A 115,343-nucleotide genomic window follows, 5' to 3' on the forward strand; every position below is an offset into this window, starting at 1 on the left:
CCGTGGGATCCGGCATTGGCCCAACGCGCATCAAGACCTCGCTGGGCATTATCAAGGCCTACACCACCCGCGTGGGTGCCGGCCCGTTCCCCACCGAGCTCTTTGATAAGTGGGGCGAGTACCTGCAGACCACCGGTGGCGAGATTGGTGTGAACACCGGCCGCAAGCGTCGCTGTGGTTGGTATGACTCCGTTGTCGCGCGCTATGCCACCCGCGTTAACGGCTTTACCGATTACTTCTTGACCAAGCTGGACGTTCTTACCGGCATCGGCGAGATCCCGATCTGCGTGGCTTATGACGTCGACGGCAAGCGCTACGACGAGCTGCCGCTTACCCAGTCCGAATTCCACCATGCCGAGCCCATCTTCGAGACCATGCCGGCCTGGGATGAGGACATCACCGGTTGCTCCACCTTTGAGGAGCTGCCGCAGAAGGCCCAGGATTACGTCCTTCGCTTGGAAGAGCTGTCTGGCTGCCGTATCTCCTATATCGGCGTTGGCCCCGGCCGCGACCAGACCATCATTCGCCATGATGTGATGGAGGATCAGTAAAGCCAGAGCTTTCTTTTCGGTCTTAGAGCCCCGCTACGTAGCTATTGTGCTGCGGTGTGGGGCTTTTAGCTTTATGCCGTCACTTTTCTGCCAATTCCCTGTGACGCGAAGGAAAGATGACGGTTTTCTTATGGGAGACCATTGGCTCCGAAGATGTGTCTACATAAGCCCGTGCTGAGAATTGTGTAGGAATGGAATAAATATAAAAAGTTGCATTGACCTGCATTTTTAATTGCGAGCATCCTTTTGGTCTGACACTCCCCGAGGGTGAAATAATTCACATTCTCCGAAATGATGACGGCGTAAACATGCTTTATGCAGCTTGTCGACGTCAAAATCTCACCCATGTTAGCAGGGCACATTTTTATGCAACGTTCAGCGAACAGTACGGTTACCATAATTTCTTCAAACCGCTACTATCACAGGTGGGCTAATCAGTAGAGTCTTTCTAACCTCTTACATCGCTGGGTGAGGCTTTCGGTTGCTTACCGCTTCTCGGAGGAAGGAAGCGGGACATCCTCTTGTAACGCCGCCTCCCTACCTCGGGCGGCTCTATGTCTTTGTGTTTTAAGGAAAGGACTTCTTGGTATGAACGAGAAGCACATTATGCGCACGGCCGTACGCCGCCGTGGCACGACTGTTGCCGCGGCCGCTCTCTCTGTGGCTCTTGTGGCCCCGTTCGTTCACCCTGTCGTTGCGCCGCAAAATGCGGCAGTAGCTGCTGCAGCTGATATCACCGACGCCAATGGCAACTATGTTCCGGCGGATTCCGGGCGAATCAATGACAACGGTGAGGAGGACGGCCTTCTCTATGCCGGCCTTGTGCCGGAGTTTGTGGATGCGCAGCAAAACAACCCGCAGTACGTATTCAAGGTTCCGCATCTGAGGGACGCGGTTTGGAATGCCGGTAAGGCTCCGGAGGGGGATACGGATGCGAACGGCCAGTACATCCGATTCCGTGATGAGGCCCTCTACTCCCAGATCGCCCGCATTGAGCTGGTGGGTGTGAATGGTGACCATCAGGGTTCATTTACCAAGCGTGATCCGAAGGGCTCTGAGTGGGGACTGAAGTTCAAAGACACTAAAAACTTCCCCGGTGCCGGGTGGGTTCCGTATGCGTCCTATATTCAGATCTTCTTGAAGGATGGCAAGAAGATTGAGGATCTTGGCCTTCCGGCAGAGGGTTCGCAGGTTGACTACTACTGGGTTCGCAAGGATGGTCGAATCTTCAATAACTCTGTTCAGCATGTCAACATCGTTGGCAAGAATCAGCTTGCACAAGTAGACGGAGTTCCTTCAAACACCTTCGAGGGCACCGGCAAGGATGTGTACCACAACGGTATCTCCAAGCAGCTGAAGTATGACCAAGAGAAGGGCTCCATCAAGTCCACTACCACCGCCACGATGGCAGGTAGGAACTTTGGTGGCAACAGCTACTGGAACTGGATTCTTAACGAGTACATCAGCCCTGATGTAGCGAAGCACATCACCGACGTCACGGTCTACAAGTCTGATATGGAAGGCAATCCAGTTAAGGGTGCGAAGAAGTGGAAGATGGACTTCGACAAGGAGACAGGGTTCGCGACTACCGCAACTCGCCCCGAACTGTCCTATAAACCCCACGAGCCCGGCATTGACGGGAAAACCAAGGACCAAGTGTGGGTCAATATGGACAGCATCGTGGGAATCGCAGCTAACGCCACCGGCAGCTTTACCATCGAGTACCAGCTTGAGGAGGGGGCTGAAAACCTCGCCAATTCCCCGTACGGCAAGCGCATCGACACCACGTCCTGGATTTCGGTGGACTTTACGGACAAGTGGCCTAAGCTTGCGCCGAACGACGACAAGCAAGACGGCGGTGCTGAGCCTACCCGGCTGAAGAACACGCTCAAGTCCGACTACCTCAACATTGCGGATTCCGATGGGGATGGGCTCACTAACGACTACGAACGTGAACTTGGTACCGACTCGTCGAAAGCCGATACCGATGGCGACGGCGTACGCGATGATGTGGAGATCCTGACCGACAAGACGGATCCGCTTGATCCCAAGTCCTTCAAGCCCGCTGCCCCAAAGCCGGCAGCAAGTACGGTGAGCCCCGATGCAGAGTCTTTCTCCGGCACTATCAAGCGCGAACAGGACAAAGACTCGCAGGGCAAGGACATCCCGCTTCTTGATGTCACGAATGCGGAAGCAGCGCCGGTCAAGATTGTCGCTGTGCCGACTAACAAGCTGAAGGAAGACGAAGACGGCAACCTTAACTATGAGGCTGCTGACGCTATCGACGTTGCATCGCTTGACGACGTCGCAGCAATCGAAAAGGGCGACTTCCAGTCCGGTAAGCTTGAGCTGGAAAACGGCACGAAGTACACCCTGGTTGCTGAATCTCCTAATGGTGAGCGCACCAAGGGCGGCGAATTCGAGGTCACCGATCAGGCTCCAGAACCCACCGCTGCTCCGACCATTGACACGGTAAAGGCCGATGACAAGAAGGTTACGGTTAAGGCCCCGGAGGGTAGCGAAGTTAAGGTAGCCCTGCCCTCCGGCACGGAAGTTACCGCTACCGAGGACCCAGACAACCCAGGCACCTTCACCGCTGATATTCCAGCCGATGAAGAGCTTGCCGAGGGCGACGAAATTTCCGCCGTTGCTACCGAAGATGGCAAGAATCCGTCCGAGCCAGCCACCACTACCGTAGCCAAGGCTGACGCGACCCCGACCGATCCGGAGACCCCGGATGCTGAGGAGAATTACGGCGTCGATTACCCCGCGCTGGAGAACCTTGTCGTCGATGGTGACAACGCCACCGCCAAGGTTGCCCCGACGCTCACCCTGAACGGCGAGGCTGTGGACACGCTGCCTGCCGACGCCGAGTTTAAGGCCGATACCTCCAATGCCCCTAAGGGCACCGAGGTCACCTTCGATGACAAGGGTGTTGCTTCCATTTCTGTGCCAAAGCAAGAGCCTGGTGCTCCAGCTAAGGCCTTCGAGCTGCCGGTCACCGCGACCATTAATGGCAAGGAATACACCGACACCATCGTGGTTCAGGTACCAGCTGGCGACGAGAAGCCAGCTCCGAAGGACCTGGTAGTCGACAAGATTAAGGGCCAGGAATCTTGGAGTGATGAGGACATCACCCCGATCAAGGTTCAGGCTAAGACTGCCGACGGCGCCGATCTGAGCAACCCCACTTATGAGCTGCAGAATGCTCCCGAAGGTATCAGCATCGACCCGAGTACCGGCGAAATCACCGGTACGCCGAAGTACGACAAGGGTGCCGCTGACCTCGTAACTGAGGACGGCAATGCTGTATACAACGTCACCGTTAAGGTGACCGACGGTGACAGCACTGGTACCCAGACCTTCCCGCTCGTCGTTAAGAATGCAACCGCTGACTCCGACAATGACGGTTTGACTGACAAGGAAGAGGCTGAAAAGGGTACCGACCCGAAGAAGGCCGACACCGATGGCGATGGCGTTAACGATGGCGACGAGGTCAAGAACGGAACTGACCCGCTGAAGGCTGACACTCCTGATAAGCCTGCCAAGGACTCTGATGGCGACGGTGTAACCGACGAGCAGGAAGCAGCTGACGGCACTGACCCGAATAAGGCTGACTCCGACGGCGATGGCCTCAACGACGGTGAGGAAAAGGAGCTCGGTACCGATCCGACAAAGGCCGATTCCGACGGTGATGGTGTCGAGGACGGCCAGGAGGTTACCGATGGCACCGACCCGCTGAAGGCTGATACTGATGGTGACGGCCTGAACGACGGTGAAGAAAAGGAACTTGGTTCTGATCCGACCAAGGCCGATTCTGATGGTGATGGCCTGAGCGACTCTGAGGAAAAGGAGAAGGGCACCGATCCGACTAAGGCTGACACTGATGGTGATGGTCTGAGTGATAAGGAAGAGCTCGACGGTTCTAAGAACACTAAGTACGACAACAAGCCGACGGATCCGACTAAGGCGGATTCCGATGGTGATGGTCTGACTGACCGTACCGAGATTGAGATTGGTACCGACCCGAACGTGGCGGATACCGACGGTGACGGCGTCAATGACGGTGACGAGGTCAAGGCTGGCACGAACCCGACGGTGAAGGATGAGACTCCTGAAGAGCCTGCCAAGGATTCCGATGGCGATGGTGTTACCGATGAGCAGGAGGAAGCTGATGGTACTGATCCGAATAAGGCTGATTCTGATGGCGATGGCTTGAGCGACGGTGAGGAGAAGGAGCTCGGTACTGATCCGACGAAGGCTGATTCCGATGACGATGGCGTTAACGATGGTGACGAGGTCAAGAATGGTACTGATCCGAAGAACGCTGATTCCGATGGTGACGGCCTGAACGACGGTGAAGAGAAGGAGAAGGGTACTGATCCGCTCAAGGCTGACACTGATGGTGATGGTCTGAGTGATAAGGAAGAGCTCGACGGTTCTAAGAACACTAAGTACGACAACAAGCCGACGGATCCGACTAAGGCGGATTCCGATGGTGATGGCCTGACCGACCGCACCGAGATTGAGATTGGTACCGACCCGAACGTGGCGGATACCGACGGTGACGGCACCAACGACGGTGACGAAGTCAACGCCGGCACCAACGCGACCGCTAAGGACGAAGATGGTGCCGAGCAGCCAAAGGTCTCCGTCGAGGGAGTTGACAAGCCAAGCACCGTTAACCCGACGGACGACGAGCAGTCGACCGGCGTAAAGGTGGAGAACCCGACTGGTAAAACCACGGTGACTGCCAAGGACGAAGATGGCAAGGGCGTTCCGGCCAAGATTGATCCAGAAACCGGCGAGATCCTTGTTACTCCGGGCGAAGGTGTCGATGGTCCGATTACCGTGACCGTTGAGGATCCCTCTTTGGATGAACCGGTAAAGGCTGAGGTTCCAGTTGACGGCCACGAGAAGGGCAAGGACGACAACAACTCCGAGAGCACCGGCGGCACCCCAACCGACCCGACCGATCCAACTGACCCATCTTCTTCTGAGAAGGATTCCGATGGTGATGGTGTCTCTGATGAGCAGGAGGCTGAGGACAGTACTGACCCGAATAAGGCTGACTCCGATGGCGATGGCCTGACTGACGGCCAGGAGAAGGAGCACGGTACCGACCCGAAGGAAGCGGATACCGATGGCGACGGTGTCAAAGATGGTGACGAGGTCAAGGACGGTACTGATCCGAAGAACACCGATTCTGATGGTGATGGCCTGACTGACGGAGAAGAGAAGGAGAAGGGTACTGATCCGCTCAAGGCTGATACCGATGGTGATGGCCTTTCCGATAAGCAGGAGCTGGATGGTTCCGAGAACGGTGAGTACAACAATGAGCCGACGGATCCGACTGAGGCTGACTCTGATGAGGATGGTCTGACTGACCGTACCGAGGTTGAGATCGGTACCGACCCGAATGAGGCGGATACCGATGGCGACGGCGTCAATGATGGCGACGAAGTCAAGGCCGGCACCAACCCAACCGTTGCTGACGAGACCCCTGATGACACAGCCAAGGATTCTGATGGTGATGGTGTCTCCGATGAGCAGGAGGAAGCTGACGGTACTGACCCGAACAAGGCTGACTCCGATGGTGATGGCCTCAACGACAGTGAAGAGAAGGAACGCGGTACCGACCCGAACAAGGCTGACTCCGATGACGATGGCGTTAACGATGGTGACGAGGTCGAGAATGGCACCGATCCGCTGAAGGCTGACACCGATGGTGATGGCCTAACCGACGGTGAGGAGAAGGAAAAGGGTACTGATCCTCTCAAGGCGGATACCGATGGTGACGGTCTGACCGATAAGCAGGAGCTGGATGGTTCCGAGAACGGTGAGTACAACAATGAGCCAACGGATCCGACGAAGGCTGACTCTGATGAGGATGGTCTGACTGACCGTACCGAGGTTGAGATTGGTACCAACCCGAATGAGGCCGACACTGATGGTGATGGTGTCAACGATGGTGATGAGGTTAAGGCAGGCACCAACCCGACGGACAAGGACGACTTCCCGGGCACGGACAATGGCGAAGAGACCACCAAGCCTTCCATCGACCCGGTCAACGAGGGTGATAAGGACATCTCTGGTGAGGCTAAGCCTGGCTCGGATGTGACTGTCGTTGTTGAGGACCAGGACGGTAATAAGAAGTCCGAGTCCAAGGACACTGCCGGTGATGATGGTAAGTGGACTGTTTCTCCGGAGGAGCCGGTCAAGGAGGGTGACAAGGTTGTTGTCACTGACCAGGATGGCAACAAGGAGACCACCACTGTTGGTTCCAAGACTGATGATGGTGCTACCGCTACCAAGCCTTCTATCGACCCGGTTAACGAGGGTGATAAGGATATTTCCGGTGAGGCTAAGCCTGGCTCGGATGTGACTGTCGTTGTTGAGGACGAGGACGGTAATAAGAAGTCTGAGTCCAAGGATTCTGCCGGTGATGATGGTAAGTGGACTGTTGCTCCGGAGGAGCCGGTTAAGGAGGGTGACAAGGTTGTTGTCACTGACCAGGATGGCAATGAGGAGACCACGACTGTCGGTTCCAAGACTGACGATGGCTCCGAGGCGACTAAGCCTTCTATCGACCCGGTTAACGAGGGTGATAAGGATATTTCCGGTGAGGCTAAGCCTGGCTCGGATGTGACTGTCGTTGTTGAGGACGAGGACGGTAATAAGAAGTCTGAGTCCAAGGATTCTGCCGGTGATGATGGTAAGTGGACTGTTGCTCCGGAGGAGCCGGTCAAGGAGGGTGACAAGGTTGTTGTCACTGACCAGGACGGCAATAAGGAGACCACCACTGTTGGTTCTAAGGCTGATGATGGTGCTACCGCTACCAAGCCTTCTGTCGACCCGGTTAACGAGGGTGATAAGGACATTTCCGGTGAGGTTAAGCCTGGTTCGGATGTGACTGTCACTGTTGAGGATAAGGACGGTAATAAGAAGTCTGAGTCCAAGGATTCTGCTGGTGATGATGGTAAGTGGACTGTTTCTCCGGAGGAGCCGGTCAAGGAGGGTGACAAGGTTGTTGTCACTGACCAGGATGGCAACAAGGAGACCACCACTGTTGGTTCCAAGACTGATGATGGTGCTACCGCTACCAAGCCTTCTGTCGACCCGGTCAACGAGGGTGATAAGGACATCTCTGGTGAGGCTCAGCCTGGCACGGATGTAACTGTCACTGTTGAGGATAAGGACGGTAATAAGAAGTCCGAGTCTAAGGACACTGCTGGTGATGATGGTAAGTGGACTGTTGCTCCGGAGGAGCCGGTCAAGGAGGGTGACAAGGTTGTTGTCACTGACCAGGATGGCAATAAGGAGACCACTACTGTTGGTTCTAAGACTGAGGATGGTGACAACGCCACCAAGCCTTCCATCGACAAGGTCACCGAAGGCGACAAGAAGATCTCCGGTACCGCCAAGCCGGGCACCGAAGTCTCCGTCACTGTGACGGATAAGGACGGCAAGGAGACCACCAAGACCGTCACCGCCGATAAGGATGGTAAGTGGTCCGTAACCCCGGGCGTCGACCTGAAGGAAGGCGACAAGGTTACCGTCAAGGACCAGGATGGCAACGAGGAAACCGTGACCGTCGCTGGCCAGGACGCTCCGACCGTACCGGGCGGTTCCGCTCTGCCGGGCCTGTCTTCTGGTTCTTCCAATGTTGATTGGAAGCGCTGTGCGCCGGCTGCTGCGGGTGTGGGCATCCCGCTGCTGTTCCTGCTGCCGATTGGTCTGGCTTCCCAGATGAATATCCCGGGCTTCTCCCCGCTGGTGAAGCAGGTTTCTGCACAGATTGATGGCATCAACCGTCAGCTGGGTGCGCAGAATACTGCGCTGCAGAAGCAGCTGGGTATTTACAATGGCCCGCTGGCTCGCCAGGCTAACCAGATTAACTTGATGCTTCAGAAGTCTGAGGCTGGTCGCGTTGGCGGCGGCATTGCACTGGCTGCTGCTGGCGTGCTGGCTCTGGGGCTGGTGGCTAATGCCTGCTCCCCGAACGGTGGTTCTTCCAGCTCCTCCAAGTAGGCAACCAAGGTCCCTATTCCCTAACTAGCTCCCCGTCCCCCTAGGGGAGCTAGCCCTCACCAAGTAAAAAGCGCCCGTGTCCCGTCATTGAGACGGAGCACGGGCGCTGTGGTGTTTCAGCGTCCCTTAATCGCCCACAAGACCATGGCATGGTGAATTAAGGCTTTCCCTGTTGAACGTAACTCGATACTAAGCTAAAGTTAAGTTTGCTTTAAGTGCAGAGAGTTTTCAGCTTTCGCGGGCCCTATTCCCGCGTATTACCACACAGGGAGTTATTTCAATGATCATCAAGCTTTTGAGTGGCCTGCTAGCCACGATTATGGGCTTTTTCGGCCTGGGCGCCCCGGCGCAGGAGGCTGCGCCGGCACCTGAGCAGGAGCAGGTTGCTGTTGCTGAGCAGGGCAACACCGACGACGTGCAGGCTCTTATCGACGCCGCGCATGCCGAAGCCGGCTACGACTTCATCAGTGTCCGCTATGAAGGCGACACCGCCAATATTGTCCTGAATCCGGACACCTATAATCCGGACAAGGACGACGCTACTTTCGAGGCAGTCTCCCAGCTCCTGCAGGAAAAGGGCTACCAGGTCACTGCCGTTCTTTAAGGCTTAGTTCTTTCCAGGATCCGCACTGCGGCCTCGGTAAAGCATCTGCTTGCCGACGCCCGTGCGGATTTTTCTTTGCCCAATTCTCCCTCACCCTTGTGTGAGACCCTTAAGTGTGATTGTGGCGACCCTAGGAAGAGTTTTTGCTCACACATCTCTTCTTGAAGGTGAATGGCAATAAGGTTAAGGCTTACTACACGTCTGGTATATCGAACGTGTGCACGCCCCATTCGAATGATCTCCAGTCACACCTGTAACACCAACTTTCTATGGATAATTCCGGAGTGCTGCGAAGAAATTCCGTGCAAATCCCTCTCTCAAATTCGCACCAAATTAGATAAAACGCAGCGTACAGAAGTGTTTACACGGGTCTCGTTAAATCCAATCTTAGTATTGGTTAAGCTATCGGTTTGGGTCTTTAGGCTTAGAATATGCCTAGCGGGCGTCGAACATATGTATTTAACACTAGGTTGCCCGTGAAAATAAGTACATCTACCTGTGGTTAAGGAATTAGAAATCCTGCATAACGTGCAGTTTTCTAAAGCTTTCTGGCTGGCGCCTTAAATTTTCCCGTGATATTATCCTGAGAGCACGATAAGAGTTAATCCAGATTCGGGTTCAAAACCCTGATTAACCGCAGTGTGTTCAAGTCTCAATTTCAGGTTCTGCTCAGCGAAAACGCTCGCTGAACAGGAAAACGAATGTAAGTATTTGTACCGCTCGAAGAGGAAAGAATGAGTAGATTAAGAAATATATCCCGAGAGGGGTGGATGGTCTTTACCGCAGTGCTCGCTGCAATTGCGGTAATTGCGGCCATGGTCACCGTTCCTGGAGCAAAGGCTGAAGCTATCCAGATTCAACCAGATAATGATAGCTTCGGCAGCGATACAGAGAAGCTGGCTGGCGTAACAAAAGGTTGGGGCACTATGGTGTGGGCCGGTGCGCCAATTAAGGATCCGAACAAAGAGTGGACCACGGACTTCGGTAAAGCAGGAAATCGTGGTAGTAATGCTGGTTGGGCTTGGTGTGTAGACATTTCTAAGGCTGAGCCAATGCGCAATACTGCTAAGTACGACATCGCTACTGCAGGTAAGGCGCCCATTCCTGAGAACCTGCGAGATGCAGCTATCAATGTGGCAACGTTGTCTAAACAGGCTTTGAAGAAGGGAGAAGAGGGGCGACAAACGGTCGCGACCTATTCCTACTACTTAAGTGCCCTGATTGGTGACAACAGCAGTAGCAAAATTGCTCGCCATGGCATTGTGGATCCTGAGTCCATGAAAAATGACGAGTATGTTGGTCCAGTTTTTAAGGACTTTAAGGGAAGCTTGAAGGAGTTTGAGTCTCTAACAGGGTTTACTATTAATCCGAATGAGCCTTGGGAACTGCAGAAACTGGATTCCGTCTCTGTCCCAAAGGCACCAGAAGGTGCGTTCATTACGCTTGTTGGCCCGAACGGTCGTCTCACGGGTCCGACAAAACCAGGAGAAAAAATTGGTAAGAATGCGAATGATCAACGCGTGATGCCTCCAGATCAGCCTGGTCTTCCGGATAATCCGGATAATGGCGGCGGTTCCGAGGAGCCGACGACCTCCGATGAGAATACGGCTGAAGAGACTACCTCTGAGAATCCCGAAGATGAGACTTCTTCTAGCGAGACGACCACCGATTCTGAGCCAACTGACTCTGAGGAAACCACTACGGAAGACACTGAAGAGCCGAATCCGGGTAAGACTACTGATGTAGTACCTAATCCTGACCCGACTCCGACTACGGAAGAGCAGGAAAAGGAGCCCGAGCCAAAGATTGGCACTGAGGCTTCCTTTGACGGTGACAAGCAGCAGGTTATTGCTGGCGCTACTGTCAAGGATAAGGTTTCCTACGAGGGTCTTGTTCCGGGTAAGAAGTACACCCTGAAGGCTGAGCTCATTAACAAGAAGGACGGCAAGTCTGTTCTGGGCACCGGTGAGAAGACCTTCAAGCCAGAGACCTCCAACGGCAAGGTTGAGGTTGAGATCACTGTTAATGATGACGTGAAGGAGCCTGTTGAGGCTGCGGTTGCGTTTGAGGAACTGTCCTCTACCGACGTCAACGACAAGGGTGAGGACACCCCGGATACCACTCCGGAGAACCCGAACGACATCGCTGAGCACAAGGACATCAACGACAAGAACCAGACCGTTACTTCGAAGCCGCATATTTCTACTAATGCAGACTTCGCTAATGGTTCTAAGGAAGTTGTTGCTGGTGCCACCGTCATCGACGAGGTTGACTACTCCAACCTGGTCGTTGGCAAGGAATACACCCTGAAGGCTGAGCTCATTAACAAGAAGGACGGCAAGTCTGTTCTGGGCACCGGTGAGAAGACCTTCAAGCCAGAGACCTCCAACGGCAAGGTTGAGGTTGAGATCACTGTTAATGATGACGTGAAGGAGCCTGTTGAGGCTGCGGTTGCGTTTGAGGAACTGTCCTCTACCGACGTCAACGACAAGGGTGAGGACACCCCGGATACCACTCCGGAGAACCCGAACGACATCGCTGAGCACAAGGACATCAACGACAAGAACCAGACCGTTACTTCGAAGCCGCATATTTCTACTAATGCAGACTTCGCTAATGGTTCTAAGGAAGTTGTTGCTGGTGCCACCGTCATCGACGAGGTTGACTACTCCAACCTGGTCGTTGGCAAGGAATACACCCTGAAGGCTGAGCTCATTAACAAGAAGGACGGCAAGTCTGTTCTGGGCACCGGTGAGAAGACCTTCAAGCCAGAGACCTCCAACGGCAAGGTTGAGGTTGAGATCACTGTTAATGATGACGTGAAGGAGCCTGTTGAGGCTGCGGTTGCGTTTGAGGAACTGTCCTCTACCGACGTCAACGACAAGGGTGAGGACACCCCGGATACCACTCCGGAGAACCCGAACGACATCGCTGAGCACAAGGACATCAACGACAAGAACCAGACCGTTACTTCGAAGCCGCATATTTCTACTAATGCAGACTTCGCTAATGGTTCTAAGGAAGTTGTTGCTGGTGCCACCGTCATCGACGAGGTTGACTACTCCAACCTGGTCGTTGGCAAGGAATACACCCTGAAGGCTGAGCTCATTAACAAGAAGGACGGCAAGTCTGTTCTGGGCACCGGTGAGAAGACCTTCAAGCCAGAGACCTCCAACGGCAAGGTTGAGGTTGAGATCACTGTTAATGATGACGTGAAGGAGCCTGTTGAGGCTGCGGTTGCGTTTGAGGAACTGTCCTCTACCGACGTCAACGACAAGGGTGAGGACACCCCGGATACCACTCCGGAGAACCCGAACGACATCGCTGAGCACAAGGACATCAACGACAAGAACCAGACCGTTACTTCGAAGCCGCATATTTCTACTAATGCAGACTTCGCTAATGGTTCTAAGGAAGTTGTTGCTGGTGCCACCGTCATCGACGAGGTTGACTACTCCAACCTGGTCGTTGGCAAGGAATACACCCTGAAGGCTGAGCTCATTAACAAGAAGGACGGCAAGTCTGTTCTGGGCACCGGTGAGAAGACCTTCAAGCCAGAGACCTCCAACGGCAAGGTTGAGGTTGAGATCACTGTTAATGATGACGTGAAGGAGCCTGTTGAGGCTGCGGTTGCGTTTGAGGAACTGTCCTCTACCGACGTCAACGACAAGGGTGAGGACACCCCGGATACCACTCCGGAGAACCCGAACGACATCGCTGAGCACAAGGACATCAACGACAAGAACCAGACCGTTACTTCGAAGCCGCATATTTCTACTAATGCAGACTTCGCTAATGGTTCTAAGGAAGTTGTTGCTGGTGCCACCGTCATCGACGAGGTTGACTACTCCAACCTGGTCGTTGGCAAGGAATACACCCTGAAGGCTGAGCTCATTAACAAGAAGGACGGCAAGTCTGTTCTGGGCACCGGTGAGAAGACCTTCAAGCCAGAGACCTCCAACGGCAAGGTTGAGGTTGAGATCACTGTTAATGATGACGTGAAGGAGCCTGTTGAGGCTGCGGTTGCGTTTGAGGAACTGTCCTCTACCGACGTCAACGACAAGGGTGAGGACACCCCGGATACCACTCCGGAGAACCCGAACGACATCGCTGAGCACAAGGACATCAACGACAAGAACCAGACCGTTACTTCGAAGCCGCATATTTCTACTAATGCAGACTTCGCTAATGGTTCTAAGGAAGTTGTTGCTGGTGCCACCGTCATCGACGAGGTTGACTACTCCAACCTGGTCGTTGGCAAGGAATACACCCTGAAGGCTGAGCTCATTAACAAGAAGGACGGCAAGTCTGTTCTGGGCACCGGTGAGAAGACCTTCAAGCCAGAGACCTCCAACGGCAAGGTTGAGGTTGAGATCACTGTTAATGATGACGTGAAGGAGCCTGTTGAGGCTGCGGTTGCGTTTGAGGAACTGTCCTCTACCGACGTCAACGACAAGGGTGAGGACACCCCGGATACCACTCCGGAGAACCCGAACGACATCGCTGAGCACAAGGACATCAACGACAAGAACCAGACCGTTACTTCGAAGCCGCATATTTCTACTAATGCAGACTTCGCTAATGGTTCTAAGGAAGTTGTTGCTGGTGCCACCGTCATCGACGAGGTTGACTACTCCAACCTGGTCGTTGGCAAGGAATACACCCTGAAGGCTGAGCTCATTAACAAGAAGGACGGCAAGTCTGTTCTGGGCACCGGTGAGAAGACCTTCAAGCCAGAGACCTCCAACGGCAAGGTTGAGGTTGAGATCACTGTTAATGATGACGTGAAGGAGCCTGTTGAGGCTGCGGTTGCGTTTGAGGAACTGTCCTCTACCGACGTCAACGACAAGGGTGAGGACACCCCGGATACCACTCCGGAGAACCCGAACGACATCGCTGAGCACAAGGACATCAACGACAAGAACCAGACCGTTACTTCGAAGCCGCATATTTCTACTAATGCAGACTTCGCTAATGGTTCTAAGGAAGTTGTTGCTGGTGCCACCGTCATCGACGAGGTTGACTACTCCAACCTGGTCGTTGGCAAGGAATACACCCTGAAGGCTGAGCTCATTAACAAGAAGGACGGCAAGTCTGTTCTGGGCACCGGTGAGAAGACCTTCAAGCCAGAGACCTCCAACGGCAAGGTTGAGGTTGAGATCACTGTTAATGATGACGTGAAGGAGCCTGTTGAGGCTGCGGTTGCGTTTGAGGAACTGTCCTCTACCGACGTCAACGACAAGGGTGAGGACACCCCGGATACCACTCCGGAGAACCCGAACGACATCGCTGAGCACAAGGACATCAACGACAAGAACCAGACCGTTACTTCGAAGCCGCATATTTCTACTAATGCAGACTTCGCTAATGGTTCTAAGGAAGTTGTTGCTGGTGCCACCGTCATCGACGAGGTTGACTACTCCAACCTGGTCGTTGGCAAGGAATACACCCTGAAGGCTGAGCTCATTAACAAGAAGGACGGCAAGTCTGTTCTGGGCACCGGTGAGAAGACCTTCAAGCCAGAGACCTCCAACGGCAAGGTTGAGGTTGAGATCACTGTTAATGATGACGTGAAGGAGCCTGTTGAGGCTGCGGTTGCGTTTGAGGAACTGTCCTCTACCGACGTCAACGACAAGGGTGAGGACACCCCGGATACCACTCCGGAGAACCCGAACGACATCGCTGAGCACAAGGACATCAACGACAAGAACCAGACCGTAACCTCCCACAAGAACGCGATTGTTTCTACGAACGCGGACTTCGAGAATGGTTCGAAGGAAGTTGTTGCTGGTGCCAAGATTGTGGACCAGGTTTCCTACGAGGGCTTGGTTCCGGGTAAGGAATACTCCCTGGATGCTCAGCTGATTTCCAAGGACGACGGTAAGACTGTTCTGGGTGAGACTAAGGGTCATACCTTCACCCCGGATGAGGCTAATGGCTTTGAGGCTGTCACCATCACCGTTAATGATGATGTGACTGAGCCTGTTGAGGCTGCGGTTGCCTTCGAGACGCTGACTTCTAAGGTTGTCAATGACAAGGGTGAGGACACCCCTGACAATGACAAGCCGAACGAGATTGGTGAGCACAAGGACATCAACGACGAGGATCAGACTGTCCCGAAGGGTGATAAGCCTTCCGAGACCACCACTCCGTCTACGACTACGACTGACGTCGTGCCGGGTAAGCCCGATGACGGTGGCGAGGATGAAACCTCTACGCCTTCTTCCTCTGAGGATTCCTCTACCTCGACGACTAGCGAGACCTGCGAGTCTGAGGAGCCGGGTGACTCTGAGAGTGAGCAGCCTTCCGAGTCTGAGGAACCGTCTGAGTCTGAGTCCAGCGAGCCTTCTGAGTCCGAGTCTGTAGAGACCACGTCTTCTGAGGCTTCCGAGACCTCTGAGTCTGATGAGCCTTCGGATTGCGGTTCGACCACTCCGAACAAGCCGGGCGAGCCTACTGAGCCGACCGATCCTAACGAGCCGGGTACCCCGAACACCCCTGGTGGCGACGACGAGAAGGACACCCCGAAGGTTTCCACCAATGCGGACTTCGAGGGCGGCCTGCGTGAGGTTGTCGCTGGTGCCAAGATTGTGGACCAGGTTTCCTACAAGGGTCTGGTTCCGGGTAAGGAATACACTCTGGATGCCCAGCTGATTTCCAAGGAGGACGGCAAGACCGTTCTTGGCGAGACCAAGGGGCACAAGTTCACCCCGGATGAGGCTAACGGTACTGAGGCTGTCACCATCGTTGTTGATGACAGCGTGACCGAGCCGGTTGAGGCTGCGGTTGCCTTCGAGACGCTGACCTCCACTCAGGTGGATAAGCACGGTGAGGACAACCCGACCGATGAGGACAACCCGAATCCGGTTGGTGAGCACAAGGACATCAATGACGATGACCAGACTGTGACTACCGAGACCCCGAAGATCACCACTAACGCTGACTTCGAGAAGGGGTCCCACGAGGTTGTTGCTGGTGCCAAGATTGTCGATGAGGTCACCTATGAGGGTCTGGTTCCGGGTAAGGAATACACCCTGAAGGCTGAGCTCATTAACAAGAAGGACGGCAAGTCTGTTCTGGGCAAGGGTGAAGCTACCTTCACTCCGAAGAAGTCCAAGGGCAAGGAGCCTGTCACCATCACCGTTAACGATGATGTGAAGGAGCCTGTCCAGGCTGCGGTTGCCTTCGAGGAGCTCACCTCCACCGAGGTCAACGACAAGGGTGAGGAGACTCCGGGTACTACTTCGGAGAAGCCGAACCACATCGCTGAGCACAAGGACATCAACGATGACGACCAGACCGTGATCTCCCACGAGGTCCACGATCAGGACAAGCCAGGCGGCTCCTCGGATGGTTCCTCCAACGGTTCTTCCAACGGTTCCTCGGATGGTTCCTCCAACGGTTCCTCCAAGGACAATAAGTGGTGGCTCATCCTGATTCCGGGCATCGGCTTGGGCAAGATCATCAAGGATCATTTCGACCACAAGGATCATGGCAACCACAACGGTGGCCACGGTGACAACACCGGTAACCACGATGGTGGCAACGGCAAGCACACCGACGGCCACAATGGTGGCAATGGTCACGAGGTCAAGGGTCAGGATGCTCCTAAGGGCGGCAACTCTGACAATGGACACGGCCGTGGCGTCGAGGTCCAGGGTCAGGAACCTGAAGAGACTGGCAACGCACTGCCATCCAACGCCGAGCGCGTTGAGATTAAGTCCGTACCGTCCGGCGCAACCGAGCTTGAGCCGGGTATGCAGGATTACATCAAGTAGTCCATAAGCATCGGTGAGGCGGCCCGCGGGTCGCCCCACCGGGGTTGAGACTTAAACACCAAAAAATCCCCTCCAGGGTGTGACTGCACACGCTGGAGGGGATTTGCATATAACCTGCACAAGGTAGACAAAACGAGGAAGTAGAGGAAGCTAGCTATGGGAAAGCATGCGCAACCACAGCAGCCGGAAGACAATGGAATGTCGCAGTATCCGGCAAGTGGGGAAGAAGGGGGCGTCGGCAAGCAGGGCATGGGCCGTGGCAAGCTGATCGCTATTATCGCGGCCATCGTTGTGGTGGCATTGGTCTTGTTGCAGGTAGTGCTGTACCTGGCGCGCGATGATGAGGATGAGGCCGGCTCGGCGCCGGAGACGGTGGCCAGCGAGAGCACGCCGGAGGAATCCGGGCCGAAGTCCGATGCCTTCGTGGATGATTCGGGCCAGCAGGAACACGAGTATGAGGCCGCGCCTGGTGAGTTCAAGGGCTTTGAGGGCATGTCCGTGGGCATCGATGGCGAGTACGCGGCCGTGGACCCCGTGCAGGTCACGGACCAGGGCGTGCTGTTGCCGCCACACGACGTCACCCGCGTGGGCTGGTACTCCGCCTCCGCAGTGCCGGGTGAGCCGGGCAACGTGGGCTCGAGTGTGATTACCGGCCACATTAACTACCAGGGCCAGGGCACGGGCTATGCGGAGAAGTTCACGAAGCTGAAGAAGGACCAGGAATTTACCGTGGTCATCGACGGCCAGGAGCGCACCTTCCGCGTAACTGAGGCGCCGTACCGCCTGCCTAAGGGCTCCGGATTCCCGGACGTGGTTAACGATAAGGAAGGCGAGAACCGCCTGGTTCTCATTACCTGCGGCGGCCAGTTCGTTGGTGGCGCGCTGGGTTATGAGGACAACATCATTACCGTGGCGGAGCCGGTAGGCGAGCCAGAGCAGCCCGCCGAGCAGCCGGCAGGGGAGGCTCCGGCCGAAGCCCCAGCCGAGGCACCGGCTGAGGCACCTGCAGCCTAGGCTGAAGCTTCTATGGCGCCCTGTGGAATTGCCCACAGGGCGCTTTTGCTTATCCGGATCACCTGGCATGTAGGTGGTGGGGTTGGGGCCTAAATATGAAATAATTTGAGGCAGTAAACGCCGCTGCCTGCGGCTTAGAAGGAGCATTTTCATGGATAATCCAGGCGAGATCGCCGGTCATATTGGCACGCCGCTGACCAGCAATGCCACCAAGGTATTGCTGCTGGGCTCGGGCGAGCTGGGCAAGCAGCTGGCCATGTCCTTCCAAAACCTGGGCTTGGAGGTCCACGCGGTGGACTCGTATGCGGGCGCGCCGGCGCACCAGGTGGCGCAGTATAGCTACGTCGCCGATATCAAGGACACCGGGCGCATCCTGCAGCTGGCACAGGAGATTCAGCCGCACTTTGTGGTTCCAGAGGTAGAAACCGTTGCGGTAGAAGCGCTGGAGGAGATGGAAGCGCATAGCGACGCCATCGTGGTACCCTCCGCCCGCGCCTGCGCCATGACGCAGGACCGCCAGTGCGTGCGCGAGGTGGCGGAAAATATCGGGTTGCCGGTTTCCGCGTATCGCTTTGCTAGCTCCGTGGAGGAGCTCGAGGAAGCGGTGGGGGAGCTGGGCTTTCCCTGCATCATTAAGCCGGATGTCTCCACCTCCGGCAAGGGGCACATGATTGCTCGCGATGAAGAGGATGTGCGCACCGCGTGGGAGACCGTGCGGCGCGTGTCCTCGGATTCGCAGCGCGTGGTGGCCGAGCGCTTCGTGGACTTTGACCTCGAGGTCACCCTGCTGGCTATCCGCTCCATCGATCCGGCCACGGGCAAGTTGGCCACGTGGTTTAGCGAGCCTATCGGTCACCGCCATGAGCGCGGTGACCTCGTGGAGGAGTGGCAGCCTACCGGCATGAGCGAGATCGCGCTGGAAAACGCACGCTCGGTGGCCGCGCGCATCTCTAATGAGTTGGGCGGGCGCGGCGTGTACTGCGTGGAGCTCTTCGTTGCGGGCGATGATGTGTACTTTTCCTCCGTGTCCCCGCGGCCCTCGGATACGGCGATGCTGACCTGCTATACCCAGCGTTTTTCCGCCTTTGACCTGCATGCGCGCGCGATTTTGGGCTACCCCATCGACGCCACCCTGGTCACCCCTGGCGCTAGCGTGGTCATCCACGCGGATGAGGAGCTAAATGAGGTTGCCTATACCGGCATCGCCGCGGCCCTCAATTACGCCGAGACGGACGTGAAGCTCTTTGGCAAGCCCGGGGCCTACAAGGGCCGTCGCATGGGCTTGGTGTCTGCCACCGCGGAAAGCGCGGAGGAGGCGCGCGACCGCGCAGCACTAGCGGCGCACAAGATCGAGGTGACCTCCACGCCGGGCCTTTTGGCCCAGGGCGGTGCGCGCGGCATCCAGCCGGAGGCGGATAACGTCCCCGATATCGAGGTCGTGGAGTACGAGGGCGGCGTGGAGCTCGACCCGAAGCTCGCCTCCGGCGTGGACGACGCTGACTAAGAAGCGGGGCGCAGCATCGGCTGGTGGGGGACTCCCTCGTCGTCGAATAGCTCGCCTACCGGAGTAAAGCCAAAGCTGGCGTAATAGTCCACGAGGCCGGCCTGCGCCTCCAGGTAAAGCGGCTGGCCTGGGTGCATGCGCTCGCCTAGGTCGACGGCCGCCTGGAAAAGTTCCCGGCCGAGGCCCGTGCCACGCGCGGCGGGTGCGAGGGCGAAGCGGCCGATTTGGGCACCGTTGGCGGCGTCGGCAAGCGCGGCGTCAGTAGGCGCGGCCGGAAAGACGCGGGCCGTGCCCAGCAGCTCGTGGGTGTCCGCGTCCCAGGCCAGCAGGTGCACGGTCTGGGGATCGGCGTCGGTGGCGTCAATCTCGGCGTATGGGCAGCGCTGCTCGTGCACAAAGACGTCCACCCGCAGCTTGTAGAGCTGGTGGACGTCCAAGGCCGCCAGCTGTCCCAAGGGCGCGGCGGTAATGATGTGCGGCACGGGTTAGGCCTGCGGGCCGGCGTGCTTGACCATCTCGTCCCACTCGACGATCTTGATGCGCTCGCGGCCGTGCGGCTCGCCAGCGGCGCGCTCGGCGGCATCCAGGCGGTGCCAGCCTTCCCAGGTGGTCACGGCGATATCGCGGGAAGCCAGGAAGTCCAGGATATCCTGCGGATCGCGCTTGGTGGCCGGCTCCAAGTCGCCGGCCTTGTAATCGGCGATGAGCATGGTGGTGGTGTCCTTGGCATCGGACTTGGTATTGCCAATCAGGCCCACCGGGCCGCGCTTAATCCAGCCGGTGGTGTAGAGGCCGGGGAGCTTTTCGCCGTCGACATTGGCCAGCACATGGCCGCCGTCGTTGGGCATGGTGGCCTTGGTCTCATCGAAAGGCACGCCGTCGACGGACTGCGGGTAGTAGCCCACGGCGCGGTAGACGGCTTGGACCGGCCACTCGGTGTACTTGCCGGTACCGGTTACGGTGCCATCACCGTTGAGCTCAGTGCGCTCGGTCTTGATGGCGGTGACGTGGCCGTCCTCACCCAGCACCTCTACCGGGGACTCAAAGAAGTGGATGTAGAGCTTGTGCGGGGCATCGCCCGGCTCGCGCATGGCGTAGGACTCCAGCGTCTGGCACACCAGGTCGGTGGATTTGGCGGCGCGGCGTGCCTCTTCAGAGGCGGCGTCATACTCGATGTCCTCGGGGTTGACGATGACCTCGATGGTCGGGGATTCGTCTAGCTCCTTGAGCTCCTTCGGCGTGTACTTAGCCTGTGCTGGGCCGCGGCGGCCGAAGACGTGGACCTCCTTGGCGCGGTTTTTCTTCAGTGCTGCGTAGACGTTATCCGGGATTTCGGTAACCAGCAGCTCGTCGGCGGTCTTGGCCAGGATACGGGAGACGTCGAGGGAGACATTGCCCACACCGACGACGGCGACGGACTCTGCGGAGAGATCCCAATCGCGTTCGAAGTTGGGGTTGCCGTCATAAAAGCCCACGAATTCGCCGGCGCCATGGTTGCCCTTGAGATCCTCGCCCGGGATGCCCATGCGCTTATCGGCGGTGGCACCGGTGGCGAAGATGATGGCGTCGTAATACTCGCGCATCTCCTCGACGGTGATGTCCTTGCCCACCTCGATATTGCCCAGGAAGCGGATCTCTTCCTTTTCCATAACGTTGTGCAGGGACTGCACGATGCCCTTAATACGCGGGTGATCCGGTGCCACGCCGTAGCGGATCAAACCGAACGGCGTCGGCATCTTTTCAAAAAGATCGATCTGCACATCGAGGTCGGATTTCACTAGAAGGTCAGAGGCGTAAATGCCTGCCGGGCCGGAGCCGACCACGGCGACGCGCACTGGGGTAGTCATGTGCTTAGGGTGTCCTTTCTTTCGTTGTGCTGCATATTCTACGCGGTCACTATGCGATAAAAACCACAGCATTACTAACCCCAGTTTAGGGAGGTCACGATGGGGCATAGGAGGGGGTAAATCGCGTACAGTGGAGTAGTCACCGCGCGCTGATAACTGTGATGACTGACATGAAGTTATGAGGCGCGTTAATTGTGTTCAAGTGACCGTGAATGAAAGGTAAATTGCATGTCTGCATCGCATTCCGCAGTTATTAGCGCTATCGGCCGTGGCTTCGATGGCCTCGATGTGCCCGCCCTGGCTAAGGACCTGGGCGCGGAGCTCATCCGCCTCGAAGACTTCGATGCCACCGTCGCCGCCGTACTGGCTGAGGCTCCCGCCGCTGAGAACATCGTGGCGCAGGGCACCGGCGATATCGCCTTCGATGCCGAAGTAGCTGCCGCCCTTGGCCTGCCGCTGGCCATCATTTCCGGCGCCCCGCAGCGCACCGGCGAGCTTGCCCAGCACAATGCGGAATCCCTGGGGGCTACCGTCGCTGGCATCTTCACCGACCTGGAAGCGGTTCCGGGCGCACTTGCTGCGCTTGGCGACGTCTCCCCGGTCATGTCCGCAGACCTCTTCCAGAAGCAGCTCATTGACCAGGCCCGCGCCGCCGGTTCCCACATCGTCCTGCCAGAGGGCGACGATGACCGCATCCTCGAGGCCGCACACGTGGTCCTGCGCGATAAGGTTGCCAAGCTGACCATCCTGGGCAACGAGGCCGATATCAAGGCCCGCGCCGAAGAGCTGAAGCTCGACCTGGCTGGTGCCGAGATCATCAACCACCTCGAGTCCCCGCTGGCAGAGGAATTCGCCGCCGACTTTGCCGAGCTGCGCAAGAAGAAGGGCGTAACCCTCGAGCAGGCTCGCGAGACGATGAAGGATATTTCCTACTTCGCCACCATGATGGTGCACAAGGGCTTGGCCGATGGCATGGTCTCCGGCGCTGCTCACACCACCGCCCACACCATTAAGCCTTCCTTCCAGATCATTAAGACCAAGCCGAATGCTTCCGTGGTCTCCTCCATCTTCCTGATGGTCATGCGCGGCCGCCTGTGGGCCTTCGGTGACTGCGCCGTCAACCCGAACCCCACCGCCGAGCAGCTGGGCGAGATCGCTATCGTTTCCGCACAGACCGCCTCCCAGTTCGGCATCGACCCGCGTGTGGCCATGCTGTCCTACTCCTCCGGCACCTCCGGCTCCGGCCCGGACGTTGACCGTGCAGTGGCCGCCGTCGAAGCCGCTAAGAAGCTGGATTCTTCCGTCAAGGTGGATGGCCCGCTGCAGTTCGACGCCGCCTGCGACCCAGGCGTTGCGGCTAAGAAGATGCCGAATTCTGAGGTGGCCGGCCAGGCAAACGTCTTCGTCTTCCCGGACTTGGAGGCCGGCAATATTGGCTACAAGACGGCACAGCGCACCGGCGGTGCGCTCGCCGTGGGCCCGATCCTGCAGGGTCTGAACAAGCCGGTTAACGATCTGTCGCGTGGCGCGACCGTTCCGGACATCATCAACACCGTTGCAATCACCGCTATTCAGGCTGGAGAGAAATAAATGTCATACGTTCTGGTCCTTAACTCAGGTTCTTCCTCCGTTAAATTCCAGCTGGTCGATCCCGAGTCCAGCGCCACGGATACCCCGCTGGTCTCTGGCCTAGTCGAGCAGGTTGGCGAGCCCCTCGGCGCCGTCACCGTCAAGACCGGTGGCGAGAAGTACAAGGAAGAGCTGGAAATCCCTACTCACTCCTTCGGCCTTGAGCGCGCTTTTGCCATCATGAGCGAGCACAACGTTGGCCCGACCGACGTGGATGTTATCGCCGTTGGTCACCGTGTTGTTCACGGCGGCCGCCTCTTCTCCGAGCCACAGCTCATCGTGGACCAGATTGAGTCCATGATTGAGGACCTCATTCCGCTGGCTCCGCTGCACAACCCGGCCAACCTGGACGGCATCCGCGTGGCCCGCAAGATGCTGCCGGATATTCCGCACGTTGCCGTCTTCGATACCGCGTTCTTTAACACCCTGCCGCCGGCAGCTGCGCTGTACGCCATCAACAATGAGGTGGCATCCAAGTACGATATCCGTCGCTACGGCTTCCACGGCACCTCTCACGAGTTCGTCTCCCAGCAGGTACCGGGCCTTTTGGGCCGCGACCCGATGCACACCCACCAGATCACCCTCCACCTGGGCAATGGTGCGTCCGCTGCAGCCATCCGCAATGGCCGCGCCATCGATACCTCGATGGGCCTGACCCCGTTGGCCGGTCTGGCTATGGGTACCCGTTCCGGTGACATTGACCCGGGCATCATCTTCCACCTCGTCCGCCAGGCGGGCATGAGCGTGGATGAGATTGACAACCTGCTCAACAAGCAGTCCGGTGTCAAGGGCATCTCTGGCGTTAACGACTTCCGTACGCTGCGCGAGCGCATCGACAACGAGGACCAAGACGCTTGGCTGGCTTATAACATCTACATCCACCAGCTGCGCCGCTTCATCGGTTCCTACATGATTGCCCTGGGCCGCGTGGACGCCATCACCTTTACCGCCGGTGTGGGCGAGAACGATACCGAGGTCCGCCAGGACTCCCTGTACAACCTGGATATGTACGGCATCCACTTTGATAAGGAGCGCAACCTGGTCCGTTCCGACCAGCCGCGCATGATCTCCACCGAGGATTCCCCGGTTAAGGTCTTTGTCGTTCCGACCAACGAGGAGCTGGCTATCGCCCAGAAGTCCGCCGAAATCGCCGCAATGGCGCGTGAGGCTGGCCTCTACAAGTAAAAAGGCTCTTACGTCCAGTTAGAAGCTGGAATGTGAACGAGAGGCGTGCGGTCCGCAAGGGGCCGCGCGCCTCTTTTTTATCTCTGAACCTAGTACAGCAAGCGTTTCGTTTATTTCGTTTATTTTGTAAGGTGGGGGTATGAAGGACTTACAAAATGGCGGGGCAACTCGGGATACCAGCCCAGCGGAAGAGGCTTTATTAAGGCTCAATTCTGTGTTGGAGGCCAAAGATTCACCGGCACCAGTGGATATATTCGTGCAAGGAACCGAGCAAATAATCGCAATTCCGCGAGAGATCGCCGAAACCCTGCAGAAAGTTCTCGCCATCGAAGCGGCAGGGAAATCGGTCCGCGTAGTGCCCGCGGAATCCGAATTCACCACGCAACAGGCAGCAGACTTTCTCAATGTTTCGCGGCCACACGTTGTAAAGCTTATTGATGAAGGGAGCCTTCCCGGCTACAAAGTTGGGTCCCATCGCCGCGTGAGTCTTGCGGATCTGCAGAAATACAAGAATGAAAGAGATGCCAGTCAGCGCCGTGCCGTAGCTGAATTGACAGCCTTATCGGAGGACCTGGAGCTTTATTAGTGGGGCGGTTGACGGTAGTTTATGATGCCACTGTGCTCTACCCGAGCTTGCTTCGTGATGTCCTGATAAGGGTGGCTGGTAGCGGTGTATTCCGTGCCCGATGGACGGAGAGAATCCTAGATGAAGTCTTCTTTAACTTGCCGCGCAATCGTCCTGATTTAGACCCTAAGAAGTTATCCCGCACCCGTAGATTGATGTGTTTAGCGGTCGAGGATTGTCTTGTGACTGGATACGAGGAATTAATTGATGATCTATGGCTACCAGATCCGAATGACAGGCATGTCCTAGCGGCAGTGGGGTTGCCCGCAAATCGTGGACACGTAGTGGGGCTACCTAGTGCTTAGGCAGCTATTTCTTTTCTACTGGTGGTTAGACCAATGTGGTTTTCGAAGTCGACGGGGCTGACCATCCCTAGTGCAGAGTGCCGGCGCCGACGGTTGTAAACGACTTCCATCCAGTAGGCAACGGCCTTGCGCGCGGCATCGCGGGTAGGCCAACGCTTGCGGTCGTAGAACTCGGTTTTAAGCGTCGACCAGAACGACTCAGCCATCGCGTTATCAAAGCACACACCAGTACGCCCCACAGACTGAGCAATGCCCAGGTTATGGCAGACTTCCCAGAGCTTCTCGCTGGTAAATTGCGTTCCGCGGTCAGCGTGGAACACCAGCCCATCAGGAACGTCACCGCGCAGTGTATATGCCATCCGCAGGGCCCGTTCGACCAGGCATGTATCTTGAACGCTATCCATCGCCCAGCCCAGCACCCTGCGGGAATGGCCGTCGCGGACCGCACACAAGTACAACCATCCCTCGCTGGTGCGTAGGTAGGTAATATCCGACATCCACACTCGGTTGAGCTCACCAGTATCAAACATGCGCTTGACCAGGTCAGGAAGAGCTGACTTACGCTTGGATTGAATCGTTGTCACCGGGACAAAGGCACGCGGTGAAATCCCTTCAATTCCCATCAGGCGCATCCGCTTAGCCACAGTCTTGCGATTCAGGGTGATCCGGTAACGCTCGGTAAGTTCTGCGGTGATCCGGGGAGCACCATAAACCTCATCGGAGTCTTTCCAGATCTGATGAATCTTGCGGTCAACGTCATCGTAAAATGTTGCACGATTATCTTTTCCGGATAGTCGTTTCTGCTGCGTATCAGCCCATTTGTAGTATCCAGACCGAGACACTTTTAATAGCCGTGCCATGCGTTTGATGCTGTAGTTTGCCTTCTCCTGCTGCATCAATTCGAACTTTTCTGCTCGCGTTGCTTCGCGGCGAAGAAGGCTGTCGCTTTTGACAAAAACTCATTATCCATCTTGGCTTCCGCCAACTCACGGCGCAGACGAGCATTCTCAGCACGAAGATCCGCCTCACTCATCCCATCCGAGGCCCCTCGGCGTTCACGCTCGAGTTTGACCCACCGGCCTAAAAGCCCGGCGGAGACGCCAATCTCCTTAGCCACATGAGCGATCGGGCGCTCTGACTCGATTACAAGGTTCGCGGCTTCACGCCGGTACTCCGGCGTGTACTTCTTGCGCTGTTGACTCACAATGAACATCCTCTCCTACGGACACAAGATCCGCACAAATAGGGTGTCCACTAAACGAGGGTAACCTCAGCAGCAATTAGTTGTGGTGCTCAAAGTATCATTACTGAAAATGTAAAAGACTTTCCTTGTTCCATTCTTGATGGTTTTGGCATTAGACGGCAGAGCGCAGATGAGTTTTTGTGCGAATTGATCGCTTCTTCGCCCGCGATTGTGCAGCATTCGATTGAGGACGCGGCTGCCGCTTTTAAAAAGCCACCGCGAAGTGTGGACGAGGTCCTAACGGCATTAGCGTTATCGGGAACACCGAGGGCAGTTGAAATGCTTCGTTCTTAAATTTTCAAACGTGTCGTCTGATTTATGCAGCGCAGGATGGCCTAGAAGATGTGCCGCTTGTGGGGCGGCTGTACGAGCCTGCGTAGCGATTAGAAGGTGGTGACGGGGCGGACCTGGTTAGCAAGGTCAACGAGCGCGTAGCGGTGGCGGCTAAACGGTGCTTGGCGCGCGAGGGCGCGGAGTGTCTCGGAGAGACCGGTGCGCAGGCCACGCTGGGTAAAGGCGTATTCGAAGAGGTCGTTGGGGGAGGCGGCGCGCGAGAGATCGGCATTGCGCAGGAAATTCAGGCCGGCGGAGATGACGGCAATCTTAATCTGGAGGAAGCGCGGCTCGTTGGTGGGGACCTCTTCGAGGCGTCGGGCGGCGCGGCGGATGCGGGACTCGGAAAGATCGTGGACGATGAGCTGGAGGATCGTCGTCAAGCGGGCCATGCGATAGTGGCGCGAGGCATTGGGGACCTTGTCGAGGACCACGACGGCTACCTCCACCTGGCCCTCGGAACGCAGCTGGCGGGCGAGGCCAAAGGAGGAGGAGACGGTGGTGGGGTTGGTGGACCACACAATGCCGTAGAGGCGCATGGAGTTAAAGCGCAGCGCGGCCGGGTCCTGGGTGACGTGGTTCCAGATTTCCGGCTGGCCCTCAAAGGCGGAGTTGGGGAGATCGGCCAGCGTGGAATGCATATTGGAGCAGGCGCGGGCCACGGTGGGGTCAATGAGCGCGGTATCGCTATAGTCCAGCTGCTGCAGGATGAGTTCATTGATGGCGGCGATGGCAAGCTTGGGCGCCGCCTCGCCCGGCAGGAGATCGAGGACGGTGGAGAAGTATTTCTGGGCGTCGCGGTAGTCGTCGTGAAGCAGCTCGGTGATGCCGGCGTACCACTGGAAGCGCCAGTCGCGGCCGAGGCGGTCCTCGATGGAGCTCAGCCACTGGCGGGCTTGGCCGGTATAGCCTAGGTCGATCATGGAGCGCACCACGCCCAGCGGGATTTCGGCCGAGTGCTCGTACTCGGGGGTCTGCATGGCCTGGCGGAGGGTCTCCAGGGCTTCCTGTGGCTCCGCATAGGAAGCGCCCTGCAGCAGGCCGGCGCCCACGTCATCGCGGTCCAGTAGCGGGGTGGGCAGGGCGGAGACGACCTCGGGGGCGGTGATTTGGACGGTGCGATCGATGCCGTCGATAAGCTGATCCGTGCGGAAAACCAGGTGCTTGGTGCCAAAAGTGGTACGTTGCGGCGAGAACAGCGAATGCTGGGATGGGTACTGCAGGCCGTCGCGGATGGCGATGACCTCGCGCAGCACGCCGTAGAGCTGGGTGCGCAGCTCCTTGATGGAGGTAAAGCGGCGCTCCGGATCTGGGTCGGTGGCGCGCTGCAACAGGCGGTAGAGCGACAGAAAGCGGCGCAGCTCCGGCTCCTCGGTCGGGGTGGGAATGCCCGGCAGACAGACGCCGTCCTCGGTGGGCAGCTTGAGGCAGAGCGAAGCCAGGGTGCGGCCGATGGTGTAGATATCGCTGGCGATGGACGGGCCCTCGGTGGCCACTTCCGGGGCCTGGTAGCCCTTGGTGCCGTAGATATAGCCAAACGCGCCAATGCCGGAGACCGCGCCCAAGTCAATGAGTTTGACCTGGTCCTCGGTGACGATGATGTTATCGGGCTTTAAGTCGTTATAGACCACCCCGCGCGAATGCAGGTACTCCAGCGCGGGCAGGATTTCTAGGATATAGGCGATGGCGATATCGACGGGCAGGAGCTTATCCGGCTGCTTTTTGCGCCTGCTTCTTAGCGACGGCCCGCCGACATACTCCATGACAATAAAGCCGCCGGGCACCCGGGCGTCATCGATGAAGTTGAAAATCTTGACGATGCCAGGGTGGGTAATATCGGCGAGGAACTCGCGTTCTGCCACCGCAGCGGCGGTTTCATCGGCCGATTTTTGGGCCTGCATACCTTTGAGGACCACCACTCTTCCGGAGACAAAGTGATCATTGGCCAGGTAAATCCAGCCCATGCCGCCGTGGGCGATAACGCCCAGGATTTCGTACTGTCCGGCCACCATGTCACCGGGCTGTAGCTGTGGCGGCGGAATCTTCTTCCCGGAGGATTCCTCGGTGGGGTCAATGAGGGCGTCGGTGGGCTCGTCGGGGGTGATAAACGGCAGGCGCACCATGCCATCGGCCACGCGGCGCTCGGAGCGGTGGGTGCCGCGGCGCTCGCGAAAGGTGTCGAGCGCGCGGCGGCGCGAGCGCTGCGAGGAGTCCTCCTGGGCCTTTTGGGCGCGCTGTTGTTCGCGCTGGGCGCGGATATTGTCTAGGTCTGCTAACAGGGTGGAAATGTGGTCTGGATCGATGGAACCATCGGCGTCCTCGTCTTCGTCCGCGAAGGGATCGAAGGCAACCGCGGAGGTACCGGCGTCATCGCCGGGCTCATTCTCGTCCGCAAAGGGGGCAAAGGCCACGGCCGCGGTGCCCTCGTCATCCTCGTCTGCAAAGGGGTCGAAAGCAACGGCGGCGGTGGCGGGGCCGTCGTCCAAGGGGGCATCGTCCAGCGCATCCGGCTCCTGCGCGGAATTGGCGGCATTGGTGGGCTGGCGGAAGGAGCGCTGGGTATCGAGGTTCTCCGGCTCGATGTACTCGAGCTCGTCATCGCTGAAATTCGGGTTATGGCTCATGGCTTAGCGTCCTCCTCGATGTACTTTCCGGCCGGCAGGGTGGGCTCTTCCAGGTAGGCGCCGAGCCACTCCTCAAAAATGGAAGACCAAGTGCCGTCGCGGCGGATGCGCTCGAGCGTGGAATTTACTTGGCGCAGCAGCGGGCGGGTGTCATGCTGCTTGCTGGGGCGGCGCACGGCCACGCCGTAATTCTCGGTCTCTAGCGGCTCGCCCACGATGGAGGTATAGGAGTCTTGGGCGGCCATGCCGGAGAGCAAGGCATCATCGACGACGATGCCATCGGCCTGGTTAAGCTGCAGGGCCATCAGGCAATCGCCCCAGGAACGGGTAACCAAGATATCGGACTTGGGGGCGTGTTCGCGGATGGTTTCCAGTGCGGTGGACGCGCCCACACCGCATAGGGTCTTGCCGGCGGCGTCCTTGACGGACTTAATACCGGAATTGGTGAGCACCAGCATGCGGGTTTGGGTGTTCATATAGGGAATGGAAAAGGCCACGTCGTGCTCGCGCTCCGGGCTGATGGTCATGGTGCGCACGATCATGTCCACCGCGCCGGTATTGAGGGCATTAACGCGGTCGGAGGATTCTATGAAGCGGAAGTCCACCTTATTGGGATCGCCGAAGATATCGCGGGCAATCTCGCGGGCGATATCCACCTCGAAGCCGCGCACGTCACCGGAGGCGGCATCGCGGTAGCTCATCAAGTTATTGGAACGGTCCACGCCCACGATGAGACGACCGCGCTTGACGATGTCCGGCACCCGCTCCTTCGCCTTCTTATCGTCCGGGCGGTAGCTGCCCTTAATCTCTTCCTCAGAGGCGCGCTGCGCGGCGGTGGAGCCGGCCTTTTCAACCTTCGCCCCTTCCGGCAGCGGCGGGCCCGGCCGGGAGTCGAGGGGGCGCTCGGCGGGCGCCTCCAGCGGCGGGGTGGAGCGAACATCGCAGGAGGCGAGCGGTAGCGCGGCGCAGGCGCAGGTGAGCGCGGCGAGGACGAGGCGTGGGCGGCGCATTAGAGGTACTCCTGCAGTCGGGGACGGATGCCCAGCCACACGGCAATAATGGCGCACAAGGTCAGCAGGAACACAGCCGAGGACACCGCAGTCATGGCGGTCAGGCCGCGCTCCAAGTAGCTGCGCATGGCGATGCGCGCCTGGCCGATGAGATCCGAGAGCTCCGCGTCGAGCTCATCATAAGAACGCGCCGCGGTCATCTCTCCGTTCTTGGGCTCGGTAGCCGTGGCCTGGTAGATGGCCTCGTCATAGTCGCCGTCCTTGAGCGCGCCCATGAGCTTGTCATGGGTGCCGCGCCACTGCTCGGCGGCCGCCCGGGCGCTGTGGATGAGTTCTGGGTCGGTGACCTCCACGTCCTCATCATTGAGCGCTTCCTCATAATCCTCTAGGGCCCCTTCGATGGAGTTGATGGAGCTGGAAAAGCGCACCATCGTATCCTCCTCGGAGGAGCGCAGCACCAGCGCCAGGGTCTCAGAGGTACGCGCCTGCTGCGCCTCAATCCGCGAGGCCGTGAGCGAATCCCACGGGCGCGAGGCCGTTTCAAAGCCCTGGTGGCCGGTGGACCATGTAGCCAGGTTGGATAGCGCTACCCAGGAGATAGCCAAGAAAAGCAGCACGCTGGCCGTTAAGAAGCCGCGGTTAAAACGCCGGCGGGTCTGGCGCCACAGCCACCATTGGGCCACGGCGAGGAAGAAGAGCGCCGCCAAGAGGCCGGAGAGCGGCACCCATTGCGGCGAGGTGAGCTCTTGCTGTTGCTGATTCACCTTGGCGGTGGTCAGCTGGAACAGCTCGGAGGCAGCCGGCAGGATACGCTCGCGCATCAGCGCCGAGGCATTGGACATATAGGAATTGGCCACCGCATTGCCCGCCCGGTGGTTGGAGCGAGCCTTTTCCACCATCGCGGTATAAACGGGCAGCTCGCGTTGGATAAAGGTCACCAGCTCACGGACGCGACCATCTTCTTGGGTGGTGCCCAGTACGGATTCGGTGGCCGCTACGGAAGCGGCATCGATGGCCTCGTTATAGCTATCGCGGTTGCGCTCCGATTCCACGCCGGCCTGCACGAAGCCGGTGGTGGCCACGGTATCGGCCACCGAGAGCGAACTATAAAGGTGGTGCGCCGCATTCGACATCGGCTCGGTGGTGCTCAGCAGCTCGTCCAAGTCGGAGTGGCGGGCGGCGGAAGACTGGGACATCGATAAGCCGGCGGCGCCTAGGGCTACGGTGAGAATGAGCGTGACCGTAAAAAGCTTGCCTGGGGTGGTGGAGGCAAAGTAGTAAAAGCGGCGCAGCAGGCGCGCCGGGCCCGCGAACCATTCCATGGCGCGGCTGCTGAGCCCGCTGAAGGCCGGGCCGGTGGGCGCGGTGACCTCATCGAGCCAGTGATCGCTCGGGTGAGCGTGCTCGTCATGCACGCTTTCTGCCCGGACTGCCTGCTCGGTCATTCACTCAGAATAGCGCCCGCAGTGTGCTGGGCGCCACCATATACCCGCGTGTGTGGCTAGGATAGGCAGCATGCATAACCCTCACAGTGGAGACGGCTGGGCGGCAGGCCCCGGCGGCATTCGCGTCTGGGGAAAATTTGGTGCCGCCGGCCTCTTCCTCGTCGCCGGGCGCAAGGTGCTCCTCCAGCACCGCGCCGCGTGGACCAATCACGGCGATACCTGGGGGATTCCGGGTGGCGCCCGCGACTTTACGGAGACGCCCACCCAGGCCGCACTGCGTGAAACCCATGAAGAATGCGCGATTGCACCCCAGGACGTAGAGGTGCTCGATGCGCGAGTAACGGCCGGGCCCTATCCCGCGGCGGGGGATCTGCCGGGGGAGTGGACCTACACCACCGTCCTAGCACGCACGCGCACCGGCGCACCGCTTCCTACCACAGCTAATGAAGAGTCCTATGAGCTGCGCTGGGTGCCTTTTGAAGAGGTAGAAAGCCTCCCCCTTCTGGCCGCCTTCCGCCACGCCTTTCCCACCCTGCGGGAGAGCGTGGAGGCATTAAACAGGTAAAGTTGCCGGATTTATGGCACGCTAGTGCCATGATCGAAGTAGAAGGACTGACTAAACAATATAAGTCTGTCCGCGCCGTTGACGATCTCACCTTTCAGGTAAAACCCGGCATGGTCACCGGGTTCCTGGGCCCCAATGGCGCGGGCAAATCCACCACCATGCGCATGATCCTGGGCTTGGACACGCCGACGGCCGGCAGGGCTCGCATCAACGGCAAGCACTACCACGAGCTGAAGTATCCCCTGCGTGAGGTAGGCGCCTTGCTCGATGCCAAAGCGGTGCACCGCAACCGCAGCGCCGCCAACCACCTGAAATGGATTGCGCAGTCCAACGGCATTTCTACTTCCCGCGTTGACGAGGTCTTGGGGCTGGTAGGGCTTTCCGACGTCGCCGGTAAGAAGGTCGGCGGCTTCTCCCTCGGCATGGGCCAGCGCCTGGGCTTAGCCGGCGCGCTGCTCGGAGACCCGGGCATCCTCATCCTGGACGAGCCGGTCAACGGCCTCGATCCGGAGGGCATTCGCTGGGTCCGCCAGCTCGTGCGCGCCCTAGCCGATGAAGGCCGCACCATTTTGATCTCCTCCCACCTGCTCTCGGAGATGTCTCAGACCGCCGATCACCTGGTGGTCATTGGTAAGGGCCGCCTAGTGGCGGACCAGCCCACCTATGACTTTGTGAAGGACCACTCGCAGTCCTCCGTGCTGGTGCGCTCCGACCATCTCGATGCCTTTAGCTCCGCGCTGCGTGCCGAGGGCATTGCCTTTACCGAGTCCACCGACGAGGAAGGCCGCCCCCGCCTGGTGATTTCCAACCAGACCACGGACTTCGTGGGCCAGCTGGCCTACTCCACCGGGGTGCCGCTTAATGAGCTCAGCCTCAAGCGCGCCTCCTTGGAGGACGCTTTTATGGAGCTTACTGGCGACGCCGTCCAGTACCACGGCTCCACCGGCGCCCCCAACCCGGGCATCGCTGGCACCGCTGGCGCCGCCACTCCGTTCGCTCGACCCACCCAGCAGGAGGTTTAATTCGCCATGCTGAATACCTTGAAGTCCGAATGGACCAAGCTGCACACCACCCGCTCCTTCTGGTGGACCACCTTCATCTTCCTTTTCTTTGCCTGGGGTTGGGCCATCCTCAATGCTCGCTTGACTAAGCCGGCAGAAACCCCTGAAGAGGCAGCGATGGGCATGGGAGTTATCACCTCGGATGGCGCGGTGTCCTTCCTATTGTTCCTTGGCCTGCCCGTGCTCATGATCCAGGCCATCATGATCGTGACCACCGAGTACCGCTATGGCACGCAGACCATTACGTTTATGGCTACCCCGCGCCGCTGGTCGGTGGCCTTGGTCAAGCTGCTCATGTACGCGGTTATCGCGGCCGCGCTGACCTTTATCGCCGTGGCGGGCGCCTACCTGCTTACCGAGCTTTTTGCCCACGATGAGGTAGCCGCGCAATTCCACCCTTGGGACGATGAGATGGGCCAAAAGCAGTTGTGGAAGTACCCGCTGGCTGCCGCGCTGCTCGTCCTCTTCTCGCAAGGGCTGGGACTGCTGCTGCGCTCGACGGCTGGTGCCGTGGCAATTGGCCTCATCCTTTTCCTCGGCGTGGACAATCTCGTAGCCACCATCCCCAAGGTCGGCAGCAAGCTGGTGAACTACATGCCGTTTAAGTCTTTCCAGTCCTGGCTGCTGGAGATGGAACCTGTTGATGCTCCGTGGAAGGAAAACTGGGGATTTTGCCTGGTATTTGTTGCCTGGGCCGTTATCCTGTGGGGCCTCGGTGTCCTCTTGTTGCAAAAGCGCGACGCCTAAGCGGCTCTAACGCACAGCACCGGCCCGGATGGCAGCTCATGGGCTGCCTGCCGGGGCGGTTACTTGTCTCCGCAACAGCTTTCCTTTGAGGCTGGTGGCTAAGCCTAGAAGTTTGTCTGGATTATCTGCGGGACGTTGTTAAGAAAGTGCCCTCTGTGCTGCGCGCACGAGTCGGGCGAGCGTGGCGGCGTCTAGCGCGTACTCGTAGTCTCCACCGCCCCCGTGGGCTTCGATGAACAAGGCGCACAGGTGCGTGTCCTGGGCTTCATGAACAATGTCCGTCACCGCTTCACCCACCAAAGCGCATCGTTGACATGCAATGTGTACACTGCCCAGCCTGAATGTGCAGTGTAAATGTTTAGATTAGAGTTATATGTACCCCTCATATAGGTTATTTTGAATACCTTTCGCGAGACGCGAAAATCGAGTCTGCGCATGTGCTCATCTGGGGTTGCCCGCAAATCGTGGACACGTAGTGGGGCTACCTAGTGCTTAGGCAGCTATTTCTTTTCTACTGGTGGTTAGACCAATGTGGTTTTCGAAGTCGACGGGGCTGACCATCCCTAGTGCAGAGTGCCGGCGCCGACGGTTGTAAACGACTTCCATCCAGTAGGCAACGGCCTTGCGCGCGGCATCGCGGGTAGGCCAACGCTTGCGGTCGTAGAACTCGGTTTTAAGCGTCGACCAGAACGACTCAGCCATCGCGTTATCAAAGCACACACCAGTACGCCCCACAGACTGAGCAATGCCCAGGTTATGGCAGACTTCCCAGAGCTTCTCGCTGGTAAATTGCGTTCCGCGGTCAGCGTGGAACACCAGCCCATCAGGAACGTCACCGCGCAGTGTATATGCCATCCGCAGGGCCCGTTCGACCAGGCATGTATCTTGAACGCTATCCATCGCCCAGCCCAGCACCCTGCGGGAATGGCCGTCGCGGACCGCACACAAGTACAACCATCCCTCGCTGGTGCGTAGGTAGGTAATATCCGACATCCACACTCGGTTGAGCTCACCAGTATCAAACATGCGCTTGACCAGGTCAGGAAGAGCTGACTTACGCTTGGATTGAATCGTTGTCACCGGGACAAAGGCACGCGGTGAAATCCCTTCAATTCCCATCAGGCGCATCCGCTTAGCCACAGTCTTGCGATTCAGGGTGATCCGGTAACGCTCGGTAAGTTCTGCGGTGATCCGGGGAGCACCATAAACCTCATCGGAGTCTTTCCAGATCTGATGAATCTTGCGGTCAACGTCATCGTAAAATGTTGCACGATTATCTTTTCCGGATAGTCGTTTCTGCTGCGTATCAGCCCATTTGTAGTATCCAGACCGAGACACTTTTAATAGCCGTGCCATGCGTTTGATGCTGTAGTTTGCCTTCTCCTGCTGCATCAATTCGAACTTTTCTGCTCGCGTTGCTTCGCGGCGAAGAAGGCTGTCGCTTTTGACAAAAACTCATTATCCATCTTGGCTTCCGCCAACTCACGGCGCAGACGAGCATTCTCAGCACGAAGATCCGCCTCACTCATCCCATCCGAGGCCCCTCGGCGTTCACGCTCGAGTTTGACCCACCGGCCTAAAAGCCCGGCGGAGACGCCAATCTCCTTAGCCACATGAGCGATCGGGCGCTCTGACTCGATTACAAGGTTCGCGGCTTCACGCCGGTACTCCGGCGTGTACTTCTTGCGCTGTTGACTCACAATGAACATCCTCTCCTACGGACACAAGATCCGCACAAATAGGGTGTCCACTAAACGAGGGTAACCTCACAGTAGATAGCTACAACCCTTAACTTGGAATGGTATGAGAATGACCCTTTACCTTCGCCGAGATATTGATTATCTGTTTGCGCCATATTCCTATGACCAATTGTTCCTAAAACTTCCCTACGACTATGCCGTAGAGGCGGCTTCACGCTCGCGAATTTTCATCACGCCTGAAGGTGCTGCCAACAGTTACTGGTCACAGCAATATGTAGAGATTGACACGACGGTCGATGACCTTCCCAACGCGCTGCGCCTTGGGGTACGGGATCCGAAGATTCCTCGCCGTTGGACGGCAGTCCTGGAAACCAAGAATCCTGAATGGGTATGGTTCCTGTGCGATAGGCCTATGGAATACGAACAGTTTCTGAGTTTCATTGGACTTGTTGGATCGATTCCTTTCGTCCCGGGAATGACCCAAGTGCTTATCCAGGACCATCCTGACGAGCGAGAGCTAGAGGACGCACTCGGCTCACGCACTGGCACTAAGAACCTCACGGTCCACTCCTATGACATCCATGCCGCTATTGGACTTTCAGAACCAGTACCCGAAAATCGAGGCGAGCAATTCTTCGACGTAGGCATCGGTGAAGGCGAGTCAAGGTTTCAAGCATTTACACAATGGCCAGAGGCGGAAGAATTTCACTTCCCTGGGTTGGAAAGACTAAAAGCTAAGAAAGGACCTTTACGGAAACGGTTTACTACCCAGGATCTGGCTGACTGCGCGCATCTTTTTGGGCTAGATCCTTTCAATAGAGATTTCCTCACCGGACGTGCCACGCTAATTAATGCAGGCTACCCTCTTGCGCAAGCCTATGGATCTTCAGCAATTTTTGATTATCCAGAGCACACGTGGGATCGAGAACATGAAAGGAGTGAAGGTTAATGAAGGAGTTTTTCTTCACCGAGTCCATCGCACCTATATCGTACGAAGTAAAACTCCTTCGATTTCCAATTGAAACTGTCGTCAAGGAATTTGAGAAGTGGGCTTCAGGCTTCGATAGCCCTTATGCAAAACCCTATCTTTACAGGGAAAATCACAAGGTCGAGTGCAACGTTCATGTCAAAAAAGTAGCGGCTGGCAGAAACCAACTAGCAGGACTAATCAAGCCACAGAATCATATTCTTCAGTTTGTTTTTGTTCCTACTAACTCGGAGTGGACGGCTGTATTCGGGCCATGCTCATTCCCACAATCAACTAAGCTCCCAGGAATTGCCGAGTTTTCCTACGACCTTGCACTCCAGCAAGAAATTACGCCGCAGGTCCCGTACTACATTTCTATAGAGCATGAACCATGGGTAGACAACACTGATGAAACTTTTTCCCGCCGAGCAAGCTATGGAATGCTTCGTTTTTCAATGCGTGCGATTCCTTCGAAACCTTATGAAACTTACCTCGATTGCTATGTATACCGCTGTCTGACAAATGAAACTGCTAAAAATTCCAATGGCCGGTGGTATCGATATATGAGGTTTCTTTCTGATCAAACCGAACCGTTTAAAGACTACGGTTTTGATTTTGATTCCTTGCCAAAGGTCACTGAGTTTCCGGAAGAGTCTTTTACCGACGAGCACGCGCGGATTATGTGGTCCCAGTTTGGAGAAAAGCAGGTCGAAGACATCCTCGCGCCGCTGGGTGTGTCCCCGTATGACGATTCCTTTTATGGGACAGAAGGCTATCTAGTGCGCTTAACTCCGGCGCAGGTTGCAGATACTTATGAGGATCAATTGGTAGAAGCGAAAGACTACGATCCGCCGGCGCGTATCCCTCTAGAGAAGTATCAGTTCTTCCAGGGACTTCATGACGGGCCTATCCGAGCTTGGTCATCGATCCCTGTCTCAGAGCAAGGATGAGTTAGAGATGAACATTCCTACAACAATCAATGCATACGCAGTTGCCCTCGCAGATCTTGGCCACCACGTGTATCTCGGTACTGAGACCGGTCAGATCACGAGAAACCTCCCCATCGATGGACTGCAGGCTTTTATCAGAGCCAATCATGAGTATGAATCGACAGAGGCAACTTTTCTCATTCCTGGTCTTGTTTCAGATGAAATGACCGCGTTGGCACTGATCAGTGCCTTGCAACAATCTTCGACAGGTTTATGCCGCTTTGTTGTCAGCGAGGGGCAAATACAGGCAAAGGCATCTCTACTAGTCGGAGAATTCCTGACAGCTGCGCGGCTGCAGGCATGGTGGCGTCGAAGCCTTGACGAGGTGGAGCAGTGGTATGCGCAAGCGCTCGCCTATTCAATTATCTCTTCCAGCAATACAACTTCTGTACCCGCACGCCTTCAACCACAAGGCGAGGTGCTGGATATCTTTAGCGATGTTGCGTCCCCCGATGCACAAAAGTGTGAAAGCGTTACTGTTGAGAGAGTTGAAATGTGTATGGCACGTCTTACCGGAGTAATGCCGGAGACTCGTATGGCAGGCAACTTTCAAGTGGTAGAAACAAGTATTGGCGGGCAATTCTTGGATATTGAAGTGGCAGAAAACGAACTGCGCTTTACCATTGGTTCATCGCTCAATAACCAGCATCCGGCTTTGAGTACGGCACTGGCTCAGGCTATTAATCAGCTCCATGTTTTTGAACCAGCGCCCACGGCATTTGTCCTCGACTCCGGAGAACATGTCGAGCTTTATACGCGGGCCGTGGTCGATACGTCCGTCGGACTTGATGACCAAGCATTGCTAAATGCAATACAAAAGTGGGGACCATACGTCTATGACTTTAACGAAAGAATCTTTGCCCAACTGCAAGGATAGACCTTGTGGGGATCCAGGGACGCCTTACCTCCAACTTTTGCGAGGATCTTCTTGCGCTACCCGTGTCGATTTGGGGTAGTTGGTACCGCGAGTCTGCGTAGTTGGTACCGGTGTTCCGCGTACCCGGTACTGCAAGGGGTTTTCTTTCATAGTTGATGTTGGCGACACCACAATCCGCTGGTGTTGCGTCAACTTCTACTTGGAAGGAGCCGGTCCTTGTGGCTAACTTCAAACAGATCATCGCGATGTGCCTTGATGGTGCTAGCTACGCGCAGATCACACATGCATTGGGATGTTCACGACGAGAAGTATCCCGAGCAAAGAAAGTCATCAACGATGAGGCACTAACTCCAGAGCGTTTCCGTCAGCTCCCACCGGGATGGTTCGATGATCGATTCAGTGATGGCCGGAGTAAGCGGTCGTTGCCCTACGACCAGCCTGATTTTCATGCTCTTGCACGCAAGCTGAAAGGTACGAAGCATGTGACCAGGCATAAGCTGTGGATGGACTACGTGTCGAAGCCTTGTCCGACGGATAAGACAAAGTACCAGTACTCCCAGTTCTGCAGTGGGCTCAATGAGTTTCTGCGTGCCAACGATCTCGTCGAAGTTATCACCCATGAGCCAGGGCAAGAGCTTTATGTCGACTGGGCCGGTGACAAAGTGCCTGTAGTAGATCAGGCCAGTGGTGATACCGTGTTCAAGGCGTCATTGTTTGTCTCGGTCAGCCCGTACTCAGGGCTGATGTACGTTACTGCTGCTGCGAATGAGAAGATGTCGGCGTGGATTGAGTGCCATGTTAAGGCGTTGAATTATCTTGGCAAAGTACCAGCAATCATCGTGCCAGATAATGCTTCTACGGCGACTTATCGGCCGAAGAAGACCTCTACATACCGGATGGTCACTGACCGCTACGCAGCGTTTGCTGACTATTACGGGGTCACGATTGTGCCGACTAGGCCCGGCAGGCCTCGTGACAAGGCAGCGGTAGAGCGTGCCGTGAAAATCGCCTACACCAAAATCCTGGGTTACTTTAGCAACGAGGTCTTCTATAACCTTGATGAGCTTAATGAGGCGATCGCTTGCCGTCTTGCTGTTATCAACGGCGCAATGACGCGGCCTGATGGCTCAACACGGCAGATGCGCTTTGATAAAGAAGAGGCACCAATGATGCGGGATCTTCCGCCGACGCCGTTTACGGAAGTGTCTTATAAGCGGCTTAAAGTCGATCGCAACTGGCACATCACCTGTGACTACCAGTACTACTCAGTGCCATTTCAGCTGGTAGGAGAGTCGGTAACAGTCAGGCTCACCCCGCAACTGGTGAGCGTCTTCAACGGGGAGCAGCTTGTTGCTGAACACACGCGCCTTCACGGATTCAAATACCGGTATTCCACCAACCCTCAGCATGGGCCGCGTGGCGATGATGAAGGCCACAAGGCGCTTACCCGTGATGAGCTTTTGGCCTGGGCCTCGTCGTTTGGGGCAGCAACGCACGCAGTCATAGCGATGATCCTCGACCGCAATAGTGCCGCCGTACCCCGCGGACTCATCCAGGCACGCAACGTGTTGGCCAACCTGGGCAAAAAGCACAACAAAGCCACCCTGGAACCTGCCTGCCAGCAGGTCGTGGACAAGAAGCTGGCCCCAACGATGGCAGTGATCAAACGCCTCCAGACTGACATTGCCCACGCCCAACAACATCCCGGGGAACCAGGGCCAAAAACACAGCCTGTGGCCAAGCGCCAACCACGCCCAAGTACCCCGCTTACCGGCGACGTGGCCGATGCCGTCTTTATCCGGCCTGCTGACCACTACGAAAACTAGAAGGAGTGTGAAAAATCATGAGCAGCATCGACGACGAGATTGTGCGGGCAAAAATGCGCAAGCTTCGCGTATCAACCTTCGCTGACATCTTCTACGAGGTTGTCAACGACGAGGCCTATGCGGATGCGCTACCAGAAGACATCTTCCTCGCCGCAGTCGAAGAAGCCTACACACAACGCCAACAGCGCAATATCGCCAAGGCCATCACCCAGGCACAATTCCGATACCCGGATGCAAGCCTGGCTGAAATCACCCGGGCAGAACAACGTGGTATCAACATGCGCCAGCTGAAACGAATCGCAGCAACCAACTGGCGGGAAAACCCGACCAACATACACATCCTCGCACCGACCGGAACAGGCAAGACATACATTGCCTGCGCCATCGGCATCGCCGCATGCAAAGCCGGATATTCCGTGGCGTACTACCGGCTGGATCAACTTGTAGACATGCTGGCGGTCTTCTCACCGACTGACCAAAACTACCTCGATAAGATGCGGAAACTGATCAACGTCGATGTCCTTATCATCGACGACTTTATGACCATCAGCATCAACCAGCGCGGGCAAGAAGACCTAGCCAAGATCATATTCGACCGCGACGGAAGGCTCCCAACACTGATCTCTTCCCAATCAGCTGCCGCCTACTGGGTTGAAACACTGCCAGACAGAGTCGGAGCCGATTCACTCGTAAGCCGCCTCAACAACGGCCACCGAATCCATATCGGAGACTTCGACATGCGTAAAGCCACCGCCCCGACCACCCCAGACGACTAAGACTAACGGCCCGGGCCGACGTACCCCTCGGCCCGGTACCAACTACCCGGAACACGACAGTACCGAGTCCCCAGAACACCGGTACCAAAAACTCGCATCTGACAACCCGTCGCACTTGAGAATCTGTCATAGCCCAGGCAGGGTAGCTAGCGTCGATGGCTTTAAGTACTGTCAGAAGATCGTTGAGTCGTCCTCGGATGTTGGTTTCCAAGAGGTTTTCTTGGTGTGATACTCGGTTGCGTAAACGTGTCAGTCTTTCGACTTTCTTCCCAATGTTTTCCCTCGATTGGTCCTTAAGGTCAACGCGGGGAAAGGCGTGGTGTAAGCACTCTTTCCACAGTATTTTTGCGTTTGGACGATGGTCTGGCAACGCTTCTCCGAGAAGATTCGACCAATTACCTAATGTGAGTTGAGCTATTACATCATCATGGCTGAGCGGAGCGTTCTTGCGCGCGTGTCCATTGCGGCGACGCTGAGATTCTTTCCGAGCCCATTTTCTAGCCTGTCCAATTGGCCCTTTGAACATGTCGTATAAAAGCTGTGCTGATTGGTGTTCAAGGGACCAGTCTCTGGAGCCTTTTTCCTTATCGTTCCAGTCTTGAAGTGCGTTGTTCATAGCGTTGCGTGTTAGAACCTCAAAGTAAGACAGCTGAGAGTGTAACGCCCCCGCCAGTCGAGTATTCCAGCGGTATGAAGTGTCCCGGGTTTTGTTCCTAGGCATTTGCCTTGATTTCCATTATTTCTTGGGCCGGGTTGGTTTCCCAAAACTCTGACTCAACCTCAGCTGGCGTGCGATAGCCGAGACTTTGGTGAAGCCGTACCTCGTTCCACCAATTAACCCATTCAAACGTCGCGATCTCCACGTCAACCACGCTGTCCCACGACCGCCGATGAATCAGCTCATTTTTGTAGGAACCGTTGACGTTTTCGGCCAAAGCATTGTCATAGGAATCTCCTACTGTCCCGGTAGAGGCAGCAATTCCATACTCAGCCAGCCGTTCGTTGTAGACAATGCTGACGTACTGTGAGCCATGATCTGAATGATGAATCAGCCCCGTTGTTTCCTTCGCGCTGACAATCGCCTGATTAAGCGCCTGCAGCGGCAGCGCCTCGGTACGCATTGAATCAGATAGTGCCCACCCGACGATCCTTCGGGAGAACACGTCGGTAACAAAAGCGGTGTACACGAATCCTTTTCTAGTGCGCACATAAGTAATATCGGCCACCCACAATCGGGCCGGTGCCGGGGCGTTGAACTTGCGATTAACTAAATCAGGACGCAGATCTGGTCCCTTCGGCTTGCGGGTAGTAATAGGAGACTTACCTTTACCTTTGCCTCTGACTCCAGCAAGACGCATCAGGCGTGCGGTCTGCTCACGGCCAATGTCGATTCCTTCACGGCGCAGAGTATGCCACATCTTACGGATGCCGTAGACGCTAAAATTTTCTTCATGGACCTCGGCGATGTGCGCGACTAGAGCAGCGTCACGAAGACTGCGGGCACTCATACCACGGGCTTTTGATTGGCGGTATCCACGGGACGTGATGAAACCGCCAACACGGTGGGTGTTTAACGTCTCGCAAATGAACTCGATGGAGAAACGATCCCGATACTCATCGATGAACCGGATCATTTCCGACGTTTTGGGTCGAGTTCCGACGCGAAAAAAGCCGAGGCAGCCTTCAGTAGCTCATTGGTGTCGCGTAGCTCTTGATTTTCACGGCGTAGCCTCGCGTTTTCCGCGGCCAAGTCTTCAGGCACAGGTTCTGGGATGCTTCCCGCACGACGGGCCTGCTGGGTCCACTGACGAGCCGTGTGCCATGAAACCCCCAACTTTGGAGCTACTGCCTTGCACGCGGCTTGCATCGACATATTTTCCGCCAAGATACGGTCCTCTACAAGACGGACCACACGGTCCTTTGCATCCTGGTCAAATTTTCTTGGCATATTCCAGATTTTCCCATCTACTCAGACGGAACAAAACCTGGGACACTTCACCTGTGGAAATGCCGTTTATACAGACATTTCCGGACAAGTTGGATTCTCACTTAATGAATCCGGTGGCGTAATTGTAGAGGTGGAATCATGCGGAGTTGAGTTAGACGGCGTAGATTTGACTGGTCCGAACGTAAACGGCGAGAATCATAAATACGCAAGCTTTAACGCTAAAGTTCCCGTGTCTGGGTACTTCAACGTTGATATCTCAAATCCGGATTCGAACTGGCAAGCAGAGTCACCAGTTGAAGCACCAGAAAAAGCTGATGAGCTGTTGATTGCGAATGCTTCCACTTCGCATGAGGATGTTCAGCCGTATCCAGTAGATGCGAAACTATCGGAAATACGCGAGCTCAAGCCCGGAGAGATTATTACAGGTTCCTCAGAAAGCACTGTCGATGAAACTTCAAGCAAGATTGTGACGCAGGAAGAATTTTCTCGTTGTGATTGATGCGCGTGCGTCGCGATGAGCTTCTCGCCCGCGAAGGATCGACCGACTAAACGTAGCGCTGGCGAAGACGAGATGAACGCCGTCGAGGGCCCCGGATAAGCGTGCTTATCTGGGTCCTTATCTTTGTTGCATCCGCACCGCGGCTTAATGGGCTCGCCGTTGTCACTTGCTTATCTGCTTAATTCGTCAATCGCTTGCGTGATTGTCTGTTTGGCACAAGCGTCTATTTCTGCGCCAATGTGGCCTTTTGCCCGCTAGGGCTTGGCCTTTCCGGCCCACGCCTAATTTTCTTTGGAACATGAGCAAGAAAACTGTCTACCCATGGTTGACTTGTTTAGTCTCCTGTCGGTAGACTACCGTTATGAAGCGAAACGCCGTCATCAAGAAATTGAAAGCGGAAGCCAAGCGGCGCGGTCTTGAATTTGAGGAAATCGCCCTATCGCGCCATGACGCTTATCGGGTAGGCAGCACAACCCGAACCTTAGGTAGGCACCGTGAGATTGACGATGTGACAGTCAAGAAGTTTTTCGACCAATACGCCCAAGAACTAGGGAAAGGCTGGTGGAGGTAATGACCACGACATACACAGTAACCGCAGAACGCGGAACCAGCGGAGTATGGGTGCTCGAATGCGCCGAACTGGGGGCAGTGTCCCAAACTAAGCGGCTAGCTAATGCTGCCGACGAGATGCGCGAAGCACTGGCCTTTCAGGCAGGCCTAGACCCAGACGAACTCAACATTATTGTTGATGTTGTTCTCCCACCGGGCCTTGCGGAAATGAAAGCTCGCGCCGAAAAAGAACGCGAAGAAGCGGCACGACTGGCCGCTGCGGCACAGGCAAGCACTCATGACCTCGCTGTTGCAATGAGAAACGCTGGAATGACCGTGCGAGATATGGGAACAGTCCTCGGAGTGTCTTACCAGCGCGCCCAAAAGCTCGCAGCATCCTAAACACTGAAAGCGAAAGTCGCCCAGCACGCGCATGATAGACACGCGTACTGGGCGACTTTTATCGGCCGGCGGACTGGTGCGCGTTAGCGGCGTGTGACGGTGGGCTTGCAAGGTAGTCCCCAGTTAGTGGTGTAGCCGGCGTTGAAGGTGACGGCCTGGTCGAGGATTTGGCGTCCAATCTTGGTTGCTTCTTTCCCGAAAAGTTTGTTGAGCATCTGTCCGGTGGCGGTAGCGTCGGCGATAGCCGCGTGGGACTGCGGGTTATGCAACCCAACATGGTCAAGCAAAGCAGAGAGTTTGTAGGAGCGCAGGGACACCATCTGCTTAGCCAGGGCGATGGTATCTACGAAGGGGAAGTACACGTCTTCCCCGTCTGGGGTGATGCGCTCGGCTTCAGCAAGAATCATCTTCGAATCGAAGGGGGCATTGTGTGCCATGAGCACCATCCCATCTACACGTGCGGCGAACTCGGTGTAGACCTCTGGGAAGGTGGGCGCGTGGGCGACATCAGCGTTGGTGATGCCGTGGATGTGGGAGTTTTTAATCTGCTTGCCGTCAGGATTAATCAACGTGTGCCACTGGTCGACAAGCCGGAAGGATTCATCAAAGCGGGCGACGGCGAGTTCAATGATGCGGTCGTATCGCTTGTTAAACCCCGTGGTCTCTGTGTCAATGACGGCAAAGACAGGCCTGCCCGCCTGCAGGTGGGCAGCGTTGTCTAGAGCGTTTTCTAGGTGGGTGAGAGTCTCGTGGAGTCGGTTGAAAAAGTTCATGCCCACCACACTACGGAGTGTCCCGGACACGTCCTCGGTGGGCGTAGAGGGGAGTGGGCGGATGCGTCAGGTTGTCGAAATTGAGGAGAGGTTTATTTTTAATTGTTTTTCTTTCCCCGTGGTGGCGGTGAGAATGCGTGTGTGCCTTAAGTAGTGGAGTCTTTGGTGGCAACCAAATCTATTGATTTGGGCGGCAGCCCAACGAGCCGCAAGGCGAGGCGGGAGCCTAAACCGTAACCCGTATTGCACGGTTTTGTTGGTTGATCACCCCTGGATATAGATCTACAGGGTGCTGTTGCAAAGTTGGGCGGAGAGCCGAGACGACCCAGTTTCTCATTTCCTGATGGCCGCTGCGTGCCGGCGTTCTCAGGCCGTCTCGAAGACCCGGTTGACGATCACCGCGTCCGGATTGGGGTGCCCATAAGCAAACATCGTGCCCTGACCTTTCCGTAATGAATGCATCGCTTCCATCCCTTTCAACGTCCGGTAGGCGGAAATTCGGTTTTTGAACGCCCCCTTCGGTCCCAGGATTCTTTTAAGTCGGCCATGATCTCCCTCGAGAACGTTGTTCAGGTATTTCACCTGCCGGTGCTCCACCGTCTGAGGGCAGATTCCCTCCGCCTTCAGCTCGGATATTGCCTTGGCCAGAGCTGGTGCCTTGTCGGTGTTGATGACCCGCGGGGACCCGGCTGTCGTATTCGATCGCAGCGTCTTGGCCAGGAAACGCTTGGCCGCAGCCACATTCCGTTTTGGTGAGAGGTAGAAGTCTAAGGTCTGCCCACCGGCGGTAATAGCCCGGTAGAGATAGCACCACGTGCCGCCGACCCGGATATAGGTCTCATCCACCCGCCAGGACTGGGCCTGCCAGTCGGGTACCTGCCGGTACCAGCGAGTGTGCTTATCCAGCTCAGGGGCGTATTTCTGCACCCAGCGGTAGATCGTGGTGTGATCGACTGGCACACCCCGCTCGGTCATCATTTCTTCGAGGTCGCGGTAGCTCACGCCGTAGCGGCAGTACCACCGCACCGCCCACAGGATGATGTCACGGGGGAAATGCCGACCGGAGAAGATGCCCATGGCTCTGATTATTTCACGCCGGTCTTTCTACTGCCCCAACTTTGCAACAGCACCCCGCGCAGGTCCTGCAGAGCGTTGCACCCGACGTGATGGGTGTGGACGTTCAGGACCTCGTGGCAGGACTGGTGACCGTCGCGGTGGCTCGAACAATGGGCACGGACGCGCGGAGCTGGGCCGTGGACGTAGAAGGCCACGGACGTCCGGCTGATCATTCCTATGGTCGAACCCTCGGATGGTTTACCACCATCGCGCCGGTGGAAATCCCGTTGGCTGATCCAGCGGATGCAGCACGTGCCGCAGCGGAAATGCGCGCGCTCCACGAGGACGGCACAGCCCCGGACCGCCGCACTTATCAGGCACTGCGATACACACACCCGCAAGGGCAGCGAACCCTGGCCCATGGGGCACAGATCCTGGTCAACTACCTCGGACGGGGAGAGACTGGCGCTGTCCTCCACGCGCCGGGCGATGCCGCCTGCCAGTGGACGGATTACCTGGTGGAGGCCGATGTGTGGTCTAGCGAGCGGGCCGTAAGCATGGAGCTGTCCGTGGTGAATGCGGTGATTTCCGCCGAGCGTTTGCGCAGCGCCATCGGCGAGGTTGCTCGCGAGTTGCAGGAGCACGTCAGCCGCGAGCAATCCTCAGGACGCCGCGCTCCGCTGAGCGTGCTGCAGCGCGGAATCTGGTTCCAGTCACAGGTGGCAGCACCGGGTGCCTACGTTGCACAGACTGCGTTGACGTTTGACCGGAGACTGGATGCCGAGGCCGTGGTGGAAGCCTTCCGGGACACAGTGACCGTGCATCCAGCCATGGGCGCGGAGTTCCACACCGATGCTTCCGGCCAACCCGTGCAGAACTTGCCGTGGAGTGGACAGGGCATTGACCTCCCCGTCGAGACCACCGAAGGGGATCTCGAGGCGATCATGCACGCTGATCGCAGCGCGGGCATCGATCTCGCATCCGTGCCGCTGGCGAAGGCAACCATCGTCACCGGCCGAAGTGACGGACAGCCTGGCGACACGCTGCTTCTTACCTACCACCTGGTTCTGGTCGATGGTTGGTCGCGTGCAGTGATGCTGCAAACCTTCCTCGAGAGGCTGACGTTGAGGTCCGGCCAGGCCCGCACGCAGGGTGCGGGAGAGTTGGTTCCTCGCGGTTGTTCTATTGCTGACGCCCTGCTCGAGTCCGTTGACACTCGCAAAGAGCAGGCAGATAGCGACTATTGGGTATATCGCCTAGAGACGTTGTCTCAGCCCACGCTCGTTGCCCCGCAGGCCGCGGATATCTCTTCAGAGCACGCTGGTAGCGAGTTGCCTCGCCAGGTGTTTGCCGAGGTCAGCGAGCAGCTGACCGGCGCACTGCAGGAAAAGATCCGGGCGCAGGCCGTGACGTTGACCTCCGTGGTCAACGCAGCCGTGGCCGTGGCCTTGGGTGCTGTCACAGGGGATTCGGATGTGGTGTTTGGTCAGTCTGTCAGTGGCCGCGATGCCTTGAGCGACCCCGCCATGTCTGATGTGGTGGGAGTGCTGCTCAACACAGTGCCAGTGCGAGTGACAGCTCGGCCCGGCCAGAGCATAGAAGAACTGGTCCAGGATGTTTATCGCCAGCGCATCGAGGATATGGACCACGATTCCGCGGACCTCGGCGCCATCCAGCGGCAGCTGGGGGTAGGCACGCTGTTCGATTCCATGGTGGTGGTGCAGAACTTCCTCGATCCGCAGGCAGCAGCGGAACTTCGGGAACGCCACGGGGTTGTGGAGGAGCGCGCGGAAGATTCCACGCACTTCCCTCTGACCTGGGTATTCACTCCGGGGCCGAAGCTGGGCATCAAGCTGGAATTCCGCCACGACGTGGTGGACGAGTCCCTCGCACATTCCGTGCTCAAGGCCGCGACCGAAGTCCTGACCGCGTTTGTGGACACACCAGAGGTCCCGCTCGCTCAGCTGGCCCAGTTGGCGCCAGCCCGAGCGGAGGATTCTTCCCCGCAAAGCACGACGGAGCAGATGGCTTCCTGGCAGAAGGCCGAAGGCATTGACCGCACCATTGCGGATGAGCTCAAGGACACCGCCCAGCGCTTCCCAGATCGCATCGCGCTAGCGGATGACGCACAGCAGTGGACGTTCGGTGAGCTGATTGCTCGCTGTTCCGACATTGCGGAAAAGATCAAGAATTGCGGCGTGACCAGCGGCGATACTGTCGCCATTGCGGTGGAGCGCTCCGCGCATTCGGTGGTGGCTCTGCTGGGAGCCCTGTGGGCAGGGGTGCGCTACGCGCCGCTTGATCTGACGCACCCCGATGGGCGGCTCCGGGTCCTCGTGGAGGACAGCCAGCCCGCAGCCGCGCTGGTGGACTCGAGTTCTCGGGAGCGCATGGAGCGGATCGGTGCGCTTCCTTGCGTCGACGTCACCACTGCCGATTCCCACGCCACCACCCACACGCCTGCGGCGGTGCCCGGGGACGATGCCTACCTGATGTACACCTCCGGATCGACCGGCAAGCCCAAGGGCGTGGTGATCAAGCATCGCGGGCTGCACAACATGCTGGACAATCACCGGCGCAAGATCTTCGCCCCAGCTGCTGCCGATGGGCGGACGTTGCGGATCGCGCATGCCATCAGCTTCGCCTTCGATATGTCGTGGGAAGAGCTGTTTTGGCTGGTGGAAGGCCACGAGGTGCGGATCTTCTCCGAGGATTTGCGACGCGATGCTGCGGCCATGGTTGAGGCCATTCGCGCGCATCAGGTGGATGTCATCAACGTCACCCCGACCGTTGCCGAGCAGCTGCTCGCGGAGGGGATGCTGGAATCCGGCGCGCATCGCCCGCGGCTGGTGCTCTTGGGCGGCGAGGCTGTCTCGCACGGCGTGTGGGAGACCTTGCGAAAGGCCGATGACGTGCGCGGATACAACCTCTATGGACCCACCGAGTACACCATCAACGCCCTGGGTGCTGGCACGGATGAGAGCGCCACGCCCGTGATCGGAATGCCGGTGGATCGCACGGCGGCGTTCGTTTTGGACCCGTGGTTGCGCCCCGTTCCTACAGGAGCGCCGGGTGAGCTCTACCTCGCGGGCAGCGGCTTAGCGCAGGAGTATCATGGGCTCGCGGCGCGCACCGCCAGCTCCATGGTCGCCTGCCCGTGGGGCGCCCCGGGTGAGCGGATGTATCGCACGGGAGACATCGTCCGCGTGCGTGCGGATGGCATGTTCGAGTACCTCGGACGCAGCGACGATCAGGTGAAAATTCGTGGTCACCGCGTGGATCCCGGCGACGTCTCGGCCGCCGTGTCCCGCGGCGTTGATCCCCGCATCCTCCACTGCGTGACCGTTCCTGTTCGTATATCCGACGCCACACTCCTGGCCTGTCACCTCGTGGCCCCACAACTGCGCGATGCGGACCAGGGGGAGCGGCAGAGTTTCCTGACTGGCGTGCGTAATGCATTGCGCGAGGAACTGCCCAGCTACATGATCCCGGATCGATGGTCGATCGTGGATGAGTTGCCGGTGACGTCGAATGGAAAGACCGACCTTGCTGCACTGGGTGAGGGAGAAAGGATCACGGAGAAGGGCCGCGAACCGGCGAACGAAACCGAGGAGATCACGGCGGAGCTGTTTGCCGAATCGCTAGATATTGAGCCCGAGGACGTGCCGGTGGATGCTGATTACTTTGACATGGGTGGGCACTCCATGGCGGTCATCAAGCTCTGCGCACTGCTGCGTGGAGAGCTGGGAGTGGAGGTTGGCGTGCGCGAATTCTACGGTCTGCGGACAGTCGAGCGCGTGGCGGAGTTTGTGGAGGCGCGCTCGTAGATTCAGCCCAGCAATTCGGCGAGTGCCGGGATGATCCCGTGGCGCCACATCGCAGGGTCGTGGCCACCGGGCGTGCGGTGATTGGTGGTGGGAAAGCCGCGGCGTGTCAGGGCATCGGCCACTGCATCCACGTGTCGTTGCATGGGCGGCTCTTCTGCACCGCACGTCAGTACGATGCGTGCCAGACCGGAGCCACTGTGAGCCGCAGGATTTTCGAGTGAGGGGCCAGTGAGCTGTGCGGCAATGTCGCCTCCTGCGGGCCCGTCCGAGAGCGTGTCCGCGAGCTCTGCAGAACGGTCAGCGGACCACCAGACGGCAGGGGACTGGGCGATGGCTCCTTTGATTGCAGGCGTGGTTTCGGTGGAAGCCGTAAGAGCTGCGCGCAGGGCGGAGAGACCGCCGAAGCTTTGCCCCACCAGGACTATGTGGCTGCTGTTGATGATCGGCGGAAGCTCGGTGGCCAGTGCGCTGGCGAATGTTTGGGAGGTGTACTCCTCGCTGCGGTCTTTGGCTGCCGGCAGGAAGACGCGGTTGATCTGGGGGATAAGCCCTGCCGTGACTGCCCGGTCCAGTGCGCCCGTGAGGTCATGCAGATGGATCCAGTCATCGCCATCCAAAAACACCACGGTGGTATCCGCACCGCGGTCATCGAGGCGCGCGGTGCAGCGCCTGCCGAATACCTTCCGGTCGATGGACGGGCGTGCGCCGGGCAAGTCCGCGATGACTTCTGGGGAGCGAGGCGGCCAGAGTGTCTGGTCCACAGAATCGCCGCTCAATAGGCTCGCCTGTGGGCCTGCGCCGTGTGCGTTATGTGGATCGGGATATTTCAGCTCGCCGGATTGAAAGCTATAGGTCACTGCTGAGGGCGCCGGGATGCGCACATCGACGGTGGACATCGATTCGGTGAGCTCGACGTTCGAGCGGTAGGGGTCCGGGAAAACGAGGGCTTCCGCATCCGCGGGCACCGAGATTCGGTGAAGGGTGGTCACGTCCGGGGAGTCTGGCATGAAAATTGCGCCACTTTCATCATTGACTACATAGGTAAACCTAAGCTAACATCCCCTGCATGCGAGTTGCTGTTTTCGGCTATCAGTCGTGGGGACACCGGACGTTGTCTGCGGTCATCAATGCTGGTCATGAAGTAGTTTTGGTAGTTACGCACCCTGCCAGCGATCACCCTTATGAGCAAATGTGGGCAGACTCCGTTGAGGAGCTCGCCAGCGAACATGAGCTCCAGGTGTGTGTCACTGAGCGCGTGGGTCAAGACGTCATTGAGGCGTTGCGCGATGCTGCACCAGACATCATCGTGGCCAACAATTGGCGAACCTGGCTTCCTCCCGAGGTTTTCAGCCTGGCCAAGCACGGCGCATTGAATGTCCACGATGGTCTCCTGCCCGAGTACGCCGGATTTTCGCCCATCCTGTGGGCGCTGTTGAACCGGGAAACTCACGTGGGCGTCACTGTGCACGAGATGGATGAAGTGCTGGACGGCGGACCCATCGTTGCCCAGCGCGCGATCCCCGTGGGTCCGCAGGACACCACCACGGATCTCGTGGCCAAGACCATCGACCTCATCGAGCCCCTCGTGGAACGCGCATTGAGTGACGTCGCCCAAGGCACCGCCACTGCGCAACCTCAAGATCCCACCCGCGCTACGTACTTCCACAAGCGCGGCGAGCAGGAATCTCGCATAGATTTCACCCAACCTGCGGAAGATATCGCCTTGCTGGTCAGGGCGCAGTCCGACCCGTACCCCAATGCTTACTTTGAATTCCGAGGCCAGCGCGTCCGCGTGCTTTCCGCGCACGTCTCGCAGGGCCGCTTCGGCGGAACCCCCGGCCGAGTCACCATCCCTCACGAGGGAGGAATCGCGGTGGTCTGTGGATCGCCCCGTGCCAACGTGCCGGCGCCGGCGATTGTTCTGGATCGTGTTCGTCTCGACGACAACTCGGAACTGACCGCCACCGAATTCTTTGGACATAGGGCTGGATATATCCAACCAAAGGTTTGACCTTTCCCTTTTGTGTACGGGCCACGCCTCGCGCGGAAATCCGTCACCAGTAACAACGGAGAAAAATGACACTCAAGAAGATTCTCGTTAGCACCGCTGCTGTGCTGACCTTGGGCGCGGCACTGACCGCTTGCTCGACTGATGACCAGTCCGGAAATTCCGGGGACTCCCAGGCAGTCAACGCCGAGCAGGGCGCATTCCCCACCACCATCGAGCACCGCTACGGCTCCACCGAAATCAAGGAAGCCCCGCAGCGCGTGGTCTCCTTGGGCTACACGGATCAGGACGCACTGCTGGCGCTGGGAGTTACTCCTGTCTCCGTGAAGTACTGGGACGGAATGACCCCGGATGGTCAGGCTGCGGGCAACTGGTCCAATGACAAGATCGAGGGCGACACTCCTCGGATCGACAAGGACACAGAAGTCAACGCGGAAGCCATCGCCAAGGACAATCCAGACCTCATCGTGGCCGTGTACTCGGACATCGATGAAGACACGTACAAGAAGCTGTCTGAGATCGCCCCTGTCGTCGTACAAAAGGGCGAATACGAAGAACTACAGCAACCATGGGACGTGACCACGGAAGAGATCGGGCAGGCCGTGGGCAAGCCTGAAGAGGCAAAGCGCCAGGTGGAGCAGGTCAAGGAGAAGTTCGCAGAGCTCAAGGGCCGCCACCCAGAATGGGCCGAAAAGGAACTCGGCGTGGCCACTGTCTCCGACGAGAGCCTGGCTGTCTTTGCCGAGGGCGATCCGCGTAGCCGCTTCTTCACCGAGCTGGGATTCAAGATCAACCCGGCCTACGCGGGCATCACCAAGGACAAGTTCTACGGTGAGGTCTCCAAGGAAAACGCAGACCAGATCAACTCTGACGTGCTGGTGTGGGATCAACTGTCTTACTCTCCGAAGCAGAGCAAGGCTTCTGTGACCGAGGATCCGATCGTGGGCAAGCTGCCCGCCGTGAAGGACGGACACAGTGTCTACCTGGAAGGCGACCTGGAAAAGGCCTTCGGATGGCAGACCGTGCTGAGCCTGAACTACCTGCTGGACAAGATCGAGCAGCCGTTGGCAGACGCCACGAAGTAGTCTGAATCAACTGCCGAACCGCCCCGCATGAATGAACTGCTCCCCATTAGTTGGACTGAGAAATCAGTTGCCAACAACTAGTGGGGAGCATTTTCTTTGAGAGCACGTAGTTCGCTGAGTGAAGTTCAGCGTGAGCAGTTAGTGGAGCTTTTCGAGCAGGGAATGGGTTGCCGAGCCGCTGCTCGTGTTGTCGGTGTCTCGAGAGACGCAACGCGTAGACTTTATCGCCGTTTCCAACTGCGTGGCAGACTATGTCTCGTGGAGAAACCAAACAAGCAGCACTACTCCTTCGAGGCGAAGAAGGAAGTTGTAGAACGTCATCTTGCGGGTGAGTCGATGATGGATCTTGCCCGAGAGTTCAATCTTTCATCCGACCACCTCGTCAAGGACTGGGTGGCTAAGTGGCGCAGAGGCGGCGACGAGGCTCTGCGCCCGAAGCCGAAGGGCAGGCCCAAAGGATCGGCTGCGCCGAAACGCCTCACGGAAGAGGAAAAGCTTCGCCGCCAGGTTGAGCGGCTGGAAGCGGAAAACGCCTACTTAAAAAAATTGCGAGACTTGAGGAACCAGGGACACGCCTGAAAGCCCAGGCAATCGTCATCCTCAAGTCACACCACCGCTTGGACTACCTCCTGGATGCGGCCGGCATGGCACGCTCGACATTCTTCTACCACCAAAAACGACTCACCGCACCGGATAAACATGCCGAGCTCAAACAAGCGATCCGGGACAGTTTTCAGCGCAACAAACACCGCTACGGCTACCGGCGGGTACTGCTCGACCTGCGTAACCAGGGCTGGGTGGTCAACCACAAACTTGTCTACAAGCTCATGCGCGCCATGGGCTTGAAAGCCAAGATCCGCCAGCGCAGGCCCTACATCTCCTACACTGGCACAATCAGCTACATCGCTGAGAACACACTCGAGCGCAACTTCACCCCCGATAGGCTCAACACTGTCTTCGTCAGCGACGTCACCGAGTTCAAAGTCGCTGGCCGCAAGGTGTATCTCTCACCGGTGATGGACCTGTTCGACCGCTCAATCGTCGCCCACACAGTGGCCACATCGCCGTCTACAGCGTTTACCTCGGCTTCGTTGGCGCAGGCGATCAAAGCGTGTGCTCCAGAGCCGGGCTGGATGATCCACACCGATCAAGGATTCCAATACCAGCACTCATCATGGCGCACCCTGATTAGCCAGCACCAGGGAGTCCAATCGATGTCACGCAAAGGCAACTGCTACGACAACGCGGTCATGGAGAACTTCTTCGGCCACCTGAAAACCGAGATGTACCACGGAGAAGCCTTCGACACCGTCGCAGAGTTCAACCAGGCAATCGACGAGTACATCCGGTGGTACAACACCGAACGCATCCAACAACGACTCAAGGGTCTAACCCCGATGCAATATCGAAATCAGACCCTTGAAGCCCTAACCGCCTAGAATTAAACCAGTCCAACTTTCGGGGGCCAGTTCAGAACGTGCTGGGGCGGTTTTGCTGTTGCTGGCTAGGGGACGGGCACTCATGGGGATAACGGATGCACGCTAGGGGCGAGCTGCCTGTATTCCGGTCAGAAACCGGGGTAAGAATAGACCAGTTGTTTTCTAGAAGGGATTCCCTGTGCACTTAAGCGACCTCATGGACGCCACCACCCTGCTCCAGAACTTTGGCGGCTGGGCGCTCGGCGGCATTGCGCTGATTATCTTTATTGAATCCGGCGTGCTCTTCCCGTTCCTCCCCGGCGATTCCATGCTGGTCACCGCGGCAATCTTGCGCGATCAGCTGGGCTTGAACGTTCCGATTCTGGTGGGCGTGGCCATCGTCGCGGCGTTCTTGGGCGACCAGGTAGGTTTCTGGCTCGGCCACCGCTTTGGCCGCAAGTTGTTTAAGCCCGACGCCAAGATCCTCATAACCGAGCACCTCGAACAAGCCGAGGCTTTCTTCCTGAAGTACGGGCCGTTGGCTCTGGTACTGGGGCGCTTCATCCCGATCGTGCGTACCTACATTCCCGTGGCCGCTGGTACCGCGGAGATGCCGTACAAGAAGTTCGTGGGATGGAACGTCACGGGTGCAGTGCTGTGGATTGTCAGCATGGTCGGCATTGGCGTGCTGCTGGGGGATATCCCGGGCATTGCGGATCGCATCGACATGATCGCCATCGTCATCGTGCTGGTGTCTGTGACTCCGGTGGTGATTTCCGCGATGATCAACTGGCGGAAGTCCAAGAAGACTCCCGCCCAGGAGCTGATGGAGGACTAAGCCCTGATCGTCACTTGGGGACGATCAGCGGACCGCCGGTGACAGGATCCTCGATGACTAGCGCGTTGAGGGCAAACGCCTCGAGCAGTAGCTCTGGGGTAATGACCTCGCTGGGACGCCCGGTGGCGAGGACCTGTCCATCCTTCATCACCACGAGATTATCGCTGTAGCGTACAGCCAAGTTGAGATCGTGCAGCACCATCACCACAGTCCGATCCAGCTCTCGGCGTAGACGCTGCACCAGCTCCAAAATCTCTACCGACGTGGCCAGATCCAGGTAGGTGGTGGGCTCGTCCAGGAACAGGATGTCCGTGTTCTGCGCAAGAACCATGGAGATCCACACACGCTGCCGCTGCCCTCCGGACAGAGAATCCAGGGTGCGCTCCGCCAGCCCCATCGAGCCAGTCATTTCCAGCGCCTTGTGCACCTCGGCTTCGTCCGTGGACGACCACTGACGGATCCACGATTGGTGTGGGTGCCGACCGCGCGAGACGAGATCAGCCACGTTGAGTCCCTCCGGGGCGGTAGGGGTTTGTGGCAGCACGCTGATGGTCCGTGCGAGGTCCTTGCGCCTGATGGATGAGATATCGGCGCCGTCTAACAGCACTTCGCCCTCATTCGCCGGAAGGAGACGAGACATGGCTCGCAACAACGTGGATTTGCCGCAGCCATTGGGGCCGATGATTGTGGTGATCTGCCCGCGAGGAAAGTCCACGTCCAAGCCTTCGATGACCGTCCGGTCGCCGTAGCCCACGGCGAGGCCGCGTGCGCTCATGCTGTGCTTCTGAATCATGTGTCCTTCTTTGTTCGCGGCACTGCTAACTTCCAGGGTGGGATCTTTTCTCATGCCGTGGTTGACCTATTCCGTTGGACCAGCAAATAAATAAGGAACGCACCGCCGATTGCCGAGGTGAGAATGCCCACCGGCAGCTCTACGGGCAGAAGAGTTTGGGTGCTGATATCTGCCAGCAGGAGTAGCGCAGCGCCGGTCAGCGCAGAGGCCAGAAGCGGTGGTGCAGAGCAGTTGCACAAGCGCAGCGCCACCTGTGGGGCCACGAAGGCGACGAACCCGATGGGGCCAGCGGCCGAGACCGCCACTGCTGCCAAAGCCACGGCAGCGGCGAGCAGAAGCACCTGCACACCCTGGACGTTTTGTCCCAAAGCCCGTGCAGTATCCGAGCCCAGCAAGGTGGCTAAAAGTTGGTGACCAATCCAGGCCAGCAGCGGTGTAAACACCAACACAACAATGGCGATGGGCCACATCTTGGACCAGTCCGCAGTGCTCAGGGAGCCAGTAAGCCAGAACTGCGCGGCCGCGGCATCGCGCAACTCCGTGCGGATCATCAGGAAGTTGATATACGAGGTCAACAGAGCAGAGATGATGATGCCGAACAGCACTAGCCGGAAGGAATCAGTCGATCTCCTCCACGCCAGAGCCCACATCACCGTTGCGGTGACAGCCGCACCAAGCACCGCGGCCAAGGGAATGCCGATGCTGCTGAGCCAGTCGAGGAAACCACCAGCGCCACCACCCAGAGTGATGACGGTGACCGCGGCCGCGGACGCGCCCGTAGTGAAGCCCAAGATATCCGGGCTGGCCAGCGCATTGCGAGTCACGGACTGAGTGAGGGCTCCGGATAATCCCAGCGCACAGCCCACCAGAATGGCCGTCAGCGCACGAGGCATGCGCCAATCCAAAACCACCAGACGCTCAATGCGGGTGCCCTGGCCGGTGAACAGCACCTCCAGCACACGAGCCGGGGACACAGGATAGTCACCCAGGCCGATGGAGACCGCCGCTAGCAAGACGATCGCCACGAGCAGCAATAGAGACACCGTCAACGCGCGAGGGCGCCAGACCACAGAAAATGAGCCCACGCGGAATGGCGGGCGCCCAGGGATAGTGGAAGAGGTAGGGCGGGCAAGGAGGGAACTCATTAAATGGCCACCACCCGGCGTCGATAAATAAGGGCGATGAAGAACGGCGCGCCCACGAACGCGAGGATGATGCCTACTTGCAACTCGCCCGGACGAGCGATCAGACGGCCCACCACGTCTGCGAACAGCATCATCACCGCACCCGTCAGGGCAGAGTAAGGGAGGATCCAGCGGTAATCAGGGCCCGTGATGGCGCGCACGAGGTGCGGGACCACCAGGCCGATGAAGGTGATGGGGCCGGCGGCAGCTGTCGCGGCACCGGCCAGCAGTGCGATCAGAGCCATGCCAATCAGGCGGGCGCGCTGGGTGTTGATGCCCAGTCCGGAGGCGATGTCATCGCCCAGATTCAGGAGGTTTAGCTGCGGTGCCGTGATGAACGCCAGCAGGAGGCCCACCAGGATAAACGGCAGCACGCCGTAGAACACGGTGAGATCCCGGCCCGCGATGGAGCCGACGGTCCAGAAGCGCATGCGATCCAGATTGGCATCGTCAGTGAGGATAAAACCGCTGATGATGGCGCTGAGGACCGCGGACAAAGCCGCGCCGCCGAGGACCAGCGTCATTGGATTGGCCTGTCCTCCTCCTATGGACGCCAAACTAAACACCAACGCAGTAGCAGCGATGGCCCCACCGAACGCCCACATGCTGGTAGCCCACACGGACGTCACACCCAGCAAGGAGAAGCTGGCAACCACGGCCAGGGACGCACCGTAGTTGATGCCGAGAATGCCCGTGTCCGCGAGAGGGTTGCGCGTGTGCCCTTGGATCAATGCACCGGAGGCGCCAAGGGCAGCACCGGCGACTAGGCCCAACAGGGTGCGGGGAATGCGGAGCTCGACGATCACGCGCTGATCCACATTCAGCCCCTCCGCGTGGCCGAACGCCGTGCCGAGATCGCGGAACACGGCGGACACTTCTCCAAAAGGGATCTGCCGTGATCCAAACACGATGCTGGCAACGATGCTGGCGAGCAATAGGAGGAAAAGGACGCCGAGGCCGACGAGGCGACGCGGGATTTTACCTGATGGAGCGCTGGCAGAAGCGTCCGCAGTAGCGTCCGCGCGAGACCCCAGGTGTGATTGAGAAGGGGATTGCGCATGCGGGGTAGAGATAGCCATGCATCCCTCCTTGACGCGTGAAAGTCCATGATCTTAACGGGAGCAAGCTTATATGAACAAGGTAAGCCTAATCAAAGTACTACAAGGAGGGATTGTGGAGCTGTGCAGGTGAGTGTGTGAGCCAGCAGGTGCGGCTAGTGAGGTCGGTCGGCCCTGAATGGCGCCGACCCTACACCTCAGCTCTATGCTTCTGAGCAGGGATTTGGACATGTTTTAGCTGGTTGCTAGGCTAGTCAGGTCTTGCCGTAGGTAGGTACCCCCATGGGTGCTGTTGCAAAGTTGGGCGGAGAGCCGAGACGACCCAGTTTCTCATTTCCTGATGGCCGCTGCGTGCCGGCGTTCTCAGGCCGTCTCGAAGACCCGGTTGACGATCACCGCGTCCGGATTGGGGTGCCCATAAGCAAACATCGTGCCCTGACCTTTCCGTAATGAATGCATCGCTTCCATCCCTTTCAACGTCCGGTAGGCGGAAATTCGGTTTTTGAACGCCCCCTTCGGTCCCAGGACTCTTTTAAGTCGGCCATGATCTCCCTCGAGAACTTTGTTCAGGTATTTCACCTGCCGGTGCTCCACCATCTGAGGGCAGATTCCCTCCGCCTTCAGCTCGGAGATCGCCTTGGCCAGAGCTGGTGCCTTGTCGGTGTTGATGACCCGCGGGGACCCGGCTGTCGTATTCGATCGCAGCGTCTTGGCCAGGAAACGCTTGGCCGCAGCCACATTCCGTTTTGGTGAGAGGTAGAAATCTAAGGTCTGCCCACCGGCGGTAATAGCCCGGTAGAGATAGCACCACGTGCCGCCGACCCGGATATAGGTCTCATCCACCCGCCAGGACCGGGCCTGCCAGTCGGGTACCTGCCGGTACCAGCGAGTGTGCTTATCCAGCTCAGGGGCGTATTTCTGCACCCAGCGGTAGATCGTGGTGTGATCGACTGGCACACCCCGCTCGGTCATCATTTCTTCGAGGTCGCGGTAGCTCACGCCGTAGCGGCAGTACCACCGCACCGCCCACAGGATGATGTCACGGGGGAAATGCCGACCGGAGAAGATGCCCATGGCTCTGATTATTTCACGCCGGTCTTTCTACTGCCCCAACTTTGCAACAGCACCGGGTGAGTTACCATTGCCGCATGCTGTCGCTTTACGAGGAATTTCCTGATGCCCCTGTTACGCAGAGGAGCGCTAAGGAAGAGGAAGTCGAATTCCACTTCATCGTCTCCTCGGTGCCGGAAAAGAGGGTCGTGGGTGACGACTACGCCAAAGACAAGCTCAAACTCCAACTTATGCTTATGCCTGGTGTAGCTCTCCGGTTACTTCCCGACGGGGAAGTAATCACCGGGGGGATCAATGTGTGTTACCCGCACCTGTTTCACACCCGGCAGGGAAAGACGCTCTGGGATCCGCGGGAAATCGCCGATCTGGAGCCGTTCAAGGTGTATCGCGCGCGGGGTAGCTACTTCTTTTCCGATATCAGGAAGGAACCCTACGTCACCATTTGGGAAATGCTTGATCCGCTGCCCGACCCAGAGATGGAGGAACTCTCGGCCAAGACTGCCGAACCGGTGATCTTGGAGGCCAATATCGGACAACTGGTCCTTGACCGGACGTTTTCGACTTTCGAGGGTAAAGCGGACGACCTCGGCGTCGAGGTCAGTATTTGGTACGAGGGGCCGGAACTGCTCCTCGCGGGCCAGGGGAACATGGCGAAGAAGTTCAAGTCGGCGCTGAGCTTCATCAACAACGTCCTCTCCCAAGAGTACCTCGATAGCGCGCGCATGCTGGGGGCCGAAAAAGCACTTCCGGCCGCGAACCGGTGGCGCCACGATGTGGCCGAGGCGGAAGGGAGGCCGACACCCGCCCCGAAACTCGGGGTGGAGGACGTCTACGCCAAGCTGACCCCGACTGCGGTGAACATTCCCCACAGGGGAAACATTGGCGTCGAGTTCGACGACGGGTACATGTTCGGTGGGCACCCCGTGACGGTGAAGACGAAGAGGGACGGAACTCCCACCTCGATCGAGATGGACGTCTAAGATGACGGTTTTGTTGGTTGATCGGCTCGGGGTATAGATCTACAGGGATATAGTTATAAGCTACCTGGGAAAATCGATAAACCCGCAGGTTGAAGTGCCTTCGGGTGGGTAAATATGCGCAGTCTTCGCTGAAGCCGTTGCAGCCAGTACCCGCTTTATTGCAACGCGGAGGTAAGACGCATGACATTATCCACGTAGCGGCGGATAAATCCGCGCTCATTCCATTCCTCAAGGGTCAGCTCGTGGCATACGGCCCGGTAGTTGGATACGAGCTGGTTGAACTGGTCAATGAGGTCTCCCTTGGCCACCAGCATGGTGGATTCGTAATTTAGGCCGAACGAGCGCGGGTCCATATTGGAGGAGCCGAACATGCACAGCGGATCGCGGCCGGGGTCATCCGGGTCGGTGATGATGAACTTGGAGTGCAGAACAAAGGGATAGGGGAATTGGTAGATGTGCACGCCCGCCTCCAGCAGCGCCTGGTAGTAGGAGGATTGGGCGTGGTTGACCATGAATTGGTCCGCCTTGGCAGAGACATAAAGTTCCACGTCCACGCCGCGGTAGCAGGCGGTGGTCACGGCCTCCAGTAGGGATTCATCCGGGACGAAGTAGGGCGAGCACAGTACCAGCCGGTCCTTGGCGTGGTGTACCAGGGAGTTGAACATGCGCAGGTTGGGCTCAGTGGTGTAACCCGGCCCGGAGGGGATTATCTGGAGGTGGTTGGCGTCGGCAGTCTGGGCGTCGTCATATGGCAGCTCATCCAGTGGCAGGTTCTCTTCTGCCTCGAGGTACCAATCCACGGCGAAGATTGCGGACATGGAGGTCACAATCGGGCCGGAAAGCTCCACCATGTAGTCAATCCAGTAGCGGTCCTTGGTCTTGTACTGGCGCTTAATCATATTCAGCGAGCCAATAAAGCCCACCTTGCCATCGATAATCACCAGCTTGCGGTGATTGCGCAGGTCAGGGCGGCGGAAGCGGCCCTTGTGCAGCTGGATGGGCAGCATGAGATGCCAGTCGACGCCAATCTCCGTTAGCCGCTTGCCCAGCTTGAAGTAGCCCTTGTACTTGAAGCTGCCGATCTGATCCAAGAGCAAGCGCACCTTTACACCTCGGGCGGTAGCCCTGCGCAGCGACTCAAAGAAGACGTCTGTGGTCTCATCCCAGGACTGGATGTAGATCTCGATGGATACATACTTCTCGGCGCGGTCAATAGCGGCGGCAATGGCGCGAATGGACTCGTCATAATCCGCGTGCAGGCCAAGGTTATGGCCCACCAATGCTGGGAACCCAGTCAGCTCGCGGTTAAGCCGAATAACCGACTCTACTTCCGCCGAAAGGAGGCCCTGCGGATGATCCGGGGTGCGGGCTGTGACGTTTTCAATCTTCTCATTGGCTTCTTGCTGGATGCGGTGGCGACGCCGGTTGATATACGGCGAGCCCATGAGCAAAAACAGCGGCAGGCCGATAAACGGCAGCACCAGAATTGCCAGCAGCCACGCGGTTGAACTGGAAGGTCGGCGGCCTTCGGGCACGAAGCCAACGGCAATGATCTTGATGCCGTAATCAAGGATCAGGAATACGAGCTGCCAGAAGCTGAGATCAAGAGACCAAGACATTTATCGCACGGAATTGAAATCGGGCAGATTGTAATCTGCGAGAAGCGGACAGTGATCGGAGGTTTTATCGCCGGCGCGCTCGACCATGTCTACTTGCGCGCCGGTCACGTGCTGGGCAAGCGGGGCTGAAGCCAACTGGAAGTCGATGCGCATGCCTTCGTTCTTTTGGAAGCGCATGCCCTTGTAATCGAAGTAGGTATAGCGCTGGTCCTCCGTGAACCGGCGAGTAACTTCCTCGAGGCCTGCTTCTTCCAGCATCTGGAACGCGGCGCGCTCTGGCTCGGTGACATGCGTCTTGCCACGGAAGGCCTCTATATCCCACACGTCCTCATCGCGCGGGGCAATATTGAAATCACCGCTCATAAGCAATTTGGACTGCGCATGATTTTCCGCATAGCGCGCCAAGTGATAGAGAAAGTCCAGCTTGTAGTCATAATGGCGATCCGTGATCTCGCGGCCGTTGGGCACGTAGAGTGACCAGATTTCTACGCCACGGATGCGAGCCCCTAGTGCTCGGGCCTCACGGTCTTGCGGCTTTTCTGGATCTTTGGCAAAGCCTGGCTGGCCCGGAAAGCCGATAAAGACGTCCTCGGGCTCTTCCTTGGACACAATGGCCACGCCGTTCCACTGGTTGAGCCCGTGGCAGGTGACATGGAGACCCGCATCCTCGAAGACCTCGCGTGGAAACTTATCGTCTTTCACCTTAGTTTCTTGCAGGCACAAAACGTCGATGTCGTGCTTGGAGATAAGGTTCAGCGCCCGCTGTGTGCGGGTACGGACGGAGTTAATATTCCACGTGGCGATGCGCATGCCACATAGGTTACCTGGGTAGTGAGTCAAGCTCACTACCCAGCCCACAAGGAGTCCCATAACGTTCACCGCCCAGACCGGAAGTCCGCAGCGCGGAGAGCTAGTCGCGCAGGCGGGCGTAGATGCGCCGGTGCTGCTCGATGAAGCCGAGCTTCTCCGCCAGCCGCACGCCGGCGATATTCGAGGTCGGCGCGGTGAGGTACGCGTGCTCAGCGCCGTTGTTGTGGCCCCAGTGCAGCAAATGTTGGAGCGCGAGCGCTCCGTATCCGCGGCGGCGGAAGTCCTCGGCCACTTCGATGGAAGAAAGACCCAGCCACGTGGTGCCATCGCCGGATTCGCTCAGGGTGCCGCGGGCGATGGCGACGGTCTCGCCATCGAGGACCAGGCGGCCAAAGCCGAGCGGTCCCTCGATGTGAGCGCCAAGGCTCTGCAACGCGTTGGCAGGAAGGGCATCGGTGCGGGATTGATACATCGCCAGCCACTCGTCGTCGGGCTGGGCGGTGAGGTGGAAGGTGGGGGAGGTAGAGGGGGCGTCGGCAAGCGTGGGCAGATCCCTCAGGACCATGGCGAGGATCTCTGGCTCGGTCTCCCAGGCGGGGTCGGCGAGCAGGCGCTCGGCCGGCTTGCCAATGCGCTCCGGAACCAATAGGCGCACCGGCAGATTGTGGCGGGAGTAAAAGGCCTTAATCTCCTCCAGTGGCACTGGCGTAAAACCGGCCGAAGGGCCTACCGGCACGGCCGAGTTGGAGTGGCCGGAAACCCCGTCGCTCGCGCGCAGCAGCCAGGAACCATCGCTGGTCCAGGCGTGGTCTGTGCCGGGGAAGGCCGAGGCCGCGGCAACCTCCACGGCGCGGATATCGGAATTGCGGACCATGCGCGGGGAAAGGCGCTTAATGATCTTCAGCTGCTCCGGCGGGATCTCCACCGCCTCCAGGTCGGAAGGGTAGCCGCCGACCTCTTGTGGGCGAATGACCAGCGGGTCGAGGCTGAGTACGTGACCGATGACATCGCTATGCACATCGCCGAAGTCGCGCCGGGCCACCACGCGCTCGCCCACCTGGACGGCATCGGAGCGGAAAATGCGAGACATTAGTCGTCGTGGCCGAAGGGATCGGCGTCCTCACCCGGTACCCAGGAATAGCCCGGCTCGGTCCAGCCGTGGCGCTTAATGGCCTTCTTGGCCTGGCGCTTATAGCGGCCAATGAGGGTATCGGTGTAGAGGAAGCCATCGAGGTGGCCGGTCTCGTGCTGCAGGCAGCGGGCGAAAAAGCCATAACCCTCGACGGAGATGTCATTGCCGTTTTCGTCCTTGCCGGTCACGCGCGCCCAGTCGGCGCGGCCGGTGGGAAAGCCCTCGCCCGGCACGGAGAGGCAACCCTCGTCATCGGAGCCGTCGTCGGCAGGCATGGTCTCTGGAATCTCGGAGGTCTCCAGCACGGGGTTGATAACGCAGCCCTTGCGCATGCCCGCCTCCTCGGACGGCAGCTCGGTGCCATTGGGGCCGTCCGTATCGGGGCAGTGGTAGACAAAGAGGCGCTTGCCAATTCCTACCTGGTTAGCGGCCAGGCCCACGCCATTGGCGGCGTCCATGGTTTCATACATGTCCGCGATGAGTTGCTGCATTTCCGGGGTGGAAATCTCGGATTCTTCCACCGGTTGGGTGGGTTCGTGAAGCACGGTCTCGCCGTGGATAACGATGGGGCGAATAGTCATGCCTTACAGTTTAGGCATGACCCCCTTGTCTGACCTAGACGCCGCCATTTTGGACTTCGAGGAAACCGCGCCGCGCAGCATCGGCCGCAAGGAAGAGGCCATCCGCGCGCAGCTGGACATCTCCCCGGTGCGCTACCACCAGCGCCTAAACCTGCTTCTCGACGCCCCCGCGGCCGCCCAATCCCACCCCCTCCTGGTTGCACGGCTGCGGCGCCTGCGCGAGGAGCGAGAAGACACGCGGCGCGCCGCGCGGGGAAATACCCCAGATAGTTAATTCTGAGTACTAGTGTTGCGTATGTGACTAATGTGAATCCGGAAAATTCGACCGACAAGGTATCCGACGAAACCCGCGCCGGCTCCGCTGCCGGTGCGTCCGCTTCCCGTGCAGCTAAGCGCCCCGCTGGTGGAGGCGCGCACGCTAAAAAGGGCGGCCTCCCGCTGCGCGGCCTGGCAATGGTCCTCATCGCCGTGGCCGTCATGCTCGGCCTTTGGGCTTTGTACTCCATGACCTCAGGCGACGATGACTCCACCGTTGCCTCCGAGAGCACGCAGGAAAACTCCACCGGTTCCACCATCGGTGCCGCGCCCGAAGGCTCCGCTGGCCCCGACGCCGCAGGTTCCCGTGCCCCTGGCGCGCCAGGCGCTTCCGAGGGCGCGAGCGCCCCTGCCCCCGCACCGGCGCCAGGTGAGGGCGAACGCGACGGCGCAGGCAACCCGGCCGCTTCCGGCGCTGCCGATGAGCGAGCCGCGGCCGAGGGAGATGCCGCCGCAGGCGAGGAAAACGCCCATTCCGCCGCGCGCGACCGCAACGATATTAAGGTCAGCGTCCTCAATAACTCCGGCGAGGTAGACAAGGCCAAGAAGGAAGCCGATTCCCTCAAGGGCGGCGGCTTCAAGGTTGGCTACGTGGGCAACCTGCCGGGCGATGTCCTCACCGTTCCGAAGACCACCGTCTTCTTCCCAGAAGGCGATGCCTCCGCTGAGGCTCTGGCCAAGGAGGTAGCCGCCCGCTACCAGGCCGATATCGCTCCGATGAACCGCGACCTGCCTAAGGAAGCAACCGATGACGGCGCCGTCGTCGTCGCCCTGGCGGTACCGCAGGCCTAAGCAAGCCGCGCACCTAATTTAAAGTCCAAGGCCCTCCGGCCGAAGAGCAAGTACCATAGTTCTTCGGCCGAATGCCTTGGACTTTTTGTGATCTGAACTTTTCCGCGCCCGCAGGACCGCCGGTGCGAACAGGTTAAATAAAATTCACGTCTTAATACCTGTCACCCGTTAAGCTGAATGGGTGAAGATCCCGGCAGAACAATTCGCCCGCTCTCCCGAACCAACGCTCGGCGTGGAATGGGAGGTGGCGCTCGTGGACCGCGACACGCGCGACCTTGTCCCGCGCGGCGCAGAACTTATTGACCTCGTCACTGCAGCCCATCCCGAGATCCATCTGGAAAAGGAATTCCTCCAGAACACGGTGGAGCTGGTCACCGGCATCTGCCATACCGTGCCGGAAGCCATCGCTGACCTGAACACTTCCCTGAAAGCGGTGGAAGAAGCCGCCGATAAGCTGGGCGTAGATGTCTGGGCCTCTGGCGGCCACCCGTTTACGGACTTCCGGGAGAACCCGCTTTCGGAAAAGCCCAGCTATCAAGAAATCATCGCGCGCACCCAGTACTGGGGCAAGCAGATGCTGCTATGGGGCACGCACGTGCACGTGGGCGTTAGCCACGAGGACCGCGTATGGCCCATCATCAATGCGCTGATGACCAAGTATCCACATCTGCTGGCCATTTCTGCGTGCTCGCCCGGGTGGGAGGGCCTCGATACCGGTTATGCCTCCAACCGCACCATGCTGTACCAACAGCTGCCCACCGCAGGCATGCCGTATCAATTCCGCGATTGGGCCGAGTGGCAGTCCTATATGCGCGACCAAGCCATTTCCGGCGTTATCAATCACACCGGTTCCATGCACTTTGATATTCGGCCGGCGTCCAAGTGGGGCACGGTGGAGGTGCGCGTCTCTGATGCGACGTCCAACCTGCGCGAGCTCTCCGCCATCGTGGCGCTGACCCACTGCCTGGTGGTCTACTACGACCGGCTTATCGACGCCGCGGAGCCCCTCCCCATCCTGCAGCCCTGGCACGTAGCAGAAAATAAATGGCGCGGTGCCCGCTACGGCATGGATGCGCTGGTGATTACCTCCCGCGAGACCGATGAGGCCTGGGTCAAGGACGAGCTAGCGGAAATGGTGGACGAGCTTAGCCCCATCGCGCGCGAGCTGGGATGCGTCAATGAGCTCAAACTCATCCACGAAATTATCGAAGGCGGTGCCGGCTATGAGCGGCAGCGCCGCCTCTTCAAAGAGACCGGCAGCTGGCGCGAGGTGGTCGAGGAGACCTGCCGCGAGTTGCGCACCTTCCGCCCACTCTAAAGCGGCGGGCAGGCTGGTCCGGGGCTAGTCCTCTGCGCGCGAGTGGCGCCCGTAGGCCGGCGTATCCGGGATATCGGTGATGTCCTGCGCCGCCGGGAACGCGCGCGTTTCCGGCCCCACCGCGGGCATTTCTGCCGTTTCATCGCTGACGGGTTGCGCTGCCCGTGAATGACCTTGACCCCCACGGCTCGTAGCTGCGGTATTAAACGAGCGTGCTGGGCGTACAGCGGTTTCCGCGGTAGCGGGCTCGGGCTGCGCAGGCAGGTGGTGGCGGCCCGGGGCGGGCGCTTCCTCGGCCGGCTGGGTGCCGGGGATAAAGCCCCACACCGCGTAGAAGGCGATAAAAAGGACACCGGCGCCGGTGAAGGCCAACATTCCCCACGGCTGCAAATCCCAGTGGTTGAGCGAGCGGCTCGCCGCAGATAGCCACACGGGTGCGGAGATGAACGGCAGGGTCACCGCACACATAGCGAGCACCGACACGAGGCCAGCGAACTGCGCGCCGAGGAAACCGGGCAGGCGCTTGCCCAGACCCTGGTTGACGGCAACTAGCACGACGACGGCCAGAGGCACCGTCCACACCCAGTGGTGGTACCAGGAGAAGGGGGAGACCAAGCAGGAGCTGATGCCGGCAAGCGCAAGTGCGGCGGAATTATTGCGGTGCTTCATCGCGGTGCGCAGCGCCAGGCAGGTCAAGATGAAGACCACGACCACGGCGGTAAGCCAGATCCAGCCGCCATCAATGCCCCAGGCGCGGACCATCACCGAGCGAATCGACTGCGCACCGGGGTTGGTGTGCTCGCCCACGCGCGAGGACTTAAAGATAGCGTCGGTCCAGAAATCGGCGGCATCCGGAATGGTCACGAAACCGATGGCAACGGTCACCGCAAAGGTAAGGATGGCGATGATCGCTTGCCACCAGCGCTTCTGGAAGAGCAAAACCAGACCCATATAGGCCGGGGTGAGCTTCATACCTGCGGCCAAACCAATTCCGATGCCCGGCAAAGCGCGCTTGCGCGGGAGGATGTCCAAGGCCACGAGCAGCATCAAAAAGATGTTGATCTGGCCAAAGAATAAGGTGCCGTGCACCGGCTCATTCGCCGGGGTGCAGCACAGCAGCAAGATGCCCAGCAGCCACATTGCCGGGGAGAGCTTGAGCCCGCGCTCGCGCAGGACCAGCATAATAACCGTGAACAAGGCGAGGGCGGTGCCGCCCTGCCAGAGGAGGATTAAGGGGGCGTCGTCAAGCGTGGAAAGCCACGTGAAAAGGGTGCCGGAGAAGGGCGGATAGGTAAAAGGCAGGTCGCCAATGTAGGCGTTATCGTAGAGGTCCGCGCCTTGGGCCACCTCGCCGCCGGCGAGCCAATAAATCTTCAGATCCAGGGGAACGCGCCACACAAAGGCGCTATTGCCGTCGAAGATGCTGAAGCGGTAGACGATGACGCCGACGAGAGCGGCGAGCAAAGTCACCATAGTGGGAAGCCCATAAAGCTTTTTCACGGTGAAAAGCGTCTCCTACTTGCGGCGCAGCGACTTCGCGGCGGGTCGGTCGTTGCGGGACATGGTTTCCTCGGTGCCGTACAGGCCCTCACGGCGTGCAATACGCGAGGTGCGCTGCGCGGTTACCGGGCTAGTGAACATGGCAAAGAGTACCAGCAAAACGAGTATTCCTAAATCCCCGCGCTCGGCAACGCTGAAGGATTCCGCGCCCGTGATGCGGATGATGGCACCAAGGATCGTCAGGATAAGGCCGGTGGTTTGCGGCTTGCTTACCGCATGCACACGAGACATGGTGTCCTTGAAGCGGGCGATGCCGATAGCCGCCGCCAAGGTGAGGACGCTGCCGCCGATTATCAGGATGAGCGAGAGCACATCTGCGATGAAAGACCAGCTCATTGATTATCCCTCTTCCTAAACCTAGTGACGGATACGGTGGAGATGAATCCCAGCAGCGCAATGACCAGCATGGCTGAGACCACGGTCGTGTTAAGCGACCAGCACATATAGGTAGCCAGTGCGCACTGGAACATCGCGGTAAAGCCATCCATGCCCACCAAGCGGTCCAGCGAATTGGGGCCGGTGACAATGCGCCAGACGGTGATGAGGAAGGAGACCACCAGCAGCGCGGCGGCCACCAGCAAAATCGCGTTATAGATCTGCGGATCCATTAGGGGTGGCTCCTTTCAAAGATGTCGATGAATGAGGCCTCAAGGTGGGCCACGGCACCGATTTCGCGCTGAATCTGGGCCTCATCGCGGGCGTCTAAGATATGGACGGTAATCATGCGATTGGCAATGTCGATATCGGTCACCGTGCCGCCTGGCTGCAGGTTATACAGCGTTACAGCCAGGGAGAGTACGAACTCATTATCCAAGCGCATGGGCAGCTCCAAGATGGCGGTCTTGGGCACCGGCTGCGGGCGCACGGCCAGCCAGCCCACCTTGAGCGAGGCGTAGAACAACTCCCAGAACCAGCGGAGCATGAACACAATGAGCTTGCCCCAAGAGACGTCGATGCCGGTGATAGGCATGGCCGGCAGCGGCAGGGCAAAGACAATGACGAAGCCGATGATAAGCCCGGCTACCAGGTTGCCCACGGTGACCTCGCCCATGAGCATGCACCACATGACTACCAGCCAGACGATGAACCACGGGCGGAAGCGGTGGCGCAGGCCGGAAAAGCGCGTGTTAGTCATCGCTAATATCCTTCCTCTTGGCGGCGTCCGGGGACTTTACATCCGTGGAATGCGAATCGCGGCCGCCGGCTTCTGGGTCGGTGCGGGCATCTAAGCCCGGTGAGGCCGGAGGCTCCGCCTCGGGGGAGGGGTTGCGGCGATTTTCATAGGAGTCCGCGCCGCCGGTGTAGCGCTCCTTCTGGTTGAGGTGGCGGGTGGGATCATCCGCGCGGTCGCCCAGCACCGCGTACTGGTAGATGGACGTATCTTGTGCGGATTCGGCAGCGCGGGTAGTCACGCCGGACATTGGGCCGGCCAGGAAGGTAATGGACGTAGACGCGGCCACCAGCAGGGTAGTAGACGCAATCATGCCAAAGGGCACGCGGCCCACATCCTGGCGGGAGGAAAATTCCACCTCATCGGTGATATCGGAAAGCGGGGCGGGGCGCGCGAGCGCCATGTTGCCTTCCGGGGCATCGGCGCGGTCGCGCTGGAAGCCCTTGGCCCATACCAGCATCATGACGTAGAGGGTCAGCAGCGAGGTAACCACCGCACCGACGATGAGCACCCATGCCATCCAGGAACCTTCATTCGCACCGGCCTGCAACAAGATGACCTTGCCCAAGAATCCGGAGAACGGTGGGATGCCACCCAGGTTAATGGCCGGGATGAAATACAAGATTCCGATCAGCGGGGCCGAGTACATGAGCGAACCCAAGCGGCGCAGCGACGAGGTGCCGGCCTGGCGCTCAACGAGTCCGACCACCAGGAATAGCGCGGTTTGGACCAGAATGTGGTGCACGGCGTAGAAGATGGCGCCGGACAGGCCCTGGGCGGTGCCGAGGGAAACACCGAAGATCATGTAGCCAATGTGGCTAACCAGGGTAAAGGATAAAAGGCGTTTAATATCGGACTGCGCAATCGCGCCTAAGATGCCCACCAACATCGTGGCGAGGGCGACCCACATGAGCACGGTATCGAGCCCACCGGCGGTGAAGACGGAGGTGCGGGCGCGGATAATGGCGTAGACACCGACCTTGGTCAGCAGGCCGGCGAAGACGGCCGTGACTAGCGACGGCGCTGTGGGATACGAGTCCGGCAGCCAGGCGTCCAACGGAACCACGGCCGCCTTAATACCGAAGGCGACGAGCAGCGTGGCAAAGATGGCGATGCGAGTTCCCTCCGGGATGTCCTGCATGCGCTGGCCAATCTGGGCCATGTTCATCGTGCCCACGGAGGAATACACAAAGCCCAACGCGAGCAAGAAAATCATGGACGAGGCCATGGACACCATCACATAGCCCACACCGGCGCGCACGCGACCAGCCGAGGCACCCAGGGTCAACAGCACATACGACGCCACGAGGAAGACCTCGAAGCCCACGTAGAGGTTGAACAGGTCGCCGGCCAAGAAGGAAATATTTACGCCCATGGTCAGCAGCATGTAGGTGGGCAAGAAGACGGCCACCGGCTCGTCCTTGGTGCCATCGCGCACGCCCTGGGAAATGGCGTACCAAATGACAGAAAACAGCACCACGGAGGACGTAAAGAGCATCACCGCAGAGAGGCGATCCGCCACAAGCGTGATGCCCACTGGGGCGTCCCAGCCACCTACCTGCAGCGTTTGGATGCCCTCAAAATCTGCAATGAGGATGAGGGTGGCATTAACCACTGCGGTAATGAGCAGCGAGAAGAACACGATCTGGCGCTGCGCATTGGGGATGCGGCAAAAAATCAAGGCGAGGGCCGCGGCCACCGCCGGGATGATAATGGGCAGCGGAATGAGGTAGCCGATGTAGGGAAAGAGGACATCGACAAGCGGCTGTACGGTCTCACTCATCGTGGGCCCCCTTTACTGGTTGCTCGAAGGATTCGGGTCCGAAGTTATCGCCTTGCTTGGTGGCGCGGCCCGTGGTCGGATCATTGGACTCATCGTGGTCCGGGTTGGCGGCCGCATTGCCAGGGCGCGCAGCCTTAGCCGCAATCGCGGTATCCTCCGCGTCATCTTCAATGACATCGTCCGTGCGGTAGCGGTACTGGCGGTAGGCCAACGTAAGGATGAAGGCCGTAAGTGCCATGGAGATAACGATGGCGGTAAGAATCATCGCCTGCGCCAGTGGATCCGCAATCTCGGCGCCGTAAGGCTCCGACTCGCGGCCGTCGATAGGCGGGGAACCGGCCGAGCCGCCGGACTGCAGCAGGAAGAGGTTGGCTCCATTGCCCAGTAGCAACAAGCCCAACATCATCTTGGTCATGGTGCGGTCTAGCAGCAGGTAGACGCCTGCCGCAACGAGCACGCCTGCGGCCAGGAGGAGGAAGAGGTTGGCTTCCATTTATTTCTCCTTTCCTGTTGTCGCGGCTGTGCTTGCTGTGGCGGCTTGTTTCTTTTCCTTGCGTTGGGCCCTTTGCGCCTTTTGCTTGGCGGTGCGTTGGCGTTGCTGCCGGGCCAGCGAGCGGGCGCGATCGCGGGCGCGCTGCTTACGCATATCCTCTTCCTCATCCAACTTGGCGCCCAAGGAACTCAGGATGTAGAGCGTTAGCCCCACCACGATGAGGTAGACGCCCGCGTCAAAGACCAACGCCGATGGCAGCGAAACCTTGCCGATGAGCGGAATCTCCGGCGAGGTGTAGCCGCTGGTAAGCGGTGGGTGGCCAAAGAACATGGGGGTCACTGCGGCCAGTGCGGACAAGAAGAGGCCGGTGCCCATGGTGCGTCCGGCGTCGATAGGTAGGGTCTCTTCCAACTCCGCGCGCCCGCCGGCCAGGTAGCGCAGGATGAGCGCCAGCGCGGCGACGAGGCCGCCGGCAAAGCCGCCACCCGGGGCGTTGTGGCCGGCGAAGAAGAAGTAGAAGGATAGCGCGACCATGGACGGGAAGAGCACGCGGGTGGAGACATCGATCATCAGCGAGCGGTTGAGCGCTTGCTCCGATTCCACGCCGGCCGCCAGCCAGCGCCGGCCGGTCACCCGCAGGGTGGGGCGGCGGCTTTCGCGTCCGAAGGATTGGGTGCGATAAATCAGCGAGACCACGCCCAGCGCGGCAATGATGATGACCGTGATTTCGCCAAAGGTATCCCACGCGCGCAGGTCTACCAGTAAGACGTTGACGGTATTGGCGCCGTGCCCAATCTCCTTGGCTAGATCCGGCATGAACTCGGAAATGGGCTTGGACTGGCGGGCGTTGATGGCAAACATCGCAACCACGGTGACCGTCAGGCCCGTGCCCACCGATAGCCAGGCGCGCAGGCGGCCCATCTTGGGGTCTTGCTTCCACTCGGCGGAAGCGGGCATGCGGCGCAGGACCAGCATGAAGATAACCATCACGATGGTCTCCGTCAGCAGCTGGGTTAGCGCAAGATCTGGTGCACCGTGGAGCGCAAAGATAAAGGCGAGTGTATAACCGGTCACGCCTACGATGATGATGGCGGACAGGCGGTTAGCGGTGACCGTGGCGGCCACCGCGGCCACCATAATGATGACGGCGGCCACGATCTGCCAGGGATTTTCCGCCACAATCATCCGAATATCGGTGAGGTCGCCCTTGATGAGCATGGCTACCGGCAGCAACATCAAGGTGGCAAAGATGACCGTGAGGTTCAGCTGCAGGGAGCCGCGCTGCGTGGTTGCCGTCGTGCGCAGCGAGAGCTGGCGCAGAAGAGCGATGACCGAATCATAGGCATCATCCGCATTGCCCAGTGCAGGGTAGGGGAATTGCCACTTGACTAGGACTTGGCGCTGCCAGTGCATGACAATACCGCCCACAATAATGAGCATGGAAAGGCCCAGCGCCACGCTAAAGCCATGCCACAGCGCCAACTCACTATGCTCCTTCGGGCCGAAGGTGGAGTTGAGGTGCTGGTCAAAGGCCGCCGAGAGCGGCTTGGGGAATACACCCAGCACCACGGTTAGGGCGGTGAGTAGGGCAGGGGAGAGCCACAGCCCCATGGTGACGGGATGCATCTTGGCGACGGCTTCTGCTGGCTCCGTGCCATTAACCTCCGGCTTGGTAGCAAAGGCACCCCACAAGAAGCGCAGAGTATAAGCCATGGTGAGGATGGAACCGAGGACGTAGGCCACCAGCATCATATTGCGCGGCATGCCTACTAGAAGCTCCTCATGCATGGTGGCTTCCAGCACTGCCTCCTTGGCCACGAAGCCAAAAAGGGGCGGCACGCCGGCCATGGACAGGCCAGAGATGATCGCAATGCCGAAGAGGAACGGCTCCTTGCGGCCCAAGCCGGAAAGCTTGGTGATGTCCCTCGTGCCCGAGCAGTGGTCGATAGTGCCGACGACCATAAAGAGTGCCGCCTTAAATAGCGAGTGCGCAAAGGTCAGCGCGAGAGCGGCCTGCATAGCCTCGCGGGAACCTACAGCTGCGATGGAAGTAATAAAGCCCAACTGGGAGACGGTGCCATAGGCCAGCACCAGCTTCAGGTCGCGCTGCTTGAGCGCCATCCAGCCACCCAGCAGCATGGTAAATACGCCAAGGGAGATAACCACCACGTGCCAGGTGGCAACCTCATACATCGATGGCGCGAGGCGTGCGACTAGGTAGATGCCCGCCTTTACCATCGCGGCGGAGTGGAGATAAGCGGAGACCGGAGTCGGCGCCGCCATCGCACCCGGCAACCAGAAATGTGCCGGCGCGATTGCGGACTTCGTCAGCGCGCCCGCCAAGATGAGCACGATGGCGACCGTGACAAATGGCGTCTGGGCAAAGTGCTGATAGGCGGCGATATCGCTAAAGGTCCACGCTCCGGTCTGGCGTCCGAGCAGGATGATGCCCATGAGCATGGACAGCCCGCCCAGTGCGGTGACCATGAGTGCCTGCTGCGCGGCGCGGCGGGAAGAGGCACGCTCCGCGTAGTAGCTGACCAAAAGGTAGGACAGTATGGAGGTAATCTCCCAGAACACGTACATTAGCAGGAAATTATCCGCGGCCACCAGGCCAAACATGGCGGTGGCAAAGCCCACCATTTGTGCGGCGAACATGGCTAGGCGGCGCCGCGTGCCATCAAAATAGCCCCAGCAATACACCAGCACCAGCGCGCCCATGCCTAATATAATGAGGCTAAATAGCGCGCCCAATCCGTCCAAGCGGAGACTAAAACTCAGGTTGGCGGACGGCATCCACTCCACGGTGCGTTCGACCGCGCCGCCGTCTGTGAAGGTACCGCGCAGGAAATGCACGAGAGTCCATACGAAGCCTGCGCTGGGAACCAGTGCCAAAATTCCAAAAGCCGGGCGACCCATTCGCATGATGAGCAGCGGCGCGACCACGGAGGCGGCGATAAGAGCACCCAGAAGTACTAGCACGTTGGTTACTACGCTCCTTATGGTTGTGTCACCTTCTTATACCCCGCTGCCGCGAATACCACGGGCACACACACGAGAACACAGCTGACGAGAAGCGAGAACATTCACGAGCCGCGCGCCGCTGAGTACGACGCGGCGGCACAGTGCAAGCAACATGGCCGAGCGCGGGGCCAACTATTACCACTTTATCAGTTTTTCCACGGCTTTGAAAGGAATAATTCTATGCACTGTATTATATGCCGCTATTTCGGGCCGATTTAGGACAGAAATAAACCCCGCATCCCATCGGTTCGGGACGCGGGGAGTTGGCGGCAAGCCGCTAAACCGAAGCGGCGGCCGGGAGGGGTGAGCCCTTAGGCGTAGCGCTGCAAGAAGAGCGCTTCTGCGGCAGCGATGTTTTCGATCTCGGTGGGATCGACGGACTCATTGGCCGAATGGATGGTGCACTTTGGCTCCTCCACCCCGTAGAGGGCGATCTCCGCGTTCGGGTGAGCCTCTTGCAGCTCGGTGGTCAGCGGAATGGAACCGCCCATGCCCTGTGCAGCGGTATCCGTGCCGTAGGCCTCGGTGAGGCACTCGCCCAGTAGCGCGGCGGCGGGCTTTTGCGGATCGGTGGAAAAACCGGCATTGGCCTCGAGTACCTCGGCCTTCACGTGGGCGCCCCATGGGGTGTGGGCACGGAGGTGGTCACAGACGGCGTCGGCAATCGCAGCGGCATCGGCGCCGGCTGGAACGCGCAGGTTGAGCTGCGCGGAAGCGGTGGCGGGCACGGCGTTGACGGCCTCTGACACCGGGGTGGAGGTAAAGCCGGTCACGGTAATGGCCGGGCGGGACCAGACCATGTTGGCCACCGGGGTGGCACCGGCCGGGTCGTCTTCGCCCATGATCTTAGTGCCTTCCAACAGCTGCGCATCGGCGCGGAAGGCCTCGGCTGGGTACTCTTGGCCGGACCACTCGGCGGTGGTATCCACGCCGTCGATAACGGTGCGGCCGTATTCATCGGACAGGGAGTCGATGGCGCGCATCAGAGCCTTGGCGGCATCCGGTGCCGCGCCGCCGAACTGGCCGGAGTGCACGGCGGAGGCCAAGGTATCGACCTGGACGCCAATCTGCGCGCCGCCGCGCAGGGACGTGGTCAAGGTCGGCTGGCCCACAGCGGCGTTGCCCGCATCGGCGATGAGGATGGCGTCGGCAGCAAAAAGCTCCGGGCGATCCTTGATGAGCTGGGACAGGCCCTCGCCGCCGCGCTCCTCGGAGCCCTCGATGAGGTACTTCAGGTTCACCTTGGTGCCGCCGTTATTGTCCACCGCGCGCAGGGCGGCCAAGTGCATGGCCACATTGCCCTTGCAATCGGCGGCGCCGCGGCCGTACCAGCGGGTGGTGCCATCGGCGGCCTCGCGCTCGGTCAGGGTGAACGGATCGGATTCCCAAGCCTCGCGGTTGCCGGCCGGCACCACGTCATAGTGGGAGTACAGCAGCACCGTCTTGGCGCCTTCATCGCCCTTGCGCTCACCCAAGATGGCCGTGGAGCCATCGGCCGTGGTGATGGTTTCCACGCTCACTCCGGCCTCTTCCAGTGCGGACTTAACCCACTGGCTTGCGCCCTTGGTCTGGTCCTCCAAACCTTCCTCGTCGTGGACGGAATTAAAGGCCACGAGCTCGCTGAGCTGGCGGAAAATGGTCTCGCGATCGTTGCGAATGCTTTCATTAAGTGCAGTCATGTTTTCTACGGTACCCGCCCGCCCCAAGCTATAGAGCAACCGGAATAGGAAAACGCTGGGGTGGTGAACTAAAATTTTTTTCATTCCACCCTGTGCGGATTCTGTCCGTTCGGACTCAAACCGAGGAAAGAAACCGGTACCAAACAGATAGAAACGGACGTAGCTGGCCGCGGCCCGCTGTAGACCGCTGCGTGGGTGAAACAAGAAACTTTCATAGCCGAGAATAGAAAGGACCTGGCATGGCGAACGCATCATCCGCCGCAGGTTCCAAGGCCTCCCTGCCCGAGCTGACTCTGCGCGGCATCATTATCGGTGGCCTGATCACCCTCATCTTCACCGCCGCCAATGTGTACTTAGGCCTGAAGGTGGGCTTGACCTTTGCTACCTCCATCCCGGCCGCCGTGATTTCCATGGCGGTGCTGCGCCGGTTCAAGGGCCACAACATTAAAGAAAACAACATTGTGCAGACCATCGCCTCTGCCGCGGGCACCTTGTCCGCCATCATCTTTGTCCTCCCGGGCCTGGTGATGGTGGGGTACTGGCAGGGCTTTGGCTTCGTGCAGACGGCCGGCGTGTGCATTATCGGCGGCGTGCTGGGCGTGATGTATTCCATCCCGCTGCGCCGCGCCTTGGTCACCGGCTCCGATCTGCCCTATCCGGAGGGCGTGGCCGCGGCCGAGGTCCTCAAGGTGGGCGATGAAAATGCCTCCGGCACCAGCCAGGAAGAAAATGCCAAGGGCCTGCGTGTTATCGTCGCGGGTGGCATTACCTCGGCCGTTATGGCGCTGCTGACCGCAATGAAGGCCGCCGCCTCCGAAGTCACCGCCTATTTCAAGCTCGGCGCTGGCGCGACCACCCTGGGCACCAGCCTGTCCACCGCGCTTATCGGCGTGGGCCACCTGGTGGGCCTGCCGGTAGGCATTGCCATGCTGGTAGGCGTGGTGATTTCCTACTTCATTTTGCTGCCCATTTTCACCACCGGCGATATTACGGGCGCCACCGCGCTTGCCGACGTCGTCGATACCACCTTCTCCGATGACATCCGCTTCATCGGCGTGGGCACCATGGCCATTGCCGCCATTTGGACCCTGCTGAAGATCGCCGCTCCCATTGCTGTGGGCATCCGCCAGTCCCTAGCCTCCTCGCGCGCCCGCAAGTCCGGCTCCACCGTGGATGTCACCGAGCGCGATATTCCCTTCCCTTATGTCGCCACCACCATCGTGGCGTTCATGGTGCCTATCGCGTTGCTGTTGTGGGACTTCGTACGCGGTACCGATATTCACGACCACATGGCCGTGCTCATTACCGTCTCCGTCCTCTTTACCCTGCTGGTAGGCCTGATTATCGCCTCCGTGTGCGGCTACATGGCCGGCCTGATTGGTGCGTCTAACTCGCCCATTTCCTCCATCGGCATCATCGCCGTGCTCGCCGCCTCGCTGCTCATCGCGGCCGTCACCCGCGGCACCACTGCGGATCCTCTGTCTTTGGTGGCCTACACGCTCTTCACCGCGGCCATCGTCTTTGGCATTGCCACCATCTCCAATGACAACCTGCAGGACCTCAAGACAGGTCAGCTCGTCGGCGCTACTCCGTGGAAGCAGCAAGTAGCGCTCATCATCGGCGTGGTCTTCGGCTCCCTGGTCATCCCGCCGATTCTGCAGGTCATGCTCAATGGCTTCGGCTTCCAAGGCATGGAAGGCGCCGGTGAAGACGCCTTGGCCGCCCCGCAGGCCGCCCTGATGTCCTCCGTTGCCTCCGGCATCTTCGATAGCTCGTTGGACTGGAACCTCATCTTTATCGGTATGGCCATTGGTGCTGTCCTTATTATTGTTGACGAGCTCCTGCGCAAGTTCACCGATAAGTACTCGCTGTCCCCGCTGGCCGCCGGCATGGGCATGTACCTACCGGCCGCCCTGACCATCGTCATCCCCATCGGTGCTATTTTGGGCACCTTCTATGACAAGTGGGCCGCGAAGCAATCCCACCCGGAGTTTGCCAAGCGTATGGGTACCCTCCTGGCTACCGGCCTCATCGTAGGTGAGTCCCTCTTTGGTGTGGTCAACGCCGGCATCATTGCCGCCGCTGGCGGCGACAGCCCGCTGGAAATCTTTGAGGGTGGTGCCTCCGCCACCGTGGTGGGCGTGATCCTCTTTATTATCGCGCTGACGTTCATCTACCGCTGGACCAAGCGCACGGTGAAGAGCTCCTAGTTTTTGATCCATTCCTTATATAATGGCGTCCCTTCGCGGGGGCGCCATTTTTTCTTGCAGTCACGGTAGGAGAGTGCCAGAATGGTCGTTAGCACTCGCACAGTATGAGTGCCAGATAAATCTACATCGTTGTGGTTGAGGTTGGTTCACACTCACCAGCCATGCCGTCGCGGGCGTCCGCAGCGAGAAAGACGTGAGTGTCGTCCTCAATAAACCAAGGAGCACAAACACAATGGCAAAGATTATCGCTTTTGATGAAGAGGCCCGCCGCGGCCTCGAGCGCGGCCTCAACACGCTTGCCGACGCCGTCAAGGTCACCCTCGGCCCCAAGGGCCGCAACGTCGTCCTGGAAAAGTCCTGGGGCGCCCCGACCATTACCAACGACGGTGTTTCCATCGCTCGCGAAATCGAGCTCGAGGATGCTTACGAGAAGATCGGCGCCGAGCTGGTCAAGGAAGTTGCCAAGAAGACCGACGACGTCGCAGGCGACGGCACCACCACCGCAACCGTGCTGGCACAGGCTCTGGTACGCGAGGGTCTGCGCAACGTAGCCGCAGGTTCCAACCCCATGGGCATCAAGCGCGGCATCGAGACCGCAACCAAGAAGGTTGTAGACTCCCTGCTCTCCTCTGCTAAGGAAGTAGAAACCCAGGAGCAGATCGCTACCACCGCTGGCATCTCCGCTGCTGACCCGGCCATCGGCGAGAAGATCGCCGAGGCTATGTACACCGTGGGCAACGGCTCCGTAAACAAGGACTCCGTTATCACCGTGGAAGAGTCCAACACCTTCGGCGTTGACCTCGAGGTAACTGAGGGTCTGCGCTTTGATAAGGGCTACATCTCCGGCTACTTCGCTACCGATATGGAGCGTCAGGAGGCGGTCCTGGAGGATCCGTACATCCTGCTGGTTTCCTCCAAGATCTCCAACATCAAGGACCTGGTTCCGCTGCTGGAGAAGGTCATGCAGTCCGGCAAGCCGCTGCTCATCATCGCTGAGGACGTTGAGGGCGAGGCCCTGTCCACCCTCGTTGTGAACAAGATCCGCGGCACCTTCAAGTCCGTTGCGGTTAAGGCACCGGGCTTCGGCGACCGCCGCAAGGCCACCCTGCAGGACATGGCCATCCTCACTGGCGGCCAGGTCATCTCCGAGGAGGTCGGCCTCTCCCTCGAGACCGCCGAGCTCGAGTACTTGGGCCAGGCACGCAAGGTTGTCGTCACCAAGGACGAGACCACCATCGTTCAGGGTGCTGGCTCCCAGGAGCAGATCGACGGCCGCATCAAGCAGATCCGTGCCGAGATCGAAAGCTCCGACTCTGACTACGACCGCGAGAAGCTGCAGGAGCGCCTGGCTAAGCTCTCCGGCGGCGTTGCCGTCCTTAAGGTCGGTGCCGCTACCGAGGTGGAGCTCAAGGAGCGCAAGCACCGCATCGAGGACGCAGTCCGCAACGCAAAGGCTGCCGTGGAAGAAGGCATCGTTGCCGGCGGTGGCGTAGCACTGCTGCAGGCCGCTTCCGTCCTGGATTCCCTGGATGACCTCAAGGGCGACGAGGCTACCGGCGTCAAGATCGTCCGCGAGGCCCTGTCTGCACCGCTGAAGCAGATTGCACACAATGCTGGCCTCGAGCCAGGCGTTGTTGCTGACAAGGTTTCCTCCCTGCCGGCAGGCGAGGGCCTGAACGCTGCTACCGGTGAGTACGTCAACCTCATGGAGGCTGGCATCAATGACCCGGTTAAGGTCACCCGCTCCGCTCTGCAGAACGCTGCTTCCATTGCAGCTCTGTTCCTGACCACCGAGGCTGTCGTTGCCGACAAGCCTGAGCCGGCCGGTGCCAACAACGGCATGCCGGACGCTGACGCTATGGGCGGCATGGGCTTCTAAGTCCAATCCCTGATAGGTCTAGAGAGACGGGGTCAGGCAAGGCCTCTAGCGGCCTTCTAGCCCCTTTTGAGCGCCCCGCTTCTGTGCTTTAGAGCGCATGAGGCGGGGCGCTTCGGCGTGTCTACACCACTTTGCATCGCCGATGCGATATGAGCGCATCGCGACTTTGTCGGGCAGATCGCTGAATCTGCTTGTCACTGTAGTTTTCTAATCGGCGCGCATGTTCAACTATCTATATCCAATTCATTGTGCAGACAGGCCTACAATTCAGCGCCACGGTACTTAACACGCGAACCATGCGCACCACTGACCCCGTATAGGGGTAATTTTAACGGGCTGAATTAGAAAAAATTTTTCGCTTGGGAAGGCTAGTTTACGGGCATAACTATCGTTCGCTACACCCCGAAGCGTTACAGTGTTAAATCCTATTTAACGCAATCGACTATCCGTCAATGGAAAATTGCAGTTCAGGGCGATTGTGCTGCGAGGTGAAAATTTTCCAATACCCCCTATAGGATATAGCTCATTTCTTATCAAATTGCCTAGATGTGAAGACACCTATGCAAACTTGACTTGCTTTAGATTGAACTTGTGCCAAAATATCTCTTGTGACGCCCACTGAGGGTGTCTGCAAACTGCAAACCCCTCCGCGGCAAATAGCTTCGGATCTATATGTAGGAGTTCAAACATGGATCTCTCCACCATCATCACCCACCTGGACAACTTCGTTACCACCTGGGAAGGCTGGGACAAGGTCATCAACAACACCGCTGAGGCTCTGGGCAACGCCCTCGGTTTCATCGGCTTCCTCGGTGACAACCCGTCCTCCTCCGACTTTGCTCCGGCAATGTCCTCCCTTTCTTCCAAGTAATAAATTCCCAATCCTAATTTTCAAGGAGAATTAAAATGTCTGATTTCCTGATGAGCTCTGCAAACTTCCTGGACACCGAGTGGGCTGCTCTGGTTTCCGATTTCAACTTCTACGGCTCCATCATGAAGCCGTTCATCGAGATCGCTAAGGGCGCTTCCGACCTGCTCGGCATGTTCGCATAAGAACATCCTTCAGTTCTGAGCTTTAACGCTCACTGAAGCAAGAAGGCCTACCGTTTCGGTAGGTCTTCTTTTTGTTTTGTTGGTCATCTGGGGGCAGGGGTAACTGCAGAAATTTAGCGCGCTAGATGTCTACATTCGGGTTACACTAAATGCATGGCTGATATTAAAGACGACGACCTTCCCGAGATCGACCTGGCAAAAACTGACGGCTACGTCGTCGATGGAACCGATGAAGATGATCCTTCGCTGATCATGCCGGATGGTTCCCCGGTTCAGACTTGGCGGGAAAATTACCCCTATGATGAGCGTATGACTCGCGATGAGTACGAGTCTGTGAAGCGCGCTCTGCAGATTGAGCTGCTGAAGTGGCAGAACTGGACCAAGGAGACTGGCCAGCGCCACATCATTATCTTTGAGGGGCGCGACGCGGCCGGCAAGGGTGGCACCATTAAGCGCTTTAACGAGCACCTGAACCCGCGTGGTGCTCGCACTGTGGCTCTGGAGAAGCCGTCGCCGCGTGAGTCCACCTCCTGGTACTTCCAGCGATATATTGAACACTTCCCGGCCGGTGGCGAGATCGTCTTCTTTGACCGCTCTTGGTACAACCGCTCCGGTGTGGAGCGCGTTATGGGCTTTTGTACCGAAAGCCAGCACGCGGAGTTCCTCCGTGAGGTTCCGATGCTGGAGAATATGATTCTTGGCTCGGGTATCTCCCTGACCAAGCTGTGGTTCTCGGTTACCCGTAAGGAACAGCGCACCCGCTTCGCTATCCGCCAGATCGACCCGGTGCGTCAGTGGAAGCTGTCCCCGATGGACTTGGCTTCGCTGGATAAGTGGGACGACTACACCCGTGCCAAGGAAGAGCAGTTCCGCTACACGGATACGGAAGAGTCGCCGTGGATCACTATTAAGTCCAACGACAAGAAGCGTGCTCGTATTAACGCCATGCGCTATGTGCTGTCCAAGTTCGAGTACACGAACAAGGACCACGATCTGGTGGGCGAGGTCGATGAGAACATCGTCAAGCGTGGTCGCGACCAGATTGGTGACTAGGTTGAGCTAAATTAGCCGCACATAAGGCGGGAAACTCGGCAAGTCCGAGTTTCCCGCTTTTTGTTTTCGGGGTACCAAAAGGGGGTAAATGGGAAAGAATAGTTTCGCGGAAATTAGGGGATTTTAAAGGGCTATTTCCGTGCGGTTATGTTACGGAACCGTAGGTAACATTGTCGAAAATTATTTGTGGTCTCCGTCTCAGGATATTTAGCATCACTGTTATCTCAATCTCATCTAGCACAAGGATATGACCTACAGCACCACGAGGAGACAGTGATGATGAAGAAGCACGTAACCGCCTGCCTGACGGCGGCAGCAGTACTGGCGGCACCAGTTGCGGTATCTGGCACGCTCACGGCAGGGGCAATCGCCCAGGAAGCCTCAGCACCTGCGCCCGCGGCAGACCAAAAACCAGATGTATTGGGGCGCCCAACTGTCTCGGAAAAGCAGGTATCCGATGAGGAAGGCTACTTCGACAGCGCTCACGGCGAGGGCGTCAAGATCTACTACCGCAAGCAGAAGGTGGCCAACCCACGCGGTGCGGTGGTTCTTGCGCACGGTGTCTCTGAACACTCGGGGCGATACGATTACGTCGCCAAGCGCCTGCTGGATGCGGGCTACAACGTCTACCGCGTAGACCACCGCGGGCACGGCAAGTCCGCGGGCGGCAGCGTGCCGCTGGGGCACATCGATAACTTCCAGTACATCCTCGATGACTTTGACCATGTGGTGGACATGGCCAAGGAGGAAAACCAGGGAGTAAAGACCTTCCTGCTGGGCCACTCGATGGGCTCGCTGACCGTGGAGGCCTATGGCATCCGCGAGCCGGGCAAGGTCGATGGCATCATCACCAACGGTGGCGGCGCGCCGCTGAACCTGTCGGGCAAGAATGTGGCCGGAAAGAATATCACCCCGGATGATATTTCGGAGACCCAGAAGAAGCTGGATCCCACCATCTTTGAGCGCCTACCGCTGGCGCAGCTCACCAGCTTCAACGCACACTATGCGCAGAACCTGATTCCGCACCGCACTGAAATCGGTGCACAATCGCCGGAGTGGAGCAAGAACATCAAGCTTTCTAACCCGTTCACGGATGGGGTCTCCACCAGCCAGGCGGTCAAGGACGAGTATGCTTCGAGCCCGCTCATCGCACAGAAGACTAGCGCCGGTACCGCCCTGCAGCTGGCGGCAATCGCGAATTATGACGCCGTCAATGCGGATCTCTTCACCGCACCGACGCTCATCATGCACGGCACCAAGGACGGCATTGTACCGCCGTACTTCTCCCAGGATTGGTACAACTCCATCTCTTCCGAAGATGTGGAGTATGTGACTTGGGAAGGCCAGAAGCACGAGGTCTTCAATGAACCGGCTGCCGATCAGGCCCTCGATACCGTCGTGGACTGGCTCGACCGCCACGCTTAAATCCACGCGGGACATAAGGAGAGAACTCTTGGCAGGCATACAGTGCTTGCCAAGAGTTTACGTATATGTAACCGCCTCGTTGCCCAGGCCGGATAGAAATTGAATTATGAAAAATAAACTCTGTGCTTTCTCATCTGTCCTGGCGCTCACCGGAATGGTAGGCGCGCCCGTTGCGGCGGCCCAGTCCTCGCTTCCGGGTTCCTCCTTTGGTTCTTCTTTGGGTTCATCGTTGGGCTCTTCGTTGAGTTCTTCACCGAGCTCGTCCCAGGGATCCTCCCAAGGCTCGTCCGAGGGGCCCTCCGCGGGCGACGATGCGAAGCCGGAGGAAGCCGCTGAGTCGCGGGTGCTGTGGCAGGAAAGCTTCGATGAGGTGGATACCCCGGCGTGGTTTACCCACCGCGCGCCGGAGGGGTGGGGCACTGACGTGCACGGCGTGGACTCGGGTGAGGCCCGCTGGAAGGGCTGGACCTTTGGCGATATGCGCCACTGGACCTGGGCATCTGGTACCGATATGCGCCACTATTTCACGCAGGCGCATGACACTTTCGCCATCATCGACAACAAGCAGCAGCGCCTGGCCGAGGGCGATTCCATGACCGCCAAGCTGGAAAGCCCGGCTATCCCTGTAGCGGGGCAGCAGCGAGTGAATGTGGAATTCGACCACCATTACCGCCAGGGCAAGGACGGGCAAAATGCCACGGTGACGGTCTCCTTCGATGGTGGGGAGACCCAGGAAATCGCTGCCTTTGATAAGGATGTCTTCTCCAAGCACGAGTCCATTGGCGTGGACGTGCCGGCCGGCGCGAAGAGTATGCAAGTTAGCTTTAACTACAACAACGGCAATGATGACTGGTGGTGGGCGGTGGACAACGTGGGCGTCGTCAAGCCGCTCGGTGAGCTTCAAGGCTCGCCGCAGGCTACCGTGGACGTGCTTTCCGACGTCCAGGGCGACCCCCAAGACTACAAAGACGCGGTCCGCCAGTTGAACGCTATGGAGGATAAAGCCGGGGCGCTGGTGCTCAACGGCGACCTCGTGGACGATGGCTCGCAGCAGCAGTGGGATGATTTCTTGGCCGCGCACAGCGAGGTACCCCACGATTCGGGCAAGGAATTGTGGACCATTGGCAACCACGAAATGTATGGCAAGGAAGGCTCTAAGACCTACCTTGATCGCTTCCTCAAATACTCCGGCCAGGATAAGCCGTGGAAGGAAGAAGTGGTGGATGGGGTGCCGCTCATTTCGGTGAATACCGAGTTCTATTCCGATATCCTGCGCCACGGCAAGGAGCCGTTCCAGCGCATCAGCAAGGAGCAGCTCGACTGGCTAGATGAGCGCTTGGCGTATTGGGATGCCAAGGGCACGCCGGCGCTAGTCTTTAGTCATCCGCTGCTGCCGCAGACGGTTTCGATGTCCCATTCGGCGTGGTACCAGAATGACTTTGAGGACCTCGAGGCGCTTTCCAATGTGGTCAACAAGTACAACAATATCGTGTGGTTTAGCAGCCACAGCCACTCCTCGCTGCACCAAAATAACTGGTGGGGAACCCGCCGCTACGACGGCACCGGCGAGGCCGGCCGCACCGGTTTCCCGGTGGTCAACACCGGCGCCATCCTCAATGAGTACCTGCCGGATGGCGATAATGACGAGACAATCGTCAAAGAAAAGGAAGAAGCCTCCACCGGACTGCGGGTCAAGGTCTTTGCAGACCGCGTCCGGGTGGAGGCCTGGGACTTCAAGTCCGGCGAGATGATTAAATACCAGGACTTCGCGCGGTAGGGCGCAGGCTACTGCCGGTGGCCTAGTGCTTCCACGGCTCGATGGGGTTGCCCTGCCATACGGCGTTGGTGGGCACGCGGTCACCGCGCATGACCAGCGAGCCGGGGCCTACGGTAGAAGCCGTGCCGATGAGCGAGGCCGGCAGCGCCACAGAGTGGGCGGCCAGCGTGGAGCCGTCCTGGATGGTGACGGTATCTAGGCTCATCACGCGGTCCTGGAAAAGGTGGGTTTGCACCACGGTGCCAGGGCCCACGGTGGCGGCCTCACCGATGCGGATGAGATCCGTTTCCGGGAACCAGTAGGAATCGATCCACGCGCCGCGGCCGATCTCCACGCCGAGGGCGCGCAGCCCCAGGTTGATCTCGCCGGAGCCATAGGTGTGCTGGAAGAACCACGGCGCGGCGACGACCTCCACGAAGGTATCCTGCAGCTCGTTGAGCCAGACAAAAGCGGACCACAATGGGTGGTCGGCCGCGCGGTGCTTGCCCACACAGATCCACTTCACCGCGACGGTGACGGCCATGGCCACCGCACCCATGCCCATGAGCACGAGGCCGGAAAGGAGCCAGGTGAGGGGGAAGCCGAGGGCGTCGAGAAGCGAGTCATAGACGCTGAGGGTTGCCGCGAGCAGCATGGCAGAAAACATCGGCGCTAGAAGGCGCATGGTTTCCACCACGCCGCGGGCGGCCTTAACGGCAAAGCCCGGGTTATAGGTCAGCGCCTCACCCGAGTTAGCGGGGGAGTCCACCTCTACGGTCACGCGGCGCATGCGCTCTGGCGGCGCACCCCACCAGTTGGCGCCGGCCTTCGTCTTCTTCGGGGTAGAAGAAAGCACGGCAACCAGCGAGTTCTTCGATAGCTTGCGGCCGGGCGCGGTGATGCCGGAGTTGCCCACGAAGGAGCGCTTGCCCACCTTGGTCTCGCCGGTGCGCATCCAGCCGCCGCCGAGCTCGTAGCCGCCGATCATGGTGTCATCGGCCAGGAAGGCGCCCTCTTTGACCTCGGTGAGCTTGGGGATCATGACCGCGGTGGAGATTTCCACGTTGGCGCCAATCTCTGCGCCGAGCGAGCGCAGCCACGCTGGGGTCAGCTGCGACGCATAGAGCGGAAAGAGCTTGGTGCGAGCCTCGTCCATGAGGCGCTCGATGGCCCACAGGCGCCAGCCCTTGGCCGAGCGCACGGGTGCGACGCCCGGGCTAATACCCAGCGAGAGAATGCGCACGCCCAGCCAGGTCTGCAGCATATAGGTGCCAAAGGCCGCCAGCGCGCCGACGGGCGCGAAGAAGATCGCACCGACGAAGCTATCGCCGCCCGTGGAATGCACGAGGGCCAAGACGATGGCCGCGCCTACCGCCAGCGCTACAACCGGCTGGATGGCCAGCAGGACGGAGGTGGCGTCATAAATAGCCACCCACCACGGCCGGCGCTTGGGCGTATGGGACGGGAAGCGGTGCTTGGAACGACCCACCTTTTGGGCAGGCGAGCCGGACCAACGCTGTCCGTCCTTGATCTTCTTGCGGCCGGTGACGGTGGAGCCGGCCTCCACGTGGGCATACTTGCCCACCACGGTGCCAGGCAGCAGCGTGGAGCGTGCGCCCACGCGAGCGCCTTCCTTGACGTCGATGGCGCCCACATGCAGGATATCGCCGTCCAACCAGTAACCGGAGAGGTCCACTTCGGGCTCGATGGCGGCGTGCTTGCCCAAAGTGAGCAGGCCGGTCACCGGCGGCAGGGAGTGCAGGTCCACGCCGCGCTTGACCTTGACGCCAAGAGTACGGGCGTAGTTATTCACGCGCGTGGCACCTGCCAGTGAGCTCGCGCCGGAAGCATTAGCCCAGCGCTCGGCCGCCCAGATGCGCAGGTGCGTCGAACCGCCGCGCGGGTAATCGCCCGGCTTAATTCCGGCCGTAATAAGACGCGCACCGTAGCCGCCAATGGGGATGCGGCCGACGGGGGTGACAAAGACGATGAGCATGGCAATGACCAGCCACCACGGATAGGCCGCGGCCCACTCAAAGCCCAGCGATGCTGCCACGGTGGAACCCAGCATGAGCCATGCCAGCCAGCTGGAGGCGGCCAGCGTCATGACGGGAATCTGAATCAGGGTCTGGGCGAGGCGGGTGCCGAAGCCGACCTTGGTGACCTCGCGCATGGGGGCATCGGCAGCCGCGGGGCGCGGTTCGGCTCCCGCAATGAGCTCGGCCAGCGAGCCCAAGCGCGGGTGGTCGTAGAGGTCGCGCACGGCCACGGTGGGGTAGCGCTCCCTGATATGGCCCACGAGGGTCGCGGCCGCCAGCGAGGTGCCGCCGAGCGAGAAAAAGTCGGCGTTCTCGTCTTCCACGGACACGCCGAGGGTTTCTACCCACAGCTCCGCGAGCCACTTCTCGGTCTCGGTCAGCGTGGTCGATTCCACGCCCACTCCGGGCAGCGGCCACGGCAGGGCCTTCTTATCTACCTTGCCGGAGGTGCGCACCGGCAGTTCTTCCATCACGCAGATGCGCGGGACGAGTGCGGCCGGCATGGTATCGGCCAGGCGGGCGTGCGCGGCCTCGTGATCGAAGCCCTTGGCCTCATCCTCGAGGGAGACATAGCCCACCAGGACGGATTCGCCGCCGGGGGTCTTTTGCACGGCCACGGCCGAGTTATAGACGTTATCCAGGGCCGCAACGTTGGCTTCGACTTCGCCGAGCTCGATGCGGCGCCCGCCAATTTTCACCTGGTCATCCACGCGGCCGACGAAGTACAGCCCGTCCTCCTCCAGGCGCACGTGGTCACCGGTGCGATACGCACGCTGCCAGCCCATCGACTCCAGCGGGGCGTACTTCTCCGCATCCTTGGCCGGATCCAGGTAGGACGCCAGTCCCACGCCGCCGATCACCAGCTCGCCGACGCCGCCTAATTCCACAGGCATGCCCTGCTTATCGACGACCACCAGGTCCCACCCATTCAACGGCAAGCCAATGGACACCGGCCGGCCTGGCAGCATCTGCTGCGCACAGGCGACGACCGTGGCCTCGGTGGGGCCGTAGGTATTCCACATCTCGCGGTCCTCGGTGGCCAGGCGGTCCACCAGTTCCTGCGAGCAGGCCTCGCCGCCGACGATGAGCAGGCGGATATTATCCAGCGCCTCGGCCGGCCACAGGCCCGCCAAGGTAGGCACGGTGGACACGACGGTAATATCGCGGCGGATGAGCCACGGGCCCAAGTCCATGCCGGAGCGCACCAGAGATCGCGGCGCCGGGACCAAGCAGCCACCGTGGCCCCAGGCCAGCCACATTTCCTCGCAGGAGGCATCGAAGGCGACGGACAGCCCGGCGAGCACACGATCCTCCGGGCCGAGCGGCCCGTGCGGGTGATTGACCAAAAAGAGGCTGGCCTCGGCGTCCACGAAGGCGGCCGCGGAGCGGTGGCTTACGGCCACGCCCTTCGGCTTGCCGGTAGAACCGGAGGTGAAGATGATCCACGCGGTGTCTTCTGGGCGCGGGGCATTGGGGTTCTCGGCCGGCTGCTCGGCGGACCTGTCGGGGGAGTCTGGGCGCGCAGAATCGCGCAGGAAGCGGAAGCCTTCATCAGTAAAGACGCCATCGATATCGGCCTCGCCGAAGACCATCTCGGCGCGCTCGTCTGGGTCATCGGCGTCGACAGGCACGTAGGCCGCGCCCGCCGCCAGGGTCGCCAAAATGGCGAGGTAGAGCTCGCGCTTGCCGGAGGTCATCCGAATGCCGATCCGATCGCCTCGGCGCACGCCATTGGCGTGCAGCTCGGTGGCCCACAGCTCGACTTCGTGGATGAGCTCGGAGTAGGTGATGATCTCGCCGTCATCAAGCGCGGCGGCGTCTGGGTGCATCTCCGCGGTAGTGGTGATGATGTCCCACAGCGTACGCGGCCGCGGCGCCGCGCTACCTAGAAGGTACTGCTGCGGGACGAGCGATTCGGGGCCCGCCATTTATGCCTCGTCCTCGTCCGCGGCAATGATGGACTTGGCCAACTTTCGCAGGTGCTTGAGCTGCTTATTGGTGGACTCATCCAAGGCCTCGTCCTCGGCAGTGGCAACAAGCTCCGCCAGGTCCTTGTGGACCTTCGCGCCCTTCTTGGTGGACGCGACGATCTGGCGGCGGCGATCCTTCGGATCGCGCTCGCGCTTGGCCCAGCCGCGGTCCTCGAGGGCGTCGATAAGACGCACCATGTCAGAGGCATCAATGGCCAGGGTCTCGGAGAGGTAGGACTGTGACGCGGCATCAGCGTCCACCAGGCAGGTAAGAACCCAGTACTCGCGCAGCGTCGTCTGCTTGGTCTGCAGGGCGGCCTCGACGCCGTCGCGGGTGCGGCGGCGGAGGCGCTCCAGCTGGAACGACGGGGATTCGAGTAGGGCAGTTGGGATTACAGAATTATTCGTGGAAGCCATACCATCATAATAATCCCAAAAGATTGGTTAAGGCCAATTAATCCGTTTCGATGGGAAGTCCGGCAGCCTTCCACTTATCCGTGCCGCCATCGACGTTAATGGTGTCCCAGCCCAGCGCATGCTCCAGATACTGGCAGACCTGCATGCTGCGACCGCCCGCGTGGCAGATGACGTAAATATCCTTGTCCGGGTCGATTTCCTGGATGCGACCCGTAATCTCGCTCATCGGGATGTGGGTCGCACCCTTCGCGCGCTCCACCGCCCACTCATCATTCTCGCGGACATCAATGAGCTGAGCGCCTTCTGGTACTTCGGTTGGTTGAACGTTTTTCATGCCTCATACCCTAGTCACGCGCCGGGACTAGTGCGGTTGCCCCTCTTGTCGCGTCCAAGGCAGGGCCTCAAAGTCCGCGCGGTTTCCCTGCGCAAACCAATGAAGGAGCGACAGGGCTTGGTCGATGTCCTCAAGGAGCATCTGGAAGTGTTCCTCTTCACCGTTGTTGTGGCCCCACTCGACGAGGTAGCGCGCCGCACCACTCTCTGCGGGCTCCACACGGTCGACCTGGCAGTAATCGCCGGGGACCAGCCGGTCATGGACCACTGCCCAGGTGCCGACCTCCGAGAGGCCCTCGCCCCGGACGGCGTTAAGAAGTCTTTCTTCAAAGAGATACGGGTTTCGGCCAGTAAGGGTGCCGCTGAGCACGAAGCGCTCTTTATCGCTCACATCTGCGGGCGTATGGCTGCGCTCCCAATTCACCTTGTCAACCATCTGCGCCGGACCGAAGGTGAACTCAACAATCATCTCCAACGCGTAGGGGAGGGGGATATCGGGAATTGCGTACATGCCGCCGTCGGGGGCGGCCAGGTTTACTTCAAAACCCCCATCCTGCTGCCGCACTTCGAGGGCGTAGCGCTCCTGAAAGTCCACATTCCGCCCAGACATGACCTTAAGCCTCCAACCCGGGAACAGACGCAGCGCCGCTTCCGTGACTGCCGACGGCGTAGTGGTCTCCCAGGTATTGACGTAGCGATTCTCGGATAGCAGCGTCAACGTGCACTTTTCTGCATTGGGCAAAGCCCGCCCTGACGGGTTGTACAGCGCCATGGTGTCATCCACCACCAGAGAGACGCCGTAGTTCGAGGCCACGTGGGCAAGTCGCTCGAGGGTGACCGGAGTGACCTCAGCGGGGATCAGCAACCGGGTGAGGGCGTGGGGCTCGACGTGTTCCTCGGCGAGCAGGATTTCACTTCCCAGCTTGGCGTTTACCGCAGAAATGAACTGCTGCATCCGGGGCCCAGGTTCGCCGTTGTGGGCGGCGCGGATGCGGTGCATCGTGCAGAGCGATGCTTCAGTCCACTGCTCCTCGCGCTCGGGCAGCTCCATGGCAGTGACCGTGGTGTACGGTGCCGGATCCGAGACTGACGAGGCGGGGAAAATCTCAAAAAAGGTCTCTCCGTTCCCGCCTAGATAGTGTTCCACTACCGCGATGGCCTCGTCTGCGATGTCGAACGTTTGCACGTTCTCGGTGCCCAGGTGATCGTAGGCCATTGCTACCCACTGTCCCTGTGCATTCCGTCCGTACGCCAGCGACATCGTGGGCCAGGCATGCAGGTGGACCATCACGCCCGCGGGAAGCTCCTTCACTGCATCCAGCCGGCGCCACGGAAGCTCGTGGCGGAACCCGGCGTCAAGGAAGTTCTTCTGCGGGCGCTGGGCCAACGGCTCCCAGTCGAGCTCCGCAATCAGCGGGTTGTGGTCACTGAAAGATAGGAGGAGTTCCCGGGCCTCCTCGTAGCTGCCGACAGTAAGACTGCGGAATACCGGGGCAGCATCTGCGGCGGGAAAGCTGGTCCACACCATCTCACAGCGCCCGTTTGCTAGCAGGCGCATGGACATGTCCACCCCGTAGTCGTAGGAGTCTGAGCCGTGGTTGATGACCTGCACCCAGGTCTGCTCGCCCACGGGCAGGCGAATCGCATCCTCGAACGCGCGGTCCACCGTTTCCCTGCTGACCTGCCGCCACACCGTGCCCATGGAGTTGGTCAAGGAGGCGAGCCCAGCACTACTGATATCGATGCCCGTCGCATTGACTAGGATGTCCGTGGTGCCGAGGAAGACAACGAGGCCGTGCAGGTAAGCCAACTTGGTGAGCTGGTCCTGCAGCTCCAGGTTGCCCGATTCCACCGTTACCGTAATGGCCGAATGCGCTGGGAATTCCTGACCGAAGATTTCCGTCAGTGTCGCCGCAACCTCCTCCATCTTCGGGTCGAAGGTCCGAAAGGCATCCAGCCCCTGGCTCTGAAGCGAGTCCAACAGGAAATCATGATCCGTGATCATGTCGGCGTCGACGTGCACGAAGTTGAGCTGCAGCTCCATAGTGGTGGGGTCCTTCCGGGGTTGTTGTGCTGAGGCTGAAAGCGATTGTAGGCGACCTGGGTCACATCTGCCTGAGTGGCTGCTGGGAGTGCGCTGGAACAGGACAATCAACGGAACCCGTGAAGGATGGATGCCGCCCAAGCCAATGCGCCAGCGTATGAGATTTTGGGCATGTACTTTGGGCTGCATAGGAATCCGATGTTTCGGCTTTCTCTTCATAGCGAAAGCGGGTTTTCCACCACTTTTTCACTACTCATTTACGTTGAAGGGGATACTTTTAAATGGAAGATCTGACGGCAATGCGTTTAGAGCGTCGCCAAGACACACTTGAAATAGATGGCATCACTATTGAATGCGCTATCGATGTGTGCCTCGAGCCTCACAGCGAATATATTGTGAACCTCGAATTTGCAGTACGCCAAGGAACTGCACCCACTGCAATGAGACTTAGGACCTATAGCGCTGAGTTCGTACTGTTTGATAATGAGACAGAAAACAGCATTCGCCTTACTGACGGTGTTAGCAATTGCTCAAGCTTTCGCCTTCGCACCGGACAGAAAGATGGCAAGCTAAGTGTTTTCAACGAGTACCTTCATAGTTATTGGGAAGGTGTCGAACCCGCCTACGAGTACATGACTGATGATGCTGGGATTGTTATCACCAAGAGGGAAGGCGACACCATTCACTTTGCCTGCAACAACCGCAGTCCACGCGAGCAGCTAGCGTTTGAGGACGTCACGGGGACGCTTACTCTCACTAAAATTGGTTCAGCGGAAGATCATTCCATCGCCCCTGCAGAGGATGGATCGCCGATTCAGCAATATTGCTTCATTGACAGTGGTGATGAGGTACCCGAGGAAAAGGAGCTCGTTGATATTGCTACCTCGCTTTCGGGCACGGCCTCCCCGACTAGCGAAGCGGTCACTACCTTAATTGACAGGCTGGAAGGGCTTAATTACACCATTATTTCTTCCGCCGACAATGCCGTCACCATCGAAGTGGACATCTCGGATGAGGACACCACCGAATTCGCTATGGTCGATGAGGCCCGACTATGGAACCTCAACCTTGTGAAGGTTCGCACTCGCAGTCTGCTGAATCGGAGCACGAACCGGGCGGAAAGCTAGGCCACGATTGCTCAGAATTTGGATGCGAAGGACCGCGTGATTCGTAGTGGTGAAGAACGAATTGTGGTAGAGCGCACGCAGGTGCAAGTCACGGATCTGGCTGTGGCACTTAGATCGTCGGTTCGTGTGAGGGGTCAAAGTGACGCACAGGGCGCTGGCCCCGCGCAGGCGTGCGTGCGCGTTTTAACGGTGCGTGGAGAGGTACTCCAGAATCGCCTTGACGCGGCGGATGTGTGCAGGGCATCAATTTCCAGCGGCAACTGAGCTGAATTCAGGCGAACCTGTCTTGGGCGTGATTAGAGTTGCGTACAGCCCAAGGTACGGCTTTCTGTTTATGGCGAGAGTGGGTCTTTTCCACCACGTTTTCAGCATTCATCTGATTTGAAAGGGAAATTTTTGATGCAAAGTCTGGCAGGGATGCGGACAGAGCTTCGACAAGGCACGCTTGAAATCGATGGCATCACCATTGAATGCGATATCGAGGTGAGCTTGGAGCCTCACTCCGAATATATTGTGAACCTCGAATTTGCAGTTCGCCAAGGAACGGCACCCACGGCAATGAGGCTTAGGACCTATAGCGCTGAGTTCGTGCTCTTTGATAATGAGACAGAAAAAAGCATTCGTCTTACCGATGGCGTTAGCAATAGCGCAAGCTTTCGTCTGCGAACCGGACAAAAGTCAGACTGGCTCAGTGTTTTTAACGAATACCTCCATAGTTACAAGGAAGGTGTCGAACCTGGCTATGAATGCATGACTGGCGATTCAGGGATTGTTATCACCAAGAGGGAAGGCGACACCATTCACTTTGCCTGCAATAACCGCAGTCCACGCGAGCAGCTAGCGTTTGAGGACGTCACGGGGATGCTTACGGTTACGAAAGTTGGTTCAGCGGAAGATCATTCCATCGCCCCTGCAGAGGATGGATCGCCAATTCAACAATATTGCTTCATCGACAGCGGCGATGAAGTACCCGATGAGAAAAAGCTCGTTGGTTTTGCTACTGCGCTTTCGGGCACGGTCTCCCCGGCTAGCGAAGCGGTCACTACCTTAATTGACAGGCTTGAAGGGCTTAACTACACCATCATTTCTTCCGCAGACAAGGCTGTCACCATTGAAGTCGACATCTCGGATGAGGACACCACCGAATTCGCTATGGTCGATGAGGCCCGACTATGGAATCTCAACCTTGTGAAGGTTAAAACTCGCACCTTGCTGAATCAGAGCACACACCGGCCAGAAAGTTAGGCCACGACTGCTCAGAATTTGGATGCGAAGGACCGCGTGATTCGTCGTGTTGAAGAACGAATTCTGGCGGAGAGCACGCAGGTGCAAGCCGCGGATCTGGCTGTGGCACTTAAATCGTCGGTTCGTGTGAGGAGTCGATGTCGTTCACGGTAAATAGCGCCGGAAAATGGGGGTTCGCGCTCTATTTACCGTGAGCGTCGTGCGGGCTGCCCGCGGCGATTCTTGTGTGGCGCATCGGGTCAAAGTGACGCACACGGCGCTGGCCCCGCGCAGGCCTGCGTGCGCGTTTTAACGGTGCGCGGAGAGGTACTCCAGAATCGCCTTGACGCGGCGGTTGTCCTCGCTGGGGTCTAAGCGAAGCTTGGTGAAGATGTTGGAGACATGCTTGGCCACCGCGGCGGCGGATAAAACGAGCTCGGCGGCGATGTCCTTGTTGGACTTGCCGCGGGACATTAATTCGAGAACCTCGCGCTCGCGCGGGCTGAGCTCGCCCAAGCCGCTGCGTCCGGAGCTCATGAGAGCTTGAGCCACGGTGGGGTCGATGACGGTGCCGCCCTGGGCCACCACATCCAGGCTGGCCAGGAAGTCGCGCACCTCGGAGACACGGTCCTTCAAAAGGTAGCCGGTGCCGGCCTCGGGGGAGTCGAAGAGCTCCACCGCATATGCAGGGGCTACGTACTGGGAGAGCACCATGACGGGAAGGCCCGGGTAGGCGTTTCTCAAATTCACGGCGGCTTTCAAACCATCGTCGCCCATGCCCGGCGGCATGCGCACGTCCGTGATGACGATGTCCGGCAGGTCGTCGCGCAGTTTATCCACCACAGCCTCGAGCGAAGGAGCAGAGGAAGCCTGGCCCACTACAGAGTGCCCGCGGCGCTCCAACAGGCCGGCTAGGCCCTCGCGCAGAATGGCGGAGTCATCCGCTACCACAATTCTTAAGCTCATCTTTTACACTCCTGGCTGTCCGCGATCGAGAAGAAGGGGAATGGACCCGGCCACCCGGGTCGGGCCGCCAGGCGGTGAGGACAAAGACATTTCTCCGCCGAAGGCAGCAAGACGCTCGGCCATCCCCGCCAGGCCGTGCCCGGGGACGACCTGTGCGCCGCCGTGGCCCTCATCCACCACGGTGATGCGCAGCGAATCGTCCGAGGTCACCAGCACCGAAACCGGCGCGCCCGGCGCATGCTTGGCCGCATTCGTCAAAGCTTCCGTGCCGAAGAAATAGCCGCAGGCCAGCACGGAGGCGGAGAGCTCAGGCAGAGAATGCGGGGCAAAGACGCTGACGTGGGGGCCGTGGGAGGAGGCGGCGTCGGCAAGCGCGGCGACCAGGCCGTGATCCTGCAGCACCTGTGGGTGAATACCGTGCACCGTGGCGCGCAGGGAATTCAGGCCGCGGTCCACGTCCTGCTTTGCGGCGGTGAGGAGCTCAGTGAGGTCAGCGGGGGCGTCGAGAAGAGCCTCGCCCAACTTCATGCTCGCGGCCACGAGATATTGCTGCGCGCCGTCGTGCAGGTCGCGCTCGATGCGGGCGCGCTCGACCTCGTAGGCGTCCGCGATGGCGCGGCGCGAGGCCGTGAGCTGCGCAATCTGCTGCGCCTGCTGCTGCTCGTGCGTGGTGGGTTGGGGCTTCTTTCGGAACACGGTTCACAGCATATCGGGCGTCCCGAACTACAGGGGTAGTGCTGGCACTACCTTAAAGAGCAACGCTAGGGCTGTTCTTTCCGCGGGCCCAGCACGGTGAAATGAGAGACATGGCACAGACACTTTCCCTGACAGACATCACCAAGGACTTCGGCGGCGGCCCAGTGCTCGCCGGAATTTCCCTCGACATTGAACCGGGCGAGCTCGTGGCCGTCATGGGGCCGTCTGGCTCCGGCAAGTCCACGCTGCTGCACTGCATGTCCGGCGTGCTCACCCCCACGCACGGTAGCGTGCGTTACGGGGACGAGGAGCTCTCCGCGCTTTCCGACGCCCCCCGCTCCCGCACCCGCCTGCGCAACTTCGGCTTCGTCTTCCAGGATGGTCAGCTGCTGCCGGAGCTCAGCAACGTGGATAACGTGGCGCTGCCGGCCATGCTTAACGGTATGGGGCGGGGTGCGGCCCGCAGGCGCGCGATGGAGCTTCTCGATCAGCTGGGCCTGGGTGGCCTGGCGGACCGCCGCCCGGCGCAGGTCTCCGGTGGCCAGGCCCAGCGCGTGACCATTGCGCGTGCGCTGGTGGCGAACCCAGGCGTTGTCTTCGCCGACGAGCCGACCGGTGCGCTGGATCAGTCCACCGGCCACGAGGTCATGCAGATGCTCACCACCATCGTGCGCCAGGCCGGGGCGAGCCTGGTCATGGTCACGCACGACCCGAAGGTGGCCGATTGGATGCAGCGCCGCGTGGAGATTCGCGATGGCATCATTCACGACGACCGCCGCCTGGGGGTGATTCGATGAACACCGCCACCTTGGTCTATGACCTGCAGCGCGAATCCATTCGCGCGCGCTCGGGCACGGGCATCGTCTCTCTATTGGCGATTGTGAGCCTGACCATCGGTTCCGCCATCGCCTTTTTGGTTGCGGGTGGTACCTGGATGTTTTGGGAGCGCGCCCAGCACGTCGAGGACGCCGCGCCCGCCCTCAAGGAGGCCTTTGGCAACGAGATGGAGGCCTTCCTCTATCCCTGGTTCGCCCTGGCTCTCTTTGCCTGCGCGTTCATCCTTCCCGCGCTGTTTAACCTCACCTCGCAGGCCGCCGTCCTGGGTGCGTCCGGCAGGGAGCAGCGCCTGGCCACCCTGCGCCTGCTGGGCTTAAGCTCCAGCCAGGTGGAGCGCATGGCCATTGTGGAAACCGGCCTCCAGGCGGTGATCGGCATCGTGCTCGGCGGGCTGATTAGCCTACTCGTCGCACCGGTCTTTACCCAGCTGGACTTCCAGATGCGGCCCATTGACCTGACAGAAGATTCTGCTGCCCTGGTGGGGATATATAGCTGTGGCCGGCGTGCTCTTCCTCCTGGCCATCGGCGCGGCACTGTACGGCATGCGCCGCGTGCGGGTGAGCCCGCTGGGCGTGGCCAAACGCCAGATGCCCGCGGCCTACCGCTGGTGGCGCGCCATCGTCTTCCTCATCATCGTGGCAGTCGGCGGCGTGTTCCTCACGGGCAAGGCGGGCCCGCCCACCGCTATGGTCATCGTGGTCATGTTTGGCATGCTGATGAGCATCAACCTCATCGCGCCTTTCATCCTGCAGCTGGGCGCGCACGTCTTCTCCCTCCTCCCCGGAACCGCGCACTTCGTGGCCTGCAAGCGCGTGGCGGGCAATGCCCGCCCGGCATGGCGGCGCAGCGCTGCCATCGGCTTCTTCGGCTACCTGGCCGGCTTCCTCGTCGCCGCGCCCCTGGGCTCCGATGCCTTGGCCTCGGTGGTCAAAGAAGATCCCGGGATGAACGTGGTGTTCAAGGACATCTCCACTGGCGTTGTACTAACCCTCGTCTTCGGCTTCACGTTGACCACCATGTCCATCATCCTGGGTCAGGTTTCCGGCATCTTCGAGGACAAGGAGCTCATCCGCTCTCTGGATTTGATGGGCGTGCCGCGCGGCTTTCAGTTCCGCTCCGGGGCGCTGACCGTCATGGGGCCGGTCGTGGCCTTGAGCTCCTTCGGTTTTCTCTTCGGCGGCGGAATTGCTTCGCTGATGTTCTTCTCCAACGTCGAGCAAAGCGACGTCGATGTGAGCGCTCGCCTGCTTATGGCCTTCGGCTTCCTGGCGGTGGGCTGGGTGGTCACGCTTCTTGCCATTGTCCTTGTTGAACCGTTGCGCGGCTACGTGCTGCGCACAGGAGGTCGAAAAGAATGAAAACTGTGCTGAAAATTTTGGCGGACTCTTCAGCGTTGCCTTTATCGCGGTGTTCGCCGCCGTGTACTTCCTCGGCCCCTCCTATGGCGGGGCGCTGCTGGGCTAGCCCTATTTTCTTTTCAACGCCAGCGAAAAACACATCAACACCGCGGTGGTGGATACCGCAGCGTATACCGGAATCTATGGCGAGAGTGAAGAGTTTCAGCGCGCCCGCGAGGCTTTGAAAGAGGACCCGACCAACGCGGAGCTCCTCGTTGCCGCCATCGACGCCGCCTCCTCCGCCGAAGTCACCCTCCTGACCTTCCGCGGCCTGGACAACGTGCGCACCTTCGGCGAGCCGACCGCCGGCTACGCCTCCGCCAACGTGGTGCTGGATTACCCGGACGGCCGCTCGCTCATGCTCACTGCTGCCAAGGACAAGGCGTGCACGGGCGAGGAGTTCGCTGAGGATCCCATCGCTCCTGATGCCCCGGAATCTGAACTCGACGGCTGGCTTGCCTCCCATTGTGGCTTCTAAGGCGCGGTTTTCGTCCACGGGTGCCTTTGACGTTCACGGCAAATAACGCCCCGAAACACGCTATTTTTCGCCACTATTTACCGTTAACGACAGTGATTAGTCGGAAAACGCGAAAGGTACGCTTCGGCGCGCGGTGGGAAACCTCTTCGGTCCCCACCGTCTGCGGAAACGTACCTTCACAGTGCCGCCGTTAGCGTGCGGCAGAAGCGCTTACTTGAAGCGAGCCTTTGCCTCGTCGAGGATCTTCTCTGCCTCGGCCTTGTCGCCCCAGCCGGAGCCGGTGACTTCCTTGTTCGGCTCCAGGTCCTTGTAGTGGACGAAGAAGTGCTCGATTTCGTCCTTGATGTGCTGCTCCACATCGTTGATGTCCTGGTAGCGCTCCCAGCGCGGGTCATCGATGACGGCGAGCAGCTTATCGTCGCCGCCGGCCTCGTCGGTCATCTTGAAGACGCCGACGATGCGGGCCTCAACGACTACGCCCGGGAAGACCGGCTCCGGCAGGATAACCAGGGCGTCGAGGGGGTCGCCGTCCTCGCCCAGGGTGTGGTCGATGAAGCCGTAGTCAGCCGGGTAAGCCATCGGGGTGAACAGGTAACGGTCGAGGTAGACCTTGCCGGACTCGTGGTCAACCTCGTACTTGTTGCGGGAGCCCTTCGGGATTTCAATGGTTACTTCAACGCTCACAGCGATGTCCTCCATGGGGGATTGGGTATCAATTACTGCCCATAGTCTAGCGCGTTGCGGATTCGCGCTAGGGTTAAAGGCAATGAAAGCAAAGCATGTTTGGTGGTCAGCGACCGCGCTCGTGGTAGCGGCAGCGGTCGGAGGTACGGCTGCGCTGGGCGTTACCCTCCAGCGCGAATACGGCGATCTCTCGCACGGGGAGGCGCAAGCGGTCGAGGCTCCTGAGGAGCCGTTGAGCGCAGCACAGCCGGGCGAGGCAGACCTGGATGCGCTGAGCACGAAGCTGGATGAGCTCGCTAAGAATAAGGACCTTGCCACTTTCGGCGGCGAGGTGATCGATACTGAAACCGGTGACGTGGTGTGGCAGCGCGACGCAGATAAGCGGCTCACCCCGGCCTCGTCCACGAAGGTCCTCACCACCGCGGCGGCCACGTTGGCGCTGGATGAGAATGAGAAAATCACCACCAAGGTCTACCGTGGGTCGAACGAAAAGAACGTGGTCATTAAGGCCGCGGGCGATGTGTGGATGACGCATGAGCAGCTCGATGATCTGGCCGAGCAGATTTCGAAAAACGTCGAGCAGGTCGATGGCGTCTACATCGATACCTCCGTATGGTCCGGCGAGGCGCAGGCCCCGGGCTGGGATCCGGAAAACGTGGACGGCGGCTTCGTCGCGCCAATGGAACCGGCCATGCTCTACGGTGGTCGCCTGGGCGCGACGACGGGGGATGTGCCGAGGAGCCATGAGCCGGCTTTGGATGTGGCTAAGCAGCTAGGCGATCGCCTCGGCGCGGGCAAGGTAGGCATGGGCTCTGTGGCGGAGAACGCGCAGGAGGTGGCGAGTGTGGATTCGCCGCCGCTCGCGGACCGCGCCCGAGAAATGGTGCGCCATTCCGATAATGTCATGGCCGAGGCCATTGCGCGTGAGCTGGCGATGTCCCGTGGCAAGGAAGCCAGCTTCGAAGGCGATACGCAGGCCACGCTCGAGGTGCTGCGGGAGCAGGGATTCGACGTCGAGGGCGTGGATATTAAGGACAATTCCGGGCTCTCGGTGGACAATCGGCTCACGGCCGGGCTGTTGTCGCAGCTCATTAATGGCGCGGTCAAGGATCCGCGCCTGCGTCCGCTGGTGTCCTACCTGCCGGTGGCCGGCGGCGATGGCACGCTGTACGAGCGTTATGGCGATTCCGCGGCCAAGGGCTATGTGCGCGCTAAGACCGGCACGCTGACCGGGGTCTCGGCCCTAGCCGGCACCGCGCAGGGCAATTCCGGGCGCGTATATGCCTTTGCCTTCCTGGTGAATGACGGCGATATTTTGGCCGCCCGCAAGGCTCAAGACGCATTGGCTTCCGCACTGCATGAGTTCTAATAAGCCCTTTTGGCCGCGAGTTTCGCCGCACTTTCTAGCGTGTCGGCGCGGCGTGCGCGCCGCAGGCCTTGACCACGCAGTGGCGGTGGGGCTGTCCGGGGGCGCGGATTCGCTGGCTCTCATGGCGGCGCTGGTGGCGGAGGGGCACGAGGTGCTCGCGCTGTGCGTGGACCACGGGTTGCAGGACGGCTCGCGGGCGCAGGCCCAGCGCGCGGCCGAACAGGCGCGAACGCTGGGCGCGCGGGCGCAGGTGCTTAGCGTTGAGGCGGGCGCTGCAGCGGGGGCGGAGTCGATGGAGGCGGCCGCGCGGGTGGCGCGGTATCGAGCACTGGCCGCCGCGTGCGCAGACGAAGGTTTAGAGGTGGCCGTGGCGCATACGGCCGATGACCAGGCGGAAACGCTGCTGCTCGGCGCGCTGCGCGGGCGGGTGACCGGCATGAGCGAGCGCAGCGAGGTCGAAGGCGCCCGCGTGGTGCGGCCGCTGCTGAACGTGCGTCGAGGCGATACCGAGGGCACTTGCGCGGAGTTGGGCCTTTCCGCGTGGCAGGATCCGCAGAACGCGGACACGAATTTCCGCCGCGTGGCGCTGCGCCGAGAGGTCATTCCGCAGTTGAGCCGCATCATCGGCGGGGACGCGGTGCCAGCGCTGGCGCAAGCAGCAGGCGACGCCGCGCTTGACGACGCCGCCCTGCGCACCCCACCCACCACCGACTGCGCCGAACTGGCGGCGATGGCGGAACCGCGGCGCCGGCGGGCGATCGCTGCGTGGCTGGTCAGCGAGCGGGTAGAGGTAACAAGGAGGGGAGTGGGGGACGTCGGCAAGCTGTGCACCCACTGGCACGGGCAAGGCCCGGTGGCCGTGCGATCGGCGCGGCAGGTGGGGCAGAGGTTGGAAGTAGCCCGTATAGGTGGCAAACTGGCACTATTGTCTGGTCATTAAAGGAGCGCACACGTGCACGACAAGAAAGACTTCGCCGTTCCCGCAAACCGCTACGGTGACGATGTAGAAGCAATCCTCATTGGAGAAGAGGAACTGCAAAACCGCGTCCAAGAACTCGCGGATATGGTCTCGGAAAAGTATGCCGACTCTGAGCACGACCTGCTGTTGGTCTGCGTGCTCAAGGGCGCCGCATTCTTCCTCACGGACTTTGCGCGCAAGCTATCTATCCCCTCCGAGCTGGAGTTTATGGCCGTATCCTCCTACGGTGCCTCCACTTCCTCGTCCGGCGTGGTGCGCATTTTGAAGGATTTGGACCGCGATATTGCCGGGCGCAACGTGCTCATCGTGGAAGACATCATCGATTCGGGCCTCACCCTGTCGTGGCTTATCCGCAACCTGGAAGGCCGCAACCCTGCCTCGCTGAATGTGGTCACCCTGCTGCGCAAGCCGGAGGTAGTCAAGGCCGATATTGACCTGCTGGATGTGGGATTTGATATCCCGAATGAATTCGTCATCGGCTACGGGCTGGACTTTGCGGAACGCTACCGCGATCTGCCTTACGTGGGCACCCTCCACCCTGATGTCTATACCACCAACTAAAATCGCGCAGTAATGAAAAACAACAAGATTCTTCGCTACGGCGGGATTGCGGCCCTCATCCTTATCGCGCTGTACGCTTTTACCTTCTTTAGCAACGACGCCCGCGGCTACGTGCAAGCGGATACCTCCGTTGCGCTGACCCAGCTCAAAGACAAAAACGTCGATGAGGTGGAAATCGATGACCGCGAGCAGCGCCTGCGCATCAAGCTCAAGGACGAAATCACGGTAGACGAGCGCGACGGCGTGCAGGAGATCGTGGCCAAGTATCCGGCCCGCGCCTCTGAGCAGGTCTTTAACGCCGTCAAGGATTCCGGCGCCGAGAAGTACCAGACCAATGTCACGCAGGAATCCTTCTTGGGCTCTATGCTCAGCATGCTGCTGCCGATGATCATCCTCTTCGGCGTGCTCTTCTGGCTCATGTCCCGCATGCAGCAAGGCGCTGGAGGCATGTTTGGCATCGGCGGTTCCAAGGCCAAGGAACTGACCAAGGATATGCCGACCAATACCTTCGAGGACGTGGCCGGCGCGGACGAGGCCGTGGACGAGCTGCAAGAGATCAAGGACTTCTTGGATGACCCCACCCGCTACCACGACCTAGGCGCCAAGATCCCGCGCGGCGTGCTGCTCTACGGCCCTCCGGGTACCGGTAAGACCTTGCTTGCCCGCGCCGTGGCGGGCGAGGCCGGAGTGCCGTTCTATTCCATCTCCGGTTCTGACTTTGTGGAGATGTTCGTCGGTGTGGGTGCCTCCCGCGTGCGCGATCTGTTCAAGCAGGCGAAGGAAAATAGCCCCTGCATTATCTTCGTGGACGAGATTGACGCCGTGGGCCGCCAGCGCGGTTCCGGCACCGGCGGCGGCCACGATGAGCGCGAGCAGACCCTCAACCAGCTCCTGGTAGAAATGGACGGCTTTGGTGACCGCGAAGGCGTAATCCTCATCGCCGCTACCAACCGTCCGGATATCCTCGATCCGGCGCTGCTGCGCCCGGGCCGCTTCGACCGCCAGATTCCGGTCACCAACCCGGATCTTGCCGGCCGCGAGGAGATCCTGCGCGTGCATGCAAAGAATAAGCCGCTGGCAGAAGAGGTTGACGTAGCGCAGCTGGCCAAGCGCACCGCCGGCATGTCCGGTGCGGATCTGGCCAACGTACTCAACGAGGCCGCTTTGCTTACCGCCCGCATCGGCGGCAACGTCATTACCTATGATGCCTTGGAAGAGGCCACCGACCGCGTGGTGGGCGGCCCGCGCCGCCAGGGCAAGATCATCTCCGAGCACGAGAAGAAGGTCACCGCTTACCACGAGGGCGGACATACGCTTTCTGCGTGGGCACTCAAGGATATTGAGCGCGTGTACAAGGTCACCATCCTGGCCCGTGGCCGCACCGGTGGCCACGCCATGACCTCCCAGGAAGACGACAAGGGCATGTACACCCGCGACGAGCTCTTCTCCCGCTTGGTCTTTGCCATGGGCGGCCGCGCGGCCGAGGAACTGGTCTTCGGTGCGCCGACCACCGGTGCGTCTTCCGATATTGAAAACGCCACCAAGATCGCTCGTTCTATGCTCACCGAGTACGGATTCTCCCCAGATCTCGGCACCGTAAAGTACGGCAAGGAGCAGGGCGATCCCTTCAGCCAGATGGGTGGCGGTGGCTCCATCGATTACTCCGATGAGGTTGCCTCCAAGATTGATGAGCAAATGCGCTACCTGCTCGAGCGCGCGCACGAGCAGGCCTATGACATCCTGCGCAATAACCGTCACTACCTGGACAAGCTGGCCGAGGCCCTGTTGGAGAAGGAAACCCTGCGCCGCCCTGACCTGGAGCGCATCTTCGACGGCATCGAGCCGCGCGAGGCCTTCGACGTCTTCCCAGGCGAAGACGATCGCTTCCCGCGCCAGATTGGCTACGCCCCAGTGAAGACCCCGGTCGAGCTGGCGAAGGAGCGCGGCGAGGAGCTGCCTAAGCGCATGACGCTTCTCGATGCCTCCCGGGCCGCCCGCGAGCGCCGCCTCGCCGGCGAAGAGCCGAAGGGTGAGGTGGGCTTCAACTTTGGTCAGCACGCCGGCGATTACGTCGACCCGGACACCGCCCGCGAGTTGGGCCGCGGCCCCGCTAAGGAATCCGCGAACTCCTCGCCGGCCCAGTCGGCCCAGCCGACCCAGCAGGCTCGCGACGCCCAGTCCGCCCCGGCTTCCGAGTCATCCGCCCGTCCGGCCGCACGCCCCGCTACCGGTGGTGGAAAGCACCACAAGCCGGATACCGGCGCGGATGCTGATGCCGAGACCAGCCAGTGGTTTACCCCTGGCTGGGACGAGAAGGATCGCCGCAAGAACCCATATGCGCGCGAGGACGACAAGCAAGAAGATAACTAATGCCTGATAATCACATTCCCGCTCGCGCCGCCTTTGACCAAGACCGGGCGGAGGCAGCGGTGCGTGAGCTGCTCCTTGCGGTAGGGGAGGACCCTGACCGCGAAGGCTTGCGCGAAACCCCGGCCCGCGTGGCCCGCGCCTACCGCGAGGTCTTCGCCGGCCTGCACGAGGACCCGACCGAGGTCCTGCACAAGACCTTCGCTGAGGACCACCAAGAATTGGTTTTGGTGCGCGATATCCCCATTTATTCCACCTGCGAGCACCACTTGGTGCCGTTCTACGGCGTGGCGCATATCGGCTACATCCCGGGCAAAGACGGCCACGTCACCGGTTTGAGCAAGCTTGCTCGCCTGGCGGATATGTACGCTAAGCGCCCCCAGGTCCAAGAGCGCCTCACCCAGCAGGTAGCGGACGCCTTGGTGGAGGTCCTCGGTGCGCAGTCCGTCATTGTGGTCATTGAGTGCGAGCACTTGTGCATGGCCATGCGCGGTATTCGCAAGCCGGGTGCGACGACGACCACCTCCGCGGTGCGCGGCGGCTTCAAGAACAATGCCGCCTCCCGCGCCGAGGTGCTCAGCCTGATTCGCAGCTAAACCCCCGGTTCACTACGAAAGCGAGAAGGAGCACGCCATGCAGCAGGCAACCTCGGTATCGGATCTGAGCATCGCCAACCGCACGCTGGTGATGGGCATCGTCAACGTCACGGAGGATTCCTTCTCCGATGGTGGAAAGTGGTTGGACGTCGATGCCGCCATCAACCACGCCCGCGAACTCGTGGCGCAGGGCGCGGACATGATTGACGTCGGTGGTGAGTCCACCCGGCCGGGTGCGGTGCGGGTGGAGGCGGACGTCGAAAAGCGCCGCGTGGTTCCCGTCATTAAGGCACTGAGCGAGCTGGGCATCCGCACCTCCGTGGATACGATGCGCGCCTCGGTGGCCCGCGCGGCGGCAGCGGCCGGTGTGGACATGATTAATGACGTCTCCGGTGGCCTGGCCGATCCGGAGATGTATGGCGCGATGGCCGAGGCCGGCGTGCCCGTGTGCCTGATGCACTGGCGCACGCTGCAGGAAGGCGCCTTTGGCTCCGCGGCCGGTAGCGCCGACCACGGCGGCGATGTGGTGCGCGATGTGCATGAGACCCTCGAGCGCCTGGCGAATAACGCGCTGGCGGCCGGCGTGCGCCGCGATAATATCGTGCTCGATCCGGGCCTGGGCTTTGCTAAGACCCCGCAGGATAACTGGGCGCTGCTCAAGGCCCTGCCGGAGTTCCTCGACGCCGAATTCCCCATGCTGGTGGGAGCCTCGCGCAAGCGCTTCCTCGCCGCCATCCGGGAGGACCGCGGCGTGGAGTCCAGCCCGTTGCTGGCCGATCCCGCAACTGCAGCCGTGACCGCCATTTCCGCCCAGATGGGCGCGTGGGGCGTGCGCGTGCACGAGGTCGCCGTCTCGCGCGACGCCGTCGATGTTGCGGCCGCGTGGAATGTCGGCGACGGCTACAAGGGTGGGGCCAATGCCAGCGGCAGCTATAGCAATGGCGCCGATGGCAATGGCACCATGAAATCCACCGCCCTACCGCGCAACCCTGAGGAGTAAAACATGGCAGACCGCATCGAGCTCACCGGCCTGGAATGCTTTGGCTACCACGGCGTCTTCGAGGAAGAAAAGCGCACCGGCCAACCCTTCATCGTGGATATCACCTGCTGGTCCGAGTTCGCAGAGGCCGCCGCCACCGATGATCTGACCAAGACCATCAATTACGCCGAGCTTGCCGACGTCGCCGCGAAAATCATCGAAGGCCCCGCCCGCGACCTCATCGAGACCGTCGCCAGCGAGGTGGCCGATACCATCATGGACACCTTCGAGGGCCTGCATGCCGTGGAGGTCACCCTGCACAAGCCGCAGGCGCCGATTCCGCGCACTTTTGCCGACGTCGCCGTGGTCGCCCGCCGCTCCCGCAAGCACGCGAGGACCCTCTAATGCGCGCGGTGTTGTCCATCGGCTCCAATATGGATGACCGCGTGGAGCTTTTGCGCACGGTATTCGACGAGTTTGCCGGCGAGATAGTTGCCGCCTCGCCCGTCTATGCCACCCCGCCGTGGGGCGTGACGGACCAAGACGAATTCCTCAACGCGGTGCTCATCGTGGACGTGGACGAGACTCCGAAGGAACTCCTGCGCCGCGGGCAGAAGCTCGAAGAGGCCGCCGAGCGCGTCCGCGTGCGCCACTGGGGGCCGCGCACGCTGGATGTAGACATCATCGATATCGAGGGCTATACCTCCGAGGACCCGGAGCTTATCGTCCCGCATCCTTATGGCCACGAGCGTGCCTTCGTGCTGATTCCGTGGTTGGCGGCCGATGCTGGTGCTAGGTTGAGTGGGGAGGGCGTCGCCAAGCGGGTAGCAGCACTCGACCCGAAAGAGCGCGCCGAGATTCGCCGGCTGGGCATGATGGAGGAGCTATGACACGGACCTCGCTGGGTGCCCTCATCGGCACCGGGGTCTTCTTTGCCGCCGCGGCGGCCATCCTCACCACGCGCTTTTATGGCTCCATGCTGCAAATCCCGGTAACGGTCTCGGCCACGCTGTGGCTTATGGCCGTCATCTGTGTGGCGCTGACCTGGAAGGTGGATCAAGCCACCGAGGACGAGCATGGCATTGGCCTGGATAATTCGCAGCTCAACCCCATGACCATCACGCAGTTCATGCTGGTAGGAAAGGCCTCGGCATGGACGGGTTCCATCGTGGGTGGCATTTATGCCGGCATTGCCGTCTACGTCATCCCCAACGCGGGTACGCTCACCGCGGCCTCCGATGACCTCGTGGGCGTCATTGCCTCTGCGCTCGGTGGCCTCGCGATGGCTGCTGCTGGCCTGCGGCTAGAGCGACACTGCGAGACCCCGCCCCCACCAGATGGGGTACAGGCGGTACATTAGTGAGCATGACTGAGCCGCGCTCTTCTTCTAGCAAAACTCCCGCCAAGACGACCAAGCCGGATCTGGGCCAGACCGGGCTCATCGTCCTCGTGGTGTTGGCCGTTGTAGCCAGCATCGTCATGCTGATTTCCGGCTCTGCCGCAGCCCTTAAGATTGCGCTCATCGCCGCTTTGTGGGCTGCCGTGCTTGGCTTCTTCCTGGTGATGCGCTACCGCCGCCAGGCCGAGGAATCCGTGACCAAGCTGGAGCTGCAGGAGCGCGCTCACCGCGCCGAGCTCAAGCAGGCCCGCACAGCCGATGGCCAGCCGCTGCCGGATCAGGAACTGCTGGATGAGATCCGCACCGAGCTGGCTTCCATCCGCAAGCAGATTGAAGATCTTTCCGGCCAGAACTTCACCTATGAACCGGCCGCTCTGCACGCCGAGGCGCGCCGCATCATGCAGCTCGAGGCCCAAACCGCGGCCGCTGCTCGCCCTGGCTCTGAGGAGGGCAATGTGGACTTCACCCAGTCCTCTTCTGGCGCCCCGTCCGCCGATGCCATCGCTGGCCGCTTGGGTAACCAGCCATCCGCGGCGCACGCCGAGGCTAATCCGCTTAATGACATCATCAGCGAAAAGACTCGTGCGCAGCGTACCTCCGGCAAGGCTTCTGGTGCCTCCACCTTTAATACTGGTGGTTTCCAGGCCGTGCGCTGGGATACCGGCGGCGATGATTCCCTGAAGAATACCCGCACGTCCGCGGCCAGCGAGCACCACGGTAGCCATCGCAAGCCAGAGGCTGCCACCACGGCCAATGACGAAACCCAGGACATTCCGCAGCAGCCGGCACCACAGCGCGATGAGCGTGCGGAGTACCCGGGCTCCGGCCAGCACGTAGCCCCAGAAAAGTCCGAGCCGGTGCGCCAGAAGGCGGGCCGCGCGCATCACCGCGCGGCCGCCGATGAGCCCGATTCCCGCGGCCGCCGCCGCAGCGATGATAAGCGCGAGGGCGCGGTCTCCGTGGCCGAGCTGCTGGCCCAGGCGAAGAAAAAGAAGGATAAATAAATGCGCCCGCCACGCATGCGGGTAGCACTCTTCGGTCGTAGCTCGGCTGGTATCAACCTAGCCGGAGAAATGGCGCGTGCCGGCCACGAGATTGTTGAAATCTCCAATCCAGCGGAGCTTTCTTCCTTTGAGGCGCTTATCATTGCGGTCGGCGATGCTCGCCTAGATGCTGCAGTAGAACTACTGGAACCCCACGTTCACCGCGGTCTTATTGCCGTCCACACCTGCCTGTCGCGTGGCGTACAGGTTTTGGATCCGCTGGAGACTCGCGGCTGTGTGGTAGCCGCGCTTGCCCCTATCGTTTCTGGACGGTGGGCTGCAACCACCTTGGATGAGCTAGGTGAAACCATCGTGGAACTCATCGCCGGGGAGTTTCACGCCGATGTTCTCGCATTATCGGACGCCGAGCGTGCCCCTTTTGCCGCACGCGTCTACTATGCCGACATGCTGCACCGGCTACAGGTACCTGCGGCACGGGAAGCAGAATTTTTCGCCCCGACGGAGGAATGGCCGCCGGTAGGCAGTGACTTTGATAGTCAAGAAGCCATTGCTGCCTACCGCGGCGCCACCGATCCCGGCCTGCGCCGCAGCTATGTGGAGGTTGCCCGCCGCCTAGGCGAGGTAGACGGCCGCGAGGAGCTAGAAATGTGGGCCCTACAAGAGGAGAGCCGATGAGCCTGGAGATGGGAAACGCTACCGTCATCAACGACATTGAGCGCATCCGCATGGTCGGTAGTGCTTTTCACAAGACTGGCCGTCCGGTGGCCTTCGTGCCGTTGACCAATGGCGTGCATGCTGGCCATATCGCGTTGGTGCGCGCGGCCAAGCACATCCGCGGCGCGGTTACCGTCGTGGCCCTGCAGTCCCCGCACGAGGAAGATCTTGAGCTCCTGCGCGCCGAGGGCGTGGACATCGTGTGGAATTACTCAACAGAAACCTTGTGGCCACACGGCCGCCGGATCGCCGCGGCTCCGGTCGACGCCGCGACCGCCCTCGAGCCGGACCTCAGCGAGGACCTCTCCCTGTACCTTGCGCTCATCCTGTCGCTTTCGCCTACCGACGTCCTCCTCGGCGAAAAGGACTACGAGCTCCTCCTCGCCATCCACCACGCGGTCCAAGACTTCCACTTAGGCGTGCGCGTGCAGGGCGTGCCCGCCGTACGCATGCCTGATGGCGTGGTGATGAGTCTGCGCAATACCAACGTCCCGGCCGACTCCCGTGACCAGGCTGCGGCCCTATCCGCCGCGCTGACTGCCGGCGCGCATGCCGCCGAGGCCGGTGCCGATAAGGTCCGCGAGGTTGCTGCGGAAGTCTTGCGCGCAGCAGGCGTTGAACCGGACTACCTCGAGGTGCGCGGCCGCGACCTCGGCACGCCTCCCGAGGAGGGGGATGCCCGCTTGCTCGTCGCCGCGACAATCGGCGGCGTCCGCCTCATCGATAATGTGGGCCTGCCGCTGGGCATTGGGTTTAATAATATTGAAGAACACGAAGCCAAGGCCGAGCTCGAGCGTGAGCAACAACGCGAGCAACAGCGCGCGCAGGGTACCGCTTCCCAGCAGCCATCGGAGGACTAATGACCGATATCCGGATCCGCGACCTTGACCCGCGCGATGAGCCCAAGGCTATTTCTTTTGCCATCGAGGGCATGCACCTGCACTGGTTTGTGAAGAGCCGCCGCTTCGAGCGCGCCTATGGCCGCTACTTTTGGGACTTAGAGCGCGCCAAGGCCACCGATATCCTGGCCGCCTACGATGGCGACCGCTTCCTCGGCGTGCTGTTGGCCTCCATGAAGGGCAAGCCCGCGCTGCCATATCCGTGGTGGCGCAAGGCGTTTGTTCACGCGGTGGAAATCTTTAATAACCTGCGCCCGGGCGGGCACCGCGATGACTACGATGCCGCCAATCAGGACATGCTGCTCAAGTACTTGGGCAAGCACCCCATCGATGGCGAAATCGGCTTCCTCGTCGCCGACCCCAATTCCGGCGTGAGCGGCGTGGGCACGGCGCTGCTCGAGGCCTTCGAAGCCCGTCATGAGGGAAAGAATGTCTACCTGTTTACCGATGACGGTTGCACTTACCAGTTCTATGACAGCCGCGGTTTCACTCAGGTGGGCGAGCGCACCATCGCGGTCAACGAGGACCGCGACTTGGAGTGCATGCTCTATGTGCGCCGCCTTGGCACGCCGCAGTCTTAGCGTGCCGCAGGCTTAGCGCGCCAACGCGCCCATCGGATCCCAGGCCGGCAGGGTGGTGACGGACTCGGACTGCAATGCCGCTTGGTACTGCTCCGGCAGGCGGGAGGGGTGCACGGCGATTTCGAAGACGAACTCGTCGAACCAGTCATCGGCCATGGTCCAAAAGCCCTTATCGGCCTTCTTCGGGCCCCAGGAATTCTCCACGCGCCAGCGATTGACGGTGCCATCGTCTGCGATATCGGCGCCGGTAAACACCATCGCGTGGGTCATGAGGGACTCGTGCAGGCGCAAACGCTGCGCCTTGTCCAGATCCATCTCCACGCCGTAGAAGGCCTCATAATCGTGCAGGTGCTTGGCCCACACGCCGTGCTCATCATCGGATTGCTGGTCGGTATCGCAGCCGAACCAGACCGGCTGGCCGTCCTCGATGGAGGCACGCGCGGCATCGCGCAGCACCTCCACAGGCGCGTTCAAATAGGTCACGCGCTTTCCCGCCACGTTGCCCAGGTACTCCACGGTGTAGAGCTCGCCGTAGGCATTGCGCGGGTCGTTGACCACGCAGACGTACTCGCTTAGGTCCGCCGGCAGGTATTCCTCGGCAAACTCCTGCGGGGTATAGGTGCCCGCGCGGTGGAACTCATCGTCCTTATCGCGGTACTGCCACACAAAGTCCTCGGGTGGCAGGCCCAGGTTGGCGGTGAGGATACGGTAGACGTCGGCAAGCGCCTGCTCATGCGCGCCCTCTTCGCCGCTGCGGATGCGGTGGGCGGCGCGGCGCAGCACGGTCTGCAGATTGCGGTTAAGCATCGCCGTGGCCTCGGAAGAGGCGGTCTCCGGCATGGCGTACTGCGGCACCACACCGTACTTTTCCACCAAGGCGACGAACATGGACCACTGGCCGCCGTCATCGATGGGATCATCCATGAGCTTGGCGACGGTGCGGTCCGTAATCTCGCGGTCCTTCAGCTCGGCCATGGCGGTGAGGAACCAATTGGCCTTTTCCAGCTTGTCAAAGAAGTAAATATAGGTCTGCGAGAGCTCAAAGTCCTTGAGCTTGGCCTTGTCCATGAGCCCGCCGCGCAGGGAATTGAGGCCGGCAAAAATCCAGCAGCGGCCCGATGCCTTCTGGTCGGCCACGCCCCAGGAATCTAGCTTATGGCTGGTTACCGGAGTAAGGCTGCGCAGTTGCTCACGGTCGAGGCTGAGCTTGTCGACGCCCTCCTGGGCCACCCCATTGCGTACCAGGCGCAGCGTGGCATCGCTGGTGAGCTCGGCGGTGGCGGCATGAACCTCGTTCGGTTTAATCTCTGTCATTTTTCGATTCTCCTTAGTTCATCCGGTCCCAGAGGGGAAGCTCAATCGGTTCGGTGGCAAGAGCCTGGGCAAGCGCGTCGCTCAGGTGCTCCTTGCGCACGGCGATGTGGAAGACGTTCTGGTCAAACCAGGCATCGGCCATCGTGGCAAAGCCTTTGCCGGGCACGTCCTCGCCATCGTCCTTGCGCGGCGGCTTAGAGCCCCAGGAGTTCTCCACGCGCCAGGCGCGGTCACCATCGACGCCGGTGAGCACCATCGCGTGGGTGGGCGCGGTCTCGCCGGAGGTAAAACGCTCCTCCTTGCTCATGGAGGAATCGATCCCGTAGAGGCCATCGGTATCTACCAATCCCTCGTCCCATACGCCGTTGAGGAAGGAGAACTGGCGGTTGACATCGCAGCTAAACCACACCGGCTCACCGGCCGCCAGGCTGCGCTTGGCAGTTTCCTTCAGCTCAGCCGCGCTGACGTTGAGGTACTCCTGCGGTGCGCCGCCCAGCACATTGGTCTCCTCGGCGCTGCTAAAGACGCGATGCTTGGGGTTGGTGGAGCGGGGGTCATCGGCCAGCACCACGTACTCGTCCAGGTGCGGCAGGTACTTATCCGCAAACTCGCGCGGGGTGGAGTGCAGCCGCACGAATTGCTCGTCCTTGGTGCGATACGCCCAGGTAAATTCCTCCGGCGGGGTGCCCAGGTGGATGGCCAGGATGCGGTGGATATCCTTGCGCGCTTGGGCGAGGATTTCTTCGCGCGGTCCGTCCTGGGCGGCGGCACGACGCACCACCGTGGCGAGGTCGCGGTTCATCTCCGCGGTATTTCCAGACGAGCGCACCTCCGGCATGACCTCGGCAGGAACGGCGCCGTACTTGGCTACGAGGTTGCTAAAGAAGCACCACCAGCCGCCATCGGCCCCCGCGTGGTCTAGCACCGCGGCGACGGTGCGCTCGTCCCAGCCGGCGTCCTTCTTGTCCAGCAGCTGGTTGAGTACCAAGTTGGCACGTTCCAGCTTGTCAAAGTACTGCAGGTAGGTGAAGGAAAACTCGAAGTTATCAACGTTGAGCTCCTTGGCCGCGCGGTGACGGAAGACGTTCAGCGCCGCGAACATCCAGCAGCGGCCCGAGCGCTTCTGGTCCGATACGCCCAAGCTATCCAGCTTGACCTCGGTGGTGGGGTAGAGGGCCGTAATGCGGTCGCGGTCCAGGGCCGCCTTGGCCGCCCCGACGTTGGTAATGGCGTTGCGCGCGATGCGCAGCCGGGAATCGGCCGCGGCCTCCTCGCGCAAGTGGGATAGGTATTCGTTGGTGAGCAAAGTCATAGTTTCGGTTTTAGCAGACCCAAGCCCACAGCGGCGCGGGCGGGTGGAGCTAGAGGTAGGCCGCCAGCTTGCCGACGGCCCCCGGAGTCCCCACTTCCTCCGGCAACCACGGAACCTCGCGCACCGGGGTATCGGGCAGCTGGGTGCGCAGGAGTGCGAGCGCCTCATCCTCGGCGGCGCGTCGGGCGGCCAAGAACTCGCCTTGGTTCTCCGGGGTGCGCCGGTTAACCAGCATGGATCCCACCCGCACACCGTTGCTCGTGAGGTCCGCATGAAACTCGGCAGATTCCAGCACGGGCAGGCGCTCAGCGGTGAGCACGATGTGGAACACGGTGCACGGGGAGGTAAGAGCGGTGCGCAGCTGGGCAAAGCGCTCGCGGCGCTGGAAAAGCGTGGCGCGAATTTCCTGATTGCGCCGGTCCACTGGGTCATTATCCGCGCCGCTTCCTTGCGACATACCGCGCACCAGCGAGCCGAATTTATCGGATTTCTCGCGCCGGGAGAGCAATCCATCGGTATAGGCGGCCATGATCTCCGGCAAGGCCATCAGCCGCGAAGTGTGCCCAGAGGGGGCGGTATCGAAGATGAGGTAGTCGAAGTCCGACTCCTCCACGACGAGCGCCGCTATGCGCTCCAATAGGGCCGCCTCCTGTGTGCCGGGCGATTGCCGGGCCAAGTC

At 59.7% G+C, this 115,343-nt stretch carries 90 protein-coding genes and 2 pseudogenes (2 of these 92 only partly in view); 55 read left to right on the plus strand and 37 right to left on the minus strand.

Features of this window, described 5'->3' with window-relative positions; all coding sequences use genetic code 11:
• From ACKFRY_RS03860 to purT, 6 genes are all read left to right on the plus strand, one after another.
• On the plus strand, positions 1-551 hold the end of the coding sequence (locus ACKFRY_RS03860; RefSeq protein ID WP_408923243.1) for an adenylosuccinate synthase. 742 nt of this gene lie to the left of the window's left edge; 551 of the gene's 1,293 nt are visible here — the last part of the coding sequence; the start codon falls outside the window, past its left edge; the stop codon is at positions 549-551.
• Between the two features lie 588 nt (positions 552-1,139).
• Positions 1,140-8,582: an Ig-like domain-containing protein gene (locus ACKFRY_RS03865; RefSeq protein ID WP_408923244.1), complete on the plus strand. Its 7,443-nt coding sequence runs from the start codon at positions 1,140-1,142 to the stop codon at positions 8,580-8,582.
• A 280-nt stretch (positions 8,583-8,862) separates the two neighbouring features.
• Positions 8,863-9,186 (plus strand): malonyl-CoA-ACP transacylase, encoded by a 324-nt coding sequence (locus ACKFRY_RS03870; protein WP_408923245.1) that lies wholly within the window; start codon positions 8,863-8,865, stop codon positions 9,184-9,186.
• A gap of 770 nt (positions 9,187-9,956) precedes the next feature.
• Entirely contained in the window at positions 9,957-16,964 is a 7,008-nt protein-coding gene (locus tag ACKFRY_RS03875; protein WP_408923246.1) for a VaFE repeat-containing surface-anchored protein, read from the plus strand.
• A 156-nt stretch (positions 16,965-17,120) separates the two neighbouring features.
• The gene (locus ACKFRY_RS03880; protein WP_408923247.1) at positions 17,121-17,978 is read left to right on the plus strand and encodes a class F sortase; all 858 of its coding nucleotides are present in this window, start codon (positions 17,121-17,123) and stop codon (positions 17,976-17,978) included.
• 151 nt (positions 17,979-18,129) lie between these two features.
• Positions 18,130-19,482, plus strand: a complete 1,353-nt coding sequence (purT, locus tag ACKFRY_RS03885) for a formate-dependent phosphoribosylglycinamide formyltransferase (protein ID WP_408923248.1) — start codon at positions 18,130-18,132, stop codon at positions 19,480-19,482.
• Here the strand turns inward: purT and ACKFRY_RS03890 are convergent.
• Both ACKFRY_RS03890 and ACKFRY_RS03895 read right to left on the minus strand, forming a co-directional pair.
• Entirely contained in the window at positions 19,479-19,964 is a 486-nt protein-coding gene (locus tag ACKFRY_RS03890) for a GNAT family N-acetyltransferase (RefSeq protein ID WP_250409844.1), read from the minus strand. The genes purT and ACKFRY_RS03890 overlap by 4 nt on opposite strands.
• Positions 19,965-19,967: 3 nt before the next feature.
• Entirely contained in the window at positions 19,968-21,329 is a 1,362-nt protein-coding gene (locus ACKFRY_RS03895) for an FAD-dependent oxidoreductase (RefSeq protein WP_408923249.1), read from the minus strand.
• Positions 21,330-21,557: 228 nt separating this feature from the next.
• Between ACKFRY_RS03895 and pta the strand changes: the two genes are divergently transcribed.
• From pta to ACKFRY_RS03910, 3 genes are all read left to right on the plus strand, one after another.
• Positions 21,558-22,919 carry a phosphate acetyltransferase gene (gene pta / locus ACKFRY_RS03900; RefSeq protein ID WP_250409842.1) on the plus strand — a complete coding sequence of 454 codons (1,362 nt, stop codon included), beginning with the start codon at positions 21,558-21,560 and terminating at the stop codon, positions 22,917-22,919.
• Entirely contained in the window at positions 22,920-24,143 is a 1,224-nt protein-coding gene (locus tag ACKFRY_RS03905; protein WP_005325574.1) for an acetate kinase, read from the plus strand.
• A 139-nt stretch (positions 24,144-24,282) separates the two neighbouring features.
• Entirely contained in the window at positions 24,283-24,729 is a 447-nt protein-coding gene (locus ACKFRY_RS03910) for a helix-turn-helix domain-containing protein (RefSeq protein ID WP_250409841.1), read from the plus strand.
• Positions 24,730-25,069: 340 nt separating this feature from the next.
• On the opposite strand, the gene ACKFRY_RS03915 is transcribed toward ACKFRY_RS03910, so the two are convergent.
• From ACKFRY_RS03915 to ACKFRY_RS03930, 4 genes are all read right to left on the minus strand, one after another.
• Positions 25,070-26,286 (minus strand): IS3 family transposase gene (locus ACKFRY_RS03915; protein WP_408919102.1). Its coding sequence is split into 2 segments (ribosomal slippage): positions 25,070-26,025 and positions 26,025-26,286, totalling 1,218 coding nucleotides; the frame shifts between segments, so codons are not numbered across the junction.
• A gap of 413 nt (positions 26,287-26,699) precedes the next feature.
• The gene (locus ACKFRY_RS03920) at positions 26,700-29,273 is read right to left on the minus strand and encodes a tetratricopeptide repeat protein (protein ID WP_408923250.1); all 2,574 of its coding nucleotides are present in this window, start codon (positions 29,271-29,273) and stop codon (positions 26,700-26,702) included.
• The gene (locus tag ACKFRY_RS03925) at positions 29,270-30,283 is read right to left on the minus strand and encodes a glutamate ABC transporter substrate-binding protein (RefSeq protein WP_408923251.1); all 1,014 of its coding nucleotides are present in this window, start codon (positions 30,281-30,283) and stop codon (positions 29,270-29,272) included. Before ACKFRY_RS03925 ends, ACKFRY_RS03920 begins: the two co-directional genes overlap by 4 nt.
• A complete protein-coding gene (locus ACKFRY_RS03930; RefSeq protein WP_408923252.1) occupies positions 30,283-31,728 on the minus strand; it encodes a hypothetical protein in 1,446 nt (481 codons plus the stop codon). Before ACKFRY_RS03930 ends, ACKFRY_RS03925 begins: the two co-directional genes overlap by 1 nt.
• A 70-nt stretch (positions 31,729-31,798) precedes the next feature.
• On the opposite strand from ACKFRY_RS03930, the gene ACKFRY_RS03935 reads away from it, so the two are divergent.
• From ACKFRY_RS03935 to ACKFRY_RS03945, 3 genes are read left to right on the plus strand one after another with little or no spacing between them, the layout of a single operon-like run.
• The gene (locus tag ACKFRY_RS03935; RefSeq protein WP_005329848.1) at positions 31,799-32,293 is read left to right on the plus strand and encodes an NUDIX domain-containing protein; all 495 of its coding nucleotides are present in this window, start codon (positions 31,799-31,801) and stop codon (positions 32,291-32,293) included.
• 29 nt (positions 32,294-32,322) lie between these two features.
• Entirely contained in the window at positions 32,323-33,315 is a 993-nt protein-coding gene (locus ACKFRY_RS03940) for an ABC transporter ATP-binding protein (RefSeq protein ID WP_408919560.1), read from the plus strand.
• 6 nt (positions 33,316-33,321) lie between these two features.
• Positions 33,322-34,101 carry an ABC transporter permease subunit gene (locus ACKFRY_RS03945; RefSeq protein ID WP_250413569.1) on the plus strand — a complete coding sequence of 260 codons (780 nt, stop codon included), beginning with the start codon at positions 33,322-33,324 and terminating at the stop codon, positions 34,099-34,101.
• A 492-nt stretch (positions 34,102-34,593) separates the two neighbouring features.
• Here ACKFRY_RS03945 and ACKFRY_RS03950 read toward each other — a convergent pair.
• Positions 34,594-35,810, minus strand: a protein-coding gene (locus tag ACKFRY_RS03950) for an IS3 family transposase (protein WP_408919102.1) whose coding sequence is annotated in 2 segments (ribosomal slippage) — positions 34,594-35,549 and positions 35,549-35,810 — 1,218 coding nt in all. Because the reading frame shifts where the segments join, the coding sequence is not laid out codon by codon here.
• A 100-nt stretch (positions 35,811-35,910) separates the two neighbouring features.
• On the opposite strand from ACKFRY_RS03950, the gene ACKFRY_RS03955 reads away from it, so the two are divergent.
• From ACKFRY_RS03955 to ACKFRY_RS03975, 5 genes are all read left to right on the plus strand, one after another.
• Complete coding sequence (locus ACKFRY_RS03955; protein ID WP_040425393.1) at positions 35,911-36,750, plus strand: hypothetical protein; 840 nt, start codon at positions 35,911-35,913, stop codon at positions 36,748-36,750.
• On the plus strand, positions 36,750-37,718 hold the full coding sequence (locus ACKFRY_RS03960; RefSeq protein ID WP_408921841.1) for a hypothetical protein: 969 nt from the start codon (positions 36,750-36,752) through the stop codon (positions 37,716-37,718). The genes ACKFRY_RS03955 and ACKFRY_RS03960 overlap by 1 nt, the downstream gene beginning before the upstream one ends.
• 7 nt (positions 37,719-37,725) lie before the next feature.
• Complete coding sequence (locus ACKFRY_RS03965) at positions 37,726-38,634, plus strand: hypothetical protein (RefSeq protein WP_005325305.1); 909 nt, start codon at positions 37,726-37,728, stop codon at positions 38,632-38,634.
• 218 nt (positions 38,635-38,852) lie between these two features.
• Positions 38,853-40,460: an IS21 family transposase gene (gene istA, locus ACKFRY_RS03970; RefSeq protein ID WP_150851611.1), complete on the plus strand. Its 1,608-nt coding sequence runs from the start codon at positions 38,853-38,855 to the stop codon at positions 40,458-40,460.
• A gap of 17 nt (positions 40,461-40,477) precedes the next feature.
• Positions 40,478-41,236: an ATP-binding protein gene (locus tag ACKFRY_RS03975; protein WP_150851610.1), complete on the plus strand. Its 759-nt coding sequence runs from the start codon at positions 40,478-40,480 to the stop codon at positions 41,234-41,236.
• Positions 41,237-41,949: 713 nt separating this feature from the next.
• On the opposite strand, the gene ACKFRY_RS03980 is transcribed toward ACKFRY_RS03975, so the two are convergent.
• A protein-coding gene (locus ACKFRY_RS03980; RefSeq protein ID WP_408922244.1) for an IS3 family transposase occupies positions 41,950-43,148 on the minus strand; the annotation gives its coding sequence in 2 pieces (ribosomal slippage) (positions 41,950-42,896 and positions 42,896-43,148; 1,200 coding nt in all).
• Here ACKFRY_RS03980 and ACKFRY_RS03985 point away from each other — a divergent pair.
• The 3 genes from ACKFRY_RS03985 to ACKFRY_RS03995 all read left to right on the plus strand — a co-directional run bounded on the left by ACKFRY_RS03985 (position 43,051) and on the right by ACKFRY_RS03995 (position 44,634).
• Entirely contained in the window at positions 43,051-43,683 is a 633-nt protein-coding gene (locus ACKFRY_RS03985) for a hypothetical protein (protein ID WP_408922276.1), read from the plus strand. The genes ACKFRY_RS03980 and ACKFRY_RS03985 overlap by 98 nt on opposite strands.
• A gap of 361 nt (positions 43,684-44,044) precedes the next feature.
• The gene (locus ACKFRY_RS03990) at positions 44,045-44,254 is read left to right on the plus strand and encodes a hypothetical protein (RefSeq protein WP_005325312.1); all 210 of its coding nucleotides are present in this window, start codon (positions 44,045-44,047) and stop codon (positions 44,252-44,254) included.
• The gene (locus ACKFRY_RS03995; protein WP_005325318.1) at positions 44,254-44,634 is read left to right on the plus strand and encodes a hypothetical protein; all 381 of its coding nucleotides are present in this window, start codon (positions 44,254-44,256) and stop codon (positions 44,632-44,634) included. The genes ACKFRY_RS03990 and ACKFRY_RS03995 overlap by 1 nt, the downstream gene beginning before the upstream one ends.
• Positions 44,635-44,717: 83 nt before the next feature.
• Here ACKFRY_RS03995 and ACKFRY_RS04000 read toward each other — a convergent pair whose 3' ends face one another.
• Together ACKFRY_RS04000 and ACKFRY_RS04005 are read right to left on the minus strand one after the other, a co-directional pair.
• A complete protein-coding gene (locus tag ACKFRY_RS04000; protein ID WP_005325320.1) occupies positions 44,718-45,407 on the minus strand; it encodes a PolC-type DNA polymerase III in 690 nt (229 codons plus the stop codon).
• Positions 45,408-45,773: 366 nt separating this feature from the next.
• Positions 45,774-46,484 (minus strand): IS6 family transposase, encoded by a 711-nt coding sequence (locus ACKFRY_RS04005; protein ID WP_005325321.1) that lies wholly within the window; start codon positions 46,482-46,484, stop codon positions 45,774-45,776.
• A gap of 41 nt (positions 46,485-46,525) precedes the next feature.
• Here ACKFRY_RS04005 and ACKFRY_RS04010 point away from each other — a divergent pair, with 41 nt between their 5' ends.
• A complete protein-coding gene (locus tag ACKFRY_RS04010; protein WP_408923253.1) occupies positions 46,526-50,290 on the plus strand; it encodes an amino acid adenylation domain-containing protein in 3,765 nt (1,254 codons plus the stop codon).
• A 2-nt stretch (positions 50,291-50,292) separates the two neighbouring features.
• Here the strand turns inward: ACKFRY_RS04010 and ACKFRY_RS04015 are convergent, their stop codons facing one another.
• A complete protein-coding gene (locus ACKFRY_RS04015; RefSeq protein WP_408923254.1) occupies positions 50,293-51,279 on the minus strand; it encodes an alpha/beta hydrolase in 987 nt (328 codons plus the stop codon).
• Positions 51,280-51,356: 77 nt separating this feature from the next.
• Between ACKFRY_RS04015 and ACKFRY_RS04020 the strand changes: the two genes are divergently transcribed.
• From ACKFRY_RS04020 to ACKFRY_RS04035, 4 genes and pseudogenes are all read left to right on the plus strand, one after another.
• On the plus strand, positions 51,357-52,301 hold the full coding sequence (locus ACKFRY_RS04020) for a methionyl-tRNA formyltransferase (protein WP_005325328.1): 945 nt from the start codon (positions 51,357-51,359) through the stop codon (positions 52,299-52,301).
• Positions 52,302-52,366: 65 nt separating this feature from the next.
• Positions 52,367-53,383, plus strand: a complete 1,017-nt coding sequence (locus tag ACKFRY_RS04025) for an iron-siderophore ABC transporter substrate-binding protein (protein WP_005291893.1) — start codon at positions 52,367-52,369, stop codon at positions 53,381-53,383.
• 178 nt (positions 53,384-53,561) lie between these two features.
• Positions 53,562-54,822, plus strand: a pseudogene (locus ACKFRY_RS04030) (IS3 family transposase).
• 178 nt (positions 54,823-55,000) lie between these two features.
• The gene (locus ACKFRY_RS04035; RefSeq protein ID WP_005325329.1) at positions 55,001-55,639 is read left to right on the plus strand and encodes a DedA family protein; all 639 of its coding nucleotides are present in this window, start codon (positions 55,001-55,003) and stop codon (positions 55,637-55,639) included.
• 10 nt (positions 55,640-55,649) lie between these two features.
• Here ACKFRY_RS04035 and ACKFRY_RS04040 read toward each other — a convergent pair whose 3' ends face one another.
• The 4 genes from ACKFRY_RS04040 to ACKFRY_RS04055 all read right to left on the minus strand — a co-directional run bounded on the left by ACKFRY_RS04040 (position 55,650) and on the right by ACKFRY_RS04055 (position 59,748).
• The gene (locus ACKFRY_RS04040; RefSeq protein ID WP_408919565.1) at positions 55,650-56,432 is read right to left on the minus strand and encodes an ABC transporter ATP-binding protein; all 783 of its coding nucleotides are present in this window, start codon (positions 56,430-56,432) and stop codon (positions 55,650-55,652) included.
• Positions 56,433-56,482: 50 nt separating this feature from the next.
• Positions 56,483-57,577 carry a FecCD family ABC transporter permease gene (locus ACKFRY_RS04045; protein WP_408923255.1) on the minus strand — a complete coding sequence of 365 codons (1,095 nt, stop codon included), beginning with the start codon at positions 57,575-57,577 and terminating at the stop codon, positions 56,483-56,485.
• Positions 57,577-58,695 (minus strand): iron ABC transporter permease, encoded by a 1,119-nt coding sequence (locus ACKFRY_RS04050; protein WP_005325331.1) that lies wholly within the window; start codon positions 58,693-58,695, stop codon positions 57,577-57,579. Before ACKFRY_RS04050 ends, ACKFRY_RS04045 begins: the two co-directional genes overlap by 1 nt.
• Positions 58,696-59,037: 342 nt before the next feature.
• Positions 59,038-59,748, minus strand: a complete 711-nt coding sequence (locus tag ACKFRY_RS04055; RefSeq protein WP_408923256.1) for an IS6 family transposase — start codon at positions 59,746-59,748, stop codon at positions 59,038-59,040.
• Positions 59,749-59,822: 74 nt separating this feature from the next.
• On the opposite strand from ACKFRY_RS04055, the gene ACKFRY_RS04060 reads away from it, so the two are divergent.
• Positions 59,823-60,725, plus strand: coding sequence for a DUF2262 domain-containing protein (locus ACKFRY_RS04060; protein ID WP_408923257.1), 903 nt, complete (start codon positions 59,823-59,825; stop codon positions 60,723-60,725).
• A gap of 155 nt (positions 60,726-60,880) precedes the next feature.
• Here ACKFRY_RS04060 and cls read toward each other — a convergent pair whose 3' ends face one another.
• The 4 genes from cls to ACKFRY_RS04080 form a co-directional block, all read right to left on the minus strand.
• Positions 60,881-62,344, minus strand: a complete 1,464-nt coding sequence (gene cls / locus ACKFRY_RS04065; RefSeq protein WP_005325597.1) for a cardiolipin synthase — start codon at positions 62,342-62,344, stop codon at positions 60,881-60,883.
• Positions 62,345-63,154, minus strand: a complete 810-nt coding sequence (locus ACKFRY_RS04070; RefSeq protein ID WP_005325598.1) for an exodeoxyribonuclease III — start codon at positions 63,152-63,154, stop codon at positions 62,345-62,347.
• Positions 63,155-63,254: 100 nt separating this feature from the next.
• Positions 63,255-64,244 (minus strand): GNAT family N-acetyltransferase, encoded by a 990-nt coding sequence (locus tag ACKFRY_RS04075; protein ID WP_408923258.1) that lies wholly within the window; start codon positions 64,242-64,244, stop codon positions 63,255-63,257.
• Positions 64,244-64,867 (minus strand): peptide deformylase, encoded by a 624-nt coding sequence (locus ACKFRY_RS04080; protein ID WP_005325608.1) that lies wholly within the window; start codon positions 64,865-64,867, stop codon positions 64,244-64,246. Before ACKFRY_RS04080 ends, ACKFRY_RS04075 begins: the two co-directional genes overlap by 1 nt.
• On the opposite strand from ACKFRY_RS04080, the gene ACKFRY_RS04085 reads away from it, so the two are divergent.
• The 3 genes from ACKFRY_RS04085 to ACKFRY_RS04095 all read left to right on the plus strand — a co-directional run bounded on the left by ACKFRY_RS04085 (position 64,866) and on the right by ACKFRY_RS04095 (position 67,292).
• Entirely contained in the window at positions 64,866-65,141 is a 276-nt protein-coding gene (locus tag ACKFRY_RS04085) for a DUF3263 domain-containing protein (protein ID WP_179387016.1), read from the plus strand. The genes ACKFRY_RS04080 and ACKFRY_RS04085 overlap by 2 nt on opposite strands.
• Positions 65,142-65,164: 23 nt before the next feature.
• The gene (locus ACKFRY_RS04090) at positions 65,165-65,974 is read left to right on the plus strand and encodes a LytR C-terminal domain-containing protein (RefSeq protein ID WP_408923259.1); all 810 of its coding nucleotides are present in this window, start codon (positions 65,165-65,167) and stop codon (positions 65,972-65,974) included.
• A 181-nt stretch (positions 65,975-66,155) separates the two neighbouring features.
• A complete protein-coding gene (locus ACKFRY_RS04095; protein ID WP_408923260.1) occupies positions 66,156-67,292 on the plus strand; it encodes a glutamate--cysteine ligase in 1,137 nt (378 codons plus the stop codon).
• A gap of 24 nt (positions 67,293-67,316) precedes the next feature.
• Here the strand turns inward: ACKFRY_RS04095 and ACKFRY_RS04100 are convergent, their stop codons facing one another.
• The 8 genes from ACKFRY_RS04100 to ACKFRY_RS04135 all read right to left on the minus strand — a co-directional run bounded on the left by ACKFRY_RS04100 (position 67,317) and on the right by ACKFRY_RS04135 (position 77,002).
• Positions 67,317-68,792, minus strand: coding sequence for a glycosyltransferase 87 family protein (locus ACKFRY_RS04100; RefSeq protein WP_408923261.1), 1,476 nt, complete (start codon positions 68,790-68,792; stop codon positions 67,317-67,319).
• A gap of 15 nt (positions 68,793-68,807) precedes the next feature.
• Positions 68,808-69,188, minus strand: coding sequence for a monovalent cation/H(+) antiporter subunit G (locus ACKFRY_RS04105; protein WP_284767047.1), 381 nt, complete (start codon positions 69,186-69,188; stop codon positions 68,808-68,810).
• Positions 69,185-69,460: a monovalent cation/H+ antiporter complex subunit F gene (locus ACKFRY_RS04110; protein ID WP_049360305.1), complete on the minus strand. Its 276-nt coding sequence runs from the start codon at positions 69,458-69,460 to the stop codon at positions 69,185-69,187. Before ACKFRY_RS04110 ends, ACKFRY_RS04105 begins: the two co-directional genes overlap by 4 nt.
• Complete coding sequence (locus ACKFRY_RS04115; RefSeq protein WP_005325615.1) at positions 69,460-69,987, minus strand: Na+/H+ antiporter subunit E; 528 nt, start codon at positions 69,985-69,987, stop codon at positions 69,460-69,462. The genes ACKFRY_RS04110 and ACKFRY_RS04115 overlap by 1 nt, the downstream gene beginning before the upstream one ends.
• Entirely contained in the window at positions 69,980-71,806 is a 1,827-nt protein-coding gene (locus ACKFRY_RS04120) for a Na+/H+ antiporter subunit D (protein ID WP_302258667.1), read from the minus strand. Before ACKFRY_RS04120 ends, ACKFRY_RS04115 begins: the two co-directional genes overlap by 8 nt.
• Complete coding sequence (locus ACKFRY_RS04125) at positions 71,799-72,299, minus strand: Na(+)/H(+) antiporter subunit C (RefSeq protein WP_200435710.1); 501 nt, start codon at positions 72,297-72,299, stop codon at positions 71,799-71,801. The genes ACKFRY_RS04120 and ACKFRY_RS04125 overlap by 8 nt, the downstream gene beginning before the upstream one ends.
• Complete coding sequence (locus ACKFRY_RS04130; RefSeq protein ID WP_408923262.1) at positions 72,300-75,281, minus strand: Na+/H+ antiporter subunit A; 2,982 nt, start codon at positions 75,279-75,281, stop codon at positions 72,300-72,302. It abuts the gene before it with no gap.
• A 353-nt stretch (positions 75,282-75,634) separates the two neighbouring features.
• Entirely contained in the window at positions 75,635-77,002 is a 1,368-nt protein-coding gene (locus ACKFRY_RS04135; RefSeq protein ID WP_408923263.1) for a dipeptidase, read from the minus strand.
• 239 nt (positions 77,003-77,241) lie between these two features.
• On the opposite strand from ACKFRY_RS04135, the gene ACKFRY_RS04140 reads away from it, so the two are divergent.
• The 7 genes from ACKFRY_RS04140 to ACKFRY_RS04170 all read left to right on the plus strand — a co-directional run bounded on the left by ACKFRY_RS04140 (position 77,242) and on the right by ACKFRY_RS04170 (position 86,399).
• Complete coding sequence (locus ACKFRY_RS04140; RefSeq protein WP_408923264.1) at positions 77,242-79,212, plus strand: OPT family oligopeptide transporter; 1,971 nt, start codon at positions 77,242-77,244, stop codon at positions 79,210-79,212.
• 232 nt (positions 79,213-79,444) lie between these two features.
• Complete coding sequence (groL, locus tag ACKFRY_RS04145) at positions 79,445-81,091, plus strand: chaperonin GroEL (protein WP_005325634.1); 1,647 nt, start codon at positions 79,445-79,447, stop codon at positions 81,089-81,091.
• 688 nt (positions 81,092-81,779) lie between these two features.
• On the plus strand, positions 81,780-81,962 hold the full coding sequence (locus tag ACKFRY_RS04150; RefSeq protein WP_200435715.1) for a hypothetical protein: 183 nt from the start codon (positions 81,780-81,782) through the stop codon (positions 81,960-81,962).
• 35 nt (positions 81,963-81,997) lie between these two features.
• Positions 81,998-82,144: a hypothetical protein gene (locus tag ACKFRY_RS04155; RefSeq protein WP_005325636.1), complete on the plus strand. Its 147-nt coding sequence runs from the start codon at positions 81,998-82,000 to the stop codon at positions 82,142-82,144.
• Positions 82,145-82,297: 153 nt separating this feature from the next.
• Entirely contained in the window at positions 82,298-83,197 is a 900-nt protein-coding gene (gene ppk2, locus ACKFRY_RS04160; RefSeq protein WP_005325638.1) for a polyphosphate kinase 2, read from the plus strand.
• 276 nt (positions 83,198-83,473) lie between these two features.
• Positions 83,474-84,622, plus strand: a complete 1,149-nt coding sequence (locus ACKFRY_RS04165; protein WP_408923265.1) for a lysophospholipase — start codon at positions 83,474-83,476, stop codon at positions 84,620-84,622.
• A gap of 106 nt (positions 84,623-84,728) precedes the next feature.
• On the plus strand, positions 84,729-86,399 hold the full coding sequence (locus tag ACKFRY_RS04170) for a metallophosphoesterase family protein (protein WP_408923266.1): 1,671 nt from the start codon (positions 84,729-84,731) through the stop codon (positions 86,397-86,399).
• A gap of 22 nt (positions 86,400-86,421) precedes the next feature.
• Here ACKFRY_RS04170 and ACKFRY_RS04175 read toward each other — a convergent pair whose 3' ends face one another.
• From ACKFRY_RS04175 to ACKFRY_RS04190, 4 genes are read right to left on the minus strand one after another with little or no spacing between them, the layout of a single operon-like run.
• The gene (locus tag ACKFRY_RS04175) at positions 86,422-90,345 is read right to left on the minus strand and encodes a Pls/PosA family non-ribosomal peptide synthetase (protein ID WP_408923267.1); all 3,924 of its coding nucleotides are present in this window, start codon (positions 90,343-90,345) and stop codon (positions 86,422-86,424) included.
• Entirely contained in the window at positions 90,346-90,804 is a 459-nt protein-coding gene (locus ACKFRY_RS04180) for a MarR family winged helix-turn-helix transcriptional regulator (RefSeq protein WP_005325642.1), read from the minus strand.
• A gap of 37 nt (positions 90,805-90,841) precedes the next feature.
• Positions 90,842-91,138, minus strand: a complete 297-nt coding sequence (locus tag ACKFRY_RS04185) for a rhodanese-like domain-containing protein (protein WP_005325643.1) — start codon at positions 91,136-91,138, stop codon at positions 90,842-90,844.
• Between the two features lie 27 nt (positions 91,139-91,165).
• Positions 91,166-93,181: a hypothetical protein gene (locus ACKFRY_RS04190; protein ID WP_408923268.1), complete on the minus strand. Its 2,016-nt coding sequence runs from the start codon at positions 93,179-93,181 to the stop codon at positions 91,166-91,168.
• Between the two features lie 281 nt (positions 93,182-93,462).
• Between ACKFRY_RS04190 and ACKFRY_RS04195 the strand changes: the two genes are divergently transcribed.
• Positions 93,463-94,308 (plus strand): hypothetical protein, encoded by an 846-nt coding sequence (locus tag ACKFRY_RS04195; protein WP_408923269.1) that lies wholly within the window; start codon positions 93,463-93,465, stop codon positions 94,306-94,308.
• Between the two features lie 399 nt (positions 94,309-94,707).
• Positions 94,708-95,553 (plus strand): hypothetical protein, encoded by an 846-nt coding sequence (locus tag ACKFRY_RS04200; RefSeq protein ID WP_408923270.1) that lies wholly within the window; start codon positions 94,708-94,710, stop codon positions 95,551-95,553.
• 288 nt (positions 95,554-95,841) lie between these two features.
• On the opposite strand, the gene ACKFRY_RS04205 is transcribed toward ACKFRY_RS04200, so the two are convergent.
• Both ACKFRY_RS04205 and ACKFRY_RS04210 read right to left on the minus strand, forming a co-directional pair.
• On the minus strand, positions 95,842-96,498 hold the full coding sequence (locus ACKFRY_RS04205; protein ID WP_005325645.1) for a response regulator transcription factor: 657 nt from the start codon (positions 96,496-96,498) through the stop codon (positions 95,842-95,844).
• A 3-nt stretch (positions 96,499-96,501) separates the two neighbouring features.
• The gene (locus tag ACKFRY_RS04210; RefSeq protein ID WP_408923271.1) at positions 96,502-97,194 is read right to left on the minus strand and encodes a sensor histidine kinase; all 693 of its coding nucleotides are present in this window, start codon (positions 97,192-97,194) and stop codon (positions 96,502-96,504) included.
• 110 nt (positions 97,195-97,304) lie between these two features.
• On the opposite strand from ACKFRY_RS04210, the gene ACKFRY_RS04215 reads away from it, so the two are divergent.
• From ACKFRY_RS04215 to ACKFRY_RS04230, 4 genes and pseudogenes are all read left to right on the plus strand, one after another.
• Positions 97,305-97,991, plus strand: coding sequence for an ABC transporter ATP-binding protein (locus ACKFRY_RS04215; RefSeq protein WP_086588220.1), 687 nt, complete (start codon positions 97,305-97,307; stop codon positions 97,989-97,991).
• 206 nt (positions 97,992-98,197) lie between these two features.
• Positions 98,198-98,398, plus strand: a pseudogene (locus ACKFRY_RS04220) (ABC transporter permease); the annotation flags it as partial.
• A 127-nt stretch (positions 98,399-98,525) separates the two neighbouring features.
• Positions 98,526-99,389 (plus strand): hypothetical protein, encoded by an 864-nt coding sequence (locus ACKFRY_RS04225; protein ID WP_408923272.1) that lies wholly within the window; start codon positions 98,526-98,528, stop codon positions 99,387-99,389.
• Between the two features lie 151 nt (positions 99,390-99,540).
• Positions 99,541-99,906: a S41 family peptidase gene (locus ACKFRY_RS04230; protein WP_408923273.1), complete on the plus strand. Its 366-nt coding sequence runs from the start codon at positions 99,541-99,543 to the stop codon at positions 99,904-99,906.
• Positions 99,907-100,116: 210 nt separating this feature from the next.
• Here the strand turns inward: ACKFRY_RS04230 and ACKFRY_RS04235 are convergent, their stop codons facing one another.
• Positions 100,117-100,590 (minus strand): inorganic diphosphatase, encoded by a 474-nt coding sequence (locus ACKFRY_RS04235; RefSeq protein WP_005329894.1) that lies wholly within the window; start codon positions 100,588-100,590, stop codon positions 100,117-100,119.
• An 82-nt stretch (positions 100,591-100,672) separates the two neighbouring features.
• Between ACKFRY_RS04235 and dacB the strand changes: the two genes are divergently transcribed.
• The 13 genes from dacB to ACKFRY_RS04300 are packed head-to-tail and all read left to right on the plus strand — an operon-like array spanning position 100,673 to position 112,038.
• Positions 100,673-101,959, plus strand: coding sequence for a D-alanyl-D-alanine carboxypeptidase/D-alanyl-D-alanine-endopeptidase (gene dacB / locus ACKFRY_RS04240; protein ID WP_408923274.1), 1,287 nt, complete (start codon positions 100,673-100,675; stop codon positions 101,957-101,959).
• A gap of 52 nt (positions 101,960-102,011) precedes the next feature.
• Positions 102,012-102,899, plus strand: a complete 888-nt coding sequence (gene tilS / locus ACKFRY_RS04245; RefSeq protein ID WP_408923275.1) for a tRNA lysidine(34) synthetase TilS — start codon at positions 102,012-102,014, stop codon at positions 102,897-102,899.
• A 12-nt stretch (positions 102,900-102,911) separates the two neighbouring features.
• Positions 102,912-103,499: a hypoxanthine phosphoribosyltransferase gene (gene hpt, locus ACKFRY_RS04250; protein WP_408923276.1), complete on the plus strand. Its 588-nt coding sequence runs from the start codon at positions 102,912-102,914 to the stop codon at positions 103,497-103,499.
• A 12-nt stretch (positions 103,500-103,511) separates the two neighbouring features.
• Positions 103,512-105,869, plus strand: a complete 2,358-nt coding sequence (gene ftsH / locus ACKFRY_RS04255) for an ATP-dependent zinc metalloprotease FtsH (protein ID WP_408923277.1) — start codon at positions 103,512-103,514, stop codon at positions 105,867-105,869.
• Positions 105,869-106,462, plus strand: coding sequence for a GTP cyclohydrolase I FolE (folE, locus tag ACKFRY_RS04260; protein WP_005325658.1), 594 nt, complete (start codon positions 105,869-105,871; stop codon positions 106,460-106,462). The genes ftsH and folE overlap by 1 nt, the downstream gene beginning before the upstream one ends.
• A 37-nt stretch (positions 106,463-106,499) precedes the next feature.
• Positions 106,500-107,462, plus strand: coding sequence for a dihydropteroate synthase (gene folP, locus ACKFRY_RS04265; RefSeq protein ID WP_316981240.1), 963 nt, complete (start codon positions 106,500-106,502; stop codon positions 107,460-107,462).
• A 3-nt stretch (positions 107,463-107,465) separates the two neighbouring features.
• Positions 107,466-107,846, plus strand: coding sequence for a dihydroneopterin aldolase (folB, locus tag ACKFRY_RS04270; protein ID WP_316971257.1), 381 nt, complete (start codon positions 107,466-107,468; stop codon positions 107,844-107,846).
• A complete protein-coding gene (folK, locus tag ACKFRY_RS04275) occupies positions 107,846-108,331 on the plus strand; it encodes a 2-amino-4-hydroxy-6-hydroxymethyldihydropteridine diphosphokinase (protein ID WP_005329907.1) in 486 nt (161 codons plus the stop codon). Before folB ends, folK begins: the two co-directional genes overlap by 1 nt.
• Positions 108,328-108,801 (plus strand): DUF3180 domain-containing protein, encoded by a 474-nt coding sequence (locus ACKFRY_RS04280; protein WP_005329908.1) that lies wholly within the window; start codon positions 108,328-108,330, stop codon positions 108,799-108,801. The genes folK and ACKFRY_RS04280 overlap by 4 nt, the downstream gene beginning before the upstream one ends.
• 5 nt (positions 108,802-108,806) lie before the next feature.
• Complete coding sequence (locus ACKFRY_RS04285) at positions 108,807-109,844, plus strand: DUF6779 domain-containing protein (RefSeq protein ID WP_034668822.1); 1,038 nt, start codon at positions 108,807-108,809, stop codon at positions 109,842-109,844.
• Positions 109,845-110,519, plus strand: coding sequence for a hypothetical protein (locus ACKFRY_RS04290; protein WP_005329912.1), 675 nt, complete (start codon positions 109,845-109,847; stop codon positions 110,517-110,519).
• Positions 110,516-111,418 (plus strand): pantoate--beta-alanine ligase, encoded by a 903-nt coding sequence (locus ACKFRY_RS04295; RefSeq protein ID WP_200435732.1) that lies wholly within the window; start codon positions 110,516-110,518, stop codon positions 111,416-111,418. The genes ACKFRY_RS04290 and ACKFRY_RS04295 overlap by 4 nt, the downstream gene beginning before the upstream one ends.
• Positions 111,418-112,038, plus strand: coding sequence for a GNAT family N-acetyltransferase (locus tag ACKFRY_RS04300; RefSeq protein WP_408923278.1), 621 nt, complete (start codon positions 111,418-111,420; stop codon positions 112,036-112,038). The genes ACKFRY_RS04295 and ACKFRY_RS04300 overlap by 1 nt, the downstream gene beginning before the upstream one ends.
• Before the next feature lie 12 nt (positions 112,039-112,050).
• On the opposite strand, the gene ACKFRY_RS04305 is transcribed toward ACKFRY_RS04300, so the two are convergent.
• The 3 genes in view from ACKFRY_RS04305 to ACKFRY_RS04315 are tightly spaced (at most 49 nt apart) and all read right to left on the minus strand, a layout consistent with a single transcriptional unit that may run on beyond the window.
• Positions 112,051-113,352, minus strand: coding sequence for an aminopeptidase C (locus tag ACKFRY_RS04305; RefSeq protein WP_005325669.1), 1,302 nt, complete (start codon positions 113,350-113,352; stop codon positions 112,051-112,053).
• A gap of 13 nt (positions 113,353-113,365) precedes the next feature.
• Positions 113,366-114,664, minus strand: coding sequence for an aminopeptidase C (locus tag ACKFRY_RS04310; protein WP_200435734.1), 1,299 nt, complete (start codon positions 114,662-114,664; stop codon positions 113,366-113,368).
• 49 nt (positions 114,665-114,713) lie between these two features.
• On the minus strand, positions 114,714-115,343 hold the 3' portion of the coding sequence (locus tag ACKFRY_RS04315; RefSeq protein WP_408923279.1) for an ArsA family ATPase. The gene runs 312 nt beyond the window's last position; 630 of the gene's 942 nt are visible here — the last part of the coding sequence; the start codon falls outside the window, past its right edge — the gene reads right to left on this strand; it ends in the stop codon at positions 114,714-114,716.

Origin of the sequence: Corynebacterium tuberculostearicum, from assembly GCF_046097255.1 — a bacterium.
Taxonomy (GTDB): Bacteria; Actinomycetota; Actinomycetes; order Mycobacteriales; family Mycobacteriaceae; genus Corynebacterium; species Corynebacterium tuberculostearicum_J.

Coding starts and splice junctions, on each gene's coding strand:
- ACKFRY_RS04115 (WP_005325615.1), bottom strand. CDS start 69,987: ATGACTAACACGCGCTTTTCCGGCCTGCGCCACCGCTTCCGCCCGTGG.
- ACKFRY_RS03940 (WP_408919560.1), top strand. CDS start 32,323: ATGATCGAAGTAGAAGGACTGACTAAACAATATAAGTCTGTCCGCGCC.
- cls (WP_005325597.1), bottom strand. CDS start 62,344: ATGTCTTGGTCTCTTGATCTCAGCTTCTGGCAGCTCGTATTCCTGATC.
- ACKFRY_RS04085 (WP_179387016.1), top strand. CDS start 64,866: ATGCCTTACAGTTTAGGCATGACCCCCTTGTCTGACCTAGACGCCGCC.
- ACKFRY_RS04175 (WP_408923267.1), bottom strand. CDS start 90,345: ATGGCGGGCCCCGAATCGCTCGTCCCGCAGCAGTACCTTCTAGGTAGC.
- ACKFRY_RS04005 (WP_005325321.1), bottom strand. CDS start 46,484: ATGGGCATCTTCTCCGGTCGGCATTTCCCCCGTGACATCATCCTGTGG.
- ACKFRY_RS04125 (WP_200435710.1), bottom strand. CDS start 72,299: ATGGAAGCCAACCTCTTCCTCCTCCTGGCCGCAGGCGTGCTCGTTGCG.
- ACKFRY_RS04040 (WP_408919565.1), bottom strand. CDS start 56,432: ATGATTCAGAAGCACAGCATGAGCGCACGCGGCCTCGCCGTGGGCTAC.
- ACKFRY_RS04140 (WP_408923264.1), top strand. CDS start 77,242: ATGGCGAACGCATCATCCGCCGCAGGTTCCAAGGCCTCCCTGCCCGAG.
- ACKFRY_RS04150 (WP_200435715.1), top strand. CDS start 81,780: ATGGATCTCTCCACCATCATCACCCACCTGGACAACTTCGTTACCACC.
- ACKFRY_RS04020 (WP_005325328.1), top strand. CDS start 51,357: ATGCGAGTTGCTGTTTTCGGCTATCAGTCGTGGGGACACCGGACGTTG.
- ACKFRY_RS03895 (WP_408923249.1), bottom strand. CDS start 21,329: ATGACTACCCCAGTGCGCGTCGCCGTGGTCGGCTCCGGCCCGGCAGGC.
- ACKFRY_RS03905 (WP_005325574.1), top strand. CDS start 22,920: ATGTCATACGTTCTGGTCCTTAACTCAGGTTCTTCCTCCGTTAAATTC.
- ACKFRY_RS04105 (WP_284767047.1), bottom strand. CDS start 69,188: ATGAGCTGGTCTTTCATCGCAGATGTGCTCTCGCTCATCCTGATAATC.
- ACKFRY_RS03925 (WP_408923251.1), bottom strand. CDS start 30,283: ATGCGCCGCCCACGCCTCGTCCTCGCCGCGCTCACCTGCGCCTGCGCC.
- folP (WP_316981240.1), top strand. CDS start 106,500: ATGCAGCAGGCAACCTCGGTATCGGATCTGAGCATCGCCAACCGCACG.
- ACKFRY_RS04285 (WP_034668822.1), top strand. CDS start 108,807: ATGACTGAGCCGCGCTCTTCTTCTAGCAAAACTCCCGCCAAGACGACC.
- ACKFRY_RS03935 (WP_005329848.1), top strand. CDS start 31,799: ATGCATAACCCTCACAGTGGAGACGGCTGGGCGGCAGGCCCCGGCGGC.
- ACKFRY_RS04165 (WP_408923265.1), top strand. CDS start 83,474: ATGATGAAGAAGCACGTAACCGCCTGCCTGACGGCGGCAGCAGTACTG.
- folK (WP_005329907.1), top strand. CDS start 107,846: ATGCGCGCGGTGTTGTCCATCGGCTCCAATATGGATGACCGCGTGGAG.
- ACKFRY_RS04170 (WP_408923266.1), top strand. CDS start 84,729: ATGAAAAATAAACTCTGTGCTTTCTCATCTGTCCTGGCGCTCACCGGA.
- ACKFRY_RS03965 (WP_005325305.1), top strand. CDS start 37,726: ATGAACATTCCTACAACAATCAATGCATACGCAGTTGCCCTCGCAGAT.
- ACKFRY_RS04045 (WP_408923255.1), bottom strand. CDS start 57,577: ATGAGTTCCCTCCTTGCCCGCCCTACCTCTTCCACTATCCCTGGGCGC.
- pta (WP_250409842.1), top strand. CDS start 21,558: ATGTCTGCATCGCATTCCGCAGTTATTAGCGCTATCGGCCGTGGCTTC.
- ACKFRY_RS04080 (WP_005325608.1), bottom strand. CDS start 64,867: ATGACTATTCGCCCCATCGTTATCCACGGCGAGACCGTGCTTCACGAA.
- ACKFRY_RS04155 (WP_005325636.1), top strand. CDS start 81,998: ATGTCTGATTTCCTGATGAGCTCTGCAAACTTCCTGGACACCGAGTGG.
- ACKFRY_RS04110 (WP_049360305.1), bottom strand. CDS start 69,460: ATGGATCCGCAGATCTATAACGCGATTTTGCTGGTGGCCGCCGCGCTG.
- folE (WP_005325658.1), top strand. CDS start 105,869: ATGCCTGATAATCACATTCCCGCTCGCGCCGCCTTTGACCAAGACCGG.
- ACKFRY_RS04310 (WP_200435734.1), bottom strand. CDS start 114,664: ATGACTTTGCTCACCAACGAATACCTATCCCACTTGCGCGAGGAGGCC.
- ACKFRY_RS04295 (WP_200435732.1), top strand. CDS start 110,516: ATGAGCCTGGAGATGGGAAACGCTACCGTCATCAACGACATTGAGCGC.
- ACKFRY_RS03875 (WP_408923246.1), top strand. CDS start 9,957: ATGGTCTTTACCGCAGTGCTCGCTGCAATTGCGGTAATTGCGGCCATG.
- ACKFRY_RS04205 (WP_005325645.1), bottom strand. CDS start 96,498: ATGAGCTTAAGAATTGTGGTAGCGGATGACTCCGCCATTCTGCGCGAG.
- groL (WP_005325634.1), top strand. CDS start 79,445: ATGGCAAAGATTATCGCTTTTGATGAAGAGGCCCGCCGCGGCCTCGAG.
- ACKFRY_RS04000 (WP_005325320.1), bottom strand. CDS start 45,407: ATGAACTTTTTCAACCGACTCCACGAGACTCTCACCCACCTAGAAAAC.
- ACKFRY_RS03990 (WP_005325312.1), top strand. CDS start 44,045: ATGAAGCGAAACGCCGTCATCAAGAAATTGAAAGCGGAAGCCAAGCGG.
- ACKFRY_RS03865 (WP_408923244.1), top strand. CDS start 1,140: ATGAACGAGAAGCACATTATGCGCACGGCCGTACGCCGCCGTGGCACG.
- ACKFRY_RS04305 (WP_005325669.1), bottom strand. CDS start 113,352: ATGACAGAGATTAAACCGAACGAGGTTCATGCCGCCACCGCCGAGCTC.
- ACKFRY_RS03920 (WP_408923250.1), bottom strand. CDS start 29,273: ATGAGCCATAACCCGAATTTCAGCGATGACGAGCTCGAGTACATCGAG.
- ACKFRY_RS03880 (WP_408923247.1), top strand. CDS start 17,121: ATGGGAAAGCATGCGCAACCACAGCAGCCGGAAGACAATGGAATGTCG.
- ACKFRY_RS04050 (WP_005325331.1), bottom strand. CDS start 58,695: ATGGCTATCTCTACCCCGCATGCGCAATCCCCTTCTCAATCACACCTG.
- dacB (WP_408923274.1), top strand. CDS start 100,673: ATGAAAGCAAAGCATGTTTGGTGGTCAGCGACCGCGCTCGTGGTAGCG.
- ACKFRY_RS04185 (WP_005325643.1), bottom strand. CDS start 91,138: ATGAAAAACGTTCAACCAACCGAAGTACCAGAAGGCGCTCAGCTCATT.
- ACKFRY_RS04055 (WP_408923256.1), bottom strand. CDS start 59,748: ATGGGCATCTTCTCCGGTCGGCATTTCCCCCGTGACATCATCCTGTGG.
- ACKFRY_RS03930 (WP_408923252.1), bottom strand. CDS start 31,728: ATGACCGAGCAGGCAGTCCGGGCAGAAAGCGTGCATGACGAGCACGCT.
- ACKFRY_RS03955 (WP_040425393.1), top strand. CDS start 35,911: ATGACCCTTTACCTTCGCCGAGATATTGATTATCTGTTTGCGCCATAT.
- ACKFRY_RS03975 (WP_150851610.1), top strand. CDS start 40,478: ATGAGCAGCATCGACGACGAGATTGTGCGGGCAAAAATGCGCAAGCTT.
- ACKFRY_RS04120 (WP_302258667.1), bottom strand. CDS start 71,806: ATGAGTGAGACCGTACAGCCGCTTGTCGATGTCCTCTTTCCCTACATC.
- ACKFRY_RS04290 (WP_005329912.1), top strand. CDS start 109,845: ATGCGCCCGCCACGCATGCGGGTAGCACTCTTCGGTCGTAGCTCGGCT.
- ACKFRY_RS03870 (WP_408923245.1), top strand. CDS start 8,863: ATGATCATCAAGCTTTTGAGTGGCCTGCTAGCCACGATTATGGGCTTT.
- ACKFRY_RS04300 (WP_408923278.1), top strand. CDS start 111,418: ATGACCGATATCCGGATCCGCGACCTTGACCCGCGCGATGAGCCCAAG.
- ACKFRY_RS04025 (WP_005291893.1), top strand. CDS start 52,367: ATGACACTCAAGAAGATTCTCGTTAGCACCGCTGCTGTGCTGACCTTG.
- ACKFRY_RS03945 (WP_250413569.1), top strand. CDS start 33,322: ATGCTGAATACCTTGAAGTCCGAATGGACCAAGCTGCACACCACCCGC.
- ACKFRY_RS03910 (WP_250409841.1), top strand. CDS start 24,283: ATGAAGGACTTACAAAATGGCGGGGCAACTCGGGATACCAGCCCAGCG.
- ACKFRY_RS04200 (WP_408923270.1), top strand. CDS start 94,708: ATGCAAAGTCTGGCAGGGATGCGGACAGAGCTTCGACAAGGCACGCTT.
- ACKFRY_RS04070 (WP_005325598.1), bottom strand. CDS start 63,154: ATGCGCATCGCCACGTGGAATATTAACTCCGTCCGTACCCGCACACAG.
- ACKFRY_RS03960 (WP_408921841.1), top strand. CDS start 36,750: ATGAAGGAGTTTTTCTTCACCGAGTCCATCGCACCTATATCGTACGAA.
- ACKFRY_RS04195 (WP_408923269.1), top strand. CDS start 93,463: ATGGAAGATCTGACGGCAATGCGTTTAGAGCGTCGCCAAGACACACTT.
- folB (WP_316971257.1), top strand. CDS start 107,466: ATGGCAGACCGCATCGAGCTCACCGGCCTGGAATGCTTTGGCTACCAC.
- ACKFRY_RS04075 (WP_408923258.1), bottom strand. CDS start 64,244: ATGTCTCGCATTTTCCGCTCCGATGCCGTCCAGGTGGGCGAGCGCGTG.
- purT (WP_408923248.1), top strand. CDS start 18,130: ATGGATAATCCAGGCGAGATCGCCGGTCATATTGGCACGCCGCTGACC.
- ACKFRY_RS04180 (WP_005325642.1), bottom strand. CDS start 90,804: ATGGCTTCCACGAATAATTCTGTAATCCCAACTGCCCTACTCGAATCC.
- ACKFRY_RS03995 (WP_005325318.1), top strand. CDS start 44,254: ATGACCACGACATACACAGTAACCGCAGAACGCGGAACCAGCGGAGTA.
- ACKFRY_RS04190 (WP_408923268.1), bottom strand. CDS start 93,181: ATGGAGCTGCAGCTCAACTTCGTGCACGTCGACGCCGACATGATCACG.
- ACKFRY_RS04280 (WP_005329908.1), top strand. CDS start 108,328: ATGACACGGACCTCGCTGGGTGCCCTCATCGGCACCGGGGTCTTCTTT.
- ftsH (WP_408923277.1), top strand. CDS start 103,512: ATGAAAAACAACAAGATTCTTCGCTACGGCGGGATTGCGGCCCTCATC.
- ACKFRY_RS04215 (WP_086588220.1), top strand. CDS start 97,305: ATGGCACAGACACTTTCCCTGACAGACATCACCAAGGACTTCGGCGGC.
- ACKFRY_RS04060 (WP_408923257.1), top strand. CDS start 59,823: ATGCTGTCGCTTTACGAGGAATTTCCTGATGCCCCTGTTACGCAGAGG.
- ACKFRY_RS04135 (WP_408923263.1), bottom strand. CDS start 77,002: ATGACTGCACTTAATGAAAGCATTCGCAACGATCGCGAGACCATTTTC.
- ppk2 (WP_005325638.1), top strand. CDS start 82,298: ATGGCTGATATTAAAGACGACGACCTTCCCGAGATCGACCTGGCAAAA.